Here is a 115,343-nt window from a genome sequence, read left to right as displayed (position 1 = left end):
ATGGACTTGCCGACGGTCATGTCCCCCAGCCAGTGGGCCGGTTCGGCGAAGGCGGTGATGGCCGAGGGCAGCTTGTCCATGAGGTCGGAGCCGTGGGAAGCGGCCCACTGGAGGATCCGGGCGAGCGCGCCGGGCTCCTCGGCCTCCGGGTCGATACCCCCCAGCAGCTGCCGGAACGCCATGGTCAGCGCGCCACTGCCCATCGCGAGGTCGACATGGGCCTGGCCGGGGAGCAGCACCACGTCCTGCGGGCGGTCGCCGCCGGCGTCCGGTGTCATCCGCGCCTTGCGGAAGTCCGCGGCCCGCGCCCGGCGGATGGTGACCGGGCCCAGCGGGGCGGCCGGGGCGTCGAGGGTACGGGTCAGCGGGACGGCGAGGGAGACGATGCCGTCCTCCGTGTCGAACGTCGCCAGCGGGGTATCGCCGTGCTCCGAGAACACCGTCATGGTGAAGGTGCCGGGGATGTCGAATACCCCGAGCCCGGACTGGGCGTAGGTGAGCATGTCGAGGCCGTACCCGGCGGCGGATCCGGCGGTGTCGCCGGTGATCTGGCGGGTGGCGGAGGCGTTGTAGGGGATGCCGCCCGACACTGTCCAGTTGTGCGGGGCCGGGCCGCTGATCTCGGCGGAGATGTCGCCGAACAGCGACTGGCCGGAGCTGCTGGACTCGCTGCCCGCGACCCCCATGCCGTTGGCGTTCATCAGCGACCAGCCCGGCAGGTTCTTGCGGTGGTGCGGGGAGGTACCGTCCGTCGGCGCCACGGACAGGTCGGCGCCGACCCGCCAGACGCCGTACTGCAGGGGCAGGTCGAAGTAGAGCGGGTGGCCGCCGTCCATGACCGCGCCGAGCGCGCCGCGCAGCCCGATCTGGGAGCGCGCGATGGTGAGCTTGCGGGCGTTGGCGAGCCACGCCTTCAGGATCGCGGGGTCGTTCAGCCAGTCCAGGCGCTGCGGCGTGGTGGGCGCCAGGAACCCCATCGTGCGCAGCAGGGTCTCCAACCGGTCGAAGAGCGGCCCGGTGCCGGTGACCTTCAGCGGGGTGACGTCGACCGGGAGGGCGCGCAGGGACGCCAGCTCCGGTGAGAGGTGGCGCTCCTGGCCCGACTCCACGGGGGTGCCGGTCACATCGGCCAGCGTCGGCACCCGCATGGACTGCCCCTGGGGGCTCGGCAGCGCGAAGGGCGCGGTCCGGCCGCCCTTGGGGAGCACGAGCGTGGCGTAGTACGTGATGTCGGCGTCCGTCAGCAAGTGCGGGTTCTCGCTGACCAGGCTGAACCAGTCGTATGCCGTGCCGCCGGAGTTGAAGGTGCGGGACCGCTGGTGCTTGTAGCCGCCGCCGAAGACGAAGTTGCCGTCCGGGCTGGGGGCACCCTGGAAGGTGGTGGCGAGGGTGAACTCGGCCCGCTCGGCGTTGGAGATCGTCAGCGCGGTCTTGGCGCCCACCGAGTGCAGCAGGTCGCTCTCCAGGACCAGTTTGTTGCTGCTCCTGGCCAGCGCGTCGGGGCTGAGGGAGTTGATCCGCGCCGAGACCTCCAGATAGCCCAGCGGCTCATCGCTGTGGTCCAGGAGGATCGGCGAGGGGTACGCCCCGGCCAGCATCAGCAGCAGGCCCGAGCGCCGGCTGTTCTCGTCCAGGAACCCCCGCAGCGCGGCGGCGGACTCGTCCGACATGCGGCGCAGATGCGGGCGCAGCTGCGGGGCGGCGAGGAACGCGTCGAGCAGTTCGGACGGGTCGTGGATGGTGTCCATCCGGTGGAGCGGCAGCTCGTCGGTGAGGGTCCGCGGGTCCGCGGGGAGGTCGTGCGGGGACACCGGGCCGAACGGGCGCGGTGGCATGTCCTGGGTGAGGTAGTGCGGGAACCACGCGGTGAGCCGGGCGGGCGAGGTCTCGGCGTCGCCCCAGTCGTCCTCGGTGTGGGGCGTGGGCGCGGTGGCGTTCGGGGCGAGTACGGCCGTGAACTGCCAGCTCATCCCGTAGTCGTAGGCGTTCGAGGGCTCCGAGGAGAACGCCAGCGCGGACATCGCGGTGTAGTTCTCCGGGACCGTCATGGTGACGACCTGCTGGTTGTGGGTCAGCGTCAGCTTCGGAGTGAAGGTCTGCGAGGCCACCGCCGGGTTCTTGGCGTCGTGGACCAGCCAGGTGCGGCCGTAGGAGAGCGGCAGGCTCCGGACGTTCCCGGTGCTGCTGGTGTCGCTGGTGTCGACCGCGGTCCGGTTGCGCTCCTCGATGTGCACCCGGCGGCCCTCGGGCGTGTCCTCGGTCATCGTGGGGGCGGGCCGGTGGCCGAAGAGCTCCAGCCGCGCCGACACCTGGTACTTCCGGCCCCGGTAGGTCACCGTGCGGGACATGCCCTTGCCGCTCAGCACGTACGGCAGGGCGTCCAGCACCTCGTCGCCGGAGTACTGGGCCGCGATGTCCTGCTCCAGCGCGGCGATGTCCTCCGGGTTCTGGGCCTCCAGCTCGCCCGGCCGGAGCTGGGCCGCGGCCTCGGCCCGGACGGTCCGGGTCAGGTGCGCGTGCAGCCAGGTGAGGGTGTCCTCCGGGAACGGCGTGACGTGCACCGAGCCCTGGAGCCCACGGTGGCCGCGGCCGAAGCCGGTGACGAGGGCGGAGATTCCCGGGGTGGCGGGGGTCTCGTCGCCGGAGTCCTCGGAGGAGTCGGAGTCCGAGTCCGAGTCCTCCGAGGAGTCGGAGTCCGAGTCCGACTCGGGGTCCGGATCCGGGTTCGACTCGGGGTCGGAGTCGTCGGACTCCTGATCCGAGTCGGAATCCGAGTCCGGATCGGACTCCGGCTCCGGCTCCGGGTCGGCGGCCGTGAGGACAGCCGGGGCGGTCGCCGGGATACCCGACGCCGAGACGACCCCGGGCGGCAGCGTGTCCAGACCGATGGACTCGTCGCCCTCCACACCGGCCGGGTCCCGCCCGTCCTGCCCGCTGTCCGCGGACTGTCCGCTCGGGGGAGGCGTCTGCGGGCGCGTCCGGGGAACCGTCAGGGTGGACGGGGCGAAGCTGGCGACGGTCCGGACCGGGAGCGGGGCGTCCCCGGGCGTTGCCGGGTCGGCCGGGAACTGGATGCGCAGGTCGCCCGCTGTCGGGCGCTGGACGTACGGCGATGGCTTGAGGGCCAGCACCGGGTGCGGCTCCCCGCTCGGCCGGGCGATCTCCGTACGGGCGCCGGTGAACGTCACGGGGCGGCCCAGCCTCAGGGAGAGTACGCCCGCCAGGCGGGGGTCGTGGAGGCCGGGGACATCCAGCACCAGAACGCCGCTGAGGGGGAGTTCCACGAGGCTCGGGTGCAGGGCCATCAGCTCCCCGAACTCCCCGAACGGCACCCGGAAGATGGGGCCCTTGTCGTCGAAACGCAGGTACAGGGCGTCCGGGTCCGACGGATCGTAGGTACCCCGCACCACGAAGGGGGCTGCCCTGTCCTCCTGATGCGACGGGTCACGGTGGTCCTTGCCGAGCCACGGAGCCGGGGCCATCCCGTCGGGCGTCAGGATCCGTGAGGTGTCCAGCGTCTTGACCTTCGCCCCGATGGACCAGTCCTCTCCGACGTCCCCGCGGCCGAGCAGCGGATCATTCAGCCGCTGCGCGTCGAAGGCCCCGGACCGCCGGAGGTGGAAGGCGGCCAGCGCATCCGGGTCGGCGGCGTCATAGCCGCGGGCGAACGCCTGGTTGACCAGCCACTGCAGCTCCCCCCGCTGGTTGTTGTCCACCGGGGCGCCCGGTGCCAGGTGCAGGGCCTTGCGGGCGAGCGCGTCGATGTCCGTACCGGGCCGCGACAGCAGCTCATACATCCTGACCCGGGACCAGAACGTCCGGGAACGGGCGGCGTCGTCCACCGGCCCGGTCGGCATGTTCAGCGTCCGCCTGACGACGAGGTCGAAGTCCCCCCGGCCGACGTAGGCGTTCTTGTAGCGCACCGCCCTGTCGACCGCGGGCGGCAGGGTGACGAAGTCGCTCAAGCGCGTGCCGTCGGGCGCGCTCGCCGCCTCCAGGAGCACCCGGCGGTAGTCCGCCCGGCGCGCCTCCGCCTGCCCCGCGGGAAGCTTCGCCGCCACGATCCGGTGGAACAGCTCCATCGTGAACAGGCCCGCGTCACCGAACCGCCCGTCGGCGTGCCACATCCGGTCCAGCGCGGCGGCCCCGCGCAGCAGCTCGGCGTAGCCGGGGTTCTCCTTGACGCGTACGCCGTCGTCCACCTCGTTGCCCAGCACCAGCTTCAGCGCCCGCAGCAGCCGCAGCGTCCGCTTCCGGTCCTGCTTGGACACCCTCCCGCCCGGGCCGGTGAAACCGATCGCCCGCGCCCGGCGGACCAGTTCACCGGTCCGGGGCTCGGGGAAGAACTTCGCCCGCGCGCCCCGCCGACCCTGGGGGTCGGTGTACAGACTACGGACGTAGACGTGGTTCGGCCCCTCCCAGTGATCGCCCAGCGCGGTGATCCGGACGGTGGCGCGCGTCTTGCGTCGCAGGCCGTTCGCGTAGTGCTGCCCGATGGGCACGTCCTCCAGCGGGTCGGCGACGAACGGCCCGGGGAAGCTCTCACTGCCGCCGTAGTAACCGGGCACACGGCTCTCGATGGGGGAACCCACCCAGCACAGCTCCAGGTCGCCCCAGAACTTCTTGGGGAAGCTCGACAGGAAGTTGCGCTGTACGCGGGCCCACTGCTCCGCCTCGGGACCGTTCAGGACCTTCGTAGTGCCATCCCGCATCGGCACCTCGACGCCTCCCGGGACCCCGTGGGCGCCGTGGTAGACCGCCGGGGCCGCCTCGTCCGGGTCCGCCGGGGTGAAGGCGGCGGAAACGGCTCCGGTGGCGATGTTGTAGTGGACGAACCGCGCCATCTGGTCGATGTGACGCAGCATTTCCTCACGCAACCCGGCGAGGTCCTGGTATGCGGCGTGGCCGATCCACTTCTTCGTCTTCGCGCTGACGATGGCCGAGGTCTCCACCTCGTGGTACCAGTCGGGCACATCATCGGGGGAACCGGGGTGCCGGCCGGGAAGGTTGGGCACCCAGCTGCCCTGGCGCTGCCCCTGGTGGTGGATCACCCGCGTCTTCGCGGGCTGCCCCGGCTCGACGGAGACCTCCACGTCGCCGCTGTGCGCGTACACGGTGCGGCCGGTGAGGTACGCCAGCGTGCGCGGCAGGTACAGGAGGCCATCCCCCGCGTACGGGACGGCCAGCACGATCGGCACGTCCTTCGGCAGCTTCGACAGCACCGGGTCGTGCGCCAGCAGCTCGGCGAACTCCTCGATACTCAGGTCCCGGGTGGTGCCGTCCGGCCACGGCACGGTGACCTTGTGCCGGTCGCCCTTGGCGGCCACGACGAAGGCGGGCTCGTCCCCCTCCCACGGCCGGGTGTCGTCGATCCCCAGGCGTGTGATCCCGCCCTGCTTGTCCTTCTCGGCCAGCTCGACCGTGGCGGTGTCCACCTCGACCGTGCCCGTACCCGTCCAGTTCAGCCCTGTGTTCTGGGCGCCGGTGAACCGGTGGCGGTCGTCCAGTAGGCCCTGCCGCTGAGCGTGGAACGCGCCCAGCGCCGCCAGACTCGTCGCCCAGCCCTCCTGGTCCGCCGCCAGCACCAAGTCGAACAGCTCGTCCCGGACCTTCTGGTCCACGGCCACGCCCTCGGGCAGGTGGAGGATACTCCGGGCCAGGCCGTCCACCTCCATCGGCCCGTGCCGCAGCCGCTTCCCCCGGCGACGCAACCCGTCCAGGATCTCCGCCGCCTCCGCCCGGGGCGAGGCGGAGAACTCGATCCGCGTAGGCCGGGGGGCCTGCGCGACCCTCTTGTTGGCGGGCACGAAGGAGTGGCCGCGGGTCTCCACCGTGAAGTCACCGGGCATCAGCCGCGGCTGATCGGGCGGCCGGTTCCGCTGGAGCGCCGCCAGCGCGCGGCCCAGCTCGTACATCAGCAGGGTGGACACGGCCTGGGCGCGCCGATTACCGCGCTGCTTCGCCGCCGCCTGCCGGGCCGGCAGCTCGGCGTTGGACCGTACGTCGTTGCCGTAGCCGGTGATGGTGATCGGCGGCAGGTCCACCCCGGCCCGCTGGTTCCGCCACCCGGTCAGGGCCAGTCGGCGGGCCATGTCGCGCACACGCCCTGTCTCCGCCCCGGACAGCCCGGTCTCCCCCTTCGCGAAGCGCAACTCGGCCTGCGACGGCAGCGCGGTACGGGAGGCGGGCTTCGGACCGGGGCCGGGAGCGGGGGCGTCCTCGTCCGAGGAGTCGCTGTACACGGACGTCCCGGAGTCCGACGCGGAGCCCTCCGAGAACACGCTGTCGTCGGACGACGTCTCCGACACCTCGATGGGCTCGAACATGTCGACGTCCGAGGTGTCCAGGTCCCGCATGTCCAGGTCGGGCAGCGCGGTGGCCGACGACGACACCATCTGAGGACGGGGCGCGGGCGTGGGCGCGGACGCGGGCGGGGCGGCCTCGGTCCACCGGGGCCGCAGGCCCAGCTCCCGCCGCCGCGTGTCGGCCAGTTCGGCGGCCGACCGGGCGTCCGGGCCGTGGTCGAGCAGGTGCTCGGCGACGTCCCGTACGGCGGCGTGGAACGCGTCCCCGGCGTAGCGGGCCTCGGCCTGCGCGGCGTGCGGCGGGGCGGGCAGCACCAGGAAGGCGGCGATCTCCCAGGCCCGGGCGGGGTCCGGCGCCGCGCGGTCGTCCCGGGGCTCGGTGCCGTCCTGCGGCCGCGCGCCGTCCGCCGGGGCCGTGGCGTCCTGCGGGGGCGCGGCGTCCCTCGGTTGCGCGCCGTCCTGCGGGGGCGCGGTCTCGCGCGTCGTGGCCGCCGCCGCGAACGCCTCGTACGCCGACCGCCACAGCCGTCGGGACACCTCGGCCGCGACCGCGTCGAGCCCGTCCGGTCCCGGGCCGGGCCGGTGCAGCAGCAGCCGCACCTGGTCGCGCGGGGACACGCCCCGCGCCTGGACCCGGCCACCGTTCACCCTGGCCTCGAATGTCTGGGCCGATGTCAACTCGCCCCCGGCGGCACGCAGGTCGTCGACCGTGACGAACTCGGCCGGGTCCAGCCGGGGCGCGTCCGGGCGCAGGTCCTCGGCCGTCACCTGCCCGGCGAGCCACCCCCGCAGTTCGTCGCCCAGGGCCGGGACCGGGAGCGCGGTGGTGTTCCCGGGCGCGGTGGCGGCGGCCAGCTCGGCGGGCGGGACGCCGAGGTCGTACAGCCGTGTGCCCGCGTCCTCCAGCCGCGCCAGGGCGTCGTCCAGCCGCTCCGCGGCGGCGGCGCGCTCCGCGGTGTCCGGGCCGGTTGCCGTGGCGGCCTCGGCGGCCTCGGCGGCCTCGGCGGCCTCGGCGGCCTCGGCGAGGAGTTCCCGCGCCTGGGTGTGCTCGTCCCAGGCGAGCGCGGCGGTCTCGGTGGCCTGGCTGCCGTCATCGCGCTGACCGTCGCCCTGGGGCGGCGCGGCCGGCGTGTCGGCGGGCTCCACGGCCTGCGGCGCCCGGCCGCCGATCCCGTAGGTGGCCGCGGGGGTGCCCGCGAGCGGCAGTGCCGAGGCGGGCAGCGGGGTGGGCGACATGAGGTCGCGTGGCCTGGTGAGGTCCCAGTCGGACGGCAGGGGCAGGCGTCCCGACGCGTCCGGCGCCGAGTAGACCGTGTACCTCCGGGACCCCGGCCGGCGGTGGATCCCGGTCCGGCCGTACGTGGCCCAGACCCCGCGGGCCGAGTTCCGGGCCCCCTGCCCGGGGAGGGACCCGGCGAGGTTCGCCCCGGCCGGGGGCCGGGCGCCGTCCGCGACCAGGAGGATGTCGGCGTTTCCGGGCGCGCCGTGCAGCTCACGGTCGCGGAAGACCAGTTCGCCGAACTCCGGCCCCGGCACCGGCGCGCCCAGGAAGCTGCCGTCGAAGACGTACAGGTACGGGGCCGGGCGACCCGGTACGTACCAGGGGGCCGGGGCCGTGCCGACCTCGATGAGCGACCCGTCGGGCGCGTAGTCCATCAGGGTGATGACACTCGCGTCGAAGTCGCCGTCCAGCCCGGCGGAGCCGTGGCTCAGGTCCCGGCCGTTGATCATGCGCGCGGAGTTCCTCCCGAGCGTACGGTCCGACAGGGCGCCCTGGCTCTCCAGGTGGTAGGTGGCCACCTCGGGCCATGAGAGACGGCCCACGGCCAGGGCCTTGCGCACCAGGGCGACCGCCTCGTCGAACCGCGCCGGGTCGGGGCGGCCGAGGTGCAGGATGCCTGCGGCGAACTCCCCGCCGTCGACGACGGTGTCCAGCAGTTCCAGCAGCTTGACCTCGGTCCACAGCAGCCAGGACAGTTCCGCCTCGCCCACCGGCTGCCCGTCCTCGGTCCCCAGGACCTCCCGGGCCATGGCCTCGGCGCCCGGCGTACCCGCCGCGGGCAGCCGGTTCAGCGCGGTGGTCAGGTGCGGCAGCGTGACGAGGTCGCCGAGCGGGCGCCCGGGCCTGGCCTGCCACGCGGCGTCGGCCCGGGCCAGCACCTCCTGGATGTGCTCGGGCCCACCGGGCCGCAGGTCGGGGCGGCTCGGGCGGAACGCGCGCACCACCCGGTGCAGCAGGTCCAGGGTGAACTCGCGGACGCCGTCGCGGTCGAGGTCCGCATCGCGCTCGCGCATGCGGTCCAGCGCGCCGATGCCCCGGAGCAGGTCCAGGTACTCCGGCCGGTCGTCCACGTCGGGGTCGTCGAAGGCCTCGCGCAGCGCGCGCCCCAGCTTCCGTACCTGATAGCGCACTGCCTCGGACGCGGGGCCGGGGTCGTTGTGGAGCCCGGCCGTCCGGGCCCGGTCGTCGAGCGCGGCGCCCTTCGGCTCCGGCTGGTACTTCACCAGGAGGGCGCCCTCGCCACGGGCATTGGTGTGCACCACGACGGCCAGGGTGCCGTCCGCCAGCGTCTGCACGGAGATGCGGTGGCGGGGGCCGTACGTCGTCGCCTCGGTCTCGGTGGCCACATCCTGTCCGACGGCGACCACGGCGAGCGGGTCGGGGACGAACGGCAGCGGGCCGTCGTACTTTCCGTCCCCGAAGACGCCGCCGACGCCCGGCCGAGCCGCGGAGAAGCAGATCAGCTGCGCCCCGCCCCGGTACGGCGACGACCGGACCAGGCGGAACCAGTGGGCCACGGCGCGGGCGTGGTCACGGCCGCTCTTGTACTGGATCCCGTCCCTCGTGGCCCAGGCCACGGTGCCCGGGAGGCCGTCCAGGCCGGTGAAGTCCGTACTGCCGGGCGGCCAGGGCACATCCCGCTTCTCGCTGTACTCCTTGAGCTGGTCGTTGTAGGTCACGAACGAGGTCACCGCCGGCAGCCGCGCGGCGTGCAGCAGCCGGTTCCAGCCGCCGTCGGCGTCGGCGCCGAGATCGACCGAGACGAAGCCCGTCACCCAGCCGTCGGTGCCGGGGAGGGGGAAGACGTCCGCGTCCCGCACCCAGTCGTCCGCCCCGGCGTCCGGGGGCACCGGTCCGGGCCGGGACAGGGAGAAGTCGCCCCGGGGCCGCCCCTCGTCGTCCATCAGGCCGAACACGCGGTGACCCGGCCGGTCCGGAAGCTCCATCACGGCCGGGAAGCCGCTGGTGGCCACCACGTTGCGGTGGTGCCGGGCGGCGAACAGCCGGGACCGGACGGGGAGGCGGTCGAAGCCGGGGATCACCATGGCCGCCATGACGTCCCGTGGGAGGGCGGTCAGGACCGGGTCGAGGGCCATCAGCTCGTTGAGCACCTCGAACGGCACCTGGCGCCGGAATCCCGCACGGCCCCGTACCAGGAACCGGTCCTCGCCCGAGGTGGCGAGGAGATACGGGTCGGGGCGGCCCGGCCCGGAGGCCCACAGCGCCGGCCGGACGTCGACGACGGTGCTGCCCCCGTCCCGGCGGACCTTCACAGCGGTGGTGCTCAGATCGAGGTCGGCCGGGATCCCGCTCTCGGTCCAGTTGATCCCCCGCGGGCGGCCCTGGGTGTCGGTGACGCGGAAGCGGGCGTCGAACACGCCCCGGTCCGCGAGGTACAGCGCGCTCAGGCCCGCCAGGCTCGTCACGTCGCGGGCCTCGGACGAGGACGCCAGCCGGATCAGCTCGGCGCTCCGGTCGCCGGTCACCCGCTCCTCGGGGGTGAGCAGCAGCACGCGGCGGGCGAGCCGGGTCATGTCCAGCGGGCCGCGGCGCAGCTCGGGGTCGGTCTTCCGCAGCCGGTTGAGTTCGGTGCGGGCGGCCAGTTCCTCGGGCGTGAGCAGGACCGGGAACCTGGGCACGGAGGGGCGGCCGACGGCGCGGTCGTGCCGCTGCCGCCCGCTGCCGGGGCGTCCCCGGGAACCCCACCGCGCCCCGGACCGGTGCGTCTCGCGGGATGCGGTCCCGCCGGGTGCGGGGCGCCCGCTGTAGGTGGGGCCGGGCTCCGTGGACGGTCCGCCGGTCGAGGAGCCGGGGTCCGTGGACGGTCCGCCGGTGTTGCGCCCGGCGGGAGCCGTGGTGGAGGCGAACCAGGGGGCGGCGGTGCTGCCCTCGTAGTGGTCCCCTCCCACGGGGCGCCCCTTCGCGTTGACCACGTTGCTGCGGAAGACCTCGACCTCCCATACGGCGCTCGCCGGGCCGATCCCGCGCTCCATGCCGCGCAGGCCCGTCCGCCCATCGGCCCGGCGGTGGAACCAGGCGATGTCGATCCGGGCGTCGAAGGCGTGGGCCAGCAGGTGGGGGAACACGTCGCCGATGTCGGAGTTCCAGCGGTTGCCCCAGTTCAGGACCGCGGCGCGCAGCCCGGCCAGCTCCCGGCCGTCCAGGGGGGTGTGCCGGACGACCAGGTAGCGCAGCTCGCCGAGCAGTTGCGCCGCGCCGGGGAACTCGCGCTGGTCCGGTACGGGGACGCCCAGTTCGGTCAGCCGCGTCACCAGCTCGACCTCGTCCATCCCCTCCACCGCGGCGGCCAGGCCACCGGGCACCGATGCGCGGTACTGCCGGACGATCTCGACCGGCAGCCGTTCCCGGTTCGCGGTCAGGTAGTCGGCGATGAATCGCTGCATGGCGTCGAGGACGTGGCGGTCCGAGCGGCCGGGCGCGCCGCCGCGCCCCAGTTCGGCGCGGACCCGCGCGGGGTCCGACAGCCAGGCGTACGCCTCCCGGTCGGCGCGGGAGCGGGCGGCCGCGGCCGGCCCGGGCAGGGCGTCGCGGACGAGCATCGGGTCGCTCGCCATGAAGGCGTGCAGCAGACAGTTGCCGTCCGCGGCCACCGGCAGCGGCCGCCCCCGGGCCCAGCCCGTGCCGCCGCCCACCGGGGACGTGGTGATCGGCGTCCGGGGCGGCGCCTTGGGCGGTGTCCCCTCAGGCGGCGTGGAGCGCTTGGGCAGCTTCGCCTCCGGCAGCAGCTTCGGGGCCGTTGCCTCCGGCAGCAGCTTCGGGGGTGTCCCTTCCAGTGCCGACGCCTTCAGCAGCAGCGCCGGGCCCGGGGGCATCGTGGACGGCTCCCCGGTGCGCGGCCGCTTGGCGGGCGGCCGCGCCGCGCGGAACGGCCGGGCCCGCCGCTTGGCCCCGGCCCGCGGGCGGGGGCGCCTGCCGCCGACCGCCGAGCCGTCCGTGGTCCCGTCGGCGGCGCTCCGACCGGCCGAGACGAAGTCGGCGGCGGTACGCCGCCCGTCCGGGCCGGGGGCCAGCGCGATGGTGGTCCGGCCGTCCCGGTCGGTGAAGAAGTCCGCCGTGCCGTACGCGCTGTACACCCGCGTGCCCGTCCTCCGCGTGACCGCGTCCAGCAGCCGTTCCACGGCGGGTTTCGCCGTGGCGGGGGTGTCGCGCGGGAGCAGGATGACGATCTCGCTGCCCACGGGACGCGCGGGGTCGATGGCGAGCAGGTGGGCGATGTCCGCCGCGGGGATCCGCCCGGACAGCAGCCCCTCGCCCATGGAGCCGTGGGCCCGGAACACCCACGGCCCCGGGCCCGTCGGCCGGTCCCAGAGCGCCGGTCCGGTGGCGTCGAAGTCGAACCTCCCGTCGCGCCCGACCGCGACCAGGGTGACCACGCGCAGGTCGAGGTCGAGGGGGTCGAGGCGCTGGTCCCCGTCGCGGCCCACCGCCGTGCCGTCGGGGTGCCGGATGACCCGCTCCGGGGCGAACAGGCCCCCGGTCGCCTCGTGGAACGAGCCGAGCCGCACGCTGCTGCCCAGGTCGATGCCGACGTCCGCGGCCCGTTCCAGCAGCCGGACCAGGTCCCGGCGCCGGGCCGGGTCGGGGGCGGCCAGGTGCAGGACGCGGGCGGCGAAGGCGTCCACGTCGTGGCCGAAGTCCCGGACGGCGGTCGCCCCGCGCTCGGCCAGGCCGAACCCGGCCAGCACCGCCAGGCTGGGCGCGGCGGCCGTCTCCGGGGCCATCGCGAGGCGCAGCAGCTCGTCCCGGTGCGCCTCGGTCACGGGCGTGTCGGGGTCGAGGAGCAGCACATGGCGGGCGAGCGCGTCCATGTCCAGCGGGCCGTCGGCGAGTTCGGGGACGTCCGCCCGCAGGGTGTCCAGCCGCTCCAGGGCGGCCCGCAGGTCGCCGGGGCGGACCAGCGCCCGGCTCTCGGTGCCGGACCGGCTCCCGGTGTCGGCCGGGGGCGTCTCCAGCCAGGACGGCAGGCCGTCGTTGACGGGTCGTTTCCGTCCACCGCGGGCCGGTGGGGGCTTCGGCGCGCCCTTGCCGCCGGGCGGCCCCTGCGGGGGCAGATCGACCACCGGCGGGGGCGGCGCGGGCAGTCCGGGCTTCGGCGGGGCCGGTGCGGGCCGGGTGGGCTTCGGCGGCACGGGCCGGGTGGGCGGCGGCGGGGTCGGCTTGGTGGTGCGGAAGTCCCAGGGGCCCCGCGGATTACGGACGCCGCGGGGCATGGCAGCGAGGAAGTCGCCGCCGCGCTCGTACAGGACGATGGCGTTGTCCGTGTCGGCGGACGCGGTGCCGAAGGTGTCGATCGTGCCGTTCTCGTGCACGAAGGTCACGTGCAGGTCCCTGTTCTCCGCCACCAGCTGGGCGGCGAGCAGGGCCGTCTCCCGGCTCCAGCGGCGGGAGTTCCGCAGATGGGCGCGGATCAGGCCCTCCCGCACCCAGGCGGGCGGCGGCGGCCAGGACTCGGGCAGCCGGCCGCCGCCGCGCACGAACTCCCGGCGCCGGTCGGGGTTGAGCGGGCGGTACCCCGACTCGTACAGGTCGTCCTCGGTGAACGTGGCCCGGGGGTCGAGCCGGGTGGTCCGCGGCAGCGGCACGTCGTCCATCAGACCGGTCAGGTCGTCGATCACCTCCCCGAACCCGCGGCCCGGGTGGGTCTCTCCCAGGGCGACGGCGATCGCGGAGTAGAACAGGTTTCCGTCGCCGAACCGCGGGATGACCAGGTCGTAGACGTAACCGTCGGGGTCGGTCAGCGTATGGACGTCGGTGGCCGCGTCGAACTTGGGCTGCTTCGCGTACGTCTCGTCGTCCAGGCCCTCCCAGGTCCACGGGCGGGTGGCGTGGACGGTCAGCAGGGAGTTGTCCACCGGGGGTTCGGGCTTGGGCTGCGGGGGCGGCCCCTCGGCCACGGCGGCCGCTTCCACGGCGCGGAAGTGCCGGTCGGCCAGGTACAGCACGACGCGCTCGGCGCCGGAGGGGAGCGGGCGGTCGGGGTGGGGCGAGAAGTCCTGGTACGTGCCGTCGTCGCGGACGACGCGTACGCCCACCCCGTACGCCCGCGCCGCGAGCGCGGGGAACAGGTCGGCGGCGCTGTGGTCCCAGCCGGTGTCGTTCGCGGCGGTCGCGCCGCGCCGCAGCTGGGCGGCGGCGAGCCCGCGGCGCTGCGCCGGGGTCAGCGGCTGGTAGCGCCGATCGGGGGTGGGGAGGTCGCCTGCCGAGTGCGGGATCACGCCGAGGGCGTCGAACTCCCGGCGCTGCGGGTTGTCGGCGCCCAGGTCCAGGGCCGCGGCGTCCAGTTCGGCGGAGGTGAAGGTGTCCGTCTCGTCCGGGGAGAAGTACGCCAGCAGCGGCGAGTCGTCCGGCAGCCCCTCCACGGTGTCCGCGAGCGCGTTCCGCAGCCCGGCGGCGTGGAGCGGGGCTCCGTCGGCGCCGGTGCGGGCCGCGGGCAGGGCGCGCTGGAAGGCGCGGAGGAAGGAGTTGTCCGCGGGGACGTCCAGCAGCCGGTGGGTGGTCCCCTCCGGGGACTTCAGCGCGGGCGCGCCGTCGCCGAGCGCGGTGACCTCGGTGTACCGGGGCGGCGTGCCGGAGGTCTCGGGCTCCTCCCGGAACGTGTCGCCCTGGGAGTCCTCCCGCCGGTCCGTACCGGTGTCGCGGGTGTCCTTGCCGGTGTCGTCCCCGGTGCTCTCCGCGTCGGAGGTGTCCGGCTCGGAGGTCTCCCCCTCGGACAGTTCCTCGGGTGTCTCCTCGGCGATGGAGCCCAGCCCCGGCGGCCGCGGCGTCGGCCGACTGCGGGGAACCCGCGGCCGCTCGGCCGGCTTCGGCTCCGAAGACGACTCCTCGGTGATGGAACCCAGCTTCGGCGCCTTCGCCACCTTCGGCCGGTCGGAGTGCTTGGCCGGGTTCTCCGTCCGCTCGGTCTTCCCCGGCTCCCAGTCCGTCACCTGCGGCTCGGCCAGCCCGGCGCGGGTCGGGACCGCGCCCTCCGCGCCGCTGGGCGGGTCCTCGGGCAGCCGGTGCCAGCGGGTGAGCCGGTCGGTCTGGGCGCGCAGGTGGTGGAGGGCGTCCGCCGCGTCCTCGGCCTTGCGCTCCTGGCTCCGCACCTCCGCGATACGCGCCTCCACGGCGCGCTCGGCCGCACGGAACGCCTGGGCCGCCGCGTGGGCGGCGTCCCGCGCGCCGGCCACGCTCTCCTCCGCCGCGGCCGTACGGCTGTCGAAGGTCGCTTGCGCCTCCGTCGCCATCCGGTCGCGTTCCCGGCGCCGGATGGCGCCGACCAGGGCGTCCGCCTCGGTCAGCGCCTGCCGGGCGCTTTCGAGCCGGGCCGCGGGCGCGGCGGCCGTCAGGTCGGCCAACAGGGCGGCCTGGTAGGTCCGCAGCGCCTGCGCGGCCAGTTCTGTCGCGGACCGCAGCTCGTCGGCCACCGCCGACGGGAGGTCCCCGAGGGCCTGCCCGAGCACCGCGTCGGCCGCGGCCCTGGCCGCCGCGAAGTCCCGTCGCGCCGCCGCGGACTCCGCCCCCGCGGCGTCCTCGGTCTGCCGGCGCAGCTGCCGGGCCACCGAGCGGGCCACCATGGCAGCGGCGGCGGCCTCCTGCAGATCGGGGAGGTCCCGGCGCAGCTCCCAGTACTTCGCGTCCTCGTCGGCCCACACCTTGGCCGCGTCCTTGACCTTGTCCCAGGCCGTGGCGACGGTCTCGGGGAAGTTGTCGTCGGTGATCAGCCCGAGCTGGCGGGCGACGTCCTCGCGCACCCAGGCCATGACGTGGGTCTGCGACTCGACGGTCTGTATGCCCGGCTTGACGCCGCCGAGCGAGCCCAGCAGGTTCTTGCGGATCCACTTGCTGGCCGGAAGCTCCTTGAACTGCCGGTGGACCTCGGCCACGCTCAGCCAGGCGGTGGGGATGGCGAACGCGAACACCCGGCCCGTGCTGGGCTTGACGTTCACCTGGCGCGCCTGGTCGGTGGCGATCACCCGCCCGTCGCTGTCGGAGGTGTCGGCGCCGGTGCCGGAGGCTCCCGGGTTCGCCGCGCCGACGGTGTCCGATTTCAGGGCGGGCGCCGCGCCGAAGACGGTGTTGTGGTCGCCGCCCTGGGAGGCGGTCGCGTTGTCGCTCTGGGTGCCCCGGACCGAGGACTCCATCCGCGCGCCGTCGGCCACCGCCATCAGCTGCGCACCGGCGAAGTCCGGCCGGGAGAACACCCGCAGCGTGCCCTCGGAACGGTCCGCGAAGCCGTTCTCGGTCAGACCGGCGGTCTCGTAGCCGTCGTTGCCGGAGGCGTGTTCGAAGAACGCGGACAGCGCGCCGGAGCCGTGGGACTCCTCCAGCACCTGCGCGGAGCCGGTGCCCTCGGCGGTCAGCGGATTGACCCGCGCAGTGCGCAGGGCCCGCTCCAGCGCATCCCCGGTGAGCCGGCCCGAGGTGGTGGCGAGCCGGTTGTCGTACGACCTGGCCAGCGCGATGGTGCTGGCCGCCATGATGCTTTCGGCGCCGATGATGTTGCGGACGTGGAAGCCGTTCCGGGGCGGGATGAACGGACCCTCTGTCCCGTCGGGCAGGGTGATGGCGCGCCAGGAGTCGAAGACGCCGGTGATGTCGCTGCTCTTGTTCAGCGGGGAGTCCTCCCCGGTGAGCACGTTCACCGCGGCCTGCTCGTCGCCGATCTCCGGCGGGGCCAGCGGGTCGGGTCCCTTGGCCGGGGCGGTGCCCGGGCCGGTGTCCGGCCGCATCAGGCTGAGCGGGACGATCTCGCGCTGAACGCCGACCTCCCCGCTGTGCTCGATCCGCCGGGTCTCCGGATGCCGGGGCTCGTTCCCCCGCTTCCGGCCCATCTCCATGGTGATGCGCAGCTGGTAGCGGGTGGCGAACTCGGCGTGCGGCTCGCTGGTGTACGAGGTCCACAGCCGGCCCCGGACGCGGGCGTCGGTCGCGGAGAGGTTCTGCCGGTTGGAGCCCGTCTCGGCCATCGATGGGCCCGCCATCGGCACATTGGTATCGCCGGTGTGGACGCCCTCGTTGATCTGGGTTCCGGCGTCGCTGCCCCGGCCGCTGGAGAAGGAGTCGCTGAAGCTCTCCACCGCCCAGCGGTGATCCTCCAGCTCGGTACGCGGCCACAGCTGGACGAACCGCGGCTCCCCCACGGGTTCGAGCTGGGCCCGGATGCGTACGTTCCGCCCGCCGATCCGGACCCGCTTCCAGCCGGGGCCGCCGATCCTGGCGGTCACCCCGGAGCCCGTGCCCATCATCTCCCGACGCAGCGCGCGGGTGACCCGGGCCGAGGTCAGCCGGTGGATGGCCTCCCGGCTGTCGTCGTCGATGCCCAGGTCGTTCAGCTGCCGCTCGAACTCCTCCACCACCTTGGAGGTGTCCACGGAGTTGACCGGGTACGTGGCGAACGGGGCCTTGCTGAACCACCCGGGCTGGAGCCAGTTGCGGCGGGTGTACAGCGGGCCGCCGCCGAGTCTGTCGCCCTCGATGAGGCCGAGCCGGTGGGCGATCCGCTCGGGCAGGTGGCCCAGCCAGCCGCCCTTGATGACCTGCCGCTCCCCGGCCCAGTCGCGCAGTCTGCGCACCACCGTGCCCAGCGGCGAGAGCACACCGGAGGAGCGCATCTCGGCGGCCACCTCGTGCTCGGCGTCACCGGTGGCGAGCACTTGATGGCCCTGGTCGACCCGGTTGATGTCCGAGGTGACCGTGCGGGTGATGGTTCCGCTGGAGGCCCGGGTGCGCCACCAGGGCCGCCAGACCAGGCCGTAGTTGCCGGTCACGCCCGGGCCCTGCTGGTGGGAGTGGCCGTAGACGGCGGTGAAGCCGGCCGACTGGGTGAAGGACTTGCTCTGCGCCCCCGACGCCTTGCTGCTGCCGCCGACCGTCATCTCGGTCTCCATCGGCACCGGCCGGGTCAGCGCGCGCAGCTTGGTCACCCGCATCCGGTGGACGACGGTGGCCGCCCAGTCCATGTAGGGACCCTTGCCGAACAGGCCGGTGGTGCGCGAACCGGTCGCGCTCGCGTTCTGGTCGACGTTGGCCGTCAGGAACTGCGGCTGCTCCGGGCGTACGGCGGCGTCGTGCGCGGGGGCGCCGACCCGGGTCAGCTGCCACCTCCGGTGGGACGCCTTGGCCAGAACCCGATCCACGATCCCCGGGGGCCCGTTCTCGGATCTCTTCTCGGCCACCACCGAGAGGGTCTGGTGCGGCAGCCCGTCGAGCGGCCCGGCGTCCCGGTCGTCCTCGACGGACGCGTCGAGCAGCTTCCTGGCCTCGTCGCGGGTCATCGGGGTGCGGGTGACCGGCTCCTCGTCCAGGTACGGGTTGTCGGCGCCCTTGGCGTGCGGGTCGGTCTGCGGGGAGTGCTCGGACGGGACGTTGAACAGCACCTTGCCCCGGACGGCCGGGACGCCGGAGTTGCCGCCGATGATGTCGATCCGGTCCTTGGGGCCGCGGACGAAGAGGGACGTGCCGAGGATGCCGAAGCTGACCAGGCCGCGCAGCAGGCTCCGGGGCCGCCAGTAGCCGCCGATGCTCACGGTCCAGGAGGCGTCGTAGGAGAACACGTTGCCCGGCTTGGTGCTGATGGCCATCTGGTCGAACGTGGCTGTGGCGCCGTAGTTGGACTCGTCGCGCGTCTGCCAGGCGGCCTGGTAGCCGAGCTGCCCGGTACCGGCGTGGCCGGGGAACCCGATGTCGTCGACGGCGGCGTCCCGGATCGAGCCCATCGCCTCGAAGCCGAGCTCGGTCCCCTGTACCCCGTACTGGCTCTCGTCCAGGGTCATGGAGCCGGGCGCGCTGTGGCGCAGGATGGTGTCCGTGGGGCCCACATAGGTGCGGTTGGTCAGCTTCACGTTGAGCGAGACGTGGTAGTAACCGCGGCTGAACCTACCGGGTTTCACCGAGCCGATCCGGATACCGGTCGTCTCCATGGCCTCCTTGTTCCCGGCCATGCTGTGGTACGCGAGCCCGTTGATGATGGTCAGCGTGTTGTGCAGGACCATCTGGTAGTGCGCGTGGTCGCGCCACCGCCCGTCGTTCGGGTCGCCGAGGTCCTCCAGCGTGGCGACCATCGTCGGGAACCTGCGGGAGACGGCGGTCAGCACCTCCCGGGTGAGCGACTCGATCCGGTTGCGCTCGGTGAAGGTGACCTCCGGGCTCACCGGGGTGTCCGGGCCGGCGGTGATCGCGGGCAGGGTCCCGGTGCCGCTGCCGGTCCCGGCGTCGGTCCCGGCGTCAGTCCCGGCGTCGGGCTGGGGTGTGCTCTCGGTCTCGGTCTCGGCGGGGGGGATGTCCTCGCCCTCGGTGCCCACCGCGAACTTGCGGCTGTACTGGCCGTTGGCGTAGAGGACCTGCACCGGCCGGGCCATGCCGAGGGTCGGCGGGTCGTCCTTGGTGAGGTAGGCGGGGGCGTGCGGCTCGGTGCGCCCGAAGGTGTTCTCGTCCTCCATTCCGGCCAGGCGGCGCGCATCGGTGCGCGTGATCCGGTCCAGGCTCCAGACGGTGAACGGCGTCGCGTGCTCGTCCCCGGTCTTGCGGATCCAGATGACCTGCTCGACCCAGTACTGGTCGGTGGTGACGTTCTTGGCCCGCTCGACCGTGCGGACCGCGCCCGAGCCGCCGGTCATCGCCGAGCGGCCCCGGGTGTGCCCGAGACGCATGCTGGGGCCGAACTGGATCCGGGGCTTGATCCGGTTCATCCAGTCGGGGATGAGGTTCTGGAGCCCGAACGTCGGCAGGTTGAACGTGGGCCCGGCGACGAAGGAGATGTCCTTGGCGATCGCCTTGGTCTGCTTGCGGGCGTTCTGCACGGTCAGGAAGTTCGAATCCCGCATCTCCGCTTTGTCGGTCTCCGAGTCCAGCACGGCCCGCTTCAGTTCCACCCTTTCGATGACGAAGGCGCCCAGCGGGGTGCTCTTCTTGTCATCGGCGTGCAGCGGTTTGCCGGGCACCGCGGACTTGCGCATCCGCCCGGAGAGCTGGTGGAAGTTGCGGTCGGAGAAGAACCTGTCCAGCTCGGTGTAGGCCGGGGAGTCGGTCGCGACACCCATCCGTCCCGCCGCCCAGTCGCGGATGTGATCGACCGGGCCGAAGTCCTCGGTGACGAAGAACCGGAAGTCGGACTGGGGCCCCAGCTCCAGCCTCTTCGGGGTCCGGCGGACCGTGGACTCCTTGGTGGCGCCCTCCGGCAGCCGTGCCTTGAGCCCGTGGCGCACACCGAACGCGAACTCCACGTCCGGGGCCGCCACGGTGGCCGGCTTCGCCCGCCAGCGGGTGCCCAGGACTCCCTGCTTGGCCGGGCGCGGCTCTTCGGCGTCGGTGATGCGCACCTCGACGTACGCGTCGTCCAGGAACGGGTGCGAGGTGTCCCACCCACGGGTCTCGCCCACGTTCAGGACCTGGTCCTGCATGGTGTAGTTGACCTCGCGGATGCGGCCCAGCCGGATGCCGAGCCGACCGAACGCGGCGAAGACCCCCGCCATCGGCCCCAGCGGCACCGTCGGGGCCAGCTGGCGGGTCTGGCCGACCGACTTGGAACCGCCGATGGTGGCCTGCGCGCGGTACGCGTTGTCGACCTTGACCAGGGGGACGCTGTCGGTGAACTTGGTCCACTCGCCGTAGTTGCGGACCCTGATGTGCAGCTTGCGCAGCCGCCCCGACTCCGCGCGGTACACGAACTCGCGGCCGGCCCCGACGAAGGTCTGCGGGCGCTCGCGCAGCGCGCGCCGCATCCGGCGGAAGACGGACTCGTCGGTACCGCCGCCGCGCACCCGGTGGTGCTTCGGCAGCTCCTCGCCCGGGGCCGTCTCCTCGTCGTCCTCCTTCATCTGGGTGTCGATGTGCTCCACGATCTGTTCCCAGCCGCGGATGTAGACATCGCTCTGCCCGAACGCGATGGGCATGGCGGTGTCGCCGGGCTCGTCGCCGGGGAACGGCAGGAAGCCGTCGACGTAGCCCGGCATCCGGCTGTCGTCGGTGAACTTGCTGGGCCGGTGCACCTGCGGCGGCGGCATCATGTCGCTGTCGATGCGCGGCCGGCGGCGCTCCTCCAGCTCCTCGTCGATCTGCACCCCGGCCGGCCTCGGCCGGGGGTTCTGGCCGGGCGGCGGGGTGGGCCCGAGCGGCGAGGGCGGCGGTGGCGGGGCCGGCGGCGAGGGCGGCGGGACCTCGGTGAGGGCGGTGGTGAGGTCGGGCAGCGGGTCGTCGAGGCCCGGCACCCGCCCGCCGAGGAAGGGCAGCGGGTCGTCAAGACCGGGCACCGGGGCGTCGAGGTCGAGGGTCGGGGCGGGGGCGCGGCCGTCGCGGCGCGAGGAGCCGGGGGTGTCGGCGTCGAACGGCGGGGGCGGGACCGGCGCCGGGATGTTCACCGAATCCAGCGCGCGAGGGGTGGACACGCGCAGGGCGGCGGCGGTGGGGTTCGCCCCGGTGACGGGCGAGGCGTGCAGGGAGAACACCGGGTGCGCCGCCCCGTCGGCCGTGTGCTCCCCGAGGGGGAACTCGGTCGAGTACAGCTCCCGGCCGATGTGCTGGGCCAGATCCTGCGCCAAGTCGGGGGCGAACCGGTCGAGTTCGGAGACGGCCAGGAAGACGGGGACGGCCGGGTCGAGGGTCAGCAGGTCCGGGTCGCCCGCCACCAGTTCGACGAACTCCGCGGCCGGCACCCGCCGGGTCGTCCCGGCGTAGGACACGAAGAGGTGGCTCGGGTCGTTGCGGTCCAGCTCGGCGCGGACCACGTACGGCCTCGGCCGGTCCCTCCCCTCCGCGGTCTTCCCGTGCCACGGCGCGGCCACCGTGCCGCCGGGGGTGTGGACCTTCGACAGGTCCACGGGGGCGTCCCCCCGCGGAGTGGCCAGCAGATGGCGTCCGGCCGACGGGTCGCCCGCCGTGACCGGGGGCATGGCCGTGGCGTCGGACAGGGCCTGCTCGGTCTCCATCCGGTAGGCGCCCGCCTGGGCCGGGTCGGCCCCGTCGCGGCCGACCGCGTACGTCGCGGCCGTCAGGTTCCGCGCCTGGTCCCGCCGCGCGTCGTCCACCTCGGACGGGTCCAGGTGCAGCACCCGCGCGGTGTAGGCGTCCAGGGCGGCGGCGTCGAGCGCGCCCAGTGCCTCGTGCGCCTTGACCCGCGCCCAGAACACCTGCGAGCGCTCGTCCTCGCCCACCTCGTCCGTACCGGACAGCTGGAGGACATCCGTGATCTCCTGCGCCACGTCCGGGCCGCTCAGCCAGGCGACGGCCCGGTCCACGGCCGGCGGCAGCGCCACGAACTCGCCCAGCGGCGTACCGGGGCCGCTGTCGAGGGCCTGGGCGAACACCGCGCGGTAGTCGGCCCGGCTCGGCTCCGCCTGTCCCGCGGGGAGCTTCGCGGCGACGACCCGCCGGAAGAAGTCCAGGGTGAACGGGCCCGCCTGCCCGAAGCGGGGGTCGTCCCGCCACATCGCCTCCAGCGCGGCGGCCCCGCGCAGCAGCTCCGCGTACGCCGGGTCCTGCTCGACGCGAACGTCGTCGTCGACCTCCTTCCCCAGCGTCTCCTTCAGCGCCCGCACCAGCTCCAGCGTCCGCTGCCGCGCCTCCTCTGGCACCGGCCCCGGGCCGCTGTGCAGCCCGATGGCGCGCACCCGGCGGTCCAGCTCGTCGGTCTCCGGCTCCGGGAAGAACTCCGCGTACGACCCCCAGCGCCCCTGAGGGTCGGTCACCAGGGCGCGGACGTACTCGCCGTTCACGAACCAGACGCCGGAGCGGACGGTGGCGGCGCTCACCTTGTTCCGCATCTCGTTCGCGTAGTGCTGGCCCTGCGGGACCTCCCGGAGCGGGTTGGGCACGAACGCGCCGGGGTTGTTCCGCCCGTAGGCGCGACGGGGCGGGACGGTGCTGCCCTTGGCGGAACCCGACCGGCACGTCACCAGGCCGAGCCAGTCCTCCTCCTTGTTCTGGAGGAGGTTGGTGAAGCTCTTGCGCTTCTTCAGCCACTTGGCGCCCCCGGCGCCCCACGCCCGGTGCGTGGTCCCGTCGTCCAGGGCGAAGGACGTGAAGCCCGCCCCGCCGTGGGCGGCGAAGAACGCCTTGATCCGCCCCCGGGCGGCCGGTTCCAGGGGGAACGACTTGGAGAACGTGCTGGTGGCGAAGTTGAAGTGCACGTACTTCGTCACCTGGTCGAGGTGGCTGTACGCCTCCTCCCGTACGGCCAGCTCCGCGGGCTGGAAGGAGGCGCGGCCGATCTGCGAGCCCGCTCGCTCGCTGGCCAGCGGCGAGGACAGCACGTCCTCGTGCCAGTCCTCGCCGTGCCCGCCTTCCGCCTCGTCCGGGTCAGGCAGCATGCCGGGCGGGACGGGGAACCACGCGCCCACCGGGCGCCCGGAGGCCGTGAAGACCGCTACGGCCAGACGGCCGTCCGGCGTCGTCATCAGCCGTGCGTCGCCGCTGTGCGCCCATACGGTGCGGCCCGTCCGCTCCGCCAGCAGCCGCGCCAGGTGCTGTTCGCCGTCGCCCGCGAACGGCATGGCCAGCACGATCGGAGCGTCCGCGGGGAGGTTCGCCAGCTCCGGGTCCTTCAGGACCTCCTCCACGAACCGCTCGACGCTCACGGCCCGCGTCGTGTCGCCCAGCGCCGGGATCATTACCCGGTCGCCGTTCATGGTGGCCGCCAGCAGGTACGGCGTGGGGCCGCCCCGCCACCCCGGGACCTTCGAATCGAGGATCCGGGGGGTGGTGCCCGGCCGCTCCTCCACAAGGCCGAAGGTGTCGGTGTACAGCTCCTGGCCGGGCACTCCCGTCCAGTTCAGGCCCGGGGCCCGGGTGCCGTCCGTGGTGAAGCGGTGGTTCGCGTAGCGTTCCGCGTCCTTCTCGGCGCGGTACGCCGCCACCTCCGCCAGGCTGCCCGCGCGGCCGTCCCTCATCGCCAGGTCGGTCACCGCGTACAGGTCCGCGCGAAGGGCGTTGGTGAGCGGCGTGGCGTCGTCCAGGCCCAGGACGCGCCTGACCAGGGCGGCCAGGCGGAACGGACCGTCCCGCAGATCGGGCTCGGCCTGCCGCAGCTCGTCCAGCCGCAGTGCCGTCGCCGCGTGCCGGTGGGCGGTGATCCCGATCGTCACCGAGGCGGCGGCCGGGCCCGGTGACGTCTTGCCGCCGACCACGTTGCCGCCGGTCGTCACGAGGATGGTGAAGTCGCGCGTCGACAGGCCCTCGCCGGCCGCGCCGAGCGCGGTCAGCGCCCGGCCGAGGTGGCGCCGGAACACCGCGGCCACCGCGTCGGCCCGCGCGCGGGCGAGCTGTCGGCCCGTTCCGCTGTCGTATCCGGTGATGCGGATCGGGGACCTGGGCAGCCTCGCCCGCTTGTTCCGCGAGCTGGTCTCGGCCACCCGGGCCGCCAGCCGTGCGATCTGCGCCTCCTCGTCCGCGGACACCTCGGCAGACTGCCCGTCGAACGCCACCGTGGTGGACCGCGGCAGCGCGGACGGCCCGGACGAAGAGGCGGCGGGCGTGGCGGAGGGAGCGGACGGCGCCGTGGTGACCGGAGCGGCCGCCGGATCCCCGACGGGCACGGTGTGCACCTGGTCCGAGTCGATCCGGGCGGCCAGCTCCGCGATCCGGTCCGCGGACAGGGCCGGAGCCGGGACCGCCGGGGCGGGCGCCTTCGCCAGGGCGCGCCGGAGCGCCGGGGGCAGCGGCGGCAGCGCCGACGTCGGTGCTCCCCAGGGCGACGGCGCGGTCACCGGGGGCGGGAGCGTGGCGCTCCGGGGCGCCGGGGGCGGCACCGGGAGCGGGGCGTCGGCCGGAGCGTTCGGGAAGACGGGGTTCGTGACGAGGATGTCCACGGCCATCGGTGCCGGACCGCCCGGGGACATCGGCTTCAGGGAGAGCAGCGAGTTCCGGGCGCCGGGCGGCGTGGTCCGCTCGGTGGGGAAGTCGGTCGTCCAGACCTGCCGTCCCAGCCGCTGGGCGAGTTCCAGCGCGAGGTCGGGAACGTACTGGTCGAGTTCGGAGATGTCCAGGAAGACGGGCGCCTCCAGCGGCTTGACGAGCAGATGCCGGTCGTGGGCCACCAGTTCGACGAACTCCGCGGCCGTCATGCTGTGGTGCTCACCGTCGGCGAACACCCGGACCTTGCCCGGGTTTCTGCGGTCCACCGTGGCCCGCACCACATACGGATCCGGCCTGTCCCGGCCCACCGCGTCCTTGCCCCCCACCCACGGCGCGTCTTCGAGACCGCCCGGCGTCATGACCTTCGACAAGTTCAGGGGCGGGGTGTTCGGCGCGTCCACCCAATGGCGTTCGGACGCCAGCCCCGGATCTCCGTCGGGGCGGAACCGGGCGGTGGTGTTCGTCAGGGCGCCCACGCCCGCTACGTACATCGCCCTCAGCATCGCGGGGTCGGCCCCGTCCTGCCCGCCCGCGAACATCACGGTCATCATCCACCGGGTGGCGTCGCGCATGGCGTCGTCGGGCACCGCGTCGAGGGCCTGGACGATGAGCCGGTCGAGGTCCACGCCGGGCTGGGCCAGGGCCTCGTACACCTTGACCCGGGCCCAGAACAGCCGGGAGAGCTCGGCGGGTCCCACGTCCTGCGGGCCGCCCAGTTGCAGCGCCTCGGCCGCGTCCTTGACCGGGTCCACACCGCTCAGCCAGGTGGCCGCCTCGTCCAGGGCCCCCGGAAGCCCCGGGGCGAAGGCCGTCAGGGCCGTACCGGGAGCCGCGTTCGCCGCGGCGGTGAGCACCGCGCGGTAGTCGTCGTGACGGGCCTCGGTCTGTCCCTTGGGCAGCCGGGCGGTGACGACCCGCTGGAAGAAGTCCAGGGTGAACCGGCCCACGCCCTGGAACCGCTGGTCGGCCCGGAACATCCGGTCCAGCGCGGCGGCCCCGCGCAGCAACTCCGCGTACGCCGGATCCTGGTCGATCCGGACATCGTCGTCGGTCTCGTTCCCGAGCGTCAGCCGCAGCGCCCGCACCAGCCGCAGCGTCGCCTTCCTCGCCTCCTCCGACACCGGCCCCGGACCCGTGTGGTATCCGATCGCCTCCGCCCGGCGATCCAGCTCCTGCGCGTCCGGCTCCGGGAAGAAGTCCACGAAGAGCCTAAGCCGCCCCTGGGGGTCGGTGAACGACATCAGAACGTACTCGCCGTCGATCAAGCCCACCGAGACCGCCCCGGTGGAGGCGCTGACCTTGAACCGGGTCTCGTTCGCGACGTGCTGCCCGACCGCGACATCGTCGAGCGGATCGGGAACGAAGACGCCCTCCAGGGAGTGCAGCGCCCCGGGGAAGACCTGGTCCGCATAGGCGGTGCCCGGAACGGCACGGTCATGGGGGGAGCCGCCCCAGCAGGAAACCAGTCGGATCCGGGCGCCCTTGGGAAGATTCCGCACGCTCTTGCGGTGCGCGAGATATCGCGCCCCCTCCCGAGCCGGGGCGAGATGAACGCTGCCGTCCGCCAGCACGAAGCCCATCGCGCCCGGGATGGCGTGTCCGTCCCAGGTGTACGTCGTACCCGAGGACGGCAGCGGGATCTTCCCCGACACCGCGCTCCACGTGACCTCGTTCATGTGGACGTACTTCGTCACGGTGGCGAAATGACGCTGGTCGGTCTCCGTCTTTCCGACGACTTCACTTTCCGGCAGGCCGGAACGGCCGGCCTGGCGCTGCGACCCGAGGTCCATGAGGGTCCGGGTCTGCACCTTCGCCCACCAGGCCGGGGCGTCCGCCCTGCGGTCGGGCGCCATACCGGGCACGCTGGGGATCCAGTCGCCCCGGTGACGGTTCTCTTCGAAGAGCACGGAGACGTTGGCGGTCTTCTGGGCGTTCATGAGCGCCTTACCGGAGTGCGCCCACACCGTCCGGCCGGTCCGCTCCGCCAGCAGCCGCGGCAGATCCAGCCCCTGGTCACCGGCGAACGGAACGGCCAGCACGATCGGGTGGTCCTTCGGCAGGCCCTCCCGCTCCAGATCGCGGGCCACCAGCTCGGCGAACTCGTCGATGCCCAGTACCTGGGTCGTCCCGTCCGGCCACGGCACGGACACCGTGTTGTGCAGGCCCGAGGCCGCCACGAAGTAGGGTCTGGGCCCGCCTCGCCACGGAGCGAAGTCGCTGGTCACGAAGTCGGATCCGGCCGCGGGCCGGTAGACGTACTCGACGTTGTCGGGATCCAGCTCGACCACTTTGCCGAGGTTCCAGCTGAGGCCCGGGACGCGGGTGCCGCCCACCGTGAAGTAGCGATCCCGATCCGGGGCGATCACGCGCTGCTGGTAGGCGTGGTACGCGCCCAGCGCCCCCAGACTGGTCGCCCAGCCGTCCGCGGTGGCGTCGGTGATCAGCTTGTACAGCCGCTCGTGGCCGTCCGTGTCCACCGGCGCGGTCGGGTCGAGGTGGAGGATGCGGCGGGTGATGACAGCCAGGTCCAGCGGGCCGCTCGCCAGGTCGGGGTCGGTGAGCCGGAGGGCGTTCAGCGTCGCGACCGGGTCGCCGAGTTCGATCGTCACCTGACGGCGCATCGCCGCCACGTCCGCGTCCGGCGCGGTGCCCGTCTGTCCCACGTCCGCGCCGCGGCCGCGCCAGACGATGTGGAAGTCGTCCGCCGTGATCTGGCTGTCCACGGGGACATTCCCCTGGAGGCGTTCCAGTGCGAGGTCCAGGTCGTCCATGAACCGCTCGTACACGGCGGCCGCGCGCCGCAGCGCCTCGGATTCCGCGTGCTGCGGCGGGCCCTCGCCGTAGCCGAGGATGATCGCGGTGGACTTGACGAGGCCCTGGGTGCGCTGGTCCAGCCCGGTCCGGGCGAGTTGGTCGGCCAGGTCCCTCAGCGCCGTCCCGGTGTCCTCGGACAGCGCGTCGGTCCCCGGCGCGAAGGACACCCGCGTCAGCGGCGCGGGCGCGGACGCGGCGGCCGGGGGTGTGACCGGAACCGTGTGAATGGGCAGCGACGTCGCCGAGCCCAGCCCGGGCATCGGCGCACCGGGCGCCGACCGCAGCACCGGCCCGGGCTGCGGCCGGACCCGCGGCCGGGGCTTCGCGGCCGGTGCGTCGTCGGGGGCGACGACCGACTCGGTGTCGGAGTCGGAATCCGAATCGAAGACCGAGCTGACGTCGGTGTCGCTCCCGGAATCGCTCCCGGAGTCGAAGAGGACCGACTCGGTGTCCGACTCGGTGTCCGACTCGGAAGCCCTGAACGGCTCCATCGATGTGGTGAGTTCGATGGTCGTCTGCCGCAGCGCCTCCGGGTCCATCCCGGACTCCAGTCCCCCGCCACGGCTGCGCGCGGTGAACCGGAGCCCTTCCGTGGTCAGCCGATCCACCCACGGAGTGTCCTCCGCCTGAAGCCGCATCAACGCATCGTCCAAGTGCTCCTGGAACCACTCCAGAACCACCTCGGCCCGCTCCTGACCCAACACCCGAGCCTGATCCCCAGGCCCCTCACCGAACCCGGTGACCACAAAAGACCGCAACGGCCGCCCCGCACGCCACTCCGCCAACACCGACGGCGCCACCTCACGCGCCAAATCCTCTATATCCGCCACATCGTCCTCGGACAACATCGCCGAACCCGCGTCGAACCGCACCGCGAACGCCCGCCCCACCGCCGGAGCCGACATCGCCTCCGCGGCGGAACGGCTGGCGGGGGGCGGGACCGGAAGGGGCGAGGTCTCCGGGTTCTGCGGGTCGACGGGGTCCGTGGCGCGCCATTCCAGGGCGGTCCGGCCGCTGCCGCCCTGGGCTGACGGGATCAGGGCCAGCACCGGGCGCACGGCGTTCTTGAGCATCGTCTGACGCGAAATGGCCGAGGTCGACCAGATCCGCCGGCCGAGTTGCTGGGCCAGGGTCCGCGCCAACCCGGGGATGTGGCGGTCGAGTTCGGCGATGTCCAACAGGACCGGCGTCGTCAAGGGCAGGCTGCGCAGCCCTTCGTCCCGGTTCAGCAGCTCGGCGAACTGTTCGGGCGTCAGGCTCCTGGTGGTGGACCTGAAGGTGACGAGCACACGGCCAGTGGCGTTCGGGTCCACCGTGGCCCGCACCACGTAGGGAAGGGTTTTGCTCCTGCCGTCCGCGTCCTTCCCCGCCCAGGGGGCGTCATCCAACGCCCCGGAGACCCAGAACTTCGAGAGGTACGGGAAGTCGCCCTTGGCCCCGGGCAGGAAGTCGCGGCCGGACACCTCGTCCGGAACCTGGGGCGCGTGCAGGGCGGTGTTGTCCGCCAGGGCGCCCTTGTTGTCGAGGTGGAACCCGACCAGCACATCCGGGTCGGAACCGTCGAGCCCGTCGACGTACGCCGTCATGACCAGCTTGCGGACGAAGTCGCGGTGCGGGGTCTTCACCTCGGCGGTGGAGGGCAGTGCCAGGAGCTGAGCGGCCAGCCGGTCGATGTCGGACTCCCGCCACGCCTCCAGCATCTTGACCCGCGCCCAGAACATCCGGGACAGCTCGCCGTCACCCACCGCGTCGGGTCCGGCCAGGAGCAGCGTCTCGACGGCCGCGTCGACGACGTTCTCGGTCTTGAGCCAGCGGGCGGCACGGTCCAGCGACGCGGACAAGGTCACGAAGTCGTCCAGCCTCGTCCCCGGGGGGTTGCCCGCCGCAGCGATCAGCACCTCCCGGTAGTCGTCCTGGCGCGCCGGTGTGCCCTCGGGAAGCGTCGCCGCCACGACCCGCTGGAAGAAGTCCAGGGTGAACGGGCCCGCGTCACTGAACCGCGCGTCGAGCCGCCACATCCGGTCCAGCGCGGCGGCCCCGCGCAGCAGCTCCGCGTACTCCGGGTCCTGCCCGATCCGTACGTCGTCGTCGATCTCCTTGCCCAGTGTCAGCCGCAGCGCCCGCACCAGCCGCAGCGTCGCCTTCCTCGCCTCCTCCGACACCGGCCCCGGACCCGTGTGGTACCCGATCGCCTCCGCCCGGCGGTCCAGCTCCTCGGCATCCGGCTCCGGGAAGTACTGCTCGTAGGACCCCCGCCGCCCCCGGATATCGGTGTACAGGACCCGGATCTGCTCGCCCTGGCGGGGCGACGTCCCGTCCAGCCGGACGGTGCAGTTCACCTTCTTCCGGGTCTTGTTCGCGAAATGCTGCCCCACGGCGACGTCCGCGAGCGGGTCGGGGACGAAGGATCCGGCGAAGGAGGGTTCACCGACTCCGCGCTCGAACGTCTCGCTCACACCACGGTGCCGGGGCGAACCGGCCCAGCAGATCACCAGCTCGATCCAGTCGTCCTTGTCGAGCTCCTGCACGCTCCTGCGGTGCGCGAGGTACTGCGCCCCTTCTTCTTCCCATGCCTGGTAGTAGGTGCCGTCGTCCAGCGGGAACGCGATGTAGCCGGGCCCGCCGTGCGCGTCGAAGTAGTACCTGCGCACTCCCGGCTTGCCCCGGGCCGGCAGCGGGATCTTTCCGGAGACGAAGTTCCGCACTGCGGTGTTGTAGTGGGAGTAGTGCGTCATCGAGTCGAGATGACGCTGCCCCTCTTCGAGATTCTTCTTGGCGACTTCCTCGGGCCTGATCGCCGTACGGCCGAACCGCAGCCCCGTCCTCGCGCCGACCAGGGTCCGGCTGACCACCTTGCGCCACCAGGCCGGGGCGTCCGCGGTGCGGTCGGGTGCCAGACCGGGCACGCTGGGGATCCAGTCCCCCCGGATGTCGCCCCGCACGCCGACAGCGCCGACCGCGTACACGCCCGACCCGAGGTGGCCGACCGCGACGTTGGCGCTGTGCGCCCACACCGTCCGGCCCGTCCGCTCCGCCAGCAGCCGCGGCAGGTCCAGCCCCCGGTCACCGGCGCGGGAAGCGGCCAGCACGATGGGCGCGTCCGGGTCCAGGCCGGCCTGTTCCAGGTCGCGCGCGACCAGTTCGACGAACTCGTCGATGGTCAGGTCCCGGGTCGTACCGTCCGGCCACGGCACCGTCACGCTGTCGTGGCCGACCTCGGCCTCCACCATGTAGGGCCGCGGCGCGCCCTGCCACGGGGCGTCCTTGTCGCCGGTCACCTCAAGGCGGCCGTCCGAACGCTTGCGTATCACTGCCACCTTGCTGGTGCGCAGCGCGCGAACGGTCTCCGGGCCCCAGTTGAGGCCCGGGAAGCGCTGGCCGCCCACCGTGAAGTAGCGCTTCCGCTTGCTGGAGAGCACACCCTGCTGGGCGACGTGGTACGCGCCCAGCGCGCCCAGGCTGTCCGCCCAGTCGTCCAGGTACGCGGAGGTCACCAGGTCGTAGAGCCGGTCGCGGACATCGGCGTCCACGGTGGCGTTCGCGGGGAGGTGGAGGAGGCGGCGGGCCATGGCGTCCACGTCCAGCGGCCCGTACCGCAGGTCGGGATCGGCCTTGCGCAGGTCGTTCAGCAGCGTCAGCGGCGGGACGACGTCGGCCGTCACCCGGCGCCGCAGCGCCGCCACATCCGTGCCCGGCGGGGTGGGCTGTCCGACGTAGCGGCCGTGGCCGCGCCATTCGACGCGGAAGTCGTCGGCCTTCAGGGGGGTCGCCCCCGCGGGGGCCTTGGACTGGAGCTGCTGCAGCGCCAGGTCCAGGGCCATCATGAACTCGTCGAACGCGGCGGCCGCGCGCTCGTCGGCCTCCGTGTCCGCCTGCGCGTCGGTGCCCTCGCCGTACCCGGTGAGGATCACGGAGGCCGGCGGGATCTGCCGGTCGGGGTTGGCCAGGGCATCCTGGGCCACCTGGTAGGCCAGCCGTCCCAGCGTCCTCCCGGCGCTTCTGGACACCTCCGCGGACTTCGGCGCGAAGGCCACCGGCGTCGTCCGCGGCGCGGTGGATACGGGGGTGACGGCCGGGCTCGTGACCGGCGCGGTGTGCACCGGCAGGGTGACCTGACCGCCCACTCCGGGCATCGCCTGCCCGGACGACGCCCGCGGCTGCGGCTGCTCCGGCTTGGCCGGCGGCACCTCGTCGAGCCCGAAGAACGACGCGGTCTCGGAGTCGAGGCCGGTGGCCGAGTCGAAGAGGGAGTCGGTGTCGGTACCCGGGTCGCTGTCGGTGTCCGAGTCGAACACGGAGGCGGCGTCGAAAACGGAGTCGGCATCGCGTACGGATTCGGTGTCACTGTCGGTGTCAGTGTCGGGCCCGGGGCCGAGTACGGGCGGCGTGGTGTCCGGCCGCGGAAGGACGGCCGCGTCACCGGTCTCCGGGGGTGCCGGCGATACGGGGCTCACCGGGGGCGCCGCCGCCCCGGCCGGATGCTTGGCGGTGAAGCTGTTGCCCGTCGGTGCTTCCGCGAGGTGCGGCGAGGACTTCAGCCGCAGGACCGGGGGCCGCTGCGGATCGGGCTGGGACAGCCCGAGGGGGTACGCGGTCGAGTAGACGACCCGGCCGAGCCGCTTGCCGACGCGGTCCGCCAGGTCGGGGGCCAGCCGGTCCAGCTCCGAGATGGCCAGCAGGACCGGGGTCTTGAGCCCGGTGCCGAGCAACGGCCGGTCGTTGGCGAGAAGTTCGATGAAGTCCTCGACCGGAACGCGCCGCCGCACCCCGTCGTAGTACAGCCAGATGTAGTGTTCCGGATCCTTGGGGTCCAGCGCGGCGCGCACCACGTAGGGCGTGGCCCCAGCGGCTTCCCACTCCGGTGTCGAGAGCCCGTCGGGGGTCGCGACCCGGGTCGGGTCGACGAGCGGCGTCTTGTGCCCGGGCGAGTAGTCCCGGCCCACCACCGTCTCCCCGCCGCTCCTGAGCCGCATCTCGGTATCGGCGGAGAACGCGCCCTCGTGCTCCAGGTCGTACGAGGCCAGTGCCACCGTGTCGGACGCGTCACGGCCCACGGCGTACGCGACGGTGGCCAGGGACTGGAGGCTGCCGCGCCACTCGTCGTCCACCTCGGCCGGATCCAGGTGCAGCGCGCGGGCCGTCAGCGCGTCCAGCTCCGGGCCGGGCGCGGGCAGCGCCTCCTGGGCCTTGACCCGCGCCCAGAACATCCGCGCGAGCTCGGCCTCCCCCACCTGGTCCCGTCCGGACAGCCCCAGGGCCTGCACGGCCGCGTCCGCCATGTCGGCCCGGGTCGCCCCGGCCGCCGCCCGGTCCACCGCCTCGGGCAGCCTCACGAAGTCGCTCAGCGGCGTGCCCGGGGTGACGCCCGCCGCCGCGGTGAGCACCGCGCGGTACGCGTCCTGGTCCGGGACCGGCCCGCCTTCCGGCCGGGCCGCGACGATCCGCTGGAGCAGGTCGAGGGTGAAGAGCTTGGTGCCGGCGGCCCGTGGATCGGCCCGCCACATGTGGTCCAGCGCCGCCGCGCCGCGCAGCAGGGTGGCGTAGTCGGGGTCGTCCGTCACGTGGGCGTCGTCGTCGACCTCGTTGCCCATCGTGAGCTTCAGCGCCCGCACCAGGCGCAGTGTGCGTTTCAGCGCGGCCTCGGACGGCTGCCCCGGCCCGCTGTGGAATCCGGCCGCCCGTGCCCGGAGCCCCAGTTCCCCGCCGTCGGGCTCCGGGAAGAAGTCCACCGCCCACGACTCGTTGCCCTGAGGGTCGGTGAACAGCAGCCGGACCCATTCGGCATCGTGGTGCGCCAGCGCCTCCACGCGGGTGGAAGCGCTCACCTTGACACGGAGCTCGTTCGAGAAGAGCTGTCCGACGGAAACGTCCTCGAGCGGATCGGGCACGAAGGCGTCGGGGGCGGCCGCCGAGTGGTGCCGCAGGGACGGCAGACCGCGGTCCGCGGCGGTACCGGTCCAGCAGATCGGCAGGTTCAGCCAGTCGTCCTTGCCCAGGTCCGAGAAGCTCTTGCGCCTCTTGAGCCAGCGCGGCCCCTCCAGCCCCTCGGCGCGGTGCGTCGTCCCGTCTTCCAGCTGGAAGGTGACGTAGCCGGGGCCTCCGTGCATGACGAAGGTCCGGATCTTCGCCCCCGGCTTGACCTTCCGCTGGAGGCGGATCTTCTCGGAAGCGACCCCCGTGACGGGGTTGAAGTGGGCGAACTTGTTGATCCGGTGCGCACGCCGGAGAGCCGGTTCGCGGATGGCCAGGTCGCTGGGCGAGAACGAGGAACGCCCGGTCTGCCTGCCGTTACGGCTGTCGATCGCGGGCGAGGACACCACCTTGCGGTACCAGTCCGGAACGCGCTCATCCGGTTCGGGCGCCATGTCGACATCGGTGACGCCCCAGTCGCCCTCCGGGAGCCCCTCCCGGAAGGTCAGGCCGATGACGGGCCGCCCGCCGTCGCCCGGCTCGACCGTCACCTCACCGGTGTGGGCCACCACCATGTGGTCGAAGCGCGCGGCGAGCTTTCGCGGCAGTTCCACGTCACGGTCGCCGGCGTGCGGGATGACGAGCACGATCGGCACGTCATCCGGGAGCTGCGCCAACACCGAGTCGTAACTCATCAGTTCGACGAACTCGTCGATGTCCAGGTCCCGGGTCGTGCCGTCCGGCCACGGCACGGTGACCTTGTTGTGGGCACCGGGCGCGGCGATGACGTAGGAGGTGTCCGGCCACTGGGCATCCGCCCAGTCCTCGGTCGGCGTTCCGGTCTCCGGGATCGTGGTCGTCCTGATCCGGGCGGTGGACAGCTCCTTGTCGGGCAGCCCCAGCCAGTCGACGCCGGTGAACTGCCGGTTCTGGCTCCGGGAGCCCGGGGCCAGGAAGCGGTGGCGCGAGCGGAACAGGCCCTGGCGGGCGGCGTGGAACGCGCCGAGCGCCGTCACGCTGTCGGCCCGGCCCTCCCGGTGCGCCTCGACGGCCAGGCTGTACAGCCCCGCGCGCGCCGCGTCGTCCACCGGGGTGTTCCGCGGCAGGTGCAGGACGCGGCGGGCCAGCGCGTCCACGTCGTACGGGCCGTTCCGCAGCGCGGGGTCCTTGCGGCGCAGCGTGTCCAGCAGCGCCGCGGGCGAGACGACCTCGATCGTGGTCTGCCGCCGCAGCTCTTCCCGGCTCGTCCTGCCGGGCGCGGGATGACGCCGGACGTCGCGGCCGCCGCTGCGGTAGCTGAAGTCGAAGTGCTGGACGGTGAGACGGTTCGCCTCCGGCACGCCCGCCTGGAGCTCGTCCAGCGCCAGGTTCAGCTGGTGCGTGAACTCGTCGAGCACCGTCTCCGCGCGGTCCTCGCCCATCGCCCGCGCCTGATCGGCCGGGCCCTCGCCGTAGCCGGTGACCACACCGGCGGGCACCGGCTCCCGCGCGTGCTGGTTCCGCAGACCCGCCGCGGCCACCTCGTACGCCAGTTCCGAGATCTCGTCCACGTCGTCCTCGGACAGACCGGTGGACCCCGGCTCGAACCGAAGTGTGGTCACCGGCGAGGGCTCGGGGCCGTGCCCGGACGCCGGACCGGTCACCGGCGCGGTGTGCACCGGCAGCGAGATCTCCTGGCCCACGCCGGGCATCTGTGCCCCGGAGGCGGAGTTGGCCAGGCTGAGGGGGTCCGTTTTGGTGCCCGACTCGCTGTCGGTGTCGCTGTCGTAGCCGGAATCGGTGTCCGGCGGATCCGCGGGTCCGGTCGCCTTGGCAGCGGGCGGCGGGCTCTGCGTGATGACCGACCCGGGGGTATGCGCCGTGGTCAGCGCCGGAGGCTCGGTGCGTCCCCAGTCGTCCGCGGCGTTCGACTGTGCCGGGTCCGCCGTCAGCACGATCGTGTGCTGCTTCGCCGCGCTGTCGGCCACCACCGTGGCGGGGTGCGCGGGCCTCAGCACGGCCCTGGCCGTCCCCTCCCGGGCAGCCAGGGCGTCCGCCATCCTGGTGCCGCCGGGACCGGTGTCCGGTCCGATCAGGGCGATGGGGGTGGAGAGCGGGGTGGTGCGCAGGGCCTGCGCGACGAACGCGACGACCTCCTCGTACGGCACCTTGCGGGTGGTGCCGCCACGCCAGGGAATCTCGACGTGGTCCTGGTCGCCGTCGACCATCAGCACGAACTTCGGGTCCTGGGCGGTGCGGCTCTCACCGCTTCCGGTCGTACCGTCGGTCGACACCCGGTAGGCGCCCGTGTTCAGCGGGCCGCTGAGGGGCTTGCCCGTCAGGTTGAGGCCCGTCATCCCGCCGGTGGGCGAAGTGATCGCCGTGGCCGGGGAGAGCAGGCCGCTGCGCTTGAGCTGGTACGCGGCCAGGGCGACCGGGTCGTACACGTCGACGCCGGTCAGCGCGGCCCCCACCATCAGCCACAGGGCCATTTGCCGCATCGCGTCCGGGTTGGACGGCGCGCCCTCCACGTGCAGGATCCCGGCCGCCAGGGCATCCGGGTCCGGGTGGTTCATCAGCGCCGGCCCCGCCTTGGCGAGCGCCCAGAGCACCAGGGGGCGGAGGGGGTGGCCAGGGGCGGGGAGGGCCTTCAGCCCCATGGCGCCGAGACTCTGCGGGGTGAGGAGCCCCATCATGGCCGCGGCCCGGTCGAGGAGGGTGAGCGGGACGAAGTCGTGCAGGGCGACCGGGCCGGACGCGCCCTGGAGACGGCCGTGTGCCGCGCCCAGTACCTGCCGGACGGCGTTCTGGAGTTCGGCGGCGTCGGCGAAGGGGGTCGGCCGCGGCTTCGGCGTCCCCTGCTGTTCGAGGTGGGCCCGCACCACGAAGTCCAGCAGGTCCGGACTGAACGGACCTGCCTCGACCAGCTGCGGATCGTCGCGGCGCATCCGCTCCAACGCCCCGAAGCCGCGCAGGAGCTTCCGGTATTCCCCCGCCTGATCGTCCCTGTCGTCCTCGATCCCGTGCCCGAAGATGTCGCGCAGGCCGCGCACCAGCGTCAGGGTGTCGTGCCGGTCGGCATCCGAGACCGGGGCGGAATCCGGCATGTCGAACGCCACCCGCGCCAGCCGGTCCAGCACCTCCGGCCCGGGCTCCGACCGCAACTCCGACCACGCGCCCTGCTCTCCCCGGAGCGTGGCGTTGATCCCGTGCACGACCTCACCCGTCGCGCTGCTCCCCGCGAGGGCGTGCACCCGGTTGGGGACGAAGACCGGGTGGTCCTCCCCCAGCTCGTTGACCGCCTTCTGCGCCTGGGAGACGACCGCCCACCGGTTGGGCACGTACGGCGCGTCGGCGCCGTCGTGCAGGTAGAACACAGACCCGTCGAAGGCGGCGTCGCCCCAGAACGCCTCCAGCACGATCGGGGTGCCCTTGGGGAGCGCCCGCACACTGGGGCGGCGCTTGAGATAGCCGCCGACCTGTTCGCCGGCGGTGGCCCTGGCCTCGCCGTGACCGGCGTCGGACGTGGCGTCCACCGCGAAGAAGAAGCCCGGGAGGCCGTGCAGCAGGAAGTGGTAGGCGTCCCGCCCCTTCCACGGCACGTCCTCGGGGGCGCTGAGCGGCTGTTTGGTGACCGGGTCGAAGTGGACGTACGGCGCGTCCCGGAAGTCCCTGAGAAGCGCCTCCCGGTCGATCAGATCGGCATCGGTGAGGACGACACGGCCACCCGGCCGGTTGGTCCCGGGAATGGTGAGGGTGACGCTCTTGACGTCCCGGTCCATCAGCCGCGAGCCGTCGGCCAGAATGATGAACCCGTTCCCCGCCGTGGCCCACGCGGCGTCCGGGCCTAGGTCGTCGGGTAGTACGGAGACCCACTTGCCCAGTGGTATCCCCTGCGCCCGCTGGTCCAGCGGCGGGAGGCGGTACCGCTTCGTGTTCGGGTCGTAGACGAGCTGGGGCGTGCCGCTGTGCACTATCAGCCTCCGCCGGATTCCGGCGGAGATGGCCCGCGGCATCTCCAGGCCACCGTCGCCCGCGTGCGGCACCACCAGCGTCAGCAGGGCCTGCGGGTCCCGGCCGGCCAGCTCCCCGTCCATGGCGAGCAGTTCGGTCACCTCGTCGCCCGGCACCCGGCGAGTGGAACCGTCCGGCCACGGCACCACGATGTGGTCCCGTCCGCCCTCCGCGTCCACGAGGTAGGGACGGTTGCTGCCGGTCTGATCGGGGCCGGGCTTGACGGGTGGCGGTGTCTGCTGTCCCTTGAAGGTCCGGCCCACCACCGAACCGTCGTCCGGGGAGAACAGCAACGTCCCCTCGGAAAGCACATCGCCGCGCCGGACGAGGTGGAACGCGCCCAGGGCCCCCAGGTTCTTGTCCCTCCCCTCGGCCATCGCCTCGTCCACCAGCGCGTACAGCTCGTCGCGCACCGCCGCGTCCACGGGCGTAGCGGCGTCCAGGTGCAGGATCTTCCGCGCCAGCGGAACCGGGTCGAACGGCCCCTCGCTCAGCGCCGGATCCGCCCGGCGCAGCTCGTCCAGCCGCTGCACCGCGGCCGTCCCGGACGGCAGCTCGAACTCGACCACCACCTGCCCGGCGCCGCCACCCTGCCCGGATGCCTCCCCGGGCTTACGGCCGGACGGGGCGACCGTGAACGTACCCTCCGCACCCGGCCGCTGAAGCCCGGCACGATACGCGTCCGCCACCACCGTGGCACGCCGCCCCGCAGCGCCCGACTCGGACACCTCACCGTTGTCGTCGTAGCCGGTCGCCACCAGACGCGGCCCCGGAAGACCCGCCAGCACGTTCCGCGCGCCCGCCTCGACCACGCGCCCGACGAACTCCCGGATCCGGGCCCGCTGGTTGTTGCTGAGCTTCTCGGCATCCCCCGTGAAGTTGGTCCGGCTCGACACCGGCAGCACCGACTCGACGGGACCCCAACTCCGCTCCGCGCCTCCCTGCTCCGACAATGAGAGGGAGGCCATCCCGGCGATGGGAGCGGCGGGAGCGGCGGCTTCTCCGGGTGGGGGCGCGGCCTGGTGGCCCTTCGGCCCCGACGCCTTCTTTTTCTTCCCGGCGTTGGTGACGAACGTGTCGAAGCGCGGCCCGGCCCACACCCCGTTCGCGGTACGCACGGGCTCCCCGGTCGGCGTCTCCGCCACCGGCGCCGACACCGACCTGGGCACCGGCTCGGTGGCCGGGGCGTCGGCGAGGTCGATGAACGCCTCGGTGTCGGGGACGGACGCCGAGGTGTCGGCCGGAGTGGGCGCCGGGTCGGCCGGGAGGTCGGTGGACGTGGTGGCGGTCGGCTTCGGCGGGAGCGGGGCGGCCGGGGTGGTCGGCTTGGCCGGGGCCTGCGACTCGGTGGGCGTCGCGGTGCCACCGGGGGTGGCGAGGGGTGTCTGGCCGAGGTCTTTCCGGAGTGTGTTGGCGAGCGCGAGGCCCGACGGCGCGTCCAGACCGTTCCTCAGCAGATGGTCGGCGATCTGCCGTACCGCGTCGCGGTACGTGGCCTCGGCGTGGCGGGAGTCCGCCAGGACCGGGGCCGAGACCGGCGGCAGCACCAGGGCGACGGCCGTGTCCCAGGCCCGGTCGACGTCGGCGGCGGTCGGCTGCGGTGTGGTGGTCTGCGCGCTGACGGGCTGGGGCGGCGGGGTCTGCGATGTCGCGGCGGGCTGCGGTGTCGCCGCCGGACGCGGATCGCCGTTCAGCGCCGCGCCCTTGAAGTCCGCGTACGCCCCGTCCCACGTCCGCAGCGACGCGTTGGCCGCCACGGTGTCGACCGCGGCCGGCCAGGGGCTGGGCTGCGCCATCAGCAGGCGTACCTGGTCGACCGGGGGCAGCTCGCTGACGGGGATCCGCGCGCCGGGGAGCGCCGCGACCGCTTCGTACTTGGAGGGCAGCGGGACGTCCGCCTCGCGCAGCGCGACCGGGGTGACGGTGGCGTTCGGGCCGTGCAGCCGGGGCAGGTCCTCCGCCAGGCCCTCCGGCAGGTCTTCCGTCGTGAGCTGCCGCGCGATCCACTCGCGCTGGTCGTCGTTCCGCTGCGGCTGGGGCGGGGTGTGGCCGGACTCGTTCGGGCCCGCGGCGTGCGGGGGTACGCCGAGCTCGCGCAACCGCGAGGCCGAGTCGAGGAGTTGGCTGTGCGCCTGCTGGGCGCGGGCCTGGGCGTCCTCGAACGCGACGGTGGTGCCCTCGCCGGTGTCGGCCCGGGGCTCCACGTCGTTGCCCAGCTCTTCGACGGTGCGGAGGGCGTCGGCGTACGTGGTGAGCGCGTCGTCGTACGTGGTGCGCGCCTGGATGATGTCGGCCTGGCGCTGGGCACCCGGGACGCCGTTTCCGGGGGTGCGCGGGGCGTCGCCGAGGTGCGGCGCGTTCTTGTCGAGGCCCGCGTCGGTGTCGGAGTGGGGCGCGGGGGTGTCGGCGGGGGCGTCGTAGCCGTCGCCGAGTTCCTCGTCGGACCGCGAGACGACCGGGACGTTCGACGGCGGACCGTTCAGGGCACCGGGGTTGTTCAGCGAGCCGGGGGTGTTGAGCGAGCCCGGGATGCTCGGGTTGCTCAGGGTGCTCGGGTTGTTGAAGGCGCTCGGGTTGTTCGGCAGGTTCTGCGTCTTCAGCGCGTCCGGGCCGGTGGGCGTGGCCATGGGGTTCGGCGTGTCCAGCACGGACGCGATGTTTCGGAACTCCGGGGACGTGTTGAGGGAGTTCGGGTCCTTGATGAGGTCCAGGCTCTTCGGATAGCCACCCGTGGCGCCCGGGCCGCCCGGGATGTTCGACGGCGTGACCGTCGGCGTGTTCGTGAAGGACGAGCCGGGATTGTCGCCGATGGTGCTGCTGTCGTACGACGTGATCGAGGAGGTGTCCGAGAAGTCGGGGTCCGAGTCCCCGTTGAAGTTGGCCGGGCGGTACGACAGGACGGACGAGGTGTCGGAGGTGTCGTGGTCGATCGGGTTGACCGGCGGCGGCGTGTTGCCGGTTCCTGGGGCGGGTGTGTAAGGCGGCAGCGAGGAGGGGCTGTAGGGAGGGGGCGGGGTTGCCGGGGGGTCTGGCGTGGGGGTGGGGTTCTTCGGACCGCCGTCCGGGGTGACAGTGGAATGGTTTCCGATGCCCTCGCTGAGGCGCTTGATCAGGATTGCACTGGTGTTCTTCTGGAACTCGGTGAAGATGTTCCCGTCGGGGAATATCTTGGTGTGCAGGGACTCGGAACTCTGCGCCACGGGCCCGTGCATGAATATCTCGGACACCCCGCTGAGGCCGGAGCCGACGAGGTCCATCCAGTTCCATTTGCCCAGGATGATGGCCACGGCGATCGTCTCGCCGAAGCCCTCGGCCGCGAACGATGACGGAATGTCGAATACCGCGTTGTTAAAATTACGTGTGTCGAAAATATTCTTGAACTGAATCTCGAACTTACCGAAAACATCCTTGCCGAAACTGTTCTTGAAGACATTCGACAGGACGCTCTTGAAGTTGAACGCCCCGGAAGCGAAGTGGCCGATGAAGAATCCGGCCAGTGCGCCGACCGCCGCCGAGATTCCGACGTCCTTCCAGTCGATCCCGTCGCCCTGCTGATCGGGGGGATTGATGCCCATGGCCACCAGCTGAACGCCGAGACTGATCACGGCTTCCTCGATCGCCTGGGTCAGCGACGGGAACAACTGGATGTACCGCAGGAGACGATCCACCGTCATCAGGATCGCCAGCCTGGCCCTCATCCGGGCCAGGATCATCTCCGAAGCCGAGGCGCCACCGGTGAACACGGAGACCGCCGCCAGGATCGCCAGCTCCAGGATCAGCGCGATGATCTCGCCGATGATCTCGAAGTGCGCCTTCTGGATCTGCAGGGACAGCTTGCCCTGGTTGTCGGCGAACAGATCCATCTGCTGCGCGAACTGCTGTAAGGCGTCGCCGCCGTTCCTGTTCACCACCTGGGACAACGACTGCTCATAGGCGTCGGCCACATTCGGCGGGAGGGAGTCCCTCACCTCGACGATCGAGTCCATGATCCGCGAGCGCATGTCGAGGATCCAGGAACCGAGATCCGTGTAGAGGTCACGGCTGACCCAGGCCTTGCTCGCCTTGGCCTGCAGCGGCTTTGTGCCGAGCAGGGCGAAGAGCAGGCCGTCGACCTCTTCGGGATACTCGATGTCGTACATCTAGCGCTTCCCGTGGCCACCGTCACGGTAGTCGTCCGCGTTCAGCCTGGCCTCGTTGATCTTGTCCTCGACCGCCCCGTGGACCAGCCCGATGCTGCGCAGACTCTCATTCACGGCCGAATCCAATCCGACCATGAGCTGGGTGACGCCGTCGAGAAAATTGAGGCAGGATTCGTTCTGAGCCAGCCACTGCGGCTCGGTCTGCTGGAAGAACTCGTCGTCGTCGCCGTTCCAGTCGTCGACATCCCCACTCAGGCGAGTGAACCGGGCCTTCGCCTCCTTCGGCGCCTCCGCGGTCGCTCGGATCCCGTGAAGGGCACGCTTCATGCCCGGGGGATTCGCCTCGTAATTGTTGTACATCGCTACCGATCACCTTCTCAACGCATCAGTCGGTATCTTCGTGGATCTCGTCGCGCAGCCGATTCTTGCTCGCTCGGCCGGAACCGGCCTGACCGCCGTCGAGCGCCGATCCGAAGACCCGGTTCCAGTCGAGGTCGACACCCCGGCGCATCGATCCCTCAGGGCCCGGCCTGGTGAAGGGCTCGAAGGTGTCCATTACCCGACGGGCCATCTGGGCACGTCCTTGCTGAACGGCCTCCATGATGGAGGAGGCCAGCTGGGGGCCCGTCATGTTCTGGTGCTTGTTGTCGAGGAACTTGAGCCCTGTCAACTCGCCCTGGCCACCGATGGTCGCCTCCACCACGCGGTCGTTCGAGCGCACCGTCGCCGAAGCCTGACGGAGATCCGCCTCCGCCCGTGCGACGGCGGCCTGGGTGGCCTGGAGCTCGGCCATGGCCTGGGCGATGCGCTCCTGCAGAGGTTCGGTCAACGGATACTCCCGCGTAAGGTCAGATGTCGACCATTGTGCAACATCGGGGACAACAAAGGGAATTGAGGTTCCGTCAGCGTCCGATCACGGCCGGTGAGCCTCCCTCGTCGGTGCCCCAGACGTCGTCATCCTCTGGTTCCCAGACCTCGCGCTCGCGGTCGCTGCTCTCGGTCTCCGTCTGTCCGGGACCGCCGCCACCACCGCCCATCCCCGGCAGGAACGGGTTCCCGCCACTGGTGCTGACGGCCTGCCGGTCCTCGTACAGACCACCCTTGCCGCGTGGGGTGGGGGCGTTCCGGCGGTTGCTGACCACGTCGCCGTTGTCGATGACGTTGCGGACGCGTTCCGAGGAGCCGCCCTCGCCGCCCTTGCCTCCACCCGCACCGCCCATGCCACCCATGCCGCCCATGGGCATACCGCCCATCGGCATCCCGCCCTGGCCGCCGCCCATGGCGCTGGGCATCGGGCCGCTGTTCAGCGGAGTGCCGCCACCCGCGTTCGGGGATCCGCCACCGTTGGACTGGCCGGGATTGCTGAGGGACGGTTCCTGGTACGGCTGGTCGTCGTACAGCTCCTCCTCGTAGGCGGAGTTGCCGTAGTCGTAGGAGGTCGGGTTGTTGAGCGGGCCGCCCGGGTGGGAGCTGCCTCCGGGGCCGTTGTACTGGTAGTCGGGGAGCGCGTTGTCGGGGTCGTTCAGATAGCCCGTGGTCTTCGTGCCGTCCGGGCTGGTGATCGAGGTGGCGCCGGTGTCCGGGTCCACACGAGTGCTGCTGCCGTCGGGGTATTCGGTGACCACCTGACCCTGGGGATCCAGGTGGGTGGTGCTGCCGCCGGGGTTGGTCAGGGAATCGTCCGAGTTGAGCGGCCCGGAGTAGTGGGAGCCGTCCGGCCGGGTGATGGTCGACGTCTGGGTGTGCGGGTCGATCACGGACTTGCTGCCGTCCGGGAACTCCGTCACGACGCGGCCCTGGGAGTCCAGGTGCGACTGGCTGCCGTCCGGGTTGGTCAGCGAGTCGTCGCCGTTGACCGGTCCGGAGATGTGCGAGGGCTGGTTCAGGTCGAGGTTGTTCAGCTGAGTCGGATCGTCGTTGTTGTGCTGATTCAGGCCGTCATTGTTGAGTGAACCATTGAGCTTGAACTGCTGCTTCTGGAACTCCTCCTGCTTCTGCTGCTGTTGCTGCTGAAGCTCTTCCTGTCGCTTCTGCTGTTCCTCCTGGGCCTTCTCCTGCTTCTGCTGGTACTCGTCCTGCTTCTGCTCTGCCTCCTTCTCCTTCTGCTCCTGCTTGGCCTCCTGCTCCTGGCGGATCTGCTCCTGCTTCTTCTCCGCCTCGGCCTGCTTCTGCTCCGCCTCCTTCTGCTGCTGCTCCTGCTTCTGTTCCTGCTCCTGACGGACCTGTTCCTGCTTGGCCTCCGCCTGCTGCTGCTGTTCTTCGCGCTTCTGCTCCTGCTCGGCCTGCTTCTGTTCGGCCTCCTTCTCCTTCTGCTCCTGCTTCTGTTCTTGCTCGGCCTGCTTTTGCTCGGCCTGCTTCTGCTGCTCTTCCTGCTTCTTCTCCTGCTCCTGGCGGATCTGTTCCTGCTTCTTCTCCGCCTCGGCCTGCTTCTGTTCGGCTTCCTTCTCCTTCTGTTCCTGCTTGGCCTCCTGCTCGGCCTGCTTCTGCTCCTGCTTCTGCTCCTGCTCGGCCTGCTTCTGTTCCTGCTCCTGGCGGATCTGCTCCTGCTTGGCCTCGGCCTCGGCTTCCTTCTTCGCCTGTTCCTTGTCCCGCTTCTCCTGCTCGGCCTTCTGCTGATTGACCTGCTGGACCTGGAACGCCTGAGCCTGCTTCTGCGCCTCGTCCTGCTTGGCCTGCTGCTCGGCCTGTTTCTGCTCGGCTTCCTTCTCCTTCTGCTCCTGCTTGGCCTCCTGCTCCTGGCGGATCTGCTCCTGCTTCTTCTCCTGCTCGGCCTGCTTGGCCTCCGCCTCCTTCTCCTTCTGCTCCTGCTTGGCCTCCTGCTCCTGGCGGATCTGCTCCTGCTTCTTCTCCTGCTCGGCCTGCTTGGCCTCCGCCTCCTTCTCCTTCTGCTCCTGCTTGGCCTCCTGTTCGGCCTGCTTCTTCTCCTGCTCCTTCTCCTTCTGGGCGGCCTTCTCCTCCGCCTCCTTCTCCTTCTGATCCTGCTTGGCCTGCAGCGCGGCCGCCTTCTCTTCGGCCTCCTTCTCCTTCTGCTCCTGCTTGGCCTCCTGCTCCTTCTCCTTCTTCTCCTGCGCTGCCTTTTCCTCGGCGTACTTCTTGTCGGCCGCCGCCTTGTCCGCGGCCGCCTTGTCATCCGCAGCCTTCTTATCGGCCGCGTACTTGTCGTCCGCTGCCTTCTTGTCCGCGGCTGCCTTGTCGTCCGCCTCCTTCTTGTCCTTCGCGTACTTGTCGTCCGCTGCCTTCTTGTCCTTCGCGTACTTGTCGTCGGCGTCCTTCTTCTCCTTGTACGCCTTGTCTTCCAGGTACGACTCGTTGATGCCCTTGTCGCCCTTGGTCCGGATGGACCCCAGGTCGAAGTGCGACGACCCCCAGGCGGCCGCCAGATCCTTCAGCGCCTGCTCGGCGGGGTCGATCAGATCGGTCTTGATCTTCGCTTCCCACCTGGCAATGGCCTCATCGCCGACCTTCTTCCAGGTCTCCAGCTCCTTCATGTCGCCGTACGTTTTCAGATTGGCGTCATAGGCGTCCTGCGAGAATCCCACCGCCGTGCTGTAGTCCCAGTAACCGCTACCGCCGTAGTAGCCGCTGGAGCCGTACTCCCAATCGGCGTTGATCTTGGTCAGATTGCGGAGCCACGCCTGGTCGGCTATCTCCCCCAACAAGTCGACGAGCGGCCGCAGCGGGTTACCACCGGCCATTTTCCAGTCGTCCCACTTGTTGTAGACCTTCCGAGCCTGTTTCTCCAGGGCGTCCCCCGCATCCCGGAGCGCCTTGCCCTGCTTGGACACTCCGCTGATGGCTTCCATGTCGTCGGCGTAGTGCCCGTATCGACGGCCGATTTCATGGATGAGGTCCCAGAAGACGCCGGCGGCCATTCCCTTCCACGCCTCGTTCTGGTCCTGGCCCACCTTGTTCTGCCACTCGGTCATGGTGGCGTCGCTGTCCCAGAAGAACTTCGCGACCCGGTCGAAGGCATCCGCCGCCATGTCGAAGGACGCCAGACGGACACCCTTGTCGAGCGGGATTTCAGGCTTGCCGCCCCAGGAGAACCCGAGGGTTCCGTTGGGCTCCTCCAGCAGTGCCTTCAGGGCGTTTCCCGTCCCGTAGGCGTAACTGGTCATGTCGAAGGTGTTCCAGACCGTCCCATTGTCGCTCGGCTTGAAGTGGCCGTCCTCAAGCTCCTTGCCGTACTTGCTCTTCCCCTCACCGCCCACGACCTCGCCGCTACCCGGGCCGTCCCCACTCTTGAAGCCGAGCAGCGTGAAGCGTGCCTTGTAGTAATGGACGGTGCCGCCGTCGCTCGTGTAGAACGGGATGACGAAGTCGGTGTTCTGGATGTCCCAACCGGCATTCTCGTACATCCAGTTGAAGTCGTCCGCGTCGACGGTCTGAACGGATCCCTGTTTGGTGACCTCGACCTTCATCTGCTTGATGCCGGCGTTGCCGACCATATCCTTGAACAGATCGTCCCTCGAAGGAGCTTCATACCCGGTGAAGAGCTTGACAGCCTTCGCCCAGTAGTCGGCGTACTCTTTGTCATCGGCCATGGCAGACGAGGCTCCATCAGAAGGGGAATCTACAAGCAGAAAGAAGATCTACGAGCGGGGCAGGACGTAGTAGCGCCGGTGTCTACTTGTCTTCGTCGTCGCCCTCCTGGTCCGACGGGGTCGTCAGGTCAGCGTCGACGTCCTCCCAGATGTCGACGAACTTCTGGCCGTCGACAGCCGCCAGGCTCTCTCCCTGCGTCTTGAACAGGAGATCGATGGTCTCTTCGAGGGCGGCGTCGATGTCTTTGAAGAGCGTTATATGGTCTTCGAGGATCCCGTTGAGGGTCGTCACCATATCCACCACGGCCCCCTTGACCGCCTTTCCGTGCGTGCTCTCGTCCTCCGCAAGGTTTCCGATCGCCAGCGGAACGGGGGTACCGAACGGAAGCCCGGGAACGCCGTCGTCTTCCCCCTTCAGGGCCTTCATCGAGGGAATCGGGTTATCCCCCGTGCCGTTCTCGGTCACCGTTTTGAGCGCCTTCCGAAAGTCGGCCAGGTCGACTTTCCGGAAGTTCTCGAGCCACGCCTTGTCAATCTGCGTCGGGGGCTGTTTGTTGTCGCCCATGCTCTCGCCCTTTCTTCTCTACCTCACCGTCGGATGACACAGCGGGCGACCGCTCCACGTATGTCCGTATGTGGAACGGCCGCCCGCATGGCGCTGTGGTCAGCCGCCAATCCTCACGTCCTGCCAGCTCTGCGTCTGGCTCTGCTCGTTCTGCGTGTACAGATTGCGGATGTGGTCCAGGGTCTTCGCGTTCTCGCCGAGCCACTTGCTCATGTTCTCGACGGCCTGGTTCCAGGCGGCCTGCTTCTCGTCGTAGGCCTGGCGGTCGTCACCTTCCCAGGTGTTCTTCAGCGCCTGGAGTTCCTCGTTGAGGCTGTTGATGATCTTCGCGATCTCCTGGGTCTGCAGCCGCATGTCATCAACGGCGTTGTCGACGTGCGCGTAGCTGACGTAGATATATCCGTCAGTGAGGTTGTCGGACATCGGGGACCTCGTCTCGCTCTGGGGGTATGGGGATGCGGAACGCGTTTCGGCCTGCACGGCCCGAAACCGGGCCGGTGAGGTACCGACCGCTCAGGGTCACTTTCCGGCGGTGCTGCCCATAAGACCGTCGAAGATGGTCTGCGACTGGGAGTACGCCTGGTTGACGGCCTCGTTCGACGACCCCTGCGTCATACCCTTGGCGCGGAGCGTTTCGTTGAGCTGGTTGATCATGTCCTGAAGGTTCTTGGAGATGATTTCCGCGTGCTCGTCCCAGGAGTCCAGCAGCTTCTGGAAAGCGCCACCGTCACTGCCCTGGAGGGCCTGCATCATGCCCTGCTTCGTGCTCTCGACGTCCTGCCGACGGCTCTGGACGCCCGAGAAGGCCATCTCGAGGGCCTGGATGCCGTTCCGTGTCCCCTGTTCATCTGACCGCTGCATGCCTGCCATGACGCTGCCCTTTCCGGTGGATTTCCGCCGCCAGGCCCGATGCGCTGGCGTGGCTTGCGCAACCGGATGCGGAAGCACCAACACCCAGTTGGTCCAGACAAGAATGGTAGGAGGACGAACAAACAATGAGCAATGCTTGCCGTCAAGAAACACCGCCACAGACGGGTTTCAATGATTTCCCTAGTTTTACGCGACGTGGCGCAACTCTGACGCCAGCTCAAGCCCTCCTCAAATGTCGATATGCCGATGGGGAAGACGGTCAATTTCCCTCAGTGGTCGACCCCTTTCCTGTCGTTCTCGCCGCATGGCGCCGCCGTCGTCTCGCCCCGGTCGGATACCGCGGCCGCGGGCGTCAGATCCGGGCCCGTCGGCACCATGGCCAGCAGCGACGACGGCAGCCGCTGAGCCTGGCCCGCGGTGTAGCCCAGCGTCTCCAGTGACTTGGCCGTCGGCACCCGGTACTTCACCCCGCTGTCCGTCACCAGGTAGACGGTGCTGCCGACGTTGGAGCCGTCCGCGCCGAGGGTGTGCACCAGGGCGCCGCCGCCCGGGGGCGTCACGATCCGGTTGACCGTCACACAGGCCGGGGTCAGCCCTTCTGGCGGCGCCTGTGCCGCGGGGCCGAGCTGACCGCTCGCGGCCAGGGTCACGCCCACCCGCGTACCGTCGTCGCCGGACTCGATGCCCACGCACGGGGTCTCGTCGCCGCCGAGGTCCACCGCTTTGGGCGGGCTCGGGGGCAGGTCCTCGGTGGTGTCGGCGTCCTCGGCGCCGGGCGCCAGGTGGCCGATTACACCGTCGGCGCCCAGGGTGATGGCGCTGACCGCCCCGCCCGCGTACGCCTTCTGCTTGGTCTCCGGGTTTCCCATGAGCAGCGCGGCGACGGTGGCGTTGACGGGGGTCAGCCCCTCCTTGCGCAGCACGTAGTACCGGGCGTCGCCACCGGGCGCGGCGACCTGGAAGACCTGGCCGATCCTGGTCCCGCCACCGCCCAGGGACGGTCCCCGGCCGCCGCGCAGCGGGATGTCGGGAGCGGCCAGATCGGGGCCGGTGGGCAGCGAGTTGAGCAGCGCCGCGGACACCTTCACCGAGGTGCGGGAGGCGTAGCCGAGGGCTTCGCGGACGCGGCCGTCGGCGTCCATGCGGAGCTTGCTGCCCCGCCACACCAGATAGTCGGCCTTGTCGGGCCCGGTGACCAGCAGCCCTTCGGAGTCGCCGAGGCCGCGGCCGTCGACATCCTTGCCGACGGCCAGGGCGGTGGCGGTGGAGCCGCTGGTGGTGCCCGAGCACACTTGCCACGGGTCGGTGGTGAGGCTGTCGCCGCCCGGCAGGTCGTCGGGGGCTCCGGTGATGCCGACCGGTGCGCCGTGCGGGGTGCCACCGAGCGATTTGCTGCCGACGGAGGCGGTCTTCATCTTCGCGCCGAGGAGCAGCCGCGCCGAGGCGTAGTTGCGCACCGGGCGCAGCCGTCCGTCGAGGTAGAGGTACCGGCCGCCGGTCTCCTTGTTGACCACCAGCGTGCCCTGGGCCCGCCAGGAGTCCTTCGCACCCGGCTTGATCAGGCCGAAGACGAAGGATCCCGCCGCGATCAGGATCGCGATGATGACGCTGATGGCCACGCCCCGGTTGGTCCGGCCCTGGGGACTTTCCGGGGCGTCGGGGTCGGCGCGCAGCATGCCCGAGGTGAGCCGCCCCATGATGAACATGTGCGCCTGGACCTGGTCGCGCTTGGACTGCACTGTGCGTTCCTCCGGTTCGGGCGGTTCAGCCGTTCAGGCCGCGCAGGGCGCTGTACACCCCGAGCACCCACAGGGCCAGCGGCAGCAGGGCGACGGCGGCGGCGGTGTGCAGGATCTCCGCCGCCCGGCCCCAGTACGGCACGAGCCGTCGCCCGGGCACGGTCCACGAGGCGATGGCGATGCCCGCGGTGGCGGCGAGCAGGCCCGCGGCCAGCAGCAGCCGGCGGTCCGGCGAGGAGGACAGGGCGTCGAAGAGGAGCAGGAGGAGGAGACCTCCGGCCCCGGGAACGAAGAGGGAAAGCCGCTGCCATACGTTCCCCAGACCGCGTCCGTGCAGCAACAGCAGCAGCGAGAGCACGACGGACATGATGACCTCGGGCAGCCCGCCGTCGTGGGTGAGCACGGCCAGGCAGACGGCGCAGGCGGCGCCCACGGCTCCGTAAAGCGCGCTCATCCAGCCGTCGGCGAGCACCGCGCGGGCGGCGACCACCGAGGTGGCGTGCGGTTCGATGCCCTCCTGGAGCTGCTGGGCGTTGGTCGGCAGCGGCGGCATGCGCATGCCGGACATCCGGAAGGCCAGCGAGGGGACGAACGCGCCGAGGATGACGGCCACCAGGGCGAGGACGCCGGCCACATGCGCCGGTCCCAGGTCGGTGATGACCATCAGGGCCCCGGCGAGGGTGCCGAAGACCATGACCACGGCGAGGCCGAGGAAGACCGCCGCGAAGGAGGCCACGGCGGCGAGCGCGACGATCGCGCCGCCCGCGCCCGCGGCGCAGGCGGCCAGCATCCGGGCGCCCAGGACCTCATGGCCGTGCGGTCCGCCGACGTCACCGCCGGGCAGCAGCCATCCGGCGAACGCGAGGTACGGGCCGACCATGAAGCCGAGGACCGCACCGGCGGCGGCGTCGCCCACCGCGCGGCTGGCCGAGCCCGCCCCGGCGAGCAGCAGCACTCCGGCCGCCGCCGCGCACAGGGCGCGCAGCCAGGGGGAGCCGCCGGGCAGGGCGAGCACGGCGAGCCCGGCCGCCAGGGCGGTCACCGCGAAGCCGCGCAGCAGCCGGGTGCTGGCCAGCGGGGACCAGCCGTGCTGCCGGTCCTGCATGGTGGTGGAGATGCCGTCCACCAAGTCGTCGAGGTGGACTTCGGGGAGCGCGTCGATGCGCGGCCGGAGGTAGATCGTCTCGCCGTCGCGCAGGTCGTAGGAGTCGAGGGTGCGCTCCTCGTCCATCGGTTCGCCGCCGAGGCGTTGCAGCACCCAGCCGCCGTGGTCGATGCCGGTCTCCGCGAGATCGTCGCCACCGTAGCCGAGGACGGCGGGCAGCAGGTCGGCCACGGGGACGTCCGAGGGGACCGCGAGATCGATGGTCCTGGCCGGAGCACGTACGGTCAGGCGGCACAGACCGGCCACCTGGTTATCAGTCATCGAGCTGGCTCACGTTTCTTCCGGTTGCATTTCCTAGGGAATTCCCTGGTTACGTCCGAACGGGCTGCCGTGGTAACGGAGTTGAGGTGCGACACGGCCGTATGTGTGGGTCACGGCGGTCTCTGGGTGGAAGCACATTACTGGCTGCACCCTCGAACTGGTATACCGGGCATGCATAGTGTTCTTCCGGTCGTCAGTGCGGACGCGTCGTCGCGCCCACGGACCACATGCGTTTCCCTCCACCGACGTTGTTTTCGCCCCTGAGGAGACCGTTCGTTGAGTGTGGTCCTGTTCCGCCGCCCGGCCCGTCGGCGCGGCCCCGAAATGCCCGACGGCGAGCTGAAGCTGCAGGAGCCCCCCACACTGCCCGAGGTGGTTCCGGACAGCTCCGCCATCTGGACCTATCTGCCCATGGCGCTCATGTCGGTGTCCATGATGCTGATGTTCATGAGACCGGGCATGAGCGGCGGCGGCAGCAGCCACTTCATGTACCTGGCCATGGGTCTGATGGTGCTGTCCTCGGCCGCCATGATGCTCGGCCAGATGATGCGCAAGACCAGCGAGCGCAAACAGCGCCTGAAGGGCGAGCGCCGCGACTACCTGCGCTATCTCACCCAGATCCGGCGCAAGGTGCGCACCGCCGTGGCCGATCAGCAGAAGGCGCTGGCGTGGCGGCACCCGCCGCCCTCGGCCCTGTGGTCGCTGGCGGGCACCACCCGGCTGTGGGAACGCCGCCCGCAGGACGAGGACTTCGGCGAGATCCGGGTGGCCGTCGGGGAGCAGAAGCTCGGGCTGCGGCTGACGCCCACGGCCACCACCCCGGTCGAGGACCTGGAGCCGCTGACGGCGCACGCGCTGCGCAGCTTCATGCGGGCCTACTCCACCGTGCCCGAGCAGCCCATCGCCATCTATCTGCGGGCCTGGGCGCGGGTGCTGTTCCGGGGCGACGAGGAGCGGATACGTTCCCTCGCCCGCGCGATCGTCGCCCAGCTGGCCACCTTCCACGCCCCGGACGACGTGTGGGTGGCGGTGTGCGTGTCGGACGAGCGGCGCGCGGACTGGGAGTGGGTGAAGTGGCTCCCCCACAACCTCCACCCCCAGGAGAACGACGGCGCCGGGCCGGCCCGGATGTTCGTCTCGGCCCTCAACGAGCTGGAGGACCTGCTCGGCGCCGAGTTCCTGGAACGGCCCTCGTTCGACCCCGACGCCTCGACCGGGCGTGACGAGCCGTTCACCGTGATCGTGGTGGACGGCGGAGCCGTCCCCGGCCGGCACCGGCTGGACGGGGCGGGCTTCCGCAACTGCGTCGTGCTCGACCTCACCGGCGCGCTGAGCTGGCGCCCGGGCCGGGTCACCCTGCGGTTCGACGTCGGCGAGGACTCCTTCGGACTGGTCCGCACCGACCGCGAGCGCAAGGAGCAGACCACCCGGCTCGGCCGCCCCGACACCTTCGGGCCGGTCGGCGCCACGGCCCTGGCCAAGCGCCTCGCCCCGTACCGGATGGGCATGGGCGGCGACACCGCCGAGCCGCTGTCCTCGGACGTCGAGCTGACCACCCTGCTGGGCATCTCCGACCTGTACCGCCACGACCCGGACACCCTGTGGAAGCAGGCCACCGGGTCCAACCGGCTCAAGGTGCCGATCGCGGTCGGCCCCGACGGCACCCCGGTGGAGCTGGACATCAAGGAGTCCGCGCAGGGCGGCACCGGGCCGCACGGCATGCTCATCGGGGCCACCGGCTCCGGCAAGAGCGAACTGCTGCGCACCCTGGTGCTGTCGCTCGCGCTGACCAACTCCTCCGAGACGCTCAACTTCGTCCTGGTGGACTTCAAGGGTGGCGCCACCTTCCTCGGCCTGGACGAACTGCCCCACACCTCCGCGGTCATCACCAACCTCGCCGGAGAGGCCGCGCTGGTGGGCCGCATGCAGGACGCCCTGCACGGTGAGCTGATCCGCCGCCAGGAGCTGCTGCGCTCCGCGGGCAACTACACCTCCGCCCTGGACTACGAGAAGGCGCGGGCCTCGGGCACCCCGCTGGAGCCGCTGCCCAGCCTGTTCGTGATCGTCGACGAGTTCAGTGAACTGCTCGCCGCGCACCGTGAGTTCATGGAACTGTTCGTGATGATCGGACGGCTCGGGCGCAGCCTCGGCGTCCATCTGCTGCTCGCCTCGCAGCGGCTGGACGAGGGGCGGATGCACCAGCTGGAGAGCCATCTGTCGTACCGCGTCGGGCTGCGCACCTTCTCCGCCATGGAGAGCCGCGGTGTGCTCGGTGTGCCCGACGCCTACCAGCTGCCGCCGCAGCCCGGCAGCGGCTACCTCAAGTCGGGTGTGGAGGCGCTGACCCGGTTCCGCGCCGCGTACGTCTCCGGCCCGTACCAGCAGCGGCGCAGCCGGGCCAACCAGGCCCGGGTGGCCAGCCAGACGGTGCCGTGGACTTCCGGCTACGTGGTGCCCCGCCAGCTCCCCGACGTACCCGAGCCCGAGCCGGAGCCGGAGGAGGAGACCAGCGACACGCTGCTGTCGGTGGCCGTGGACCGGCTGCTGGGCGCCGGGCCCCCCGCCCACCAGGTGTGGCTGCCGCCGCTGGACCTGCCCGCGACACTGGACCAGGTACTGCCGCCGCTGACGCCCGATCCGGAGCTGGGGCTGACCACGGTCGGCTCGCCGCTGCGCGGGCGGCTGACGGTGCCGATCGGTATCGTGGACAAGCCCTTCGAGCAGATGCGCGACCTGCTGACCATCGACCTGTCGGGGGTCGGCGGCCACCTCGCCATCGCGGGCGGTCCGCAGAGCGGCAAGAGCACCATGGTGCGCACCATCCTGACCGCGCTGGCCCTCACCCACACCCCGCGCGAAGTGCAGTTCTACTGCCTGGACTTCGGGGGTGGCACACTGGCGCCGCTGGCCGGGCTGCCGCACACCGCCGGGGTCGCGGCACGGCTGGACTCCGAGCGGGTGGGCCGTACGATCTCCGAGGTCACCTCGCTGCTGGCGGACCGCGAGCGGTTCTTCCTGACCCACGGCATCGACTCGATGGGCACGTACCGCCGCCGCCGGGCCGCGGGCGAGTTCGCGGACCAGCCGCACGGCGATGTGTTCCTCGTGATCGACGGCTGGTCCACGGTGCGCCAGGACTACGACCGCAACATCCAGACGTTCGCCTCCATCGCCGCCCGCGGCCTGAACTACGGCATCCACCTCATCGTGACCACCGCCCGCTGGGTGGAGCTCACCGCGGCGGTGCGCGACCAGGCCGGCACCCATCTGGAGCTGCGGATGGGTGACGCCATGGACTCCGAGATCGACAACCGCCGCGCCTCCACCGTGCCGCGCATCCCGGGCCGCGGGCTCACCCGGGAGGGCAAGCTGCACTACCTCACCGCACTCCCCCGCATCGACGGGACGGAATCGGCCGAGGACCTGTCGGACGGGGTTTCCGGTCTGGTGTCGGCCATCAAGGAGAGCTGGCCGGGCCCGGCGGCCCCGCGGGTGCGGATGCTGCCGACGGAGCTGCCCGCCGCGCAGCTTCCCCCGGCCGGGGGCGACTTCCGGGTGCCGATCGGCCTGGAGGAGGAGCGGCTGAAGGTCGTCTGGCACGACTTCAGCGAGAGCCCGCACATGGTCGTGGTGGGCGACACCGAGTGCGGCAAGACCAACCTGCTGCGGCTGATGGCCAAGTCCATCATGGACCGGTACACCCCCGCCGAGGCGCAGATCGTGCTCGTGGACTACCGCCGTGACCTGGTGGAAGCGGTGCCGGAGGAATACCGGCTCGGCCACGCGGTGTCCATGGACGCCCTGAAGGACATGATCGAGGGGACCGCCCGGGCCGTACAGACGCGGGTGCCGGGCCCGGACATCGCCCCGGGCCGGATGAAGCAGGCCGACTGGTGGCCCGGGCCGCGGCTGTTCATCCTGGTCGACGACTACGACATGCTGGGCGCCGGCATCGGCAACTCGCCGTTCGACCCGCTGCTCAACCACCTCGCCCTGGGCTGGGAGGTCGGGCTGCACGTCATCGTCACCCGCTCCGCCAGCGGCGCCGGGCGCGGGCTGAACGAGATGCTCCTGCGGCGGCTGCTGGAGGTCAACACGCCCGCCTTGCTGATGTCCTGCCCGCCCTCGGAGGGCTATCTGCTGGGCAACGTCAAGGGCCGGAACCTCAACCCCGGGCGGGCCATCCGGGTCGCCCGCCGCAAGACCACTCAGGTCCAGACGGCGCTCGTGGACACGTCGGCCACGTAAGTCGAGCAAGAGGAGTAAAACCCGTAAGCGATTCCGCCCCCGACGCGCGGCACCGAATATCTAGGGAAATCCCCAGAACGCCTCTAGGGGATTTCCCAGAAATTCGCGGGGGAGATCATGCGCGCGCCGGGTGTTCTCAGACCCCCGGCCGGTCCTCCTGGCCCGCCGGGCGCCATCCCCGGGCCCGGCCGCGCGGGATCACCACCGCCGCGGCCGCCACCAGCAGCACCACTCCGCCGCCCGCGCCCGCGATCAGCAGCGCACGGTTGAGCGGCTGCGGGGAGGCGGCCGGGGGAATCTTCGCGGGGGCCGGACGCGGGGTGGCGCCCTGCCGGTCGGTGAGGACGGTGGTCAGCGCCGCGTACGGGTCCAGCCGCGGCGGGACCGCCGGATAGGCCGCCGCGACCAGCTGGCGGGACACCTGGGCGGCGCTCATCCGCGGGTGCCGCGAACGCACCAGCGCCGCCGCCCCGGCGACGTTCGCCGCCGCCAGCGAGGATCCCGAGCCGATGAAGTGGCCGGGGCCGCTCGGACCGACGCTGACCGCCACGTCCCCCGGCGCCGCCAGGTCCGCCCCCTGCTTCTCCGGCGCGTTCTCGGGACGGGTGCCGTCCGGGCCGTAGTCCATGACCGACAGCACCCCGGGCGCGGCCGCGGGCCAGTACCAGGGCGCGGGCTCGGCAGGCTGGTTGGTCTCCGGGTCGTCGGGCATCGCGTCCGGGGCGAACGGGGCCACGACCAGGGCGTCGTGGCGCGTCGCGTACGCCACGGCGGCCGTCAGCACGGCCCTCCCTGTGGGCACCGCGCGCCCCATGTAGACGACCTTCGCGCCGCCGTCGACCGCGGCCCGGATCCCGTCCGCCAGCCGCTCCGCCGTGGGGTTGCCGCGGGAGTCCGTACCGCGCACCGCGAGGATCCGCGCCTCGGGCGCCGCGCCCGCCACGCCCGAGCCCTTGCCGGGCGCGGCGGCGATCAGACCGGCGGCGAAACTGCCGTGCCCCACGCAGTCGGTGCCCGCGCCGCCGACCGCGGTGACCCGGCCGGTCAGGGCGGGGATGTCCGTACCGACACCGGTGTCCACCACTCCCACGGTCACGCCGTGGCCGTCCGCCAGCTGCCAGCTGCGCCTGAGGCCCAGCGCCTGCCGCGTCCACGGCTCGTCGCGGGCCGTCTCGCCGGACGCCTTGGTACACGGCGTGTCGGGCGCCAGGACGGACGGGATGACGGGCAGTTCGACGGAGTCCGCGGCGGCGGGGGGAGCCTGGGCGGCCACGGGTGCCGTGGTCAACAGGGCGGCGGCCACCGCCCGCGCCACCGTACGGCGATGAGAACGAGCACGTCGCATGGCGCGCACAATACGCGCAGGACATCACCACGCGGTAACGTGCCTCGGGTACCAACTGCCGTGCCTTGTCCGGGAAGTGGGTCAGCGGCCGGTCCTGCGGACCGGCGCCGAAGACACCTGGATGAGGGCGCCGCGGTTCCCGTAGCCTTTCCCTCACGTGCTCGTTCCTCTCCCCCGGCTTCCAGCGAGCCCAGGGGCTTCGTTCACCGAGGGCAGGCGGCGGCATCACATCGAGGAGGTCCCAGCGTGTCACGGCAGTTGCTCACGGTCGGTCCGGACCAGCCGGAGGGCTTCCGCACGATCGGCGAGGCCCTGGAGAAGGCGCGCGCGGGAGCGGTGATACGTGTCCGGCCCGGCCGTTACCGCGAGAACCTCACGGTCCGCACGCGCATCACCATCGCCGGTGACGGGGAGCGCGGCAGCGTGGAGATCTGTCCGCCGCGCGGCACGGCCGTGGTGCTCGTCGCGGACGCGGTGATGCTCACCGACCTGACCCTGCGCGGCGGCAACGAGGACCTGCCCGTGGTGGACGCGCCCCGTGGCCAGGTGGCCATGGACGGCTGCACCGTGGTGGGTTCGGGCTGGACGGCCGTCCTCGCCCGCGAGAACGGCTCGGTGGCCATCCGGGACTGCCGGATCTCCAACCCCGAGGGCGCGGGGGTCGTGGACACCGCGCCCACCGGCAGCGTCGTCGCCGACTCCGTCTTCGAGCACCTGGGCACCTCCGCCATCGTCCTCGGCGAGCAGGCCCGCACCACCGTCCGCGGCTGCCGGGTGCGTGACGCCCAGGGCAACGGCATCCTCGCCAACGGCGAGGCGCAGGGCCGGGTGGAGGACTGCGACGTGTCCGGCACCGAGAAGCCCTCCATCGCCCTCGAAGGCAAGTGCTCCACCCATGTGCTGCGGGCCCGGGTGCACGACACCTCGGTCGGCGTCTACATCACCAGCAGCTCCCGGCCCACCCTCGAAGAGGTCACGGTCAGCGACACCACCGGCCCCGGCATCGTCCTGTCCTCCGGTGCCGACCCCGAGCTGCTGCGGTGTGTCACCTCCCGCACCAAGGGCAACGGACTCGCCGTCACCGAGCGCTCCCGGGGCACCTTCCAGGACTGCGAGTTCGACACCGCGACCGCCCCCGCCATCCGGGTCATCGGATCCAGCGCGCCCCTGCTCACCGGCACCACCGTGCGCGACTGCGCCGACAAGACCGCGTCCGTACTGCTGGCCGAGGGGTGCTCGGCGGAGTTCGACCGGCTGGAGGTGGCCGACGCCGCCGGGGTCGGCATCTCCATCCGTACCAACGCCAACCCGCTGCTGGCCCGGGCGCGGGTGGCCGACGCCCGCGGGCATGGCCTGGAGGTGGCCGAGGACGGGCGCGGGCGGCTGGAAAACTGCTCGGTCGAGAACGCGGAAGGCGCAGGAATCCGCATAGCCGACGGCGGCGCCCCCGACATCCGCGACTGCGCGGTGCGCAAGACGGCCCAGGCCGGGATCTCGGTCGGCTCCGGGGGCCGCGCCACCCTCAGCGACTGCGAGGTCCGCTCCGCCGCCACGTCGGCCCTGCACGTGGAGGGCGGCGGCGAGTTGACCGCGCACCGCCTCCACCTGGCCGAGTCCGGCGCACACGGCGTCCTGCTCGCCGAGGGCGGCCGGGCCACGCTGGAGGCGTGCCAGGTCACCGGCAGCACCGGCGACGGCATCCGGGTCGACAGCGCCGAGAAGGTCACCCTCACCGGCTGCACCACCCGGGACAACCGTGGCGCCGGTCTCAAGCAGTCCCGCCCCAGCGACCGTCTCACCGTCGAGGGGCTGGACAGCGACGGCAACGCCGCAGAGGACGCCTGGGGCGAGAGCGCCGGGGGAACCGGCGCCGAGACAGCCGCGGGAGGCGGGGCGAAGAAGCCGGAAGGCCCGCTGGAGGAGCTGGAGTCGCTCATCGGCCTGGCCGATGTCAAACACCAGGTCCGCACGCTCATCAACCTCAACCAGCTCGCCCAGCGCCGCGCCAGCCTCGGCATGCCCGCCCCGCCGATGAGCCGCCACCTGGTCTTCTCCGGCCCGCCCGGCACGGGCAAGACCACCGTAGCCCGGCTCTACGGCGGCATCCTCGCCGACCTCGGCGTCCTGCGCTCCGGCCATCTGGTGGAGGTCTCCCGGGCCGACCTCGTCGCCCAGATCATCGGTGGTACGGCCATCAAGACCACCGAGGCGTTCACCGAGGCGCTGGGCGGTGTTCTGTTCATCGACGAGGCGTACACCCTGCTCTCCGACGGCAAGGGCTCCGGTGCCGACTTCGGCCAGGAGGCCATCGACACCCTGCTGAAGCTCATGGAGGACCACCGTGACGACGTGGTCGTCATCGCCGCCGGATACACCGACCAGATGACCACCTTCCTCAGCTCCAACCCCGGTCTGGCCTCCCGGTTCACCCGCACCATCGAGTTCGCCAACTACTCGGTGGACGAGCTGGTCACCATCACCGAGTCCATGTGCGGGACGCACCGGTACGAACTCGACCCCAGCACCCTGGACGCCCTCGCCCGTCTCTACGAGCGGATGCCGCGCGACTCCACGTTCGGCAACGGCCGTGCGGCGCGCCGGGTGTTCGAGGAGATGGTCGACCGGCAGGCGTTCCGCCTCGGGTCGATGGCCAACCCGGCCGAGGCGGACCTCACCCTGCTGGTGCCCGAGGACGTCGCCGACGACGCCGCCGTCAGCGGCGCGGACGGCCCCCGTAACTCCAAGGACCTGCTGGCCGAGCTGGACGCCATGGTCGGCCTCAACGCGGTGAAACACGAAGTGACCGACCTGGTCAACCTGTTGCAGGCCACCCGGCAGCGGCAGGCCGCCGGGCTGCCCACCCCGAAGATCAGCCACCACCTGATCTTCTCCGGCCCGCCCGGCACCGGTAAGACCACCGTCGCCCGGCTCTACGCGGACCTGCTGCACTCCCTCGGCGTCCTGAACACCGGCCAGCTGGTGGAAGTGGCCCGCGCCGATCTGGTCGGCCGCTACGTGGGACACACCGCGCAGCTCACCAAGGAGGTGTTCGAGCGCGCCTTCGGCGGGGTGCTGTTCATCGACGAGGCGTACACCCTCACCCCCGAGGGCGCGGGTTCCGACTTCGGCCAGGAGGCCGTGGACACCCTGCTCAAACTCATGGAGGACCACCGCGACGAGGTCGTGGTCATCGCCGCCGGATACACCGAGGAAATGCGCCGCTTCCTGGCCTCCAACCCCGGTCTGGCCTCGCGCTTCAGCCGCACCGTCGAGTTCGAGCACTACAACTCGGAGGAGCTGGTCGGCATCATGAACACCTACGCGGCCAACTCCGGCTACGACTGCCCCGAGGAGACCCTGGCGGCGCTGCGCGCACACGTGGAACTCATCCCCCGCGACCGCTCCTTCGGCAACGCCCGCACCGCCCGCCAGCTCCTGGAGGCGATGATGACGCGGCAGGCCCGGCGCATCGGCACCATGGCCGCGCCCGGTCTGGAGGACCTGCGGCTGCTGCTGCCCGACGACCTGCCGGCGGGCTCCGCGCAACCCGCCGGCTGATCGGCGCCGCCGCTACGAGGAGGCCGTCTCCGCGGAGACGGCCTCCGTGTCCTGCCTGTCGTTCCCCGGGTCGGTGGCCAGGATGAACTCGTACAGGTCCTCGTGGGTCATCCCCCGGCTACCGGCGTCGACCTTGGCGTTCCACACCTCCACCAGGTCCAGATGCTCGCGCCAGGCCGCCCGGTTGCGCATGATGTCGCGCCGGTAGGTGGTCAGGTCCATGGTGGCGAGGTTCCAGGAGTCGGGGCCGCCGCACAGGGTCTTCTCACGGATGCCCACCGAGCCCTGGTCGAGCGCGGCCGGGAAGGTGGCGCACACCATCGGGCGGTGGACGTACGCGCCGCAGCGGGCCTTGCCCGGGGCGATCTCCATCAGGAGCACACACCCCTTCGTATCCGGCCGGTGCAGGAGGTGGAGGTCGTACAGCGGACCGCCGGGCCGGAAGCGGAAGTCGCTGTTGTCCTCCTCCTTGCCCTCCTTCAGGTAGACGAACTCCCTGGGGTGGAGGGCCATTCCGGACGCCAGCCTGCGGACGTCCGCGACGGTCACATGGACGTTGTACTCCCGGCAGCAGCGGCCACCGCAGTCGGCGCAGCCCGCCAGGTTCGCTCCGGCGCCGTTCACGCGACCACGTCCTCGGGCCAGGGTGTACCGGCTTCGCGCGCGGCCTGCGCCTCCAGCAGATATCGCTGGAAGTCCTCGACGTCCGGCGGGCTTTCCGCTTCTGCCGCCAGTGTGTTCCAGCGGGCGACCAGCTCGAACCAGTGGTCCCGGTCGGCGGTCCACTGGCGCTCCGCCTCCGCCAACTCCTCCTCGTCGAGCCGGTGTTCAGGCCCGTCCTGCCGCTCGGCCTTGCTCCCGGGCTGCGAGGGGAACATGCGGCAGGACACGGGCGCGAGTTCGCCGAGCCCGCAGCGGCCGGTCCCCTCCAGGGTTTGGATGTGGAAGACGCAGCCATGGGCGGCATTGGCCACCCGGACGTTCACCCGTCGCCGCGCGTTGTCCAGCACCACCCCGGTCGGATCGTTGGCGGCGGCCGGCGCGGTCTGGGTGAAGTGCCACGGCTCAAGGGCCAGGGTACGGGCGATACGGACGAGATCCGCACCGGTGACGTAACGCGGCCCGCGATAACACAGCGCCTTCGCTCGGGAGGTCTGCCATCGGGCCTCGGGGCCCGCCATGCTGTGCACTGTCAATCCATCGTCCCCTTCGAACAGGGCGGAGCGAAAGGCCTATCAACGTAGTCGCCCGTGAGCGTAGCCCAGCAGATCTGGGGATCTCCCTCGAAAATCCCGTACCGGGACGCCGGTCAGCCCCGGGCGACCGCGATGCTGCCCTTGAGGCGTTCACCGGCCTCGTAGACCATGTACGGCACTCCCCCTTCGGTGCCGAAGCTGGGTGCGGCGCTGCGGCCGTTGTCGGGCGCGCCGTTCGCGGAGTCGTAGAAGCGGCCGAGGTGGCGGCGGAGTGTGAAGTCCTTCCCGACCTCGGTGATCATGAGGTCGCCGCCGCTCTCCTTGTCCTTGTTGTAGACGACGAAGGCGCTGCCGCCGCGGGTCAGCAGGTGCGGGCCGCCGACGTTGACGGCGGACACGTCGGTGTGGCGGACGAGGGCCTTCTGGTCGAAGGTCCAGGTGCGGCCGTCGGCCGACCAGCCCCAGTGGATGTCCCGGTGGTTGGTGGTGTTGTTCAGCATGAACAGCATCACGTAGTGGGCGTTCTTCGCGGGCAGCTCGTACGGGAAGACCCGGGCGTACGAGGTCTCATTGGTGCCCGCGGGCAGCATGGACGCGGTGAGGACCACCTTGTCGTAGGTGAAGTTGACGCCGTCCTTGGAGCGGGCCAGCCGCGTCGTGTGGTTCTCGCCGTGGAAGTAGAGCCACATCTCCTTGGCTCTCTCGTTCCACATCACGTGCGGGGAGGAGACGTGGGTCACGGAGTAGTGGGGCGCCCAGTGGTTCGAGACGATCGGGTTGTGCGGGTACTCGGTGAAGGGCCCTTCGATGTGGTTCCCGTAGGCGAGGCATATCCCGCCGGGCGCGTCGTGCGGCGCGTAGTAGAGGTAGTAGCGGCCCAGCGGCGCGGACACCCGCCCCTGGGCGCCCCGGATGCACGGGAAGATGATCTCGCCGGTGGGGTTGTACTTGAGCTGCCCGGGCGTCAGGAGGGTCTTGACGTAGCGGTAGTCGGGGAAACCGCCGGGGGCAGCGGCCGGGGTGGCGGCGAGCGCCGGGGAGGCCGTCGTGCCGACGGCGAGCGCGGCCGTGGTGGCGGCGGCCGACGTGAGGAGGATGCGGCGGCTGGGGTGCTGAGGCTCGTGCATGAAAGTGCTCCGTCCCGTACGTGGAAGGGGGTGCATGCCGGAGATGAGCGGTCAGAGGGCGGTGGCGGCGGTGACGCAGAAACCGCCGAGGGCGACGAACCAGACGTACGGCAGGGTGCGCGCCATCACCTGCTGGGGGCCGACCCCCGCGTACTGCGCGCTCCACACGGTCTGGGTGCTGGTGGGGTCGGCGACGCCGAACACCTGGTTGTAGGAGGCGGTGATGCCGAGGACGGCGGCGGCCGGGTAGATGCCGGTGGCGATGAGGACGCCCGCGATACCGGCGCCCAGGCCGTACACGTTGAGCGGTCCGCGGTACAGGCACAGCGGCACCAGCACCGTGAAGACCGCGACGAACAGCACCGGATTCTGCGGGCTGACCGCCTTGACGAGGGGTTCGAGCGCGTCCACGGCGCCGGGGAGCTTGACCGCGGCGAGCAGGATGCCGATGGCCACGAACAGCGTGATGGGCGCGGCGGCCACCTCGAACCCGCTGTACAGGGTGCGCAGCAGCCGCCGGTTCATCTCGCGTGGGCGGGTGGTCGTCACGAGCGCGTAGAGCACCCCGGCGAGCAGCGAGGGGATGATCGCGATCTCGAAGCCGAGCGCCAGCACGAGGGGCACGACCGGGGTGAGCAGCGCGTACCACGGGGCGTCGCCGAGCCGGGCGCGCCGCTCGGCGGCTTTGGTGCGCGGCGCCTCGGTGCGGAAGGCCCAGGCGTGTTCGACCCCGCGCCTGCGGGACTCGACGAGGACGAACATGACGGCGGCGAACAGCGCGAACGGGAAGAGCCTGATCATGAAGTCGCGCACCTCGGAGACCGGCAGGTCCAGGGCGCTGGAGAAGAACTGCCACACCGGCAGCTCGAAGGGCATCCCGGCGGCGAGGCCCATGAGGATGGTCCCGGCGGCGGTCACCTTGGGGATGCCGACGGCGATCATGGCGGGGATGCCGATGATGCCCGCGAGCATCGCCGCGGGCGCGGAGCCGGTCACGGTGCCGATGAGGGTCGAGACGATCAGCACGCCGAGCGCGACGACCGTGGGCCGGTCCCCGCCGAACTCGACTATCTTGCGGACGAGGGTCCCGGCGATGCCGGTCTCGTCGAGCAGTTTTCCCAGCCAGGAGCCCAGCAGGATCGCGATCATCGTCGCGGCGAGCGTGGGGGCGCCCTCCTGGAGGACCGTGTCGAAGACGCTGTTCTTGCCGGTGACCGGGGCGCCCGAGACGAAGGCGATGACCACGCCGAGAAGGACGAGCGCGAAGGCGGTGGGGAGTTTCTTGGTGAGGATCGCGGCGACACCGGCCGCCATGATGATCAGGATGACGATGCCCATGACCTACTTCTCTCTTGCCGGTGCGACCGGCACGTCTCTTGCCGGTGCGGCTGACGCGGCCAGGGCGGCGGACAGCAGGAGCGGGCTGCGGCCCAGGCCGCAGACGGATTGCGCGTAGGCGTGCGCGGCGAGTTCCTCGGCGCCCGCGACGTGCGCGAGGATCCGCAGGCGCCCGAGGCGCAGCGCGGTGTGGCCCAGGGCCTCCCTGAGCGCGGTGCGCCCGGGGCCGTGGTGGAGCCGTTGGTGGACCGCCTCGTGGGCGAGGGCGGCGGCGCGGACCGAGCCGGGCGGGAACCACTCCCGCCAGCCGTGGGCGGTCACCAGGCGCTCCGCCGCGTCGACGGAGTCCGTGTACAGCTCGACGGTGGGCGGCCGGGAGGTGTAGCGGGCGAGGAGCCCGCACTCCAGGCCGCCTTTACTCTCCACGATGCGGAGCGGGGCGGGCGCCTCGGCGGGGGTCAGTGCGGCGCCGAACTCGGCGGCGGTCGCGGCCCAGTGACGTAGGCACGCGGGGTCGCGGCCCTCGTGCGGCGAGAGCGAGCCGAGGAAACGCGCGCCGTACTCGACATCGTCGACGGCGGCGAGGCCGTCGCGCGTGCGGGTGGCGGCAGGGCGGGCGGTGGCGGGGCGGGCGGTGGCGGGGCGGGTCATGACCGCTCCTCCACGATCGCGACGACGGGCTCGTCGCCGGGGCGGCCCTCCAACTCGGTGCGTGCCAGCGCGAGCAGGGGTTGCGGGTCGAGCACCCCGGAGAGGTCGGCGATGCGGGAGCCGATGAGCAGCCGCAGCGCCGGGGCACGCACGCCGCCGTCGCCGTAGGCGGTGGCCTCGTCCACGAGGGTGGCGAGGGTCTGCTGCGCGGAGCCGACGGTGGTGGTGTCCACCCGGGCGTCGGGGGAGTACAGCCGGACCACGCCATCGGCGTCGACGACGCGCACCGGGTGGCGCACGCCGCGCAGCCTGCGGCGCAGTTCGGTGCCGTAGACGGTGTAGGCGGGGGTGCCCGCGAGGACGTCGACCCGCTGCTCGGGGACCTTGAGGCTCGCGGCGGCCACCCGCAGGCGTTCGGCCTCATCAGCGCGGTGGGCGCGGTCCTGGGTGCGCAGTTCGGTGGCGCCGGTGGCGACGGCTCGCACGGTGTTGGTCTGCGGGTCGACGGTGACCTCCACCTCGACGGCGTCGGCGACGGCGCCCTGGGCGACGACGGCCCGTTCGGCCTCGGAGCGCACCGCGAGGATGTCCTCCTGTCCGGCGCCGGGGATGATCCGCTCGACCTGTTCGCGTACGAGGGCGAGGGCGACTCCGATGGGGCTGATGACCTCGCTGTGGGCGGCGATGCGCCCCTCGTGGCCGGTGGTGGCCGCCAGGTGCGGGGTGACGGAGGCGGCGCCGCCGCCCCCGCCGACGAGCAGGAGGGTGTCCTTGTCGAGGCGATAGTTGTCGATCATGGTGTCGACGACGGTTCCGACCTGGGCGACACCGGCGTCGAGGACCTGGGTGGCGGCGGTGTCGACGTCGGTGCCGAGGGCCGCGGCCAGCGGGGCGAGCGCGGCGCGGGCGACATCGCGGTCGGCGCGCGCGAAGTCGCCCTCGGGGACCCGGCCCAGGGCGTTGGCCGCGCAGGTCAGAGTGAGGGCGTAGCGGCCACCCGCGGCGTCGAGCACGACGTGGTCCGCGGCGTCCTCGGGCAGCGGGCGGGCGGTGGCGAGCCGCGCGCCCGCGAGGTCCTCGGCGGAGGCGAAGCAGGCGTAGGGCAGTCCGGCGATGTGCGCGCTGCGCGGGCCGACGGCGGTGACCTTCTTCCCGCTGAACCGGATCATCGAGCCGCCGCCGACGCCGACGGTGCGCACGTCGAGCGCGGAGAGGTAGGAGCCCTTGCCGAGGAGGGTCGCGTGGCGCACGGCGACCTTGCCCCGCCGTACGACGCTGATGTCGGTGGAGGTGCCGCCGGTCTCCAGGAAGACGCCCTCGCTGACGCGTTCCTCCATGAGCGCCCCGGCGACACCGGCCGCGGGGCCGGAGAGCACGGTCAGCAGCGGGCGGCGGCGCATCTCGTCCAGCGACATGACGCCGCCGTCGCAGCGCATCACCATGAGCGGGGCGGTGACACCGGCTTTGGTGATGGCGGCGTCCACGAGGTCGGCGGTGGCGAACATCTTCGGCAGGATCGCCGCGTTGACGACGGCGGTCCTGCTGCGCTTCTGGAGGCCGTAGAGCGAGGTGATGTCGTGCGCGGCGGTCATCGGCAGGCCGCGCCCGGCCGCCACCTCGCGCACCGCGTCCTCGCCCTCGGGGCGGTCCACGCTGAAGGGCTGTGTGGCGACGAGGACTTGGGCCCCGCCGTGCACCATCTCGTCGACGGCCCTTTCGACGGCGGCCCGGTCCTCGGGGTCGGCGACATGGGCGTAGGCCAGTGGAAGCCGCTTGCCGGGCGTCAGTTCCAGCTTGGCGAGGGAGGCGAGACGGCGGGTGAAGGCCGCCCCGGCCCCGGTGCCGATGCCGAGCAGCCCGACGGTGGCCACATCGCCCTCCAGTAGGGCGTTGGTGGCCTGTGTCGTGCCGTGGGCCAGGAAGGCGACGTCCTCGGGGGCGTGTCCGGTCTGCCGGAGCAGTCGGTCGAGCGCTTCTACGATGCCGTGCGCGACCCCGTCCTCGTGGTGGTGGCTGGTGGGAACCTTCACCTGCCCGGACAGCTCGAGGGTCGTGGCGTCTACGGCCACGGCGTCGGTGAAGGTTCCGCCCACGTCGATGCCGACGCGGATGCGGTGGGTGGTCATGGTCTGGGCACCTCCTTGTGCCTGGGTCGGCGCGTACGCGGGCGCTGGGCTTCAGTAGCCGCGCACCCGCGGCCAGTGCCGTTCGACTCCGGCGCGGTCGAGCAGGGCGGCGAAGGTGTCGAAACGCTTGTCCTCGGCCTGCACCTCGCGCGGTTCGACGCCCTCGTCGAGGCAGTGGGCGGCGAGCGCGCCCGCGACCTCGCCGATGTTCCACTCGACAGGGTGCAGCCGGTAGCAGCCGTTGGTGATGTGGGTGGTGCCGATGTTCTTTCCGGCGGGCAGCAGGTTGCGCGTCCGGCGCGGGATGAGCGCGCCGAGCGGGATCTCGAAGGGCACGGAGCCGATGTCGATGTAGTTGTCGCCGCCGGTCGAAGGGTGCAGGTCGATGCGGTAACTGCCGACGCCGACCGAGTCCCGGTGGCGGGTGCCGCCGGTGGGGCCGACGAGGTCGATCGCCACGTCCCGTTCGGTGACGGTCGTGACGGCCTTGATGCGGCGGGACTCGCGTACGTAGGGGGCCTTGGCGAGACCGTCCTCGGTGCCCGTGACGTCGGGGCGCGGCCGCAGGCCGGGAAAGCCGGTGCCGCCGTCGGGGCGCGGGGCCTCGGTCTGGAGCCAGTACAGGACGGACAGCGACAGCTGCCTCGCCTCGCGCACCGCCGCGGCCGCGGTCTGCTCACCGGCGCCGGTCAGCGGCTTGAGCCAGTAGTCGTTGAGCGGCCAGTTGACGAGCGTGATGTCGGAGTCGAAGGAGCCGTCCCGGTGCAGCTTGCGCGCGAGGATACGGCGGAAGCCGAAGAGTTCCTTGTCCCCGGCGTCGGCGGACTGGTCGGCGCTGACGGCGAGCGGGTCGGTGTCCGGGTTCGGTACGAAGGTGCGCGGCACCGGCTCCAGGCTGCGCGGGTCGGGTGCCAGGAAGCCGAGCAGCGGGCCGGGCCAGAACTCCGGGGTGTAGCCGCGCCAGAAGTCGTAGTCGGCGGGCTTCTCTATCGTGTGGTCCTCTCCCTCGTGGTGGGAGAGCGCGAAGCAGAAGGTGATGCCCTGCTGGTTGAGCGGGTCGGCCTGCTCGGGGGCGTGCGGTTCGCCGAACTCGGCGCGGGATTCGGCACCCAAAGCGTGCTCGACCCCGGCCAGCTCCAGCAGTTCGCCCGTCTCGGTGGCGTCGAGGACGTAGCGGGCGGTGAAGGTGCGTCGGCCACCGCCGCGCAGGTTCTCCAGGGTGACGGACCGTACGGTGTCGCCCTCGGTCCCGGCGGCCACCGGGCGGTGCTCGGTGAGCAGGGTCAGCCGCCCGGAGGAGCGGTGCGGGGCGAGCAGGCCCTCCAACGCGGCCAGCGCGACGCGGGGTTCGGCGCACAGCTTGCTGACGCGGCCCGCGCCGGGGTTGAGGCCGGGCAGCGCGGCGGCCTCGGCGCGCAGCGGGTACCAGGCGCGGTAGTAGTCACGGATGGCCTCGCGCAGCGCGCGGTAGGAGGCGGTGACGCCGAACTGCTCGACCCAGGGGTGCTCGTCCGGCGGGACGGCCTGGGAGGTGAGCTGGCCCCCGATCCAGTCGGTCTCTTCGGTGAGGACGACCGTGCGGCCGGCGCGGCAGGCGGCGAGGGCGGCGGCGACACCGCCGAGCCCGCCGCCGACGACGAGTATGTCGGGTTGGCTGGTCACGGTTCTCCTTCTGCGGAGTTGTGGTGCGGATGACGCGGTCGTACGGGGTGAGGCGGTCGTACGGGGGTGATCCGGCCGTACGGCGTGAGGCGGGTCGTACGGGGTGAGGCGGGTCGTACGGCGTGAGGCGGGTCGTACGGGGTCAGGCGCGGCGGGGCGCGGGGCCCGCCGTGGTGCCGGTCCGGAACGGGCAGACGACGAGGGGTTCGTCCGCCTCCTCCCCCGCTACCAGGGCGGCGAGCAACCGGACGGCGGCGGCGCCGAGTTGGGGGCGGGGGATGTCGAATCCGGTGGGGACCGGTTCGGCCGCGAGATCGGCGGGCGGGCTGCCGAGCAGGGCGAGGCTCAGCTCGCCGGGACAGTCGAGGTCGGCCTCGTCGACGGCGGCACGCAGGGCCCGCCACGCGCCGCCGGTGTCGGTCTCCTCGGCGACCAGGGCGGTCACTCCGTCGTCGAGCCACGCCCGCAGCCGCTCGGGGGAGAGCGTGCGCGCGGGGTCGGCGGTGCGGAAGACCGCCTCGGGACCGGCGGGCAGTCCTGCTTCCTCCAGGCCCTTGAGGAAGCCGTGCTCGCGGTCGGTGGAGGCGGGCGCGTCGTCGTCCTCGCGGACCAGCACGATGCGCCGGTGACCGAGCGCGGCGAGCTGGGCGACGACCTCGCGGCTGGCGCTCACGTAGTCGGCACCGACCCAGGCCAGGCCCTCCAGTTCGTCCCTGCGGCCCACGTGCACGACGGGAAAACCGTCTCCGACCAGGCGCCGCAGCTCCTCGGTGGGCACGTGCCGCCCCAGGAAGAGGCAGCCGTCGGCGAGCCGGACCCGGCTCAGGGCGTCCGGTCCGGTGGCCCCCGCGCCGCCGGAGCTGGAGCCGGTGAAGAGCACGAGGTCGTAACCGCGGGCGGCGGCCTCCCGCTCCACGCCGACCAGGAAGGGGTAGTACGAGTGCTGCACATCCGTGGGGAAGGTCGCGGTAAAGCTGAAGACGCCGAGCAGGTCGTTGCGCGCGGCGGCGAGCCTGCGGGCCGCCGGGTCGGGCACGTAGCCGAGGCTGAGGGCCGCGTCGAGCACCCTCTGCCGCGTCTCCGGCGAGATCGCGGCGCCCTGCTTCTTGCCGCCGAGCACGAGCGAGACCGTGGCCTGCGAGACCCCGGCCAGCCGGGCCACCTCGGCCTGACGCGGCCGTGAGGTGCGGCCCGGGGGCGTGGGAGCCCGCCCCGACCTGGCTCGCTTGCGTGGTTGCTCCACCGGCACTCCCCCTCGGGATGACCCCGCCCTGGTCGTTAATGCGCATTAGTAATGCGCATTAACTGGCACTCTGGGCCTCGGTGAAGCTCACGTCAAGGGTGTGGACGGAGCTGATTCGCCGGACTCCTGCGGCCATCGGATGCTGACGTCCCGCTCGGTGAGGACGTGATCAGGCTCATGTTGGGCGGCGCGTTCAAAATGCGAACGAGCGGTCAGTAGGGTGAAGGCGTCCGCTACCGCACAGTCCGTGATTGTCCAGCGCCGAAGAGGTTCCCATGAGCGACGACTCCGCCGCCCCCGCAGAGCTGACCAACAAGTCCGTGGTCAAGGCGGCGCGATTGTTGCGGGAACTGGCGGCCCAGCCGCAGGGCGGTGCCACCGTGACCACACTGGCGAAGGCCGTGGGGATCTCCCGGCCGACCGCGTTCCGGCTGCTGCTCAGCCTGGAGCAGACCGGTCTTGTGGACCGCATCGACAACAACTACGTACTCGGCTGGGAGCTGGCCCGGCTCGGCCGGTACGCGGATCCGCACTCGGGTGTGGCCCAGCGCGCGCAGCCGCTACTGCAGGAGCTGGCGGACCACCTCAACGAGTCGGTCACCCTGTCCGTCGCCACACCGAACGACGATCTCGAACTGATCGCGGAAGCGTACGGCTCGCACGTCGTCGGCGCGACGCACCAGGGCATGCGCGGTCAGCACTATCCGCTGCACGCCAGCTCGACGGGGAAGGTGCTCCTGGCCGAGCTGGGGCGGGAGCGGGTGTCGGCGCTGCTGCCGGAGCGGCTCGAGGCGTTCACGGAGCAGACGACCACGGACCGGGCCCAGCTGCTGCGGGAGCTGGACCAGGTGCGCGAGCAGGGATACGGGGTCATCGACAACGAGCTGGAGGAGGGCCTTCTCTCGCTGTCGCGGCCGGTGCGCGACCCGGCGGGTGAGCTGATCGCGATCCTGACCGTGAACGGCCCGCGCTACCGCTTCACCCGGGATCGGATCCCCCGCAACCTGGAGCTGATGCGGAGCACGGTGGAGCGGCTCGCGGCCGTGCTGTGGGACGAGACGGACTGAGGAGCACACACGGCGTCAGCGAACCCGCACCCCCGGTCGCAGCCGGTGCAGGCAGCGGCGGGCGAGACTGCGGCTGAGCCCGGTGCGGCGGGCCAGCTCGGCCGCGGTCAGCTTCGTCGTCGCCGTCCCCGCGGACAGCCCGTCCCCGGCGCGGACCGCCTCGACGGACAGGACGGACGCGGCCCGTCGCAGCGCCCAGAGCGGGAGTCCCGGTTCGGGCGCGTCAGTGCGCTGCTCCTCCGTCGGCTCGCCTCGCACGCGTCAGGCCAGGCTCTCGCGGACTTGGCGGGAGACGCGGGTGGCGCTCTCGACGGCGCCGTCGATGAAGCCCGCCCAGACGTTGGCGATGTCGCCGCTCGCGAAGTGCAGCACGCCGGACGGTGCCTGAAGGGCGGCGTGGTGGCCGGTGAACTGGCCGGGGCGCTGGATCAGCCAGGTCTCGCCGGAGTGCTCGTCGGCCATCCAGTCGTGGCCGCCGACCTCCAGCACCTCCAGGTCGTCGCGCCATACCTTCAGCGCGGCGTCGATCGCGTCACGGTCGTTGACGTCGATACGTGTGGCGTCAGCGCCGAAGGCGACCAGTACGGCATCGTTCTCGCCCAGGAACTCGGTGCGGACGACCGACAGCGGGTGATGCTGCGAGGAGTACGCGAAGAACGGCTTGATCGGGCCGCGGACGCGAATCCACGCTTTGGCGCCCTGAGAGGCGGTCTTCTGGCAGGCGGGGACGAGCTTCTCCTCGGGCAGGGCCGGGGTGACGTCGAGGCCGTCGAGGATGTTCTGCCCGAGGGTGACGATCACGCGGCGGGCGCGGACGGTCCGCCCGTGGCTGTAGGAGACGGTTGCCCCGTCGGCGTCGTGGGCGATGGACGTCACCGGGGACGACAGCTTGATCTCGGCGTTGCCGGAAGCCCCCGCGTCCGCCGCGATCGCCGCGACCAGGCCCTTGGTGCCGCCGGCCAGCCGGAAGATGGCGGAGGCCTCGTGCATCAGGTGCCAGGAACCGGCGGAAGCGGCCGTCCAGCGCAGGGCGTTGACGAAGGAGCACTGGTCGAGCGGGGCGTTGAAGTGGCCGGTCCAGGCCGCTTCGTTGGCGTATCTCTCCGCCACCGGCAGGTTCAGCTCGTCGAGCTTCTCCTGGACGGTCCAGGCGTCGGCCTTGGTCAGGTCGGGGTTGCGCAGCGGGTCGTCCGGACGCGGTATCCACGTCATGGTCTCTTCGAGCAGACGGGTCATGCCCGGGTCGATGAGGTTCATGAAGTCGTCCAGGGTGCCGCGCCGAACCTCGTCGCCTGCGAGCCAGAAGGTCTCCTCGGAGCGCGGGCCGCGAGTGACCTCCAGGCCGTACCGGTTGACCTCGGCCCAGACGTGCGGCTGCGTCCAGTGCAGCCAGGTGCCGCCGATCTCCAGGTCCCGGCCGAGGCGGTGGTCGGTCCAGGTGCGGCCGCCGAGGCGGTCCCGCGACTCCAGGACGACGGTCTTCAGACCCTGGCGGCCGAGCTCGCGGGCCGCGACCAGACCTGCGACGCCTGCTCCCACGACCGCTACGTCGACCTGCTCGTGCTGTTCCGTTCCCATGGGTTCCCCTTCCGGGTCGTTCGGTGTGCCGTCAATCCGTTTCGGGTCTCTTGGTGGCGTCCTGCTGCTCAGCTGCTCAATGGGCGGCCGTCTCGGGCTTTCCGTCGACGGTGCGGACGAACCGGAGCGGGTTGTCATCACGCAGCGCGGGCGGGAGGAGTTCCGCCGGGGCGTCCTGGTAGGCGACGGGGCGCAGGAAGCGGCCGATGGCGTAGGGGCCGACCGAGGTGTGGGCGGAGGTGGCGGACGGGTACGGGCCGCCGTGCTGCTGAGCGGCGGTGACGGCGACGCCGGTGGGCCAGCCGTTGAACAGCACCCGGCCCGCCTTGCGCTGAGCCAGCTCGACCAGACCGGCCGGCTGGTCGTCGGGCGCGGTCTGCAGGGTGACGGTAAGGCTTCCCTCCAGCGCCTCCAGGACCTGCGCGGCCAGCACGGTCACGCCCGCCTCGCGCCCGGTGAACATCTCGAAGGTGCCGAGCGGCGCGCCTGCCGCGGCCAGCGCCTCACGGACCAGGGCCGCGGTCGTCGCGGACGTACGAGGGTGTCCCGGGTGCGCCTTGAGAAGGACGGGGCAGCCTGCCGCGAGCGCGGAGGCGGTGTCCGTACCGGCGACCGAGAACGCGAAGGGGAAGTTGCCGCCCGCGAACACCTCGACCGGGCCCGACGGGACGAGCTGGCGGCGGAGTTCGGGGCGCGGCGGGGTCGCGTCCTGGTCGGCGTGGTCGATGGTGACGCCGAACGGGGCGCCGTCGACGGCGTACTCGCCGTACGAGCGCAGCTGGCCCGAGGTGCGCTTGACCTCGCCGGAGAGCCGGGCGTGGCCGAGTCCGGTCTCACGGTCGGCGAGAGCCACCAGGTGATCGGCGTTCTCGTCCAGGGCGTTCGCGACGGCGGTGAGCGCTGCGGCCCGCTCGCGCGGGGTGAAAGCGGCCCAGACGGGGGCGGCCTCGGCGGCCAGCGCGAGCAGGGACTCGAGTTCGGCTGCCGGGGTCTCGGGTTCGGCGGGCTGGGGGTGGTTCACGGGAGTCCTTCGGCGATGCGGGGCCCGGGTCGTCGAAACGGCCCGGGACGTGTGCGGGGTGCGGGGTGCGGTACCGGACGCGGTGGTGCCCGTTTCGGTGCGGGCTCAGGCCGGGACCGGAGCGCGGTAGCCACCGAGCCTGCCCTTGTGGAAGACGAGCGGATCGGTGAAGCCACCGTCCATGCGCAGGACGCGGCCGATGACGATGACGTGGTCGCCGCCGTCCAGCTCCTGCTCGATCTCGCAGTCGATCCAGGCCGAGGCGCCGAGGAACTGCGGGGAGCCCTCTGGCGACGGCACCCACTCCACGCCCTCGAATTTGTCGCCGGACTTGCGCGAGAGCGCCTTGCAGACGTCCGTCTGATGCTCGGCCAGGACGCTTGCGCTGAACCGGCCGCCGGTGCGGATCCTGGGCCAGCTGGTGGAGGAGCGGTCGACGCTGAAGGTCACCAGCGCCGGTGTGAGGGAGAGCGACTGGAAGGTGCCGACGATCATCCCGGCGGGCCGGAAGGTCTCCGCCTCGACGCCGGTGATCGCGACCACTCCGGTCGGCAGGTGTCCCATCACGTCGCGGAAGGCCCGCTGGGCGACGGCGGTCTCGGCAGAGGCCGAGGCGGAGGAGGCGGCCGGGGCGGAGGCGCCGGTGGCCATGGAGGTGGCGGTGGCCATGGAGGTGGCGGTCATGACAGCGATCCCTTCGACATCGTCGTGCGCGGGGCGGAATTGAGGAGTGCGGGACGGCGGTCCGTGCGGACGGACCGCCGAGGAGTTCAGCTCGCGAAGTCGGCGCTGGTGCCGGGCGCGGCGGCGCGGATCTTCGAGGCCGGGTGGCCGTCGAGCGTGTGGCACCTGCCGACGCCGTAGAAGGACTCGCGCAGCGTGGCGGCATCCTTGTCGTACTCGGTGCGGGCCAGGCCCTCGTCGCGCAGGACGGGGAGCGCCAGCTCGATGAAGTCCTGCCAACCGCCGGGCTTGGTGGCGTAGGAGAGGTTGAAACCGTCGACGTCGGCGACCTCTCGCCACGTGCGCATCTCGGCGGCGACCGTCTCCGGCGAACCGACGATCACGGCGCCGCTGCCGCCGATGCCGATGAACTCGGCGACCTGTCGGGTGGTCCACTTCCGGTCCGGGTCGGCCTTCGTGAACATCTCGACCATCGAGCGGCTGCCCTCGACATCCACGTACTCCAGCGGCATGTCGGGGTCCGCGCCCGACAGGTCGATGCCGGTCCAGCCTGCGAAGCGGGCCAGCGCGCCGTCGTAGGAGACGTTGCGGACGTGCTCCTCGTACGCGGCGTGTGCCTCGGCGTCCGTCGGGGCGACGATGACGGTGAGCAGCGCGAGGACCTTGACCGAGCGCGGGTCGCGGCCCGCCTCGGCGACCGCGGCGCGGATCTTGTCGACGCTGCGGCGGGTCATCTCGGGCGTCATCGTGTTGACGAAGACGGCCTCGGCGTTGGCGGCGGAGAACTTCATGCCTCGCGAGGAGGTACCTGCCTGGAAGAGCATCGGGGTGCGCTGCGGGGACGGCTCGCACAGGTGGATGCCGGGGACGTCGAAGTACTCGCCCTTGTGCCGTATGGAGTGGATGTGGGCCGGGTCGATGTAGGTGGCGTTCGCGGCGTCGCGGACCACGGCGTCGTCCTGCCAGGAGCCCTCCCACAGCTTGTAGACGACCTCCATGTATTCGTCGGCCATGTCGTAGCGCTGGTCGTGCGGGATCTGCTTCGACAGGCCGAAGTTACGGGCGGCGGCGTCGCTGTACGAGGTGACGATGTTCCAGCCCACCCGGCCGCTGGTGAGGTGGTCCAGGGTGGAGAAGCGGCGGGCCAGTGAGTACGGCGCCTCGTAGGTGAGCGAGGCCGTGACGCCGAAGCCCAGGTGACGGGTGTGCGAGGCCATCGCCGAGATCAGCAGCGTCGGGTCGTTGATCGGGAACTGGGCCGCGTCCCGGAACGCCGCGTCCGGGCTGCCGCCGTAGACGTCGTGGTAGCCGACGTTGTCCGCGAAGAAGATTCCGTCGAACCGGGCCTCCTCCAGCATCTTCGCCGTGTCCGTCCAGTAGCTCAGGTCCGTGTAGCGGAAACCCTTGTCTGCGGCGTCCCGCCAGGATCCGGCCGTCAGGTGAGCGGGGGCGCAGATGTCGAAGGCGAAAAGCTTCAGGGGCTGTGTGCTCATGGTGTCCCTCCCGGAGCGCCGTGATGACGTTCAATTTTCGAACGTCACGTTCATAGTGAGAGTGACTGGCGAGTCCGTCAAGTCGCCAGGGACAGCAAAAACGAGCCCCCAGCCTCGCGCACACCCTCTTGACGCGCTCCGGAGCCCATGGAAGTTTTCGGTCGGCAGACCACGTGATTAATGAACGTCACGTTCGGAATGAACGTTTCGGGACGGCCCCGCCACCCTTCTCACCGGCGTGCGCGTACCGACGTTCCCGCAGCACCGACCCCTCATCTCCAGCGGCTGACGCCCGCCCGCCCCCCCAGGAAGCGAGCCCATGCAGCACGACCTGATCGAGATGGCTGACGCCATCGAGGCCGCCCGCCAGGCCCACAAGGCGATACGGCCGATCACCGACGCCCGCCCCGACCTCACCCTCGCCGACGCGATGGCCGTGCAGCAGCACAACGTCCGCCGCCGCGTCGCCGACGGCGACCGCCGCGTCGGCTACAAACTCGGCAACATCGCCAAGGTCATGCAGGACGCCTTCGGCGTCGGCCAGCCCGACTACGGCCACCTGCTCGCCAGCGACTTCCACTTCGAGAACATGCCGGTCCACCTCGACCGGTTCATCGAGCCGTACGCCGAGGTCGAGCCCGCGTTCCTCCTCGAGGACCGGCTCGAAGGACCCCATGTCACGGTCGCGGACGTCCTCCTCTCGCTTCACCGACTGGCGCATCCGGATCGGTGACACCCTCGCCGACAACGGCTCCGTCGGCGGCATCGTCCTCGGCACCACGCCCAAGACACTGGGGCAGATCGACTTCTCGACGATGACGGGCGAACTGCGCTACGACGGCGAGCGCGTCGGCTCCGGCCCGGCCTCCGCCGTCCTCGGTAACCCGATCGCCGCCATCGCCTGGGTGGCCAACGAGCTCTCCCAGTACGGCATCGCATTCGAGCCCGGCCAGGTCATCCTGCCCGGCAGCTGCCTCGAGGCGGTTCCGCTGAAGCGCGCCGCCGTCGTCACGGCCGAGTTCGACGGCTTGGGCAAGGTCGAGTTCCAGGCCGTCTGACCGGCAGACCCCAACCGCAAGAGTCCTCATCGACGCGGCAGCACACCGCTCCCGCCTTCCCGGACCGCCTGGCACCGCCTGGCACCGCCTGGCACCGCCTGGCACCGCCTGGCACCGCCTGGCACCGCCTGGCACCGCCTGGCACCGCAGCGGCCCCTTCCTGCCCCCGGACGAGGGAAACACCGTGACCCAGATCAGCACGAGCTCCACCCTGCCCAGCACGCGTCCGCCGGTCCCCCTGTCCCCCGCGAAACGCCGCTTCCTGATGAAGCTCAGTGTCGTGATCGCCGGCGGGATGTTCATCGACGGATTCATCCTCGGCTGCATCGGCGTCGTCATCTTCCTCGGCGGCCCGCTCGGCGGCTACTTCGCCGGCCGGCTCGGCCGTCGCCCCATGTTCACCGCGACCCTGCTGATGTTCCTGGCAGGTTCCGTCGCCCAGTTCTTCGTGGCCGACGCCGTCCAGCTATTCCTCGTCCGCGTCGTGATGGGCGTGGCGATCGGCGCCGACTACGCGATCGGCTGGCCGCTCCTCGCCGAGTTCGCTCCGGCGCGGCTGCGCGGCAAGCTGCTCGCCATCCAGGAGACCGCCTGGTACATCGGCTATCTGCTCGCCTACTCCGTCGGCTATGGCCTGGCCGTCTCCACCTCGGCCGGCTGGAACCTCGTCCTGGGCCTCTCCACGGTTCCCACCCTGATCGTCCTCGCGCTGCGTCTGGGCACACCGGAGTCGCCGCGCTGGCTGATGTCCAAGGGCCGTACGGAGGAAGCCCGGCGGGTGGCCACCGAGTTCATGGACGAGGAAGACCAGCGAGACCTCGCCGAGGCATGAAGGACGGTCTGTCAGCCGCCTTCCTCCTCAACGGTTTTGTGGTGGCCGGTGCCATCACCTCGGTGCTGCTGATCGAGCGGGTCGGGCGACGCAAGCTGGCGATCCCGCCCTTCTGGACCTCGGCGGTGGCGCTGGTCGCCGTCGGCTTGTGGGCGGACGTCTCGCCCCTCCTCGTCATCTCCTGCTTCATCGTGTTCACTGTCGCCAACGCGATCTCCACTGCGCTGACCGGCGTGTATCCGGGTGAGGTGTTCCCGACCGAGATCCGGGGCGCGGGCGTCGGCTTCGCCACCGCCGCCTCACGCGTAGGCGCCGCTGCGGGCACCTTCCTGCTCCCGCTCGTGGTGAGCGAGTTCGGCGTCGCCACCACGATGCTCTGTGCCGCCGCGATCAGCTTGATCGGCGGCGTCGTCTCCCATTTCCTGGCCCCGGAGACCAGGGGCCTGCTGCTGAGCGAGACGTCGGCGCCGATGGGCGCGGGTGCGGCCGCCCGGAAATAGGGCGGGGCGGTAGGCGTCTGCTGCGTGAGCGGGAGGAATGTCTCCAGCTCACGCAGCAGATCGGGCAGAATCCGGCGCTCCGGGACTTCGTCCAGGAGCATGGAGGGTCGGCTTGTACACGTTCACCGATTGGCGGCCAGCACTGCCGCGAGGCCCTCTTGCAGGTCTTTGACGAAATACTCGGGAACCTCCAGCGACGGGAAATGTCCCCCGTTTTCGGGCGACCTCCATCGGACGATCTGCCGGTACCGCTCCTGCGCCCAGGGGCGCGGACACTTCTCGATGTCGCGGGGATACATGGTGATCGCTGACGGGACGTCGACCCGAAGTTCGGGGTCCAGCGAGTTGTGGCTTTCGTAGTAGATGCGGGCCGCCGATGCGCCGGTCCGCGTCAGCCAATACAGGGTGACGTCGTCAAGAATGCGGTCCCTGGAAATCGTCTCGAACGGGCTGTCCTCGGTATCCGTCCACTCGGCGAACTTGTCGAGGATCCAGGCAAGAAGCCCGACCGGTGAGTCGACGAGCGAGTAGCCGATGGTCTGCGGCCGGGTCGCCTGCTGCTTCGCGTACGCCGCGCGGCGGCCCCAGAAATCGCGGGTTTCCTCGGCCCACTTGCGCTCGACCGCCGTCAGCCCGTCCGTTGTCAGACCGGGCAGGCCCTCCGCGAACGTCGTGTGGATGCCGAGAACGTGCGCCGGGAACCTGCCGCCGAGAACCGTGGTGATATTGCCTCCCCAGTCGCCGCCGTGGGCTACGAATTTGCTGTAGCCGAGCCTCCCCATGAGTTCCACCCATGCGGCCGCGATCTTTTCGGTTCCCCACCCGGTGGTGGCCGGCTTGTCGCTGTAACCAAAGCCTGGCAGCGACGGGACCACGACGTGGAACGCCGGCGCGTCCACGTCTTCCGGATCTGCCAGCTCGTCCACTACGTCGATGAACTCGGCAATGCTGCCCGGCCAGCCGTGCGTCAAGATCAGAGGAGTGGCATCCGCACGCGCGGACCGGCGGTGCAGGAAGTGGATTCCCAGATCATCAATGGTCGTGCGGAACTGGCCGATCTCGTTGAGGCGCTCTTCGAACGACCGCCAGTTGTACCCGGTGCGCCAGTAGTCCACGACATCGACGAGGTCGGCGAGAGGGACGCCCTGATCCCATCGGCGAGGGCCGGGCGCGGCGCGGTGGACCGTCTCGGCCTCCGGTAGCCGCGCCGCGGCCAGTCGCGCGCGCAGATCGTCGAGATCGGCGTCAGTCGCGTGGGCTTCACATGCTTGCACGTCGCGGGTGAGACGGGACATGAGACCTCCTGGCCATTGCGGAACCGGCTAAGGCGGTTCTAACAGTTCCCCGAGCCGCGCCGCAACCCCCTAAGGTGGTTCCATGCATGTTCGGTTCCCTGACTTCCGCCTCGGCAGCGTGCTGGCGACCAGCTTCACGGGGACTCTGTCGGAGCGCCGTGGCGATCCCGTGGAGCGCATTCCCACGCCGCACCGACTCGTCGACTGGCTGGTGGTGTACGGCCTCGCCGTGGACTCCTGCACCGCTGCCCAGCTCGACCTCGCGCGGGAGCTGAGGGAGTCGATTCACGCCGCCGCGACAGCGGCCGCGGTCCAGGACACTCTCCCCGCGTCCGCTGTCCACGTCATCAACGACCGCAGCGCTCAGGGCCGGGCCGCGGCCATCCTGACGCCCGAGGGCAAGCGGCAATGGCGGCTCAGCTCGGCCTCCTGCGTGGAAGATGCCCTCGGCGTGATCGCCGCCGACGCGATCAGCATCCTCGCGGGCGAACGAGACGGAAAATTGGCCCTGTGCGCATCACCGACCTGCCAGGCCGCCTTCTTCGACACCAGCCAGAGCCGCTCCCGCAGATGGTGTGACATGGGCACGTGCGGGAATCGCCAGAAGAAGGCGCGCTTCCATGCCAACCAGCGCAAAAACCCCAGATCAGCGGAGTGATCATTACCCTCGCCTACTCGCCGAGCCTCCGCGAGGCAGAAAGGCCGTGGCTCGCCCCTCCCGGGCCCAGGTGCCGATGACCGACAAGACCGACTTCAAGAAGAGCCTCGACGCCTACCAGGCAAAACGAGATCAGCTCCGGATCGTGGACGTGCCCGACATGCGGTACCTCATGATCGACGGCCACGGTGACCCCAACACCTCATCCGGCTACGCCGAAGCGCTCAAAGCGCTCTACCCGGTGGCCTACAAGCTGAAGTTCGCCAGCAAGCGAGACCTCGGACGCGACTACGTCGTCATGCCCTTGGAGGGTCTGTGGTGGGCCGAGGACATGGACTCCTTCACGGTGGCGCGTGACAAGTCCCAGTGGGACTGGACGTTGATGATCATGACTCCGGACTGGATCGGCCAGGAGATGTTCGACGCCGCCGTCGAGCAGGCCGGGGCCAAGAATGACCTGGCGCGGCTGGGCGAATATCCGCTTGGAGTCGCTGTCCGAGGGACTCTGCGTGCAGACGCTGCACATCGGCGCTTTCGACGACGAGGCCGCCACTCTGGCACGGATGCACGACGAGTTCATTCCCGACAACGGTCTCCACATGGTCGGCAAGCACCACGAGGTCTACCTCAGCGACCCCCGCAAAGTCGCCACCGAGAAGCTGCGCACCATCCTCAGACAACCGGTCCGCAACACCGCCGAACCGCACGGCTGAGGAGTCCCTGCAGGTCCGGCTACGCCCCGGGGCGGGCGGGGGCCTGGGCCGCGAGCGCGGACAGCATCAGTTCGAGGGCGGGCTCGAAGGAGCTTTCCGCCAGCGCGTACAGGTCCTCACGTATGGCGGCCAGCAGCGGATAGGTCTCGGCGGAGACCGACTGATAGGCCCGGGCGGACGCCTGGCTGTCGCCCTCCCGCTGGGCGGGGGACAACGCGAGAGCGGCCGCGTCCAGGGCGGCATGGCCGAGGACGGTGTCGATGAACGCCAGGTAGAGACGGAGGGCATGAGCGGGCTCGAAGCCCGCCCGTACCAGGATGCCGACACCGGTCTCGACCGCCCGGAACTCGTTCTCCCGGCGGGTCACCCGGTACGAGGCCAGCGCCGCGGCGCGCGGATGGGCGCGGTAGGAGTCGCGAACCCGCAGGGCCATCTCCCGCAGCGAGGCCACCCAGTCCGGGCCGGGGACAAAGCCGTCCATCGAATCGCCGATGATCCGGTCGGCGACGGCGAGCAGCAGATCGTCGGTGTTGTGGAAGTAGCGGTAGACCGCGCTCGGATCGCAGCCCAGGGCCGCCCCGAGGCGGCGCACGCTGAGCGCCTCCGGGCCGTGCTCGCCGATCAGCCGTAGCGCGCAGTCGACGATCAGCTCGGCGGACAGCAGCGTGCCCGAGCGGGCGGGCCGACGCCGTCTGCGCTCATGAGAGACCCGGTCTCCCGCCGCACCGGCCATGGTGAACTCCTCTCCGCCGCCGTGTCGCTGGTGCTGAGTCGCTGTTCTGGGCAGTGAAGGGCGCCCGCGGCCTTATGTCAACACCATTGACGCAAGGCGGGCGGCCGTTATTCGATGCGCGGCATCCGTACGGCTCTTCCCCTCCCCTCCCTCAGTGAGGAGCCCGTCATGTCCCATCACCCCGCCGAGCTGCGCCGTTCGCTCGGCGTCGTCGACGGCGTCGCCATCGCCGCTTCCAGTACGGCGGCCACCACCAGCATCGCCATCGGCATGGGCACGCTCGTCGCAACCGTCGGGCTCCAGGCCCCCGTCCTCCTGCTGCTGGCCTTCCTGCCGATGCTCGGCATCGCCTGCGCGTACGCCCGGCTCAACCGGTCCGAGCCGAACTGCGGCAGCGGCTATGTATGGGTCGGCACCTCTCTTGGGCCCTGGCCGGGCTTCCTCACCGGCTGGGTCAACATCGTCGGCGTGATCATCTTCCTGGCGTACACCAGCGCCGTCACCGGTTCAGTGATCATCCAGTTCGCCATCAAGGCGCATGTCACCAGCGTCGCCGGGATCGCTCTCGACCCGAACTCCACCGCCACGAGCACCGTCGTCGGGCTGGTGGTCCTCACCGCCGTGACCGCCATGGCCGTCACCGGGGTGCGCAGCGCCACCCGTCTGCAGGCGGGTCTGCTGATCTTCGAATACGCCGTGCTGCTGATCTTCTGCGGCTGGGCCCTGCTCACCGGTGAGCACGAGCTGTCGCTGTCGTGGTTCAACCCCTTCGCGATCGAGAGCGGCACGGCGTTCGCCCAGGGCCTGGACCTGGCGGTGTTCTTCTTCTGGGGCTGGGACGCGGCGTTCAGCCTCACCGAGGAGACCAGGGACGTCGGCAATCCGGCCCGCGGCGGCTTCATCGCCCTCTTCGCCATGCTCGGCCTGTTCCTCTTCGCCTCGGTCGCCTTCCAGCGGGAGATGAGCCTGTCCGAGCTGATCCGGAACGGCCCGCAGGCGCTTCCGTATCTGGGCGCCAAGCTGGCCGCCGAACCCTGGGCCAGCGTGCCCCTGCTCGCCTTGATGTTCTCGGCCGTGGCGTCCGTCCAGTCGTCGGTCATCCCCACCGCCCGCGGGCTGCTGGCCATGGGCCGGGACCGCACGATGGGGCCCGTGTGGACCCGCATCCACCCCCGGTACGGAACACCCGCCCTCGGCACCGTCCTCGTCATGGCCGTCGCGACCGCCGTCGCCCTGCTCGCCCTGGCCATCCCCAAGCTGAACGACATGATCCTGGCGGCCGTGAACTCCATCGGCCTCGTCGTCGCCCTCTATTACGGCCTGACGGCGATCGCCTGCGCCGTGCGCTTCCGCTCCACCCTCCGCGCGGGGGTGCGCGAGGCGCTGCTCGCGGTGGGGGTACCGGCCGCCTCCGGGCTGGCGCTGTTCGCCATCGGCGGCTATCTCGGCTACTCGTATCTGACCGGGACCGACCACTTCGAACTCAGCCCGGACAACGGGTGGTTCATGTTCTCCCTGCCCTGCGCGATCGTGGCCTCCGGCCTGGCCATGGCCGCTTGGGCCAAGTACCGGCGGCGCTCGCCGTACTTCGTCACCGGGCGCGGCACGGATGGGGAGCGGCTGCGGCTGCCGATGGACCACCCCGCCGGGACCGCTTCCTGACCCGTCCGCCCCTCCTGGCCCCGCCCCCGCATGGCCCGACACCCCTCGATTCCTGGAGTGCGTCTGATGTCCGACACCACCGCCGATCTCGTCTTCACCGGTGGCCCGGTGCACACCGTCGATCCGGCGCACGGCCGCGCCACCGCCGTCGCGGTACGCGGGGAGCGTGTCATCGCCGTCGGCCGGGAGGAGGTGCACGGTCTGATCGGCCCCGGCACCGAAGTGGTGGACCTCGCCGGGCGGCTGCTGCTGCCCGGCTTCCAGGACGCCCATGTCCATCCGCTGGGCGCCGGTATCGAACTCGGACAGTGCCATCTCGGGGACTCCACCGACGCGCGGGAGTATCTGCGGCGGGTGGCCGCCTACGCCGATCAGCACCGGGACTTCGGCTGGATCACCGGTGGCGGCTGGTCCATGGAAGCCTTCCCCGGTGGCATGCCGACGGCCGCGATGCTCGACGCGATCGTCCCCGACCGGCCGGTCTATCTTCCCAACCGCGATCATCACGGCGCCTGGGTCAATACCCGCGCCCTCCAGCTCGCGGGGATCGACGCCGGTACCCCCGATCCCGTGGACGGCCGGATCGAGCGGGACGTGCGTGGCAATCCCACCGGCATGCTCCAGGAAGGCGCGGCATCCCTGGTCGGCACGCTGCTGCCCGAGGTCACGCTCGCCGAGCAGACCGCCGCGCTGCTGCGCGCCCAGTCCGTACTGCACGCATTCGGGGTGACCGCCTGGCAGGACGCCATCATCGGCTCCTACGCCAACATGGCCGACCCGACTCCCGCGTACCACGCCGCCCTTGACGACGGCCTGCTCACCGCCCGGGTGGTCGGCGCGCTGTGGTGGGACCGGGCGCGGGGCGCCGAGCAGATCCCGGAGCTGCTCGCCCGCCGGGAGGCGACCGGGCGCGGCCGGGCGCTGCGCGCCACGACCGTGAAGATCATGCAGGACGGTGTCGCCGAGAATCACACCGCGGCGATGCTCGGCCCCTACCTCACCGGCTGCGGCTGCGCCTCCGACAACTCCGGCATCAGCTTCGTCGATCCGCAGGAGCTGAGAGAGTACGTCACCACGCTGGACGCACACGGCTTCCAGGTCCACTTCCACGCGCTCGGCGACCGGGCCGTACGGGAGGCGCTGGACGCGGTGGAGGCCGCGCGGGCCGCCAACGGCCACCGTGACACCCGCCCTCATCTGGCACACCTCCAGGTGGTCCACCCCTCCGACATCCCGCGCTTCCGCACGCTCGGCGCCACCGCCAACATCCAGCCCCTGTGGGCCGCGCATGAGCCGCAGATGGACGAGTTGACACTGCCCTTCCTCAGCGCCGAGCGCGGCGGATGGCAGTACCCCTTCGGCGGGCTGCTCCGGGCCGGGGCCACGCTCGCCGCGGGCAGCGACTGGCCGGTCAGCAGCCCGGATCCGCTGGCGGGCATCCATGTCGCGGTCAACCGCCGACTGCCGGACGCCCCCGAGGGGACCGCGCCCTTCCTTCCCGAGCAGCGCATCGGCCTGGAGGCGGCCATCGCCGCGTACACAGCGGGCAGCGCGTATGTGAACCACGCGGATGACACGGGCACCATCGCCCCCGGCCGCCTCGCCGATCTGGTCGTCCTCGACCGCGACCCCTTCGACGGGCCTCCTGAGGAGATCGCCGACTGCCAGGTGCTCCAGACCTTTGTGGGGGGTGAGCGGGTCTACGCGGCGGCCAACGCGTGATGAGCGCCGGTGACGTCGGTACGCCGATCAGGCCGTGGTGAGGTCGCGGCCGCAGCTGCGCGCCGGGCTGCCCGGGGTGCGCTCCACCCGCACCCATGTGATCACGGCGGCGCCGTTCGGAACCTGTGGGTGTCCACACGCTCGGTCGAGCCGTCCGGAAAGCGGACCACCACCGTGCCGTCGTGATGTGCACGGACCTCGGTGCCGGAACGCAGCGCGTGAGGGTCGCCGTACACGCGGGGATCCTTGCTGAGGACCACGAGGCCGGCCAGCAGGGCGGTGCCGCCGGCCAGACGCGCGGTCAGGACCGGCGTGGCGGAGTGGTGGCCGCAGGCGTTGCGGCCTTGAGCCCGCAGGACTCGGGCGCTGACGGCGCCCGGCATGCCGGTCCAGCCGAGCAGGCCGATGAGCGCGCTGGTCAGGCCGTCGTGACGGCGCACGAGTGCCCAGTGCGGTCCGGTCTCCGCGGCGGGCGGAGTCCGGTCGTCGGCGACGGCCCAGCCGCTTTCCCGCACGATGCTGCCGACGGCCGCCGCCACGAGGTGCAGGCGCACCTCCCAGGGGCCGTGGACGACGCTGGCCGTGGTGATCCGGGATTCCTCACCGGATGCGAGGGGCGTGTGCGCGGAGGCCGCCTGGCCGTCCCGCGCGTACAGGGGATGGATGCGTCCTCGGCGGGAGGGCTCGCTCGCGGTGACCAGCGCGATGTGGTTGTCGGGCGTGCCGTCCCCGCCGTCGGGCTGAGTCTCCGGGGCGGTGGCGGTGGAGTAGGCGAGACGGCTGTAGTGGGGTGTCGCAGCGCCGGCGGCGGGCGCCGGTGGGAACCGGTCGCTGCCGTGATTGACCAGCCGCACGATCCCGTCGGCGGCCGTCGAGTGCAGGAGCCAGCCCGGTCCCCGGAGGGTCAGACGGTGGTCCGCCGTGTCCACGGGTCCCGGTTCCTCCGGCGCCGTCCACACCGGATGCTCGGGCGGCAGGAGCAGTCCGAGGAACGCCTTGCTCGCCCAGTACGGGGAGGCGGGACCGGAGTACGACTGGGTGACGGGCAGGTAGGGGCGGTACCAGCCGAGGGTCAGCAGGCCGCGTTCGTCGGGCACGCCTCGGTCGGCGAAGTGCTTCAGCGCGCCGGAGGCGAGGCGGCGGACGCGGCCGGGTGGCAGCGGCCCGGCGTCGGCGAGGACACCGGCCCACAGGGGTGCCGCGGTCGCGTAGCGGTAGGTCAGCGAGCGGCCCTGGTGGACCGGTGCGCCGTCCGAGCCGAAGAAGTACTGGTGGACTCCGAGGAACTCGCGAAGGCGGTACCGGTGGGTGGCCACCAGGGCGGGGTCGGCGCGGGAACCGGCGATGCGTGCCCAGAGCACGGGATACAGGTGCAGGGCCCAGGCGTTGTAGTAGTCGAACTTCTGCCCGTCGCCGTCGGTGTACCAGCCGTCGCCGCGGTACCAGTCGTCCAGGCGGGCCAGCCCCGCGTCGATCTCGGTGCGGCGGTACGGGGCGCCGATGGAGGCGAGGAACTCCTCGGCGATCACTTGGAACAGGCGCCAGTTGGAGTCGTTGGCGGTCGCTCCGACGAAGCCGCCGAGCCAGGCCGCCACGTTCTGCTGGACGGCGTCGGGCAGGCCGTCCCAGATCCAGGGACGGGTCTCGTGCAGGGCGATGGCGACGGAGGCGGCCTCGACCATGGGCTGGGCGCGGTCGGTGATCGGCGGCCAGTGCTCCGGGTGGCCCGGGTCGGTGCCGGCGGCGAGTCCGGTGGCGTAGCGCTCGATCAGGTCGTGGACGACGGTGCTGCCGGGCTTGTCGGTCCCGCGGGCACCGGCGATACGGAAGGCCGCGAGCAGGAAGCTGCGGGCGTAGCCCTCCACGCCGTCGGACCAGCGGCCGGAATGACCGGCACGGCCCGGCAGGTGGTACTGGGCGAGGTGCTCGGACGCGTACGGGCGCAGGGCGGAGAGCAGGGTGTCGGCGGCGGCTTCCCAGTGCGCTCGGGTGTAGCCGGTGAGGGGCGAGAGCCGGTGATCGGGTGCGGGGAGGCGGCCGGCCCCGGCGGACGGGTACGTCGCGGTCATGCGGGGTGAGGTCCTTGTCGGTCAGTGGTCGCGCCGCGGTGTGGGTGGCGGGGCGACGCTGTCGCGAACGGCGATGTGGGTGCCGAGCAGGTGCCGCGTGTGGGCGCCTCGGTCGGGGTCGCGCAGGGCGAGGCGGACCGCGGCGCGGCCCAGCTCTTCGGAAGGGGTACGGACGGTGGTCAGCGGAGGGTTGAAGTCCTCGGCGAGCGGGATGTCGTTGTATCCGACGACGGAGATGTCGTCGGGGACGCGCAGTCCGGCCTCGCCGATGGCGCGGATGGCCCCGGCGGCGACCATGTCGTCTCCGGCGAAGACAGCCGTGAAGTCCGTCTTGTCCGCGAGGAGTTCGGACATGGCCCGGTGACCGGCGCCGCGCCCCAGCCCGCAGGCGACGACGTGGGCGGCCTCCGGCGGCAGTCGGTGCTCGGCCAGTGCCTTGCGGTATCCGCTGACGCGGGCATCGAGGGTGGTGTTGCCGGGCAGACCGCCGAGGAAGACGATCCGGCGGTGTCCGGCCGACAGCAGGTGGGCGGTGATGGCCTGGGCGCCCGCCGCGTTGTCGAACTCGACGACGAGTGCGGGGATGTCGGGGTCGGGTGCCGGACGTCCGCACAGCACGAGCCGGGCTCCGGCGGCATCGAGGGCGTGGGCGTAGCGGGCGACACGCTCCCGGTAGGAGTCGTCCTCCACCACACCGCCGACGAGGACCACCAGCCGGGCTCCCTCCTCGCGCATGAGCTGGACGAACTCCAGCTCGCGCTGCGGGTCGCCGCCGGTGGCACCGACCAGGCAGAGCCAGCCGTGGGTGGCGGCCTCCGCCTCGATACCCTCGGCGACCTGGGCGTAGAAGGGGCTGGTGACCTGGCGCAGGACGACGGCGACCATCTTGCGGCCGCCGCCGACCAGGGCGCGGGCGTTGGCGTTGGCGACGTAGTCCAGGGCGCGGGCGGCACGCATGACGCGGGTGCGGGTGGTGGGCGGGACCGGGTAGTTGCCGCTCAGCACGCGGGACACCGTGGCGACGGAGACGCCTGCCCGCTCGGCCACTTCGCGGATCGTGACCCGTTCCCTTGCCGCCATGTCGCTTCCGTTCCTTTCGCCCCGTGTGCGTGTCCGTACCTGCCCGGCGCCACCGTCATGCGCCGGCGGCGAGTTCCTCGGCGTACTCCTCGGCCATTCTGTCGCCACCGCGGGATCGCCACTTCTTGACCGCGTCGTCGTAGGCGGAAAGCGGTGCCCGGCCTGCGATGACCGAGGTGGTCGCGTCGTCCATGAGGGCCTTGAGGGTGGCGCCCTGTCTGGTGTTGGTCTCGGACTGCAGGCCGTGGGAGGCGTCGCGGATGGCGGACGGGACCACCTTCTGCTGCCAGGCGTGGACGGCGCGCACCGTTTCGGGCAGACCCGGGACGAAGAGCACCTGGGGTCCTTCGGCCAGGTACCGGAAGGGGAGGTTGGCGATGTTCTCCACCTCGCCGAGCTTGGTGTACTGCGGTGATCCGTCCTTGCCGCGGGTGAAGTGGACGCCTTCCAGGCCGTAGTGCACGAGTTCCCACTCCTGCGTGCCGAAGGGAGCGGCCAGGTAGTCCAGGAGGCGCAGGAGGAGTTCGATGCGTTCCTTCTTGGCCTTCTTGAGGATGGTGTAGCCGAAGGAGCGGCGGGCGGCGACGATCCCGCCGGGGGTGCCATCCACGCTGTACGGGAGGGCCGGCGCCGGAGTGAGCAGGTTCTCGGAGTCCGGGTAGAGGGTCCGATAGGCGCCGAAGCCGTTCTGCATGGAGGCGACGGTGCCGTTGAGAAACAGCGTGAGCAGTTCCGGTGTGCCCAGCGAGGCGGCGTCCGGGTGGTAGGAGCCGTTCTTGCGCAGCTGGGCCTGGTAGGCGATGGCGGCCTTGTGGCGCTCGTCGGTGAAGTTGGCGTGGAAGGTGCCGTCCTTGCCGACGGCCCAGCCCGTGGGGGCGTTGTGCGCGGCGGAGTGGATGTTGTTGCCGAAGACCGAGCCCTTCGCGGCGCCCAGGGCGTAGGTCTTGCCACGGGTGGCTCTCCGGGCGACCTCGGCGAATTCCCGGGAGGTCCAGCCCTCCTTCATCCCGGCGTCGGCGAGCAGGCCCTGGTTGAGCCAGAGCGTGGAACCGGGCAGCGGGCGTTCGAGTGGGACGCCGTAGATGCGGCCGCCGATGCGGCCCATGTCGCGCCAGGCGTGGGTGGGGATGCCGGCGAGGTTGGGGTAGTCGGCGACGGCATCGCCGGACAGGTACGGCGTCAGGTCCTGTGCCCGCCGCTGCACGAACTGCGCCTCGCGGGGCAGGACGAAGCCGGAGAAGACGTTGATGATGTCGGGCAGTGCCTCGGGGTCGCCGGCCATGACGGTGGCCATCTTCTTCTGGTAGTCGTCGGTCGGGACGACGGTGTACTCGATCTTGACGCCGAGGGCCTTCTCCATCGCTCGCCAGTACTGGTTCTCGGCCGCTCCCTTGGGCGGGGTGCCGAAGGTGACGGCCATGACCCTGATGGTGGAGCCGTCCCCGGGAGTGCGGGCGACCGACCGGCTCAGGTCAGGCGGATAGGACGTGTAGCCGGGCTGGACACCCCGGTCGGTGGGGGCGAGGTCGGGCTTGGCGCCTTTTGGCGCCTGGTAGGCGGGCCAGGCGGCGAGCTTCTTGCCCGCGTTGGAGGTGTCGCCCGCACCGCCCGAGCCGGAGGAACAGGCGGTGAGCAGACCGGGGACGGACACGGCGGTGCCGGCTGTGGCCATGGAACGCAGCAGGGTGCGCCGGGACATGCTGGGCATGGGCGGTGACCTTTCCGGGAGCGGCTCGTGGTCACGCGGTCGCGTGACGAGAGGTGGCGAGAAGTGGCGAGAGGTGGCGGGTTGTCAGCTCTTGATGGCGCCGGTGAGCACGCCCTTGGTGAAGTACTTCTGGAGGAAGGGGTAGACGAGCAGGATCGGCACGGTGGCGATGACCAGGACCGCCATCTGGATCGTCTGCGGGGCGTTGGCGGTGCCCTCGCCCGTGGTGGTGTCGGTCAGCTCGGCGCCCGCGACGACGTAGGTGCGCAGCACCTGCTGGAGTGGCCAGTGGTCGCTCTCCAGATACAGCGAGGCGTAGAACCAGGAGTTCCAGTAGGCCACCGCGTAGAACAGGCCGACGACGGCGAGGGCGGCCTTCGACAGGGGCAGCACGATCGTCCACAGCACGCGCCAGTCCCCTGCCCCGTCGAGGCGGGCGGCCTCGTACAGCTCCTCCGGGATGCCCTGGAAGAAGCCGCGCAGGACGACGAGGTTGAAGACGTTCACGAGGACCGGCAGCACCAGTGAGGCGTAACTGTCGAGCAGACCCAGCTCCTTGACCAGCAGGAAGCCGGGAATCATGCCGGGCGGGAACAGAAAGGTGAAGAGGATGAGCAGCAGGGCGGGCCGGGCACCGAAGGCGCCGGGGCGGGACAGGGCGTACGCGAGGGTCACGGTGCAGGCGAGGCTGAGCAGGGTGCCGACGAACGTGACGCCGGCGCTGACACCGAGCGCGTGGGTGACGATGCCGCCCTCCAGGATGTCCCGGTAGGCGTCGAGCGTCGGATCGGTCGGCCACAGCACCCAGCCGCCGTTGGCGACGACCTCGCGCTGGGAGGCGAGTGAGGTCGACAGGATGACGAGGAAGGGGACACAGACCAGGAGAACCACCGCGACCAGAGCCACCGCCTTGCCGACCTGGGTGAGTGGCCTGGGCTTCTCCAGCCAACCCGGACGGGCCTGCACGCTCACTTGTATACCCCCTGCTCGCCGAGACGGTGGGCGACCTTGTTGGCGGCGTAGACGAGGACGGCGCCGACCAGGCCCTTGAACAAGCCGGCCGCCGCGGCGAAGCCGTAGTCGCCGCCGACAATGCCCTGGTAGTAGACGAACGTGTCGATGATCTCGGCCGCCTCCGGTCCGACCGCGTCCCGTTGGAGAAGCATCTGCTCGAAGCCGACCGAGAGGATCTCGCCGAGCCGCATGATGAGCAGGAGCACCACGACCGGGCGGATGGCGGGCAGGGTGACGTGCCAGAACCGCCGCCAGGGGCCGGCTCCGTCGATGGCTGCGGCCTCGTACTGCTGCTCGTCGACCTGGGCCAGCGCCGCGAGGAAGATGATCGTGCCCCAGCCGGCGTCCTTCCAGATCACCTGGGCCACCACCAGCGGCTTGAAGGCGTCGGGGTTGCCGATGATGTCGACGGTGTGCAGCCCGGCGTCACCGAGGGAGCTGTTCACCAGGCCGGTGTCGCCGAGCACTTGCTGGAAGAGGGCGACGACGATCACCCAGGAGATGAAGTGCGGCAGGTAGGCCACCGACTGCACGAATCGGCGGACGGTGGACCAGGTGAGGCTGTGCAGCAGAAGCGCGAGCGCCAGTGGTACGGGGAAGAAGAAGACGAGTTGCAACAGCGCGATCCACAGGGTGTTCAGCACGGCGTCCCAGAACTCGCCCTCCTGGAACATCCGCTCGAAGTTGCCCAACCCCACCCACGGGCTGTTCCAGATGCCGTCGAACGGCACGTACTCCTTGAACGCGATGACGTTGCCGATCAGCGCACCGTAGTGGAACACCAGGAAGTAGGCGATCCCGGGCACCATCAGCAGGAACAGCGTCCGGCTGCGCTTGGAGTGAAAACCTTTTCGCTTGATCGGGGCGCCTGTCGGGCGACGGATGGAGCGGTTCGCCGTCGTTTTCCCGGGGCGATCGCGCAGCAGCGATGCCACGGAGCCTCCTCGGCTACGGGTATGTGGTGAGGGGAAGTTAAAACGTTTTCAGTGCACGGTCAACGATTCTGACACACCGAGCGGGAGCTGTTCACGGGCTGGCGTTCGCCTCGCTGGGGCGCAGGTTGTTCGTGAGTGCCCACGACATGTGGCTGCGCCTGCCGTAACACCGCCTTCGCCGAGTACTAGCGGTCGACGGGGTCGGGGACGAGGCCGTCGGCGACCAGGCCCGCGAGTACCGCTTGGCCCAGGGCCTGAACGGCGGACTGGGGTCGGACCATCACCGTGAACTCCTTGATCCGGCCCGTCTCGTCGAGCTGGAGCAGGTCGATGCCGTGGATCTGCTTACCGTCCACGGTGGCCCGGAAGGGCAGGATCTCCGACGGAGTCTCTTCGCCGTCGACACTGGTCTCGGCCGTGCCCTCGAAGTGTCCGATGTAGCGGAAGTCCTCGAAGGTGCGCAGCAGGACCGCGAAGAGTCCCAGCACCATGGGCTTGCCCTCGAAGGGGGTGAACTTCACCGGGCTGCAGAAGCGGATGTCCTCGGCGAACAAGTCCTCCAGTGCGGCGAGTTCGCCCTTCTCCACCGCGGCGCGGAAGCGTGCGGCAGCCTCCATGACCCCTCCTCATACTCAAGAATGTGACTAGTCATTTTCTTGAGTATGATGCGGTGGCGGACGAGGAAAGGGAAGGGGCTGCTTCGATGGCCTTGCGACATGCCGTGCTGGCGGCACTCCTGGACGGCGAGTACAGCGGATACCAGCTGGCGAAGGCGTTCGACATCGGCGTCGCGAACTTCTGGCACGCCCTGCCCCAGCAGCTGTACGCCGAGCTGACCAAGCTGGAGAAAGAGGGGCTGGTCGTGGGTCGGCAGGTGGTCCAGGAGACCCGGCCCAACAAACGTCTGTTCCAGGTCACCGACGCCGGTCGCGCCGAGCTGGAGAGGTTCGCCGAAGCCGCGTCGAAGCCCTCGTTCATCCGCGACGACCTGCTCGTCAAGGTCCAGGTCGCCGACCGCGTCGGCACCGCGTCAGTGATCGAACAGCTTGAAGAGCGGGCGTCCGCGGCCGAGGGCAAGATCGAGCTTCTCGGCAAGCTGCTGCGGCAGCTGCGCGGCGACGCGGACGAAGACGAGTTCCTGCGCCGAGGCGAGCGGATCGGGCCGTATCTGACCTGCCTGCGCGGCCTGTCCTTTGAGCAGGAACACCGGGACTGGTGCCTGCGGATCGCAGCCGTCCTCAAGGAAAGGCAGTCGACTCATGCCGAGCAGTGAATACCTGCGCTACGTCGCCCTGGGCGACAGCCATACCGAAGGGGTCGGCGACGGGGACGACGTCGTCGGGCTACGGGGCTTCGCCGACCGGCTCGCCGAGCACCTCGCGGCCGTCAACCCCGGGGTTCGGTACGCCAATCTGGCCGTCCGGGGGCGTGTCGCCGGTCAGGTCCACGCCGAACAGCTGGGGCCCGCCCTGGCCCTGCGACCCGATCTGGCCACCGTTGTCGCCGGGGTCAACGACCTGCTCCGGCCCCGGTTCGACGCCGCGGAGGTGGCCGGACACCTGGAAGAGATGTTCGCCGCGCTCACGGCCACCGGGGCGCATGTGGTGACCCTCGCCATCCCCGACGTGGGGAAGATCGCGCCCCTCGCCCGGCCCCTCAGGTCCCGCGTGGCCGACCTCAACACCCGCATCCGCGCCGCGGCCGCCCGTCACCACGTCACGGTCGCCGATACCACCCGGCATTCCGTCTCCACCGACCCACGGATGTGGAGCGTGGACCGGCTTCACGCCAGCCCCCTCGGCCACGAGCGGATCGCCGCGGCCGTCGCCCAGGCCATCCACCTGCCCGGAAGCGACGACGCCTGGACGCTCCCCCTGCCGCCGCGGGCGGCCCCCACGGGCTGGCAAGCCGCAGGGGCCGAACTGCGCTGGGCGGGCGCGTTCCTCGGCCCGTGGCTGGGACGCCGACTGCGCGGCCGGTCCTCCGGCGACGGCCGCGCCGCGAAACGCCCCCAGCTCCTGCCCCTGAGCGCTACGCCCGACTCCCCCGCGCACAACCCCTCACGACGGAGCGGTTGAGGCCCCGGTCGCCCTGCCGATGGCTGCCATCATTTCCGCGCGCCGGGGCTGTCCGGACGCCCTGCCGACGACCTGACCGGCCCGGTCGAGCACCAGCACGGTCGGCGTCCGCAGGATCTCCAGCCGCCTGACCAGCTCCAGCTGGTCGTCCGCGTCGATCTCGACATGTGCCGCGCCCGGTACCGTCCCGGCGATGTCCGCGAGCAACCGCCGCGTCGGCCGACAAGGCCCGCAGAAGGCGGTGGAGAACTGGACCAGCGTCGCCCGGTCCCCCAGCTCGGCACCCAGCTCCGCCGCCGACAGGCGCACCGCGCCATCACGCGGCCGCCTCCGGAGCCTCCCGTCGCGCGCGGCACGCACCGCCCCGAAGACGCTCGCCAGTATGAGTACCGCGGCGCACACCACCAACCCGTTCATGCCACCAATCTGCACCCGCCCCGTCCTTCCGCGCCACCCCGGCCGCTACCATGACGGCCATGGACTCCCCTCGCCTGCTGTGGCTGACCACCCGCCGTGTGGTCGACCTCTGCCGGGTCACGACCAGCGGCTGTCGCTGACACCCGCACCGGTCCCACCACAGCTCTCGCCCCTCCCGGAGTCTCCTCCCCATGCAGATCGACCCGCGCGGCCCGCGGTTCGCCGCCGCGCTCACCACCCTCGTCCTGTGCGCCGTACTCATCAGTGGCAGCGGTGCCCTGCTCGCCGCGCAAACCGCGGTCTTCGCGCTCGGCGCGTTCGGGGGCTTGTCGTACTCCCCGTACGGCTGGCTGTACCGAGTCGCCCTCCGGCCCAGGCTCTCCGCGCCGAGTGAGCTGGAGGACGCCCGGCCACCCCGCTTCGCCCAGGGAGTCGGCCTCGGCTTCGGCCTCGTCGGCACCGTCGGCTACCTCGTCGGCCTCGACTGGCTGGGCATGGCCGCGACCGCGCTCGCCCTGGCCGCGGCCTTCCTCAACGCGGCCTTCGGCTACTGCCTCGGTTGCGAGATGTACGTGCTCATCCGCCGCGTCCGAAGCGTCTGAGGGGTGCGGACGATGGTGGCGGCGGTGCTGCCGGTGGGTGGCGTCGTGCACGCCGTCGTGCAGCACGCCGAGAGTCGCCTGGCGGGCAGCTGAGCTTCTCGCGGTGCGTCGGTGGTGGCGGCCGCCGCCGGGGGCCAACCGGGGAAACGCCAGCTCGGCGGCACAGGACGGCTTCCACCCCGACCTCCCCGACCACGACAGTGGTGGCACCTCACTGCCCCTGCGTGCGCGACTGCACCACATCCGCGCCGGTGACCTCGACGGCGACACCGCCCAGACCGGCGGGATGCGGCGGTTCGCGGCGATCAGCGGGGGCAGCGTCGGCTCGGAACGCATCTGGATGGGCCAGACCCACGTCGCCCCCCGACACCGCGTCCGAATGGACACCACGCGGCCGGACACCGCGACCGACGGCGGCTGATCGCGCGGGCCGCAACCGCGATGTGCGGCCCGGCCAATGGAACGTACTGATTGATTCGGTCCCGCACAGTGGCCATACTCCGGCGGTGTCGGCGTCCGCGCCGTGGACAGAGAGGCGGGTCGCATGCACGGACGACAGCTGGCCCCCGGCCAGACCACTCGGGTGATGATCGGATCGACAACCGGCGAAGCACCCGTCGAAGTCTTCCGAACCGAGCAAATGATCTTCGAGGCGCCGAACTGGACCCTCGACGGACAGTGGTTGATCCTCAACGGGGCCGGTAAGCTCTGGCGGCTCGCGCCCGACGGCCGCTCCGAGCCGCAGCTGATTCGCCTTGACGGTGTTCCCGCCCTGAACAATGATCACGTGCTCGCGCCCGACGGCCGCCATGTGTTCGTATCGGCCAACGACTGGCACATCTACGAGGCCGACCTGCGCGGAGGCCCGGTGCGGCGCATCACCAATGACCGTGGCCCCGAGCCGTTCATGCACTTCCTGCACGGAGTCAGCCCCGACGGGACGTCCCTGGCCTACATCGGGCTGGAGCCCAGGGACGACGATGTGCGCACACGCGCCAACGTCTTCACCGTGCCGACCGCCGGTGGCCCCGACCGCCGCCTGACCGACTCGTCCAAGCCGTTCGACGGCAGCGAGTACGCGCCGGACGGCGAATGGATCTACTGCAACACCGAGTTGTTCTCCGACGACGCGGGCCATGCGCAGATCGCCCGGCTCCGGCCGGACGGAACCGGCCTGCGGCAGTTGACGTTCGACGAACGGGTCAACTGGTTCCCCCATGTCTCGCCGGACGGACGTCACATCCTGTACGTCAGCTTCCCTCCCGGAACACTCGGTCATCCGGCCGACCTGCCCATCGAGTTGAGGCTCGTCCGGGACCACGACTGGTCCAGCCCCACGACCTTGGTCGAAACCCTCGGCGGCCAGGGCACCTGCAATGTGAACAGCTGGGCCCCCGACAGCAGGCGGTTCGCGTACGTCGCCTACCCGACCGCCGACGCGCGTTACTGACGGAGGCCGATGGCGTTGTAGGCGGACAGCCAGCCGATGCCGAGGTGGTCGCCACGCGTGAACACCGCTCCCCCATGGTGGTGTCCGGAAGTGGCCGAACCCGAGCGGGCAAGGGGGTACGGAAGGTCGGTGGTGGTGCCGTCGCTGGTGTACCGGGCGACCGTGGCGTCGGTCCATAGGTCGACCTGGATGCCGCGTGGTGCGCGGACGCGGATGCCGTCGGGGCGGTGGTCGAGCTCGATTCCGGTGGTGCGGGTGGCGAGCAGCGCGCGGTAGTCGTCGGGGTGGAGGCGGCAGGTGTCGGGTGGTGTGGTCCCCGGCCAGTCGGGGGCGTCTATGCCACGCTGCCGGGCGGCGCGCCACATGGTGGGGACGAGGCGGTGGGTGTGGGCGGGGGTGGCCATGCGTTCACACATCCACAGCAGGCGGCCGGAGCCGCGGCGGGGGCCGAGGGTGCGCCAGCGGATGCGCTGGGCGAGGTCGGCCGCGACGACGGCTGCCCAGGGGTGGAGGGTGCCGAGGTGGCCCTGGGCGGCGAGCCAGGCGAGGTAGCGGCGGGCTTCGTCGAGGATCTGGGCCATGGAGTCGACGGGGATGCCCAGGATGTAGCTGCTGCGGGTGCGGAAGGCTTTGGGGCTGTTGGCCACCAGGAGCATGACGGCGCGGGCGAGGTCACCGGCGGCGGGTTTGTCCTCCTCCTCGTCTTCCTCCGGGGTATGCGAGGTGTCGGGTGCTTCGGTGTGTCCGCCTGTGCGCAGGACCCGGTAGAGGGCGGCCTTGGCGCGTTCGGTGAAGGGCGCCTGTTCGAGAACGGGCAGACGGGTGCTGAGCAGGGTGATGAGGGTGTTCTCGGCGTCGTCGGGGTTGTCCGGGACCGGGAGGAGTCGCAGGGCCTCGGTGAGGGTGGTGGCGACGTCGGCTTCGACCATGAAACGGCTGGTGAGCTTGCCGGTCTCGGTGATGGTCAGCCGATCGTTGCCGCCGGGGTCGGGGGCGCGGTGGAGGTAGTCGGCGTCGTGGAGGAAGTCGAGGGCGTCGTGGAGCGGGTCGAGGTGGTGGTGTCCCTGGTGGTGGGCGAAGGTCTTGGTCCACCACGTCTCGGCCTGGTCCAGGTCGCTCAGCCGTCCCTGGACGGCCTCGGCCAGGACATGGTCGGGCAAGTGGTCGCGGATACGTGAGGTGACGGTGTATCCGGCGGCGAGGCGGGCCTGCCATTCGGCCCGTTGCGCGGGACCGGTGAGCAGGTAGGCCCAGCCCTCGCGTTCGCCTGCTCCGACGCGTCCGGCCCGGCCGAACATCTGCTGGACCATGGAGACTTCGATGCGGTCCATGCCGACCTGGGTGTCGCGGACGATGACGGCCCGGGCGGGGAGGTTGACGCCTGCGGCCACGGTGGAGGTGGCCACCAGGACGTCGGCCCGGTGGGTGCGGAACGCCTGCTCCGCCTCGCGCTTGTAGGGCCAGTCGCGGTAGTGGAGCCGTACGCCCGCGCGGGTGCACAGGCGCTCGACGAGTTCGCTGTCGTCGGCGTCGGCCCCCTTGGTCGGCACGCCGCGGTCGGCGGCGAGGGCGAGGGCGGTGGCGCGCACACCGCGTTTGCTGCCGCAGAAGACCAGAACACTGCCGTCGGTCTCGGTGAACCCGCGCGCGAGACGCACGGCCTGCGCGGTGCGGACCTGGGCGCGGGTGTTCCATTCCGGGTCGTCGGCCGCGTCGGGCAGTACGGGTAGCTGCCAGGTCAGGCGGGTGGGCCGCCAGGGCGAGCGGATGAGCCGGGCGCCGAGCCAGTCGGCGACCTGCTCGGCGTTGGCGACCGTGGCGGACAGGCCGACGATCCGGACCTGGGTGCTGTCTTCCCTGACCCGGGCCAGGAGTGCTTCGAGGACGGGGCCGCGGGTGGGGTCGCCCAGCAGGTGGATCTCGTCGACGATCAGGCAGCCCACCTCGGCCAGCGCGGCCCGCAGCGAGCCGGTGCGGCTGATCGCCTCGAACTTCTCGGTGGTCGCCACCCACAGGTCCGCGGTACGGATGAGTTCGGTATCGACGGCGTATTCGCCGGTGAGGCGCACGACGTCGCGGCCGGCGCGGCGCCAGGTCTCCAGATCCCGGTCGAGTTCGTCGGTCAGGGAGCGCTGCGGCACCAGCCAGGCGGCTTTGCGGCCGCGGGCGTGGGTCTTCAGCGCCGCGACCATGCCGATGGCGGTCTTGCCCGCGCCGGTCGGCGCGACGATGACCGTGTGCCGACCGCCCTCCAGGATGGCGGGGACGGCGCCGGCCTGGACGGGGTTGAAGGTGGGGTGAGGCAGCAGCGGCTGCCAGTCGGCGGGGACCAGATCGGTGACGGGCACGTACGCTGCCGCCTCGTCCGAAGGCAGGTCGGCCAGGGCGTCCCACTGCGCGGCGAAGGCATCCCGGGCGGCGTACGCGGCCGGGCCTGCCGCCGGTGTGCCCACGGTGAGGGGGTGGCTGATGAGATCGGTGGGATTGCCCAGGTCGCCGACCGTGCTGATCCGCTCGGCCTCCGCCCAGTGCTCGACGCGGCGGACCTGGCCGCCGTGGCCGGTGAGGAAGGTGCGCAGCGCGTCGAAGTCCGGTCCCGCGGGGATGATGACGCGGATGTCCTCGGCCGCGGCCAGGGCCTGTTCGGATGGCCGCCACGCGGGGTCGGTCACCTTGCACCACAGCAGGGCACGCTTCTCGGTCTCCGCGGGGCGGGGAAGATCCGAGGGCCAGGCGGAGGCCGGTGACGTCGGTGGTGGTGTCGTCGCCGGTGTGGTTCGTTGCGCGGGTGCCTTCGGAGCGGGCGCGGCGGAACGGGCCGCGGGGAGGGCCATCAGCTTGTCGTAGGTTTTTACGCCCAGGTCGGCGAGCGTGTACGCACGCGGGCAGGCCGGACAGACCACTGCCACGTAGCGGTACTGGCGCCCGGCCGACTCGTACGGGCGGCGCAGCGAATGCAGTGGCGCCGCGCAATCGGGGCACGGGCGGGGAACCTGTTCCTGGTAGGACCATCCCGGCTCGCGGAAACGGGCCAGCAGGTCCTTCTCCTCGAGGACGGTCCCCCAGCGTTCCCGGACGAGCTCGCCGACCGTGACCTGGATCGTCTGTTCCTTGGACTCCCACACGACCCCAACCCTGCCAGCTCACCTCACTGACATTCCATCAGCGGCGGAGAAGAAGTCCCGGAGGCGGCCCCCGGACGTCCGCGACCGGTGGGCGAACGGAGTTCACCAGGTGAGCAGTCCCCGCATCACGGGCACGGGCAGCGCCGGGTTGGCGGCCGCGTGCTCGCCCAGTTCCTCGGCGCCGAGAAGGGCGAGCAGCCGCCCGCCCGGGAGTCGGGGATGCCGGGCAGCTCCGGCGGCGGCTCGGGATGGTTGTGGGCGCGCTGGCACGCGGCGCCACGCCATCGCACAATGCGAGCAGTCGGGCGGATGCGAGGCGTGGACATGAGTTGGACAAGGTGGATCGCGATAGGGCTGGGCGTCATCGCCGACAGCCGCGAGGTCGGCAGGCTCCTGAAACAGCACCCGGACCAGGTGAACACCGGCCGGGACTGGCTGCTGCGTGAGGAGGAGAGGGACGACGACACGCGCGACCTCCGGTTCACGGCCCTGTGGCAGAGGCGGACCTGGAGTGCGGCCGACGCCGTGGAATCGTACGAGCGACTCGTCGCGGTGCGGGCGCGGGCGTGGGGCGCGGACCATCCTCTCGTCCTGGACACCCGGCTCGGGCTGGCCAGCGTGCGGGCGGAGGCCGGCGATGTGGCCGGGGCCACGGCAACGTACGAGCACCTGCTGACCGACACGGTGCGCGTGCTCGGCGAGGACCACCCCCGGATCCCGTGGATCCGGCGCAACCTGGCCCATTGGCGGCGGAAGAAGGACTGGGTGCCGCCGCCGCTGCCGAGGATGGACGAGGTGGAGGGGCCGGTCCGGGAGGAGGCGCTGCGCAAGGAGCCGAACCACACCGCTGCCCTCCGGAACCTGGCCCAGGTGCGGTGGCGTTCAGGGGACGACGTCGGTGCCGTGGAGGCGTACGAGCAGGTGCTGACGGAGCGCGTACGGGCGTGGGGCACCGACCATGACGTCGCGCTGGTCACCCGGCTCACCCTGGCCGACATGCGGGCGGAGGCCGGTGACGTGGCCGGGGCCACGGAAGCCTACGAGCGCCTGCTGGCCGACACGGCGCGCCTGCGCGGCGAAGACCACCGCGGCACCCGGTGGATCCGGCACAGGCTGGCCCAGTGGCGGGGAGAGACGGGAGAGACAGCGCGGCACCGGTACCGCTGACATCGGGGAGCCGGACCGACCCCGGCGGGCCGGGGCTCGGGTCCTACGGTGCCGCCTGTCCCCGTGTCCTAGTCAGCCGTCTTGGCCTGGGTCGCGCAGGCGGGGTGGCCCCAGCCGTCGGGGTTCTTCGCGATGAGCTCGCCCTTGGGGTACGGCTGGCCGCAGCGGCACCGGCCGGGGAATTTCGCCTTGATCGAACCACTGCTCGAGCGGGCGGTCTTCGCTCGCTTCTTGGCAGTCGCCTGCGAATTCGACGGGCCGCTGCGACCGGCTGAGCGGGGAGCCTTCTGGGGCTCGGGCGGCGGCAGGGCGGAGCCGAGCGAGGTTCCTGCGGCCTGCTGTGTGCGGGCCGTGTGGCTGGCGGCCTGGTCCGCGGCCGCGTTGAACGGGTCGCCGTCGACCTGATGTGCGGGTACGTAGACGAAGTCGACCGAGCGGCCGGTCAGCAGTTCGTCGATGCGCACCACGAGGTCCCGGTTGGCCACCGGTGACCCGGAGGCGGTCTTCCACCCCTTCCTCCGCCACCCCGACAGCCATGTGGTGACCGCCTTCATCGCGTACTGGGAGTCCATCCGTACCTGCAGCGGCACAGCCGGGTCGGTGGCCTCCAGCAGCTTTTGCAGCGCGGTCAGTTCGGCCACGTTGTTCGTGGCGGCGCCCAGGGGCCCGGCTTCCCAGCGCTCCACCTCACTGCCGGAACCGGCGATGACCCATGCCCAGGCCGCGGGCCCGGGATTGCCTTTGGACGCGCCGTCACACGCGGCGATGATCTGCTCAGCCATGCCCCGATACTGCCATCGCTCGCCGTGTGCCCGCTCCACCACCGGCCGCTGTCACTGTGAGACACCCGACAGCGGCAGGGTCACGGCGTCGCTTCCGCCGCCACCGGCTTGGGGATGAGGAAGGACGTCACGAAGGCGGCGGCGATGAGCGCGGCTCCCGTGATGATGCCCGCGCCGTATCCGGTGGTGGACGTGCTGTCCGCGGGCTCGGCGGCCGTCTGCGCCGCGTAGACGAGGGCGAAGCTGAGTCCCGCGCCGAGATTGAAGGCGCCCGCGTTCAGGCCCGGCAGGAAGCCGGGGTTCTCCTTCGGGGACAGGACGATGCCGAGACCGTTCAGCACGATGTTGCCCACGCCCGCGTAGGTGATCCCGATGAGGATCGACGCCACCAGGAGCAGCGGGCGGGAGTCGGCCCGCAGGGTGAGGAGCATCAGGGCGAGGGTGGCGGCCGAGCCCATGAGGCCAAGGCGCAGGATGCGGCCGTAGCCGCGGGTGGCGGCGAGACGTCCGGCGAGGGGGCCCGTCGCCAGGCCCGCGAGCGCGTACGGGATCAGGGTCCACCAGGCGGACTGTTCGGCGGTCATGCCGAAACCCGCCTGTGCGTCCTGGGCAAAGGCGGGGAGCAGACCGTTCATGACGGCGAACACGCCCGTCATGGTGAGCACGGTGGTCAGCAGCAGTGCCCAGGTGGAGCGCTGCCTGAGGTGGTGGGTGGCGACCAGGGGGTGGCTGCCGCGGTCCTCGGTGCGCCAGAACAGGGCGAAGGCGATGGCGGTGACGACGAACAGGGCGGCGACGAGCGGCCAGTTGGCGTCGGCGAGTTTCCCGGCCTCGTTCAGGGCGATCAGGGCCGCTCCGACCGAGACGACGAGGAGCGCGACTCCGGGCCAGTCCATGCGGCTCCGAGCGTCGTCCGTGGCCTTGGTGGCGACCGACTCGGGGGTGAGGGTGGCGACCAGGAGGGTGGCGAGTGCGGCGACGGCGGCCATGGCCCAGAAGATGGACTGGAAGCCGTGGTGGTCGGCGAGGTATCCGCCCGCGAGGGAGTCGACGCCCGCGATGCCGCCGTTGACGGCGGTGATGACGCCGAGGAGGGTGCCGTACTTCTTCGGTTCGTGGACCTCGTTGCGCAGCATGATCAGGCAAAGCGGCACGGTGGGTCCGGATACGCCCTGGATGACGCGGCCCGCGAAGAGCATGGGGACGCTCTGGGCGAGTGCGGCCAGCACGCAGCCGACGGCCATGAGGGCCATCATTCCGGCCAGGACGCGGCGTCGGCCGATGAGGTCGCCCAGGCGGGGCAGGAAGAGCGAGAAGAGGGCCGCCGAGGTGAAGAACGCGGTCTGGGTCAGGCCGACTTCGGCCGAGGTCGCCCCGAGCGAGTCCTCGATGCTCTTCAGAGCGGGGCTGAGCATGCTCGCGTTGAGCTGAAAGGCGAAGCAGGCCGTCAGGAGCGCGGTGACCAGGACCCAGATCCGGACGGGGCCGTTGCCGCCCGGTGCGGCGGCCCGGGCGGCACGGGCCGGTTCGGTGGAAGAGGGGCTCATGCGCGTACGTCACCGATCCGTTCGAGGGCGTCCACGATCAGGTCCCAGAAGCGCTGGTGGTCGAGGGTGACCGCGATCTGGGTGCGGCAGTCGTCGGGGGCGGGTGCGCGGAGGTCGGTGACGGTCATGCCGAGGGTGAGGGTGCCGGTGAGTTCGACGTCCACCGGGGCCTTGCGCACGGTCATGACGGCGGGATCGATGACGTACGCGACGGCGCACGGGTCGTGCACCGGGGGGTGTGCGAAGCCCTGCTCCTTGAGGTACATGGCGCCGAAGAAGTCGAGGAGTTCGTTGACGAAGACGGCGGGCGCGGTGCCGACCTGGGCGATGCGGTCGATGACCGCCGGAGTGGCGAGGGCCTGGTGGGTCAGGTCGAGGCCGACCATGGTGACCGGCCAGCCCTCGTTGAAGACGATGTGGGCGGCCTCGGGGTCGATCTTGATGTTGAACTCGGCGACGGGGCTCCAGTTGCCCGTGTGGTAGCCGCCGCCCATCAGGACGACCTCGCGCACGCGTTGGGCGATGCGGGGTTCTTTGCGTACCGCGAGGGCGATGTTGGTCAGGCCCGCGGTGGGCACGATGGTGATCTCACCGGGCTCGTGGGCCATCACGGTGTCGATGATGAGGTCGACGGCGTGGCGCGAGTCCAGGGGCAGGACGGGCTCGGGCATCGCGGGGCCGTCGATGCCGCTCTCGCCGTGGATGTCGGCGGCTGTTTCGACGGTGCGCACCAGGGGGCGGGGGCAGCCTGCGGCGAAGGGCACGCCGGTGATGTCCGCGATGCGGGCGACCGAGAGGGCGTTGCGTGTGACCTTCTCCAAGGTCTGGTTGCCGACGACGGTGGTGACGGCGACCAGTTCGACGTCGGGGTTGCCATGCGCGAGGAGCATGGCGATCGCGTCGTCGTGCCCGGGATCGCAGTCGAGGATGATCTTTCTCATCGGTTCTCTCTGAAATGGTGCGGAACGTCGAGGAGGCCCTCAACCGTGGCTGTCGGTTCCACACCGTAACGCGAGTGCGGACGCGGCCGGGAACCCGCTCTCGCGGCCTTGTCCGCCGCCTTCGCGGGCATCGTCGCCACCGCGCCCGGTGCATCGGCCTCGCGATGCCGCGGGGGCTACGTGTCGCGCGCCGGAAGACGGTACGCGGCCAGCAGATCGTCCGTGAGCCGGCCGGCCACCTCGGCCCATTGGGTGCGCAGATAGTGGTGGCCGCCGGGAAAGCGGTGGATCCGGGCGTCGGTCGTCGTGACTGCGCTCCACTCGTGCAGTGTCCCGGGGTCGACCATCGGGTCGTCCAGTCCGCCGAAGACGCTCAGCCGCGCGCGCAGCGGCGGCCATGGCTGCCGCGTGTGTTGCAGCAGCGCCACCGCGTCCGCGAGGAACGGGGTGTAGACGGTCCGGGTGAGCGTTTCCTCGGTCGGCTGCTCCCAGCCCATGATCTCGGTGATGACGGCGATCCCGGCGCCGAGGTTGCGCGCGATGTGGGCGTCGAGACCGTCGCGGTCGGGTGGCGGAACGGCGGACAGGGCGAGCAGGTTCGGCTCGGTGCGCGACACCGACCGGAGCCGGTGGGTGGCCTCGAAGGCGAGCAGCGCTCCGAAGCTGTGGCCGAAGACGGCGTAGAAGCCATCGGCGGGTGGCCGGTGGCGCAGGTCCGTGGCGATCGCTTCGGCGATGCCCGTGGCGGCCCAGCCGATGTCGGTGATCGACGGTTCCGTTGAGCGGGTACCGCGGCCCGGCAGGTCGACGGCCACCAGGTCGAACAGTTCGGAGAACGCGGCGACCCAGGGCAGGAAGAACTCCGACCCGGTGCCCGACGGCGGCACGCAGTAGAGCCGGATCCGCGCGGTCTGCCGGTCGGTGAGCCGGTTGAGCTCCGGGGCGGGGAACGGCGGGTGCTGGTTCACGCGCCCCGCCTGACCCGGCCGAGGAGGCGCGGGGCGAGCTGCCGGACACCGGCCGCGGTGGCCAGTTCCATCGTCGGGACGACGCAGTCCAGCCTGCGCTGCAGTACGGAGCTCAGCTCGGCCGCCATCAGCGACTCCAGGCCGAGCTGGTCGAGCCGGGTGTCGGGGTCGATCCGCTCCGGGGTGGTCTGCAGCACGGTGGCCAGCGCCGAGACCAGTACCTCGGTGACGATGGCCAGCGCCTCCTGCTCGTCCGCCGAGCGCACCAGCCGCGGTACGTTCCGGTCGGTGTCGTGGGGGTCGGCGTCGGGCGGGGGAAGCACTTCGGTGAAGCGTGGTGCGGCGACGGCGGGGAGGAGCTTCGCGGTCTGTGCCCAGTCCGTGTTCCCCACCATGACGACGTCCGCGTCGGGATCGGTGATCAGCTCACCGAGGGCCCGGGTGGCGGTCGTGGAGTCGAGTTCGCCGAACCCGGCCTGCCGCATGGTGTCGACCATGTCGGCCCGGTCGGCGTAGCCGGTGTCGGAGATGGCGCACCACTGCACGGCCAGTCCGGGCAGTCCCGCGGCCCGGCGCTGCCGGACGATGGCCTCGCCCGCCAGGTTGCCCGCGGCGTAGGTGCTCTGCCGGAGGTTGCCCGCGAGGGCGGAGATGGAGCTGTAGAAGACGAAGAAGTCCAGTGGCCGGTCACGGGTGAGCCGGTCCAGGTGTGCCGTCCCGTCGAGTTTCGGGCTCACCACGGCGCGGGTCCGCTCGTCGCCCAGCTCCACCGCGGTGGCGTCGTCGAGGACGTCGTCGAGCACCATGGCGGCGTTGATGACACCGCGCAGCGGATGGCCGGTGGCGTCGATCGCGGCCACCAGTTCCCGGGTGGCCTCGGGGTCGGTGATGTCGGTGGCGTAGGCGGTCGCCCGCGCGCCCTCCTCGGCGATGCGGGCGAGCACCGCACCGGCCTCCGGGTGGGCGGCCCCACTGCGGGAGGCCAGCGCCAGGTGGCGCGCCCCGCAGCGGGCCAGCCACAGGGCGGTGGCCGCGCCGAACCCGCCGAGCCCTCCGGTGACGAGGTAGGTCGCCTCCGGGTCCAGGGCCATGGGAGGCCGGGAGACGCGTACGGGGACCGGTTCCGCGGGGTCGAGCGTGATGACGATCTTGCCGATGTGCCGGGAGTCCCGCAGCAGCGCCATGGCGTCGGCGATCTGGTCCGCCGGGTAGGTGAGATGCGGCAGTGGCCGGTACACCCCGGATGCGACGTGCTCGGTCAGTTCCTCGATCATCTGCCCGGCCACCGGGCTGTCGCCCTGGAGCAGACTGGTGAGGTCGACCCCGAAGAAGGAGAGGTCGCGGGAGAACGGCCGCAGGGCGAGCGAGTTGTCGGCGAGGATGTCGCGCTTGCCGAGCTCCACGAACCGGCCGTGCGGGCGCAGCAGTTCCATGCCACGGCCCAGCGCCTCCCCCGCCACCGAGTTGAGCACCACGTCCACCCCGCGGCCCTCGGTGATGTCGAGGACCTCATCGGCGAAGCCGAGGCTCCGGGAGTCCCGTACGTGTGCGTACCCGAGCAGGCGCAGCAGCTGGCGTTTGGCGGGGGTGCCCGCGGTGGCGATGACGGTCGCCCCGACGTGTTCGGCGTAGCGCAGCGCGGCCAGTCCCACTCCGCCCGCGGCTCCGTGCACGAGGATGGTTTCCCCCCGGCGGAGCCGGGCCAGGTAGTCGAGGCCGTAGTGGACGGTGGCGAAGACCGTCGGGATGGTGGCCGCCTCGGTGAACGGCATGTCCTCGGGGATGGGGATGGTGACCCGGGCCGGGCAGCGCACATGCGAGGCGAGGCTTCCGGACTGGGCGGCCATCACCCGGTCGCCCACGGCCCGGCCGGTCACACCTGCGCCGACGCGGGTCACCACTCCGGCGCATTCGAGGCCCAGCCGCGGGGTACCGGTCTCCGGTGTCTCGGCCATGGGCGGCACCAGTCCCCGGGACACCATGATGTCGGCGTAGTTGAGTGCCGCCGCCCGCACCTCGATGACCACTTCTCCGGGTCCGGGTTCGGGCGGGGCCACCGCCGTCCAGGCCGGTCCGTCGTCCGCCACGGCCAGGGCGAAGGGGCGGACGGTGCGAGTGGCGGAGTGGCGCCGGGTGATCCGGGGTACGAAGCGCCCGCCTTCGGTGAGCACGGCCTCGTCCTCGTCGGTCCCCGCGAGGAGTTCCGCGCAGACGTCCGCCGCGGTCGCGCCGGGGGCCACCGCGATCCTACGAACCCTCAGCAGAGGGTTCTCGCTGGTCAGGGTGCGCGCCTGGGCCCAGGCGGCGGCCGGGGCGGGGCGTTCGGGAACGGCGGTGTGCCCGCCGGTGGTCAGCACCCAGGCGTGCACCTCACGGCTCTCGGGCAGTGCCTGGCAGGCGGTGACCATCGCCCTGAGGACTGCCGCCTGCCGGACGACCAGGCCGACGGGGTCATCCGTGTTCGCGGCGGCCTCGTCGTTCTGGGCGGCCTCGTCGTTCTGGGTGGCATCATCGTTCTGGGTGGCATCGTCACCGAGCATGACCAGGATCCCGGTGCTCTCCTCGGTGCCGTTCAGCGCGGCGCCCCATCGCGCGGGGTCGGCGCAGGCGTCGATGTGGCTCACGGAGCGGTCCGGGCCGCGCAGCCGCGCCACCACGGATGCGGCCAGGTCGTCGAGGCCGTCCGTCGCCACCAGGAAGTGGCCGGGCGCGGTGGCCGCGGGCTCCGGCGCGGGCTGTTCACGCATCCCCCGGTCGGCGAGGAGGACCGAGCAGATGGGCTCGTCGCCGAGCTGGGCCACGTCGGTGAACCCGGCGGAGCGCAGCACGCCGGGCCACTGCTCGCGGGCCAGCAGCGTGTCCTGGCGCAGCTCGGTGTCGGTGAAGCCGGTCGCCGAGGCGAGCAGCCCGTAGCAGGGGGCGAAGAGGTCGTTGTCGTGGAACTCCGCGGCGAGCAGCTTGCCACCGCTGTCGAGGAGTTCGGTGAGGTGGCCGAGGGCCCGGCGGACATCGGTGGTGGCGTGCAGGACGTTGGCGGCGATCACCAGGTCGAAGGAGGCGGCCGCGAAACCCTGTTCTGCGGGGTCCCGGTCCAGATCCAGCGTCCGGTAGTCGAGGAACCGATGGTCGGCGAACCGGTGGCGGGCGCGGGGGAAGAACGCGCTGGAGATGTCCGTATAGGCGTAGGTGGTGCGGTCGGCGGGCAGCCGGGGCAGCAGCCAGGCGGTGGTGGATCCGGTCCCGGCGCCGACTTCCAGGATCCGCAGCGGCCGGTCCGCGGGCCAGGCGTCGACCAGCCCGGTGAGCAGTTCCCGGGCGATCCGGTTCAGGTACTGGTGCACCACGGAGGTCGTGTAGTGCAGCTCGGCGAGGCGCTCGGTGTCCGAGAAGAGCAAGCGCACCGGATCGACGTCTCCGGTGAGCACCCCGGCCAGTTGCGGGCCGCACCGCGCGTACAGGAGCAGCTCCGGTGCCATGGCGGGGAAGTCGCGCAGCAGATCGGCGAGGAGGCGGTCCGGTTCCGGGGTCCGGTCGAGCACACCTTCCCGTTCGGTGAGCGCCTCCAGGTTCTCGTACAGCTCGCGGTTGGCCGGTCGCGCGCCCGTTTCCTCCAGTTCGGCGAGCGCGGCCGTCACGAAGTGGCCGGTGAGGTGTTTGACCCGGCGTACGAAGGCGGGGCCGTCGTGGCTCCGGACATCCGCGGTCAGCGCCGCCACTTCGGTGGCGCGTGCGGCGGCGAGCGCGGTGGCCGTCGGCAGCCCGGCCGGGCCGGTGGCGCCGGGCAGCGGCGCGGCCCGGAGCGTGGTGACGATCTGGTCGACGCCGCTCGCCGCTCCCTTGTTCCGGCGTACGCGGACTCCGCGCAGCTCCATGGCGACGGTGCCGTCCGGGTCGGCGACGGTGATGTCCACCACCGCCTCGCGCAGCGACAGGGTGCGCGCCCGGATGAGTGCCACGCCCCGGTCGGCGGGGGTCCGCCAGAACCGGACCCGCTCCAGTGTGGCGGGCAGGAACTGGTGGACCTGCCCGTTCTCGGTGCGGGGAAGCAGCGCCGCGATGGATTGCAGCGTGGCGTCGATCAGGGCCGGGTGGGCGTGGAACCCCTGCGCCCCGGAGGGGTTGGCGTAGTCGGCGAGCACCGTGTCACGGGCCACGGCGAGCCGCTGGACACCGCGGAACGCCTCCCCGTACGCCAGCTCGACCTGCCGCATCCGTGCGTAGTGCCGTTCGCCGGAGATCTCGGTCGGGGCTGCCATGCGGATGGCCGCCACGTCCAGCGGCGCCGGCGGCTCGCCGTGCAGTCGGCGGACCCGCCCCTGCGCATGGTCCTGCCAGTCCTCGTCGCCGCGGCGGGAGGCCACCCGGAGCACCTCACCGGCAAGACGGGTCTGCACGGTGACTTCCATGTCCGGGTCGTCCCAGGGCAGTACCAGCGCCTTGCCGATGTCCAGTCCGGTGACCTCCACGGCGCCCTCGTGGCTCGTGTGGGCGGCCGCGAGCGCCATCTCCAGATACGCGGCGCCCGGCATCACGACCGCTCCGCTGACCCGGTGGTCGCCGATCCAGCCGTGCCGCGAGGGCTCGACCGGTGTCTGCCAGGTGGGTTCCACGGCCGGCAGCCGGTCGCCGAGCAGTTGGTGGCCCGAATCCTCTCCACTTCCCGATCCCGCCGACCACCAGTCCGGGGCGCCGTTGACGTGGTGCTCGCGCTGCCATGGGTAGGCGGGCAGCGGCACCACCCGGCCGCGTACGGGGAAGCAGGTGTCCCAGTCGACGTCGGCCCCGGCGGCGAGCACGGTCGCGCAGGTGGTCCGCACCGCGGCGGCGTCGGCCGCCTCGCGGGCCAGCGTGCCGACCGTGGTCACCGGCCGGTCCGCGGTGGCGCACTGCCTGCGCAGATAGCCCAGCAGCACCGGATGGGGGCCGATCTCCACGATCGTGCCGCAGCCGTGCTCGTCCACCAGCCCGGCGACGGCGGGCCCGAACAGCACCGGCTCCCGGACGTTGCGCCACCAGTATCCGGCGCCCAGCTCGGTGCCCGGCAGTGTCCCGCCCGTGACGGTGGAGACGAACGCCGCGGTGCCGGTACGTGGCGCGAGCCCGGCCAGCGACGTGTGCAGTCGGTCCCGGATCGGCTCCATCGACCGGCTGTGGAAGGCGTGGTCCAGATCCAGCTCCCGGAAGAACACGCCGCGGCGGAGCAACTCGTCACCGAGCGCGGACAGTTCCCCGGCGGGCCCGGAGAGGGTCACGTCGGTGGGGCTGTTCACTCCGGCCAGCTCCACGCCCCGGCCGGTGATCAGCGCGCTGGCCTCGTCGGCGGGGAGACCCACCGCCGCCATCCGCCCGCCACCGGCCGTGTCCGCTTGCGCGAGACCGCGTTCGGCGATGACCCGGCAGGCCGCCGCCAGGTCCAGCGCCCCGCAGGCGTGCGCCGCGGCCACTTCGCCCACCGAATGTCCCGCCACCGCGGCGGGCCGGATGCCGCGCTCCCGCAGCAGTGCGGTCAACCCGATCTGCACCGCGAACAGCAGCGGCTGGGCGATCTCGGTCCGGTACAGCTCCGGCTGCGCGGACCTCAGCTCCGCCAGCACCGACCAGCCCAGGCGCCCGGCCAATTCGGCGTCCACCTCGGCGACGGCGTCGCGGAACACCGGTTCGGCATCCAGCAGTTCCGCGCCCATGCCCGCCCACTGGGCACCGTTGCCGGAGTACACGAACGCCACCGGCCCCGGGCTCGCGCCCGCCGCCGCTCCCCCGCTCACGGGGGTGCCCTCGACGATCGTCTCCAGCAGTGCGGCGGCCTGTTCGGCGCTGTCCGCCACGACGGCGGCCCGTTCGCGGTGGTGTCCGCGCCGGAGGCAGCTGGTGAAGGCGATGTCGTAGAACGTGTCGGTGGTGTCCCGGAGCAGGGTGGCGGTGCGGGTGACGGCCTCGGTGAGCGCCTCCTTGGTGGCCGCCGAGACCAGCACCGGCAGGGACCGCGCCTCCGGCGGCGGGGTGGCGGACGGCAGGGGTGGCGGGCCGAGGACGGCGTGGGCGTTGGCCCCGCCGAAACCGAACGAGTTGATCGCCAGCGCCCCGGGAGCCAGCGACCGTGGCGCGGTCACCGGCTCCAGGCCCAGCGCGGAGAAGTCGATGGCCGGATTGAGCGGTTCGGCGTGCAGCGACTCCGGAATCACACCGTGGCGCAGCATCAGCACGCACTTGAGCAGACCGGCCATGCCCGCCCCGGACTCCAGATGACCGAGGTTCGACTTCACCGAGCCGATGGGCAGCGGAGTGCGGCGGCCCGCGCCGAGCGCATGGCCCAGCGCCCGGCACTCGATCGGGTCGCCCGCCTGCGTACCGGTGCCGTGGGCCTCCGCGTAGGACACGTCCTCGGGGCGCACCCCGGCGCGGCGGTGCACGTGGCGCATCAGGTGCTCCTGAGCCTCCGCGCTAGGCAGGGAGAGCCCGGGCGTACGCCCGTCCGCGCCCACTCCGGTGCCGAGGACCACGGCGTGCACGGTGTCCCCGTCCGCCTTGGCGTCGGCGAGGCGCTTGAGCACCACGACCGCGCCGCCCTCTGCTCGGACGTATCCGTCGGCGTCCGCGGAGAAGGTGCGGCAGCGGCCGCTCCGGGAGAGCATGGACGCCTTGGAGAACCCGATGAAGTCCCCCGGGCTCAGCAGCAGATTGATCCCGCAGGCGAGCGCGACACGGCCGTCCTCGGTGTCGTCATCGGCATCGTCGGCACGTAGTTGGGCGCAGGCCTGGTGCAGGGCGACCAGGGACGAGGAACAGGCGGTGTCCACCGCCATGGACGGTCCCCGCAGGTCGAACAGGTGCGAAATCCGGTTGGCGGTGTTGCACAGCGCCGCCCCCGCCATCGTGTACGCCGTGATCGCCTCCGGGCGGGCGTACTGGAGTTGGCCGTAGTTGGCATTGCTCACGCCCACATGGACCCCTGAGCCGGACCCCGCGAGCGTCCCCGGGTCGATACCCGCGTCGTCGAGGGCTTCCCTGGCCATCTCCAGCAGCAGCCGCTGCTGCGGATCCATCCGGCTCGCCTCGCGGGGCGACAGCCCGAAGAACGCGGCGTCGAATCCGGTGATGTCCTCAAGGAATCCACCCGCGGCCGAGTACGCCTTGCCGGGCCGTCGTGGATCGGGGTCCACGAACCGGCGCGAGTCGAACCGGTCCGCCGGTATCTCACCGACCAGATCGCGCCCATCGGCGAGCGCGGTCCACAGCCCTTCGGGGGCCGTGATGCCACCCGGCAATCGGCAGCTGAGCCCGACGATGGCGATATCGCCGGGCTGCTCTTCGCGGGCGAACGGAGCGGGCAGGGTCGAGGTTTCCTTGTGCGCCATTGCCGCCGACCCTATCAACGACAACCCCTGGTAGATGAGTTGTGGCGGACGCTAACGGCTCCATGCGGGCGCGCGTTCGCGATGCAGGGCCCGGCCGACGGTCAGGGCCCGCGCAGCGCGGTCCGCCGTAGCCCCGCTCAGCCCCGTGCCCAGCCACAGCGCGCGCAGGGTGAGGACCTGCGCGGCCATCATGGCGATGACCGGATCGCCTGACGTGAGGTAGCGCGCGCAGCCCGGGTCGCCCAGATCGTCCCGCACCAGTCGGCGCCCGCCGCGTATCCGCTCCACGCACTCTTCGATGCGCGTGTTCAGCGGAGCGGCCGCCCCGTTCGCCGCCCACCGCAGGTACGGCAGCTCGCGCGGCCCCATCGCCAGCACCACGATCTCCGCCATCCGCCGGACCGCCGGATCGGGGTGCAGCAGCCGATGCGCCTGGCAGACCGGAATGCAGGTGCAGACCTTGTTGCAGGTGCAGATCGTGCCGCCGCCACCGCCATAGGTGGGGTCCGGCGCCTGGTACGTCGGTGGTTCGTACGTGGGCGGTTCGTAGGTGGGTGGTTCGTACGTCGTCGGCGGTTCGTACGTGGGGGTGGGCGGTTCGTACGTCGGCGTCGGGAGGTCGGGGGTCGGTGAACTCGACGAGGGACTGGAGGTGGTGGGAGACGGCGAGGACGGAGCCTCCGAGCCCCCGTCGTCGCAGCCGCCGAGCAGCAGGGCCGCCGCGACCGACGACGCGATCCCTGCCCCGAGAAGGCCACGCCGCCCCGATGTCGCCGACCACGGCGGTCCGGTGATGGGCAGGACCTCGACCGGCCCCGTGTCGTCCGAGCCGTCGACCCGCTGGATCTCATAACGCGGGGCGTCGCCCGGTGGCTGCTCGGACTGGTTTTCCTGCCCGGAGCGCCTCGGCCGCGGCCAGGGCAGCATGACGTCATTCATCGTGCGTGCCTCCGTGGACGCCGCAGGGCTCCCCGGCGTGGTCGTCGCGCCATATGAGGCCGCCCGACCCCGCGATCCGGGTGAGGAGCTGGTCCTTCACCAGTTCCCTGGTGATGTGGCAGCGCTGGGACCCGGTGAACTCGCCTCGGCCGTTCGTCGCCAGCGACTTGTGGTAGCAGTCGCCCGCGCAGTTCCACTTGGCGAAGCACCCGTCGCAGAACGAGCGGTGCTCGACGCCCAGACCGCGCAGCCGGTCGAGCCGCTCCATGTCGAAGGTGTAGCCGTCCGGCCCCGGCGAACCGTAGAAGAACACGTCGGCGAACTCGTTGTCCTCGGAGAACGCCTCGAAGCAGGCCGATACGTTTCCCGCGGGACTCAGGCAGAAGTTGTCCTGGGTGATCCCGCAGAAGTGGTTGGTCAGCGTGCCGACCCGGGCCGCGCTGTAGATCAGCTCATGCCCGAAGCGGGCGGCCCTGCCCTGCGCTTCGCGGTAGGCGGCGATGAACTCCTCGGTCTCCGCGTCCGGCTCCCCCGCGTGCCGTCCCAGCTGGTAGGCGGGTTCCACCTGCACACGCTTCGGTGCGAAGTTCGACAGCACGAACTCGATCGAGTCGGGCAGCAGCGGGATCTGCTCCGCGGTGACGGTCAGCCGCACCGCGTAGGGGTAGCCCGCGTCGGTGAAGCGCCGCATCGTGCGCATGACGCGAGCGCTCGACCCGGTGCCCCGCACGGTCGGCCGGTGCTTGTCGTGTGCCTCGGGCAGACCGTCGAAGGACAGGCTCATGCCGCCGTTGAGGTTGGCGATCATCCAGTCGATCTGGCGGTCGGTGAACACGCCGTTCCCCGCCGAGGCCGCGATGACCGGGAGGTCACCGGCCCGCTCACGGGCGTACGCCAGCGACTCGGTCATCAGACCCCAGTGAACGCTCGGCTCGCCGCCCCCGTGGTAGTGCACCCCGGCGAACGGCGCACCCGCGCGCCGGGCGTTGTCGATGACGAAGTCGATGCCGCGCCGGGCGACATCCATCGTCATATACGTGGCGGGATTGTCGCCCGCCGAGGCGTAGCAGTAGGTGCAGCGCAGATTGCACGCCGTCGTCAGGAAGAGCGTGACCTCGGTCGGCGCGGGGTCCCCTCGGCGGCGTGTGACCGGCGCCGGGCGTTCGCTCAGGAGCCCGGTCTCGCGGGCGAGCGCCACGACGTCCTGACCACCGTCGCCAGTGGTCAGGACGCCGGAGAGGGCCGCCGCCAATCCGCTCGTGGCGGCGAAGGCCACGCCGTGCAGGGGCGCGTACACCAGATGCGCCCCGTCTTCCAACGGGATCGCGAAGACATCCCTGGTTCTGTTCAACGATCGCTCCCAGCAACTCGCCTCGACTGCGCTACGGCCGCACGGGCAGCGTTGGGTTGTCGTACAGCGCACACCCGTTCGCCCCCGTGGCAGCACTCGCGTCCGACATCCTGCGCCCCATCCCCGGGACCGGTCCCGGGGATGGGGCGCAAGGTAGCTCGTTCGAGTGAATTGCTCTGGGTTCTCCCACCCAGGAGGTGATGCGCTACGAGCCCTTCGAGGCGCCCACTTCCGCCTTCGGGGCCGGTGCCGTGGGCTCGTCGTCGGTCGCGGTGGCCTCCGGCGTGTCCTGGCGGGTGTTCCTCTTGGCCTCGGAACGGTCCACGACGGCGGCGGCCAGCGCGTTGCCGACGACATTCACCGCGGTACGCGCCATGTCGACGATGAAGTCGACGCCGACCAGGAGCGCGACCCCCTCGGGCGGGATGCCCACCGACTTGCCCGCGGCGAGGAGTACCACGATGGAGGCCGAGGTGACGCCCGCCATCCCCTTGGACAGAACCACCAGGACACCGACCATGAGCAGCAGGGAGGGTATCGAGGTGTCCGCGCCGTAGGCGTGGGCGAGATACACCAGGGCGGTGGCCTGGTAGAGCACGGAGCCGTCGGAGTTGAAGGAGTAGCCGAGGGGGACGACGAACGAGGACGTCGAGCGGCTGACGCCGAAGGCTTCGAGCTTGCCCATCAGCGGTGCCAGCACCGCTTCGGAGCTGCGGGTGACGAAGGCGAGGCCGACGAGTCCGCCGATCTCCTTGAGCAGATCCACATACCGGATGCGGTAGATCAGCGCGATGACCGGGAAGACCACGCCGAGGACGATGGCCAGGCCCGCGTAGACCACGGCGATGAAGCCGACCAGGCTCTTGAGGTTGCCGAATCCGTAGTGCGCCACGTCGTAGCTGATGAAGCCGAGGACGCCCAGGGGGGCGAGGCGGATGACATAGCCGACGACCTTGAACATGGCCGACGACACGGACTCCAGAACCGAGGAGAAGGGTGCGGACTTCTCGCCGATCGCGGCCATCCCGACGCCGAGGAAGAGCGCGAAGACGATCGCGGCGAGCAGGTTGCCCTCGGTGAACGCGGCGAAGACGTTCTTCGGGATCGAGTGCAGGACCAGCTCGTGGAAGTCGACGCCCTTGTCCAGCGTTTCCAGACTCTTCGTGTCGCCCCCGGCGACCGGGGCGCCCTTGCCGATGCCGGTGACCTCGGCCAGCGTCACCGAGATCAGCAGGATCACGGTGGTGACGACCTCGAAGTAGAGGACCGCCTTACCGGCGACCCGGCCCACCTTCTTCACCGACTCCATACGGGCGATGCCCAGCACGATCAGCGGGAAGACCAGGGGCAGCACGACCATCTGCACCAGGTTCAGGAAGATGTCGCCGAGGAGCTTCAACTGCTCACCGACGGACGGCGCGAGACTTCCGATCAGCGCGCCGAGGCCGACGGCGAGCACCGACTGCACGCCGAGGGGCAACTTCCACCAGCGCTTCGTGCGCTTCGACGGATCCGCACCGGGGGAATCGGCCTCGGAGTGGTCGTTGGGGGGCGCCGCGCTGTGTCCTGTTTGCATGTGTGGAGCTCCAATGGGTTGGGCGGGAGTTCAGCCGAGGTCCGCCGCCTGGGCGGCGTCGCGGACGGCCTCGGCCACCGCGCCCGCGACCTTGTCGTTGAAGACGCTCGGAATGATGTAGTTCGGGTTGAGCGCGGCCTCGGTGACCACATCCGCCAGCGCGCTCGCGGCGGCAAGCATCATCGCGGTGTCGACGGTTCGGGACTGGGCGTCCAGGAGGCCACGGAAGACACCCGGGAAGACCAGTACGTTGTTGATCTGGTTCGGGAAGTCCGAGCGGCCGGTCGCCACCAC

At 71.5% G+C, this 115,343-nt stretch carries 59 protein-coding genes and 1 pseudogene (1 of these 60 running past the window's edge); 17 read left to right on the top strand and 43 right to left on the bottom strand.

What is annotated here, in order from left to right:
• The 9 genes from ACZ59A_RS29605 to eccD form a co-directional block, all read right to left on the bottom strand.
• Positions 1-41,291, bottom strand: the 5' portion of a protein-coding gene (locus tag ACZ59A_RS29605) for a lonely Cys domain-containing protein (protein ID WP_470964647.1). Its footprint begins 6,508 nt before the window's first position; only the first 41,291 of its 47,799 coding nucleotides appear in the window; it begins with the start codon at positions 41,289-41,291; the stop codon falls past the left edge of the window.
• A complete protein-coding gene (locus ACZ59A_RS29600) occupies positions 41,292-41,651 on the bottom strand; it encodes a hypothetical protein (RefSeq protein WP_470964644.1) in 360 nt (119 codons plus the stop codon). It abuts the gene before it with no gap.
• A gap of 25 nt (positions 41,652-41,676) precedes the next feature.
• Complete coding sequence (locus ACZ59A_RS29595; protein WP_468053095.1) at positions 41,677-42,120, bottom strand: YbaB/EbfC family nucleoid-associated protein; 444 nt, start codon at positions 42,118-42,120, stop codon at positions 41,677-41,679.
• Between the two features lie 73 nt (positions 42,121-42,193).
• Positions 42,194-45,835: an AAWKG family protein gene (locus tag ACZ59A_RS29590; RefSeq protein ID WP_470964641.1), complete on the bottom strand. Its 3,642-nt coding sequence runs from the start codon at positions 45,833-45,835 to the stop codon at positions 42,194-42,196.
• A gap of 82 nt (positions 45,836-45,917) precedes the next feature.
• On the bottom strand, positions 45,918-46,400 hold the full coding sequence (locus ACZ59A_RS29585) for a type VII secretion system-associated protein (protein WP_470964639.1): 483 nt from the start codon (positions 46,398-46,400) through the stop codon (positions 45,918-45,920).
• A gap of 99 nt (positions 46,401-46,499) precedes the next feature.
• Positions 46,500-46,823, bottom strand: a complete 324-nt coding sequence (locus tag ACZ59A_RS29580) for a WXG100 family type VII secretion target (protein ID WP_470964637.1) — start codon at positions 46,821-46,823, stop codon at positions 46,500-46,502.
• Positions 46,824-46,919: 96 nt separating this feature from the next.
• Positions 46,920-47,270 carry a hypothetical protein gene (locus tag ACZ59A_RS29575; RefSeq protein ID WP_468053116.1) on the bottom strand — a complete coding sequence of 117 codons (351 nt, stop codon included), beginning with the start codon at positions 47,268-47,270 and terminating at the stop codon, positions 46,920-46,922.
• A gap of 269 nt (positions 47,271-47,539) precedes the next feature.
• Positions 47,540-49,009, bottom strand: coding sequence for a type VII secretion protein EccB (eccB, locus tag ACZ59A_RS29570; protein ID WP_470964634.1), 1,470 nt, complete (start codon positions 49,007-49,009; stop codon positions 47,540-47,542).
• Between the two features lie 25 nt (positions 49,010-49,034).
• Complete coding sequence (gene eccD / locus ACZ59A_RS29565) at positions 49,035-50,435, bottom strand: type VII secretion integral membrane protein EccD (protein ID WP_470964631.1); 1,401 nt, start codon at positions 50,433-50,435, stop codon at positions 49,035-49,037.
• A 282-nt stretch (positions 50,436-50,717) separates the two neighbouring features.
• On the opposite strand from eccD, the gene eccCa reads away from it, so the two are divergent.
• Complete coding sequence (gene eccCa / locus ACZ59A_RS29560; protein ID WP_470965550.1) at positions 50,718-54,683, top strand: type VII secretion protein EccCa; 3,966 nt, start codon at positions 50,718-50,720, stop codon at positions 54,681-54,683.
• A gap of 136 nt (positions 54,684-54,819) precedes the next feature.
• On the opposite strand, the gene ACZ59A_RS29555 is transcribed toward eccCa, so the two are convergent.
• A complete protein-coding gene (locus ACZ59A_RS29555; RefSeq protein WP_470964627.1) occupies positions 54,820-56,028 on the bottom strand; it encodes a S8 family serine peptidase in 1,209 nt (402 codons plus the stop codon).
• 246 nt (positions 56,029-56,274) lie between these two features.
• Between ACZ59A_RS29555 and ACZ59A_RS29550 the strand changes: the two genes are divergently transcribed.
• Positions 56,275-59,586, top strand: coding sequence for a right-handed parallel beta-helix repeat-containing protein (locus tag ACZ59A_RS29550; RefSeq protein ID WP_470964624.1), 3,312 nt, complete (start codon positions 56,275-56,277; stop codon positions 59,584-59,586).
• A 12-nt stretch (positions 59,587-59,598) separates the two neighbouring features.
• On the opposite strand, the gene ACZ59A_RS29545 is transcribed toward ACZ59A_RS29550, so the two are convergent.
• The 8 genes from ACZ59A_RS29545 to ACZ59A_RS29510 all read right to left on the bottom strand — a co-directional run bounded on the left by ACZ59A_RS29545 (position 59,599) and on the right by ACZ59A_RS29510 (position 68,929).
• On the bottom strand, positions 59,599-60,210 hold the full coding sequence (locus ACZ59A_RS29545) for a YkgJ family cysteine cluster protein (RefSeq protein ID WP_470964621.1): 612 nt from the start codon (positions 60,208-60,210) through the stop codon (positions 59,599-59,601).
• Positions 60,207-60,767 (bottom strand): hypothetical protein, encoded by a 561-nt coding sequence (locus tag ACZ59A_RS29540; RefSeq protein ID WP_470964618.1) that lies wholly within the window; start codon positions 60,765-60,767, stop codon positions 60,207-60,209. Before ACZ59A_RS29540 ends, ACZ59A_RS29545 begins: the two co-directional genes overlap by 4 nt.
• A gap of 128 nt (positions 60,768-60,895) precedes the next feature.
• Positions 60,896-61,909 carry a hypothetical protein gene (locus ACZ59A_RS29535; RefSeq protein WP_470964616.1) on the bottom strand — a complete coding sequence of 338 codons (1,014 nt, stop codon included), beginning with the start codon at positions 61,907-61,909 and terminating at the stop codon, positions 60,896-60,898.
• A gap of 51 nt (positions 61,910-61,960) precedes the next feature.
• Positions 61,961-63,247 carry a TRAP transporter large permease gene (locus tag ACZ59A_RS29530; RefSeq protein WP_470964613.1) on the bottom strand — a complete coding sequence of 429 codons (1,287 nt, stop codon included), beginning with the start codon at positions 63,245-63,247 and terminating at the stop codon, positions 61,961-61,963.
• 3 nt (positions 63,248-63,250) lie between these two features.
• Positions 63,251-63,898 carry a hypothetical protein gene (locus ACZ59A_RS29525; RefSeq protein WP_470964610.1) on the bottom strand — a complete coding sequence of 216 codons (648 nt, stop codon included), beginning with the start codon at positions 63,896-63,898 and terminating at the stop codon, positions 63,251-63,253.
• Positions 63,895-66,024, bottom strand: a complete 2,130-nt coding sequence (locus ACZ59A_RS29520; RefSeq protein ID WP_470964608.1) for a hydantoinase/oxoprolinase family protein — start codon at positions 66,022-66,024, stop codon at positions 63,895-63,897. The genes ACZ59A_RS29525 and ACZ59A_RS29520 overlap by 4 nt, the downstream gene beginning before the upstream one ends.
• 51 nt (positions 66,025-66,075) lie before the next feature.
• Positions 66,076-67,686, bottom strand: coding sequence for an FAD-dependent oxidoreductase (locus ACZ59A_RS29515; protein WP_470964606.1), 1,611 nt, complete (start codon positions 67,684-67,686; stop codon positions 66,076-66,078).
• 142 nt (positions 67,687-67,828) lie between these two features.
• A complete protein-coding gene (locus ACZ59A_RS29510; protein WP_470964603.1) occupies positions 67,829-68,929 on the bottom strand; it encodes a LacI family DNA-binding transcriptional regulator in 1,101 nt (366 codons plus the stop codon).
• Positions 68,930-69,204: 275 nt separating this feature from the next.
• On the opposite strand from ACZ59A_RS29510, the gene ACZ59A_RS29505 reads away from it, so the two are divergent.
• Positions 69,205-69,996: an IclR family transcriptional regulator gene (locus ACZ59A_RS29505; protein ID WP_470964600.1), complete on the top strand. Its 792-nt coding sequence runs from the start codon at positions 69,205-69,207 to the stop codon at positions 69,994-69,996.
• A gap of 15 nt (positions 69,997-70,011) precedes the next feature.
• On the opposite strand, the gene ACZ59A_RS29500 is transcribed toward ACZ59A_RS29505, so the two are convergent.
• The 5 genes from ACZ59A_RS29500 to ACZ59A_RS29480 form a co-directional block, all read right to left on the bottom strand.
• Entirely contained in the window at positions 70,012-70,254 is a 243-nt protein-coding gene (locus ACZ59A_RS29500; protein ID WP_470964597.1) for a hypothetical protein, read from the bottom strand.
• Between the two features lie 3 nt (positions 70,255-70,257).
• Positions 70,258-71,574, bottom strand: a complete 1,317-nt coding sequence (locus ACZ59A_RS29495; RefSeq protein ID WP_470964594.1) for a flavin monoamine oxidase family protein — start codon at positions 71,572-71,574, stop codon at positions 70,258-70,260.
• A 76-nt stretch (positions 71,575-71,650) separates the two neighbouring features.
• On the bottom strand, positions 71,651-72,595 hold the full coding sequence (locus ACZ59A_RS29490; RefSeq protein ID WP_470964591.1) for an aldehyde dehydrogenase family protein: 945 nt from the start codon (positions 72,593-72,595) through the stop codon (positions 71,651-71,653).
• A gap of 105 nt (positions 72,596-72,700) precedes the next feature.
• Positions 72,701-73,279 carry a flavin reductase family protein gene (locus ACZ59A_RS29485; RefSeq protein ID WP_470964588.1) on the bottom strand — a complete coding sequence of 193 codons (579 nt, stop codon included), beginning with the start codon at positions 73,277-73,279 and terminating at the stop codon, positions 72,701-72,703.
• Positions 73,280-73,365: 86 nt separating this feature from the next.
• On the bottom strand, positions 73,366-74,772 hold the full coding sequence (locus ACZ59A_RS29480) for an LLM class flavin-dependent oxidoreductase (protein WP_470964585.1): 1,407 nt from the start codon (positions 74,770-74,772) through the stop codon (positions 73,366-73,368).
• 319 nt (positions 74,773-75,091) lie between these two features.
• Here ACZ59A_RS29480 and ACZ59A_RS29475 point away from each other — a divergent pair, with 319 nt between their 5' ends.
• The 4 genes from ACZ59A_RS29475 to ACZ59A_RS29460 all read left to right on the top strand — a co-directional run bounded on the left by ACZ59A_RS29475 (position 75,092) and on the right by ACZ59A_RS29460 (position 77,162).
• Positions 75,092-75,505, top strand: coding sequence for a 2-keto-4-pentenoate hydratase (locus tag ACZ59A_RS29475; protein WP_470964582.1), 414 nt, complete (start codon positions 75,092-75,094; stop codon positions 75,503-75,505).
• Positions 75,447-75,830 (top strand): 2-keto-4-pentenoate hydratase, encoded by a 384-nt coding sequence (locus ACZ59A_RS29470; RefSeq protein WP_470964579.1) that lies wholly within the window; start codon positions 75,447-75,449, stop codon positions 75,828-75,830. The genes ACZ59A_RS29475 and ACZ59A_RS29470 overlap by 59 nt, the downstream gene beginning before the upstream one ends.
• Before the next feature lie 184 nt (positions 75,831-76,014).
• On the top strand, positions 76,015-76,662 hold the full coding sequence (locus ACZ59A_RS29465) for an MFS transporter (RefSeq protein ID WP_470964576.1): 648 nt from the start codon (positions 76,015-76,017) through the stop codon (positions 76,660-76,662).
• The gene (locus tag ACZ59A_RS29460) at positions 76,659-77,162 is read left to right on the top strand and encodes an MFS transporter (protein ID WP_470964573.1); all 504 of its coding nucleotides are present in this window, start codon (positions 76,659-76,661) and stop codon (positions 77,160-77,162) included. Before ACZ59A_RS29465 ends, ACZ59A_RS29460 begins: the two co-directional genes overlap by 4 nt.
• Positions 77,163-77,284: 122 nt before the next feature.
• Here ACZ59A_RS29460 and ACZ59A_RS29455 read toward each other — a convergent pair whose 3' ends face one another.
• A complete protein-coding gene (locus tag ACZ59A_RS29455; RefSeq protein WP_470964570.1) occupies positions 77,285-78,457 on the bottom strand; it encodes an epoxide hydrolase family protein in 1,173 nt (390 codons plus the stop codon).
• A gap of 82 nt (positions 78,458-78,539) precedes the next feature.
• Here ACZ59A_RS29455 and ACZ59A_RS29450 point away from each other — a divergent pair, with 82 nt between their 5' ends.
• Positions 78,540-79,115, top strand: coding sequence for a CGNR zinc finger domain-containing protein (locus tag ACZ59A_RS29450; RefSeq protein WP_470964567.1), 576 nt, complete (start codon positions 78,540-78,542; stop codon positions 79,113-79,115).
• Positions 79,116-79,624: 509 nt separating this feature from the next.
• Positions 79,625-79,828 carry a GyrI-like domain-containing protein gene (locus ACZ59A_RS29445; RefSeq protein ID WP_470964564.1) on the top strand — a complete coding sequence of 68 codons (204 nt, stop codon included), beginning with the start codon at positions 79,625-79,627 and terminating at the stop codon, positions 79,826-79,828.
• A gap of 19 nt (positions 79,829-79,847) precedes the next feature.
• On the opposite strand, the gene ACZ59A_RS29440 is transcribed toward ACZ59A_RS29445, so the two are convergent.
• Positions 79,848-80,561 (bottom strand): TetR/AcrR family transcriptional regulator, encoded by a 714-nt coding sequence (locus ACZ59A_RS29440; RefSeq protein ID WP_470964561.1) that lies wholly within the window; start codon positions 80,559-80,561, stop codon positions 79,848-79,850.
• Positions 80,562-80,729: 168 nt separating this feature from the next.
• Between ACZ59A_RS29440 and ACZ59A_RS29435 the strand changes: the two genes are divergently transcribed.
• Both ACZ59A_RS29435 and ACZ59A_RS29430 read left to right on the top strand, forming a co-directional pair.
• Complete coding sequence (locus ACZ59A_RS29435; RefSeq protein WP_470964558.1) at positions 80,730-82,223, top strand: APC family permease; 1,494 nt, start codon at positions 80,730-80,732, stop codon at positions 82,221-82,223.
• 66 nt (positions 82,224-82,289) lie between these two features.
• Complete coding sequence (locus ACZ59A_RS29430) at positions 82,290-83,945, top strand: amidohydrolase (RefSeq protein WP_470964556.1); 1,656 nt, start codon at positions 82,290-82,292, stop codon at positions 83,943-83,945.
• Positions 83,946-84,046: 101 nt separating this feature from the next.
• Here the strand turns inward: ACZ59A_RS29430 and ACZ59A_RS29425 are convergent, their stop codons facing one another.
• The 6 genes from ACZ59A_RS29425 to ACZ59A_RS29400 form a co-directional block, all read right to left on the bottom strand.
• On the bottom strand, positions 84,047-86,014 hold the full coding sequence (locus tag ACZ59A_RS29425) for a DUF2264 domain-containing protein (protein WP_470964553.1): 1,968 nt from the start codon (positions 86,012-86,014) through the stop codon (positions 84,047-84,049).
• A gap of 21 nt (positions 86,015-86,035) precedes the next feature.
• Positions 86,036-87,094, bottom strand: coding sequence for a LacI family DNA-binding transcriptional regulator (locus ACZ59A_RS29420; protein ID WP_470964550.1), 1,059 nt, complete (start codon positions 87,092-87,094; stop codon positions 86,036-86,038).
• Between the two features lie 55 nt (positions 87,095-87,149).
• The gene (locus ACZ59A_RS29415; protein WP_470964546.1) at positions 87,150-88,802 is read right to left on the bottom strand and encodes an extracellular solute-binding protein; all 1,653 of its coding nucleotides are present in this window, start codon (positions 88,800-88,802) and stop codon (positions 87,150-87,152) included.
• An 84-nt stretch (positions 88,803-88,886) separates the two neighbouring features.
• Positions 88,887-89,774: a carbohydrate ABC transporter permease gene (locus tag ACZ59A_RS29410; RefSeq protein WP_470964542.1), complete on the bottom strand. Its 888-nt coding sequence runs from the start codon at positions 89,772-89,774 to the stop codon at positions 88,887-88,889.
• Positions 89,771-90,625 (bottom strand): ABC transporter permease, encoded by an 855-nt coding sequence (locus ACZ59A_RS29405; protein ID WP_470965547.1) that lies wholly within the window; start codon positions 90,623-90,625, stop codon positions 89,771-89,773. Before ACZ59A_RS29405 ends, ACZ59A_RS29410 begins: the two co-directional genes overlap by 4 nt.
• A gap of 311 nt (positions 90,626-90,936) precedes the next feature.
• Complete coding sequence (locus ACZ59A_RS29400) at positions 90,937-91,368, bottom strand: nuclear transport factor 2 family protein (protein ID WP_470964539.1); 432 nt, start codon at positions 91,366-91,368, stop codon at positions 90,937-90,939.
• 86 nt (positions 91,369-91,454) lie between these two features.
• On the opposite strand from ACZ59A_RS29400, the gene ACZ59A_RS29395 reads away from it, so the two are divergent.
• Entirely contained in the window at positions 91,455-92,024 is a 570-nt protein-coding gene (locus ACZ59A_RS29395) for a PadR family transcriptional regulator (RefSeq protein WP_470964536.1), read from the top strand.
• Positions 92,011-92,829, top strand: coding sequence for an SGNH/GDSL hydrolase family protein (locus ACZ59A_RS29390; protein ID WP_470964533.1), 819 nt, complete (start codon positions 92,011-92,013; stop codon positions 92,827-92,829). The genes ACZ59A_RS29395 and ACZ59A_RS29390 overlap by 14 nt, the downstream gene beginning before the upstream one ends.
• Here ACZ59A_RS29390 and ACZ59A_RS29385 read toward each other — a convergent pair.
• Complete coding sequence (locus tag ACZ59A_RS29385; RefSeq protein WP_470964530.1) at positions 92,812-93,246, bottom strand: thioredoxin family protein; 435 nt, start codon at positions 93,244-93,246, stop codon at positions 92,812-92,814. The genes ACZ59A_RS29390 and ACZ59A_RS29385 overlap by 18 nt on opposite strands.
• Positions 93,247-93,437: 191 nt before the next feature.
• Here ACZ59A_RS29385 and ACZ59A_RS29380 point away from each other — a divergent pair, with 191 nt between their 5' ends.
• The 3 genes and pseudogenes from ACZ59A_RS29380 (at position 93,438) to ACZ59A_RS29370 (ending at position 95,298) form a co-directional block, all read left to right on the top strand.
• Entirely contained in the window at positions 93,438-93,848 is a 411-nt protein-coding gene (locus ACZ59A_RS29380; RefSeq protein ID WP_470964527.1) for a DUF4395 domain-containing protein, read from the top strand.
• A gap of 103 nt (positions 93,849-93,951) precedes the next feature.
• Positions 93,952-94,212 (top strand): annotated as a pseudogene (locus ACZ59A_RS29375) (cupin domain-containing protein); the annotation flags it as partial.
• Positions 94,213-94,392: 180 nt separating this feature from the next.
• A complete protein-coding gene (locus tag ACZ59A_RS29370; RefSeq protein ID WP_470964524.1) occupies positions 94,393-95,298 on the top strand; it encodes a hypothetical protein in 906 nt (301 codons plus the stop codon).
• Here the strand turns inward: ACZ59A_RS29370 and ACZ59A_RS29365 are convergent.
• Both ACZ59A_RS29365 and ACZ59A_RS29360 read right to left on the bottom strand, forming a co-directional pair.
• A complete protein-coding gene (locus ACZ59A_RS29365; RefSeq protein WP_470964521.1) occupies positions 95,292-98,423 on the bottom strand; it encodes a DEAD/DEAH box helicase in 3,132 nt (1,043 codons plus the stop codon). The genes ACZ59A_RS29370 and ACZ59A_RS29365 overlap by 7 nt on opposite strands.
• Before the next feature lie 102 nt (positions 98,424-98,525).
• Positions 98,526-98,693 (bottom strand): hypothetical protein, encoded by a 168-nt coding sequence (locus ACZ59A_RS29360; protein WP_470964518.1) that lies wholly within the window; start codon positions 98,691-98,693, stop codon positions 98,526-98,528.
• Between the two features lie 54 nt (positions 98,694-98,747).
• On the opposite strand from ACZ59A_RS29360, the gene ACZ59A_RS29355 reads away from it, so the two are divergent.
• Entirely contained in the window at positions 98,748-99,590 is an 843-nt protein-coding gene (locus ACZ59A_RS29355) for a tetratricopeptide repeat protein (protein ID WP_470964515.1), read from the top strand.
• Between the two features lie 68 nt (positions 99,591-99,658).
• Here ACZ59A_RS29355 and ACZ59A_RS29350 read toward each other — a convergent pair whose 3' ends face one another.
• The 9 genes from ACZ59A_RS29350 to ACZ59A_RS29310 all read right to left on the bottom strand — a co-directional run.
• Positions 99,659-100,372, bottom strand: coding sequence for a ribonuclease H family protein (locus ACZ59A_RS29350; RefSeq protein ID WP_470964511.1), 714 nt, complete (start codon positions 100,370-100,372; stop codon positions 99,659-99,661).
• 80 nt (positions 100,373-100,452) lie between these two features.
• Complete coding sequence (gene uriT, locus ACZ59A_RS29345; protein ID WP_470964508.1) at positions 100,453-101,919, bottom strand: uridine transporter UriT; 1,467 nt, start codon at positions 101,917-101,919, stop codon at positions 100,453-100,455.
• Entirely contained in the window at positions 101,916-102,860 is a 945-nt protein-coding gene (gene uriH / locus ACZ59A_RS29340) for a uridine-preferring nucleoside hydrolase UriH (RefSeq protein WP_470964505.1), read from the bottom strand. Before uriH ends, uriT begins: the two co-directional genes overlap by 4 nt.
• Positions 102,861-103,036: 176 nt before the next feature.
• The gene (locus ACZ59A_RS29335) at positions 103,037-103,828 is read right to left on the bottom strand and encodes a thioesterase II family protein (RefSeq protein WP_470964502.1); all 792 of its coding nucleotides are present in this window, start codon (positions 103,826-103,828) and stop codon (positions 103,037-103,039) included.
• Positions 103,825-111,183: an SDR family NAD(P)-dependent oxidoreductase gene (locus tag ACZ59A_RS29330; protein WP_470964499.1), complete on the bottom strand. Its 7,359-nt coding sequence runs from the start codon at positions 111,181-111,183 to the stop codon at positions 103,825-103,827. Before ACZ59A_RS29330 ends, ACZ59A_RS29335 begins: the two co-directional genes overlap by 4 nt.
• A gap of 51 nt (positions 111,184-111,234) precedes the next feature.
• Positions 111,235-112,122 (bottom strand): hypothetical protein, encoded by an 888-nt coding sequence (locus ACZ59A_RS29325; protein WP_470964496.1) that lies wholly within the window; start codon positions 112,120-112,122, stop codon positions 111,235-111,237.
• Positions 112,115-113,473 carry a radical SAM protein gene (locus tag ACZ59A_RS29320; RefSeq protein WP_470964493.1) on the bottom strand — a complete coding sequence of 453 codons (1,359 nt, stop codon included), beginning with the start codon at positions 113,471-113,473 and terminating at the stop codon, positions 112,115-112,117. The genes ACZ59A_RS29325 and ACZ59A_RS29320 overlap by 8 nt, the downstream gene beginning before the upstream one ends.
• A 205-nt stretch (positions 113,474-113,678) precedes the next feature.
• Positions 113,679-115,049 (bottom strand): dicarboxylate/amino acid:cation symporter, encoded by a 1,371-nt coding sequence (locus tag ACZ59A_RS29315; protein ID WP_470964490.1) that lies wholly within the window; start codon positions 115,047-115,049, stop codon positions 113,679-113,681.
• Between the two features lie 30 nt (positions 115,050-115,079).
• Positions 115,080-115,343: malic enzyme-like NAD(P)-binding protein (locus ACZ59A_RS29310; protein ID WP_470964487.1), on the bottom strand; the 264-nt coding region annotated here is incomplete at its 5' end.

It is taken from the genome of Streptomyces sp. NPDC040405 (assembly GCF_055595765.1).
The sequence above is the reverse complement of the archived record's forward strand: the minus strand, read 5'-3'. Positions and strand labels throughout refer to the sequence as shown.

What these genes read in the sequence shown, in the direction of transcription:
- ACZ59A_RS29600 (WP_470964644.1), bottom strand. Translation starts at nt 41,651, where the DNA reads ATGTACAACAATTACGAGGCGAATCCCCCGGGCATGAAGCGTGCCCTT.
- ACZ59A_RS29590 (WP_470964641.1), bottom strand. Translation starts at nt 45,835, where the DNA reads ATGGCCGATGACAAAGAGTACGCCGACTACTGGGCGAAGGCTGTCAAG.
- ACZ59A_RS29585 (WP_470964639.1), bottom strand. Translation starts at nt 46,400, where the DNA reads ATGGGCGACAACAAACAGCCCCCGACGCAGATTGACAAGGCGTGGCTC.
- ACZ59A_RS29580 (WP_470964637.1), bottom strand. Translation starts at nt 46,823, where the DNA reads ATGTCCGACAACCTCACTGACGGATATATCTACGTCAGCTACGCGCAC.
- ACZ59A_RS29575 (WP_468053116.1), bottom strand. Translation starts at nt 47,270, where the DNA reads ATGGCAGGCATGCAGCGGTCAGATGAACAGGGGACACGGAACGGCATC.
- eccD (WP_470964631.1), bottom strand. Translation starts at nt 50,435, where the DNA reads ATGACTGATAACCAGGTGGCCGGTCTGTGCCGCCTGACCGTACGTGCT.
- ACZ59A_RS29555 (WP_470964627.1), bottom strand. Translation starts at nt 56,028, where the DNA reads ATGCGACGTGCTCGTTCTCATCGCCGTACGGTGGCGCGGGCGGTGGCC.
- ACZ59A_RS29540 (WP_470964618.1), bottom strand. Translation starts at nt 60,767, where the DNA reads ATGGCGGGCCCCGAGGCCCGATGGCAGACCTCCCGAGCGAAGGCGCTG.
- ACZ59A_RS29535 (WP_470964616.1), bottom strand. Translation starts at nt 61,909, where the DNA reads ATGCACGAGCCTCAGCACCCCAGCCGCCGCATCCTCCTCACGTCGGCC.
- ACZ59A_RS29530 (WP_470964613.1), bottom strand. Translation starts at nt 63,247, where the DNA reads ATGGGCATCGTCATCCTGATCATCATGGCGGCCGGTGTCGCCGCGATC.
- ACZ59A_RS29525 (WP_470964610.1), bottom strand. Translation starts at nt 63,898, where the DNA reads ATGACCCGCCCCGCCACCGCCCGCCCCGCCACCGCCCGCCCTGCCGCC.
- ACZ59A_RS29520 (WP_470964608.1), bottom strand. Translation starts at nt 66,024, where the DNA reads ATGACCACCCACCGCATCCGCGTCGGCATCGACGTGGGCGGAACCTTC.
- ACZ59A_RS29505 (WP_470964600.1), top strand. Translation starts at nt 69,205, where the DNA reads ATGAGCGACGACTCCGCCGCCCCCGCAGAGCTGACCAACAAGTCCGTG.
- ACZ59A_RS29495 (WP_470964594.1), bottom strand. Translation starts at nt 71,574, where the DNA reads ATGGGAACGGAACAGCACGAGCAGGTCGACGTAGCGGTCGTGGGAGCA.
- ACZ59A_RS29485 (WP_470964588.1), bottom strand. Translation starts at nt 73,279, where the DNA reads ATGACCGCCACCTCCATGGCCACCGCCACCTCCATGGCCACCGGCGCC.
- ACZ59A_RS29480 (WP_470964585.1), bottom strand. Translation starts at nt 74,772, where the DNA reads ATGAGCACACAGCCCCTGAAGCTTTTCGCCTTCGACATCTGCGCCCCC.
- ACZ59A_RS29475 (WP_470964582.1), top strand. Translation starts at nt 75,092, where the DNA reads ATGCAGCACGACCTGATCGAGATGGCTGACGCCATCGAGGCCGCCCGC.
- ACZ59A_RS29470 (WP_470964579.1), top strand. Translation starts at nt 75,447, where the DNA reads ATGTCACGGTCGCGGACGTCCTCCTCTCGCTTCACCGACTGGCGCATC.
- ACZ59A_RS29460 (WP_470964573.1), top strand. Translation starts at nt 76,659, where the DNA reads ATGAAGGACGGTCTGTCAGCCGCCTTCCTCCTCAACGGTTTTGTGGTG.
- ACZ59A_RS29455 (WP_470964570.1), bottom strand. Translation starts at nt 78,457, where the DNA reads ATGTCCCGTCTCACCCGCGACGTGCAAGCATGTGAAGCCCACGCGACT.
- ACZ59A_RS29450 (WP_470964567.1), top strand. Translation starts at nt 78,540, where the DNA reads ATGCATGTTCGGTTCCCTGACTTCCGCCTCGGCAGCGTGCTGGCGACC.
- ACZ59A_RS29440 (WP_470964561.1), bottom strand. Translation starts at nt 80,561, where the DNA reads ATGGCCGGTGCGGCGGGAGACCGGGTCTCTCATGAGCGCAGACGGCGT.
- ACZ59A_RS29435 (WP_470964558.1), top strand. Translation starts at nt 80,730, where the DNA reads ATGTCCCATCACCCCGCCGAGCTGCGCCGTTCGCTCGGCGTCGTCGAC.
- ACZ59A_RS29430 (WP_470964556.1), top strand. Translation starts at nt 82,290, where the DNA reads ATGTCCGACACCACCGCCGATCTCGTCTTCACCGGTGGCCCGGTGCAC.
- ACZ59A_RS29425 (WP_470964553.1), bottom strand. Translation starts at nt 86,014, where the DNA reads ATGACCGCGACGTACCCGTCCGCCGGGGCCGGCCGCCTCCCCGCACCC.
- ACZ59A_RS29420 (WP_470964550.1), bottom strand. Translation starts at nt 87,094, where the DNA reads ATGGCGGCAAGGGAACGGGTCACGATCCGCGAAGTGGCCGAGCGGGCA.
- ACZ59A_RS29415 (WP_470964546.1), bottom strand. Translation starts at nt 88,802, where the DNA reads ATGCCCAGCATGTCCCGGCGCACCCTGCTGCGTTCCATGGCCACAGCC.
- ACZ59A_RS29405 (WP_470965547.1), bottom strand. Translation starts at nt 90,625, where the DNA reads ATGGTGCCCGGGATCGCCTACTTCCTGGTGTTCCACTACGGTGCGCTG.
- ACZ59A_RS29400 (WP_470964539.1), bottom strand. Translation starts at nt 91,368, where the DNA reads ATGGAGGCTGCCGCACGCTTCCGCGCCGCGGTGGAGAAGGGCGAACTC.
- ACZ59A_RS29395 (WP_470964536.1), top strand. Translation starts at nt 91,455, where the DNA reads ATGGCCTTGCGACATGCCGTGCTGGCGGCACTCCTGGACGGCGAGTAC.
- ACZ59A_RS29390 (WP_470964533.1), top strand. Translation starts at nt 92,011, where the DNA reads ATGCCGAGCAGTGAATACCTGCGCTACGTCGCCCTGGGCGACAGCCAT.
- ACZ59A_RS29385 (WP_470964530.1), bottom strand. Translation starts at nt 93,246, where the DNA reads ATGAACGGGTTGGTGGTGTGCGCCGCGGTACTCATACTGGCGAGCGTC.
- ACZ59A_RS29380 (WP_470964527.1), top strand. Translation starts at nt 93,438, where the DNA reads ATGCAGATCGACCCGCGCGGCCCGCGGTTCGCCGCCGCGCTCACCACC.
- ACZ59A_RS29370 (WP_470964524.1), top strand. Translation starts at nt 94,393, where the DNA reads ATGCACGGACGACAGCTGGCCCCCGGCCAGACCACTCGGGTGATGATC.
- ACZ59A_RS29355 (WP_470964515.1), top strand. Translation starts at nt 98,748, where the DNA reads ATGAGTTGGACAAGGTGGATCGCGATAGGGCTGGGCGTCATCGCCGAC.
- ACZ59A_RS29350 (WP_470964511.1), bottom strand. Translation starts at nt 100,372, where the DNA reads ATGGCTGAGCAGATCATCGCCGCGTGTGACGGCGCGTCCAAAGGCAAT.
- uriT (WP_470964508.1), bottom strand. Translation starts at nt 101,919, where the DNA reads ATGAGCCCCTCTTCCACCGAACCGGCCCGTGCCGCCCGGGCCGCCGCA.
- uriH (WP_470964505.1), bottom strand. Translation starts at nt 102,860, where the DNA reads ATGAGAAAGATCATCCTCGACTGCGATCCCGGGCACGACGACGCGATC.
- ACZ59A_RS29330 (WP_470964499.1), bottom strand. Translation starts at nt 111,183, where the DNA reads ATGGCGCACAAGGAAACCTCGACCCTGCCCGCTCCGTTCGCCCGCGAA.
- ACZ59A_RS29325 (WP_470964496.1), bottom strand. Translation starts at nt 112,122, where the DNA reads ATGAATGACGTCATGCTGCCCTGGCCGCGGCCGAGGCGCTCCGGGCAG.
- ACZ59A_RS29315 (WP_470964490.1), bottom strand. Translation starts at nt 115,049, where the DNA reads ATGCAAACAGGACACAGCGCGGCGCCCCCCAACGACCACTCCGAGGCC.